Origin of the sequence: Halomonas sp. A29 (assembly GCF_046723295.1) — a bacterium.
Classification (GTDB): domain Bacteria; phylum Pseudomonadota; class Gammaproteobacteria; order Pseudomonadales; family Halomonadaceae; genus Halomonas.
On the sequence record NZ_JAXQPR010000001.1, the window covers coordinates 336712 to 448292 of the forward strand.

A 111581-nucleotide genomic window follows, 5' to 3' on the forward strand; every position below is an offset into this window, starting at 1 on the left:
AAGCCCGCCCCGCCCTTGCGAGCGGTGACCACGTTGCCGCTGACCCGCCCGGGCTCGGCATTGAAGACCGCTCGTGCTCCCTGAACCGCTGCCTCGATGAAGGCGCGGCCATCCAGCGAGCCGACCTCCTCGTCGGCAGTGAACAGCGCATGCACGGGATACGGCAGCGTCGGCAGGCGGCGCAGGGCGCGCAGCACGAAGCAGTTCAGCACCAGCCCCGCCTTCATGTCGGCCACGCCGGGGCCGAAAGCCAGGTCGTCACGTTGGGTATAGCCACGGCGGGCTACCGTACCGGTGGGAAACACCGTATCGCGGTGGCCCATCAGCAGCACATGCCCTGCCTGAGTCCCCTCCAGGCGCGCCTCGAGGATGTCGCCGGAATGCGGGCGCGACGTTCGCTGCAGCACGATGCCGTCGGCCTCGAGCCAGCCGGCGATCGTATCGGCCACGGCGTCGTTGCCGGCCTTGTCGTGGCTGTGGGAGTCAATCTCGACCAGGGTCTCCAGGCACTCGGTCATGGCTTCGCGCTGATCGGCGAGCCAGGCACAGGCCCGCTCCATCATTGCCTCTGCCATGACGACCTCTCCTTGACGATCTCGGCCCCCTGGGCACCCAGGTCCCACCAGAGCCCCGTCATGAGCATCAGCCCCTCCCGCGCGACGCTGCCCAGCAGGTGCTCGTCCGGGGCGTGCTGCGAACAGGCCGGATAGGAGTGCGGCACCCACAGCGTGGGCAGTTCCAGTGTCTCGGCGAAGACGTCATTGGGCAGCGACCCGCCCAGGTTCGGCAGCAAGGTCGGTACCTTGCCGCAGGTCGCCTGCATCGAGGACAATGCCCAGCCAACCCAAGGGTCTTCCGGGTCGAGACGCGTCGCCGCCATCTGCGACACGCGCGCCGGTGTCACCTCGATGTCCTGGAAGCCGTTACGGTCGAGATGCTGGCGCAGGTGTTCGAGAAAACGAGTGTGGTCGCTGCCCACGACATAGCGTAGCTGGCAATGTGCATGGGCACGGTCGGGGATGGCATTGGCCGGGGCGGCGGGATTACCAGCCTCGAATGCCAGGATCTCCAAGGTGTTCCAGGCAAACAGCCGTTCCGCCGGCGACAAACCAGGTTCGCCCCAGTCGGGGTCGATGGCCGGGGCATTCTCGCCCGTACCGACCTGGAGCGAAGCGAGTGCCGCGCGTACCGCCTTGGGGATAGGCCCCGGTCGCAGCCCCTCCGCTTGAATCACGCCATTGGCATCGACCAGCGTCGCCAGGGCGTTGGCCAGGCGCACGGCGGGATTCTTCAGCACCCCGCCCCAGTTTCCCGAGTGGTGGGCGCCCTCCCTGGCGCACAGCCGCAGGTCGAAATTGAACGAGCCCCGTGAGCCGAGGAACAGTGTCGGCGATTCGGCGCTCAGCCGTGGCCCGTCGGAGGCGATGAAGAGATCGGCGGCGAGTCGCTCGCGGTAGCGTCGGCAGATCTCCTTCAGGCCAGGTGAGCCGGTCTCCTCGCCCATCTCGATCACCAGCTTGACATTGTAGCCGAGCCGACCGTCGCACGCCTCGAGCGCACATTCCAGCGCCGCCAGGTTGATGCTGTGCTGGCCCTTGTTGTCCGCCGTCCCGCGGCCGTACCAGCGGTCACCCTCCTGGGTGATGCGCCACGGCGCCAGCCCTTCGCGCCAGCGATCGTCGTAGCCGCGCACCACGTCGCCATGGCCATAGGTCAGTACGCTCAGGACGGCATCCGGCTCGATGCGCTCGGCGATCAGGAAGGGGCCGAACCCTGCCACCGGGTTGTCGACGATCTCCCAGTCGAAGCCGAGGGCCTCGATGTCAGGCACGATCTGCTCGTCGAGGTAACGGTGCAGCTCATCGAGACGTCCCGTTGCCTGGCTCTCGCTGGGCACCGCCACGCGCGCCTCCAACCGTCGGTACAGCGCACCACTGTCGAAGTGGTGGCGGGCGTTATCCAGCGCTCGTTCGCGCGTCATGGGCAGGCTCCTCGTTGTCGGTCATGGGTAGATTGGCGCGCTCACGCCAGGTGGCAGGCAACGCGGCCGCCGCCTTCGCCTTGGGCGTCATGCAATAGCGGCCGGTGCTGGGCGCAACTCGGTTCGGCCAGCGGGCAGCGTGGATGAAAGGCGCAGCCGGGCGGCGGCGCGCTGGGGTCGGGCTGCCCGCAGCCCAGGCCGATGTCCGGCACGCCGAGGCCGGGCTCTGGGGTCAGCGCCGAGGCCAGCAGCGCCCGAGTGTAGGGATGGCGGGGGGCGCCGAATATCTGCTCGCGGCTACCCTCCTCGACGATGCGCCCGAGGTACATCACCGCCAGCCGGTCGGCGAGATGCTCGACCACCGCAAGGTCGTGGCTGATGAACAGATAGGTGAGGCCGAACGCCTCCTTCAGGTCGAGCAGCAGGTTGAGGATCTGCGCCTGTACCGAGACATCCAGCGCCGAGGTGGGCTCGTCGCAGATCACCAGGGCGGGACGCATGATCAAGGCCCGGGCGATGGCCACCCGCTGACGCTGGCCACCCGAGAGCTGCCCGGGATACTGTCGTGCAGTACGCCCCGGCAGGCCGACCAGATCGAGCATCTCGACGACCCTGGCGGCCTGCTCCCGAGAACTGCCGATACCATGGATGCGCAGCGGCAAGCCGACGATCTGGGCGATCCGCTGGCGGGGATTGAGCGATGAGTAAGGGTCCTGGAAGATCGGCTGGATATGGCGAGCCAGCGCTTTCTGGTTGGCGCCTGCGATTGGCCGACCGTCTACCAGCACCTCGCCGGCACTGGGCGACGTCAGCCCCAACAGCATCTTGGCCAGGGTACTCTTGCCGCACCCTGACTCTCCCACCAGGCCCATGACCTGGCCGCGAGGCACGCGCAGCGACACCTCGCTGACGGCGTGCAGCTTGCGCCCCTTGCGAAGTAATCCACTGCCCAGGGTAAAGGTCTTGGACAGGGCCCGAAGCTCCAGGGCGCATGGTTGCTCCACCCCCGCCGACGGCACCTGGGTGGGTTCGGTCGCGGGCATCATGACATCACCTTAGGCTGTGGTTGGCGGGAAGGATCGGCCAGGCGCGTGGCGAAATGGCAGCGGGCAACATGCCCGGCGCCGACGCGGGCCGGTAGCGGCGCTGTCGCGCATTCAGCCTCGGCCAGCGGGCAGCGATTGCGAAAGGCGCAGCCCTCGACCGCCCCGACCAGGCTCGGCACCACCCCGGGTATTGCCTGCAGGCGGCTACCTGGCGGGGTCTTGCCGGGAGCAGGAATACAGTTCAAAAGTCCTTGGGTGTAGGGATGACTGGGGGCCGCGAAGAGCGCCTCGGCGGTCGCCGTTTCGATCACCTCGCCGGCATACATCACCGCCACCCGGTCGGCGATGCGAGCCACCACCCCCAGGTCGTGAGTGATGAAGATCACCGCGGTGCCGAACTCGCGCTGCAGGTCGCGCAGCAGCCGCAGGATCTGCGCCTGGATGGTGACATCCAGCGCCGTGGTCGGCTCGTCGGCAATGATCAGGTCGGGTTCGCACATCAGCGCCATGGCGATCATCACCCGCTGGCGCAAGCCGCCCGAAAGCTGGTGCGGGTACTGTTCCATGCGTTCGGCGGCAGCACTGATGCCGACCCGGTCCAGCAGATACACGGCCCGCTCGTGGGCTTCACGGCGGCTCACCCGGCGATGGCGGCGCAGCGCCTCGCAGAGCTGGTTGCCCAGCGTGTACGCCGGGTTGAGGGCGGTCATCGGCTCCTGGAAGATCATCGCCATGCGCGCCCCGCGCAGGTCGCTGCGGGCCCGCTCCGTGAGGCCCAGCAGCTCGTTGCCGTCGAAACACAGGCTCTCGGCGGTGATTCGCGCCCGGCGCGGCAGTAGCCCCATCAGCGCCAGCGAGGTCATCGACTTGCCGCAGCCCGACTCGCCGACCAGGCACAGCATCTCGCCGCGCTCGACATGAAAATCGATGCCGCGCACGGCATGCAGCGTCCCGGCATCGACCGGCAGATCGACGCGCAGTTCCTTGACTGTCAGCAGTGGCACGGCTGGCTCACTCATTTCGACCTCCCGGTGCGCTGATGTCGCGCAGGCCATCGCCCAGCAGGTTGATCGCCAGTACCAGCACGAACAGTGCGCTGCCGGGGATGGCGATCACCCAGGGTTGGAAGAACATGTAGGACTTGCCCTCGGCGATCATCAGCCCCCAGGAGGGCAGCGGCGGCTGCACCCCCATGCCCAGGAACGACAGGGTCGCTTCGAGCAGGATGGCGTTGGCCACCTCCAGGGTGGCGACCACGATCAGCGCCGCAGCGATATTGGGCAGCACCTCACGCAACAGGATGTGGTGTAAGGGGCAGCCCAGCGCTCGCGCCGCCTGGACGTACTCGGCGTCGCGCAGCTGTAGGGTGGCGGAGCGCGCCACCACCGCGAAGCGGTCCCAGAGCAGAAATCCCAACAGCAGGGTCACCGTGATCAGGGAGCCGCCAATCAGCGAGGCCATGGCCAGCGCCACCAGTACCACCGGCATGGCCAGGCGGGTGGTGAGCAGGTAGCTGATCACGGCATCGACGCGGCCGCCGAAGTAACCCGCCAGCACACCCAGGGTGGAGCCGATCAGCCCCGAGATGAGTGCCGCGACCAGGCCGATGAACAACGAGATGCGCGTACCGTAGATCAGGCGGCTGAGGTAATCGCGCCCCAGCCTGTCGGTTCCGAAAGGGTGTTCCCAGCTGCCCGTTTCATGCCACACCGGTGGCACCATGCGGTTGGCGGTGTTCTGCAGATAGGGGTCATGGGGGGCCAGCCAGGGCGCCAGCAAGGCGGCGAGCACCAGCAGCGTGACGATGACGGCACCCAGCGCCAGCCCGCGGTGCCCCAACAGGGCACGCGTGAAGCGCGGCCAGGTACCGTCCACCACGGCGCCGGGCGTCGATAACAGCGAATCGTTCATGACGCTCTCCTTAGCGGGCACGTAGCCGCGGATCCAGAACGGCGTTGAGGATGTCCGCCAGCAGGGTCAGCACGATGTAGAACAGCGCGATGATCAACACCACTGCCTGCACCACCGGATAGTCATTGCGCGAGATGGATTGCCAGGCGAGCTGACCGAGCCCCCGTAGCGAGAACACCGTCTCGATCACCACAGAGCCGCCGAGCATGAAGCCCAGCTCCACCGCCGCCAGGGCCACCACGGGAATCACCGCATTGCGCAGCGCGTGCTTGAAGACCACCGTGCCGGTACGCAGCCCCTTGGCCCGCGCCGTGCGTACATAATCCGACGCCAGCACCTCGAGCATGCCGCTGCGCGTCAGGCGCATCATCGCCGGGGTGGCGTAGTAGCCCAGGGCGATGGCCGGCAGCACGAAGCCTTGCCAGCTTTCGCTGCCGGCCGCCGGTAGCCACTGCAGGTTGACCGCGAAAAGGATGATCAGGGTCAGGCCGAACCAGAAGTTCGGCATCGCCTGGCCGGTCACGGCGATAGCCATCGCCAGACGATCGACCCAGCTACCGCGCATGAGTGCTGCCGCCACACCCAGTGGGATCGAGACGCCGATGGCGATGGCCAGCGACAGGACCCCGAGTGTCATGGTCACGGGCAGGCGCTCGACGACCAGGTCCATCACCGAGCTCTGGTAGTAGTAGGAGCGGCCGAAATCGAGCTGCATCGCCCCCCACAGCCAACTGGCGAACTGCTCGATAACGGGACGGTCGAGCCCGTAATCGACGCGGATACGCTCGACCTGTTCGGCGGTGGCCTCCGGCCCGCCGATGGCTGCCGCCAGGTCACCGGAGAGCTGTAGCAGGCCGAAGCAGAGCACCGAAATGGTCAGCGCCACGCAGAGCGCCACCAGGGTGCGCTTGAAGATGAATGACCACATGAAATCTCACTCCCGGGCCGCGGCGACGCCGCAGCCCCGTTGGTCATGACGTGAACAGTCGCCGCTCCTATTTCCAACTGGCCTCGTAGAAGCGCGGAAGCTCATCGGGGTAGGCGGTGAAGTCGAGATCGGCGGTATGCGCGTAGTAGGTCGAATAGGAGAACAGCGGCGCCCAGTAGGCCTGCTCGGAAATACGCGCCAGGGCCTGGCGGTAGTGCTCCCGGCGCACGTCGGGGTCGACGGAGTTGTCGGCCACGCTCAACCACTCCTGCACCTGGGCGTCCTGCCACAGGTCATCGACGCCATCGTTGAAGTAGACGCTGGTGAAGGCGGAGACGTCGTTGATCGAGAACGACCCCCAGGCCTTGAACGCCATGTCGGTACGCCCGTTGCGTTGCAGCTCGAGCAAGGCCGGCGAGGTCATGAAGCGCAGGTTGGCGTTGATACCCACCGCGCGCAGGTCGCCGATCATCGCCTCGGCGTAGTCGCGTTCGCGATAGGCGTGGAGATCGATGTCGAAGCCGTCGGCATAACCCGCTTCGGCCAACAGCTCGCGCGCCTTGTCGGGATCGTACTCGTACTCGACGACGTCCTGGGTCTCGCAGCCGAACTGGGTCGGGAAACAGGGTGCATAAAGCGGCTGGCTGCCGCCCCGCACCAGGTCGTTGGCCAGGCCTTCGCGGTTAAGGGCATGGTTGATGGCCCGGCGCACGCGTACGTCGTTCAGCGGGGAGTCGTCGCGAGTCGCTGCATCCAGGCCGACGTAGCCGACGCGCATGGTCTCATCGCCCAGCACAGTGATCTGGGGCATGCGCTCGAGCGACTCGGCCTGGTCCGCCGGTACCCGCCAGATCCAGTCGACCTGCCCCGACATCAGCTGCGCCATGCGCGAGTCCTCGTCAGCAATCGCCTTGAACTCGATGTTGCCGATCTGCGGCTGACCGATGGGGCTCTCCTCGAAGTACTCCTCGAAGCGGGTCAGGCTGACGCCGTCCCCCGGACGCACGGCGGTAATGCGATAGGGGCCAGTGCCCACCGGTGCGCGGCTGAAACCTTCGAGCCCCACCTCCTGGAAATACTCAGAGGGGTAGATCGGCATGGGGCCGGAGAGATACTCCAGCGCCGCAGGGAAAGGCGCCTTGAGATGGATGCGAACCCGATAGTCGTCGAGCTTCTCGACGCGCTCGATCCAGTCGACGTTCTGCCGCGTCACCACTCGGGACTCGGGCGATACGGCGTAGTTGAAGGTGAACGCCACGTCGTCGGCATCGAACGCCTCGCCGTTGTGGAAATTCACGCCTTGGCGCAGTTCGAGCTCCAGGGTGGTGTCGTCGACCCACTCCCAACCAGTCGCCAGCCGCGGCTCGTACTCCTGGGTAACGGGGTTGCGATGGATCAGGGTGTCCCAGGCCAGATGGGCAAGGATCACCCCCTCGCGCACATTGTTGTGATAAGGACTGACGTTTTCCGGCTCGCTGTCGGAGGCATAGACCAGCGTGTCGTTGGCCTTGCCGGCCAGCGCCGGAGAAACCAGGCCACCTAGCAGGGCAGCGGAAATTGCGTAACGGAGTGGACGATACAGCGGCATTGTCATACCTCGGTTGTTATTGGTCTTGAAGGGATATGAGGATCGGGCGCCGCCCCACCTCGCCTCCAAGCTAGGCCCGGGCAAGACATGCCACAAGTACAATGTTTAGAATGTATCGTTGCCGTTTCGGCAAACCTTGCACTCGACGGAGCCGGCATCATGAACACTCGTGCACTGCAAGAGACCTCCCTGCGCTATTTCCTCGAAGTGGTGCGCTGCGGCTCCATCAGCGAAGCGTCCGAGCGACTCAAGGTGGCGCCTTCGGCCATCAGCCGCCAGATCGCCCGGCTGGAAAGTGAGCTCGATACCCTGCTATTCGAGCGCCGCGCCCGCGGCATGGTGCCGAGTGCCGCCGGTGAGTTGCTGGCCGTTCATGCCCGCCGCATGCAGCTCGATGCGGATAGGGTAACCAGCGAGATCCAGGCCCTGCGTGGCCTGCAGCGCGGTACGGTGCGCCTGGCCAGTTCGGAGGGATTTGCGGTGGATTTCCTGCCCAGCGCCGTGGCGGCGTTCCGCAAGCGCTACGAAGGCATTCACTTCCAGCTCGCGGTAGGTCCACCGGCCGAGGCGACCCGTCGTGTCAGGGAGGGAGAAGCGGACATCGGCATCACCTTCAGCCTGAAGCCCGAGCCCGACGTCCAGATCGAATACCGCCAGCCGGCACCGATCATGGCAGTGGTAGCGCCGGACCATGAGCTGGCCGGCAAGCGTCAGATATCGATGACACAGCTGCAACGCTATCCGTTGGCCCTGCCCCCGGCCAACACCACCCTGCGCCAGTTGTTCGATATCTGCAGCAGCCGCCAGAACCTGACCTTCGAATCGATCTTCAGCAGCGACTACACCGAGGCGCTGATCAACTTCGCCATGCTGGAAGGCGGGGTGGCCCTTGCCGGCGAGATCTCGATTCGCTATCGCATGCAGCAGCGGCGAATCGTCGCCATACCCATTCGCGACCGCGGCATGGACTCACGCTTCATCGAGATACAGACGCTTGCCAAGCGCACCCTGCCAAGAGCGACCCAAGCATTCCTCGAGTTTCTCAAGGAGCATGTCCCGACGGGGCGGCTGCCATTGGTGGCACCCACTGTGGCGGCGGTGACGTAGTCTCAACCAAGGATATCGACGCCGCGGTGCCCTTCCTCTACGCCTTCCACCAGGATGACGTCGCCCACGGCGTTGGCGGTACGCAGCGGCAGGATGCGCCGGTAGGCCTCGGAGTGATACCACGCACGGGCCTGCTCCAGGTCGGGGAAGCCGAGCATGATCGTATCGCCCTGCCAGCTCCCCTCCAGCACCTGGGGGGTGCCGCCATGAATCAGGTAGCGGCCGCCGTAGGGCGCTAGGGTGGCATCGATCTTCTCCAGGTATTCGACGATTTCAGGGCCCATGGTGACGTCCTGCAGGCGGGCGATGGCGTAGGCGGTCATGGCAATGCTCCTGTGGTGGGTTTCGTCACAAGCTTCACCCACCGCGCGCAGCCTGGCGATTACCTGCGAGGTAATAGCCACGCATATCGCTTGGCGCTAATCTGGTTCCATGACCATGAACTCCCCTACCCCCGGGCAGCTGTTGAAGATGTGGCGCCAGCGGCGGCGGCTAAGCCAGCTCGCGCTCGCCACCGAGGCCGACATCTCCCAGCGCCACCTGAGCTTCGTCGAATCCGGGCGCGCCGTGCCGCGCCGGGAAATGCTGCTGCGCCTGACGGAACAGTTGGACGTTCCCCTGCGCGAGCGCAACCGGCTGCTGCTCGCCGCCGGCTTCGCCCCGGCATACGGCGAACGCCCTATCGACGCACCTGAACTCGAGACGGTCCGCAGCGTGATCGAGCGGCTGCTCGCGAGCCACGCCCCCTACCCGGCGCTGGCCGTCGATCGCCACTGGCACCTGCTGATGGCCAACCGCCCGCTCGAGCGGTTGCTCGGCGGCATCGAGCCCGCGCTGCTGGAGCCACCGATCAACGTGCTGCGGCTCACCCTGCATCCCCAGGGGCTTGCATCGCGCATTCGCAATTTCCGCGAATGGCGCGCGCATATTCTCGAACGCTTGGCCCGCCAGGCCACCGCGACAGTCGACCCGGCGCTTGCTTCACTCGGCGAAGAACTGAAGGGCTACCCGGTACCGGCCGGAGCCCGCCCTCATCTCGCCTCGAAATCGAATCATGCCGGCATCGTCGTGCCGCTGGAACTGGTCATGCCGGATGGCCGCGTGCTGTCGCTGCTGAGTACCACCACGGTGTTCGGCACCCCGCTCGACGTCACCCTGGAGGAGCTCGCCATCGAGTCGTTCTTTCCGGCGGACGCGGCCACCCAGGAAGCGCTGCAGCAGTTGGCGGCCGCCTCAGCGGGTTAGAACGACAGGCAGATCTTTCCAAAGTGACGTCCCGACTCCTCGTGGCGGAAGGCGTCGGCGATCTCCTCGAGCTTGAAGGTGCTGTCGATGATCGGGCGTACGCCGCAGGCCTCGATGCCGCGCACCATCTCCTGCTGGTGGATACGGCTGCCGACGATCAGCCCCTGCAGGCGCGCCTGCTTGGCCATCAGCTTGACGGTGGGCACCTCGCCGCCGCGCCCGGTCAGGATGCCGATCAGCGCGATATGGCCGCCGATGCGCACGGCATCGATGGATTGCGGCAGGGTGCCGGGCCCACCGACCTCGATCACGTGGTCGACGCCCTGGCCGTCGGTCAGCGCCTGGACCTTCTTGCCCCACTCCGGCTCGGCCTTGTAGTTGATGGTGTGGTCGGCGCCGAGCTTCTTGAGCGTCTCGATCTTCTCGTCGGAGGAGGAGGTGGAGATCACCCGCGCCCCCATGGCCTTGGCGAACTGCAGGGCGAAGATGGAAACGCCGCCGGTGCCCAGGGTGAGCACCGTATCGCCGGCCTTGAGGTTGCCGTCCACCACCAGCGCGCGCCAGGCGGTGAGCCCCGCCGTGGTCAGGGTGGCGGCCTCTTCGTGGCGGTAGCCCTTGGGCGCATGGGTGAACCAGGTGGCCGGACGAATCACCTGCTCGCGGGCGTAACCGTCGATGCCGTCGCCGGGCGTGGTCTTGAAGTCGGCGACCCGCGCCGGACCGTCGAGCCAGTAGGGGAAGAAGGTGGAGACCACCGCATCGCCAACGACGAACTCCTCGACGCCCTCGCCCACCGCCTCGACCACGCCCGCCCCATCGGACATGGGAATGCGGCCATCCTCGGTAGGGATCATCCCGGCGACCACGGCATAGTCGTGGAAGTTGAGCGAGCTGGCATGGATCCGCACGCGGATCTCTCCCGGCCCCGGCTTGCCCGGCGCCTCGCGTTCGACGACCTGCAGTTGATCCAACCCGCCGCCGCTGCCCAGGGTAACGACCTTCATGGCAGTCTCCTTAGCCATCCAAGAAAATGAGCGTGCTAAGAGACTAGCCTAATGGGCCCGCCTCCGGTCAAGCGATAGCGCGCTGCAGAAAGGCCGCCAGCGCTTCCACCTGCGGCTTGCGCCGTGCCCAGTCCTCGCCACCTCCTGCAAGATAGCCGCGCCGCGCCAGCGCCATGGTGGCCCGATGCTCGAGGGGCAGGCGCTCCAGCGCCCAGGTGGCGGCAACGTCCTTGGGAGCGATCTCTCCCGTCTCGAGGGTCATCCACATGCGCGCCAGGGTCAGCAGCACGTTGCGCTCATCGCCCTGCAACCCCGCCATCAGGCCAGGCAGTGAATCGAGGATGGCCCGGCGCAGGTCCGCCTCGGGAATCGGCGCCACCAGTTCCTCGAGCTCCGGCCCGTACAGGGCGAGGCTGCATTGCCTGGCGGTGGTCAGCACCACGGCCAGGTCGGGATCGGCAGCCGCCGGCGGTATACGGCCCTGCTCGAACTCCTCCCGCAGCCACTCGCCGTAGACCAGCTCGCTTCTCGGCGGGTACTGCCAGGGCACCAGCGACTCTCGGCAGAGCAGCGTCACTTCCAAGGGCCTGGGCGAGCCGTCGTCCACAGGGCTACCGGATACTGTCATTAGCGCCTCGACCAAGCGCCGGCGCCCCTGATCGTCGGGTGGCTGGCTGACGATTGCCAGCATGTCCACGTCGCTATTGGGGCGCAAGCCGCCCCTGAGCGCCGAACCGAAGAGATAGACGCCGACGACGCTTCCGCCCAGCTCGCGGGTGATGATGTCCAACGCCGCCTCGGACTCCTGCGGTAGCGACTGCCCGGTAGCTTGGAAGGAGTCCTTCATCGCGACCTCCACGTTGCTGGCGTTCGGAAGCCAGCCGGACTATGAGTGGCTCTCGTTGAGCGCCGCCTGCCGATAGCGCTGGCCTGGCAACAGCAGCGCGGCCACCGCCACACCGGCAGCGCAGGCAGCCAGCAGCAGATAGAGCCGGATGAAGCCGCCGGCCGGATCGTAGCCCCAGGCCACGATCGGCACGGCCAGGGCGCCGACGCCCAGCGACAATACGTACTTCACAGCATAGACACGCGCCCGCCAGCCACTTGCGGCATGACGCGCCACGATGGCGTCCTGCACGGGAATGATACCGAACACCGTTAGCATCAGCCCTAGCGACAGCACGACGAGCCACCACTCCCCGGCCTGCCCCATCAGCAGGAACAGGGGGACCTGCACCAGCGCCAGTAACAGCATCAACTGACGTGGCGAGACCCGATCCACCGCTCTACCGGTTACCAACTGCGCCATGGAGGCGAGTGCAAAGACCACCGAGGCCAGGCTGGCGGCGCTGGCCAAACCACTCACTCCACTGCTGAAGGCGTCCTCCATGACCTTGGGCAGCACCACGGTCATGACCGCGAAAACCAGCCCGCCCATCAATGCCGTGATCACCAGGTAGGCAAGGATCCTGCCGGGCAATACCGTCGAGGCTTGCGTCGGTGTGGGATTGACAATCACAGGAGTCGCCTCGCGCTCATGGCGTTCGGCCGGCACCAACGCCAGATAGGCCACGCCGCTCGCCAGACACAGCGCACCGGGGACCAGGAAAGCCGCCTGCCAGTCGAGCATGCCTATGAGCGTACCTGTCAGCAGTGGCGCCGCCGCGACGCCCATGTTGCCCCACACACCGTTGACGCCCAGCGCTTGGCCGACGCTCGCACCACTCTCCGCCACCAGGGCGATGCCGACAGGATGGTAAATCGCTGCAAAGCTCCCCATCAGAAACAGGCCGGCCGCCATCTGGTAGGGGCCGCTTGCCAAGCCGGTGAGCAGGGAAGCCACACCGAGCCCCAGGAACATCACGGCCATCATGCCGTGGCGGCTCCAGCGGTCGCCCAGCCAACCCGCCGGCAGGGTGAAAGCGGCAAAGGCAACGAAACCCGCCGTGGCCGGCAGCAGCAGCGCACCGTAATCGCCCTGACCACGACGCTCGAGCGCCACCGCCACGGTAGGATGGATCAGCATGAAATAGTGGGCATAGGCATGCCCCAAGTTGAGGAACAGTAGCCGAACGCGATTGCCGTTCATGACCAGACTCCAGGATGGCCGGTCTTTCAGGCTAAACTGGAACCAAGGCGTCTTCTCTCGTCATCCTGACAAGATATATCGCGAAACGGACAACATGCCCTACACTCTGGCTCACACGCTGCCCCTATCACGCGAAGTGCTGCAACGACGTATCGAAAGCGCCCCGGGCCCCGTGCAACCTTACGCCTGCGACTACCCTGCCGGCTGGGACACCGGCCGCCACCATCATCTGCGCACACAGCTCGTCTTCGCTACACACGGCGTGATGACGGTATCGACCCCGGCAGGAAGGTGGGTCGTGCCGCCCCAGCTCGCGGTATGGATACCCGCTCGCCTGGAGCACGCCCTGCTGATGCACCGGGCCGTGAAGCTGCGAACGCTCTATCTCGACGAACGACTACCGAGACTACCGACCGAGCCGCGCGTGGTGAACGTCTCGCCGTTGCTGCGTGAGCTGATATTGCGCTTGATGGAACTGCCGGCCGAGGCCACAGCCCACGATGCCGGAGCGCGATTGGTCGCGGTGCTGCTGGATGAGCTGCACGAAGAGCGCACGGTGCCGCTGCACCTTCCCGAGCCCGACGATCCCGCGCTGCGGCGGATCTGTACCGCCCTGCGTGACGACCCGGCAAACCGGAACGACCTGGCTACCTGGGGCCAGGTAGTCGGCGCCTCGCCACGCACCCTGGCACGGCGCTTCCAGGCACAGACGGGCATGGGCTTCGCCGCTTGGCGACAGCAGGCCAGGCTGCTCGCCGCCCTGCCCATGCTGGCGGCAGGGCGTTCGGTCACGGTCGTGTCCCAGGAGGTCGGCTACGAATCGCCGAGCGCCTTCATCGCCGCCTTTCGTCGCAGCCTCGGGGCCAGCCCGGGGCGCTATTTCAACAAGCCCTTGGCCTCCTCTGCCTGGTGACCTAGGGTTGGTAAGAGCTCTGCTATCAAGCGGACCCGACCTTCTCGCCCCTGACCACAGGTATTGCCATGGATGCGCATTCCTCACGAGGAGCGGCCGGCTGGGCCGTCACCGTTCTCGCCGTCGTTCTGCTACTGCTCGGCCTGGCAATGTCTCTGGGTGGTGCTTACCTGCTCTATCTCGGCGGTACGATCTATTTTCTCCTGGCCGGCTTAGCCACGCTGATTGCTGCCGTCATGCTCATGCTTGGCTTGCCTGGCGGGGTGTGGCTCTATGCGCTAACCGTTGCGGCCACCTTTGCCTGGTCGCTATGGGAAATTGCCATCAAGGGGTGGATCCCGGCCTGGCATATCGACCTGCTGGCACGTACCGGGCTGATGGCCGGCCTGCTGGCTGTCGCCCTGTTGCTGCTGCCCGTGTTGTACCGCCGCGGCTATTACCAGCCCACCCTGCCCTATGCCGGCCCGTTGCTCGGCGTGCTGATCATCGCCGGCTACATTGGATCCGTGCTGTGGCTCATCTTCGACTCCGGCCCCGATGCTCCCACGACGGTAGCCGCCGAGGAGATCCGTCAGCAGAGTGCCCCAGACGACACCGATTGGGTTGCCTACGGCGGCACCAACCTGGCCCAGCGCTTCTCGCCGGCCGACCAGATCACACCTCACAACGCCGATCAGTTGGAGGTGGCCTGGGAGTTCAACACCGGCGATGAGCCGCCCAACGATGCCGCCCCCTACGCCTTCCAGAATACGCCGTTGAAGATCGGCAACAGCCTCTACGTCTGCACCCAAAGCAACCAGGTGTTTGCCCTCGACCCCGGCACGGGTGAGCAGCAGTGGCACTTCGACCCGGATGTAGCAGTGGAAGCACAAGAGCACGTGTTCTCGACTGCCTGCCGTTCGGTGGCCTATTTCGAAGCGCCAGAGCCGGTTGATGTGTGCCCACGCCGGCTGCTGCTGGGCACGCTGGACGGTCGGCTGATGGCGCTGGACGCCGACGACGGCTCACCGTGCAGCGATTTCGGCGATAACGGCACCGTAGACCTCAACGACCGCATGGGTCCGCAGGCGCTGGGGCTGGTCTCCAACACCTCGGGGCCGGCCGTAGTGAACGGCATCGTGGTGGTCGGTCATCAGGTTACCGACAACCAGCGTCGTGACGCGCCTTCCGGCGCCGTGCGCGCCTACGATGCCATCACCGGCGAATGGCAATGGACCTGGGACTCGGTATGGACCACCCCGGACCGGCAGCCGCCAGAAGGCGAGGTCTACCCCCGCGGCACACCCAACGTGTGGACGGCGATCTCGGCCGACGAGGAACTGGGACTGGTCTATTTGCCCACCGGCAACCCCACCAATGACCAGTACGGCGGTGATCGCAGCCCCGAGGAAGACGAATTCACCGCTACGCTGGTAGCAGTGGAAGTCGATAGCGGCGAAGTGCGCTGGAAGTTCACCACGGTGCTCCACGACCTGTGGGACTACGACTTGGGTGCCCAGCCCGCGCTGATCGACTTTCCCACCGCCGAAGGCCCTCGCCCAGCCGTGGTTCAGGCGACCAAGTACGGGCAGGTGTTCGTCTTCGATCGGGAAACCGGCGAACCGCTGCTGCCCATCGAGGAGCGGCCGGTACCGCAGGGCACCATTGAGGGTGACTGGACGGCTGAAGTGCAGCGCTTCTCACCGGGCATGCCCAACTTCGGATCGATACCCGGCCAAGAGGTCGAATACTTCAGCGGAGCCCATACCTGGGGTATCACGCCGCTCGACCATCTCTACTGCCGCATCCAGTTCGAACGCATGCGCTACGAGGGCATGTTCACCCCGCCGACCCTCGACCACCCCGACGGCATGCTGCAGTTCCCGGGTATTCTCGGCGGCATCAACTGGGGCAGCGCCGCCTTCGATCTCGAGAACGGCCTGATGATCGTCAACAACAATCGTATGCCATCACGCGTGGTGCTCTATCCCCGCGAGGAAGCCGACGAAATGGAGAACATCGCGCCGATCGGTGAAGACGATGCCAGCTACATCGATCAGGAAGCGCAACCCATGCTCGGCGCGCCGGTGGCGGCCGAGCGCGGCGCCTGGCTCTCGCCACTGGACATGCCTTGTGCCGCGCCGCCCTGGGGGTTTCTCAGCGCCACCGACCTCGACAGCGGTGAACTGGCCTGGTCGCGCCCGATCGGCACCAGCTTCGATCAGGGCCCATGGGGCATTCCCGCGCGATTGAAGATGACCGTGGGCGCTCCCACCAGTGGCGGCCCGGTCACGACAGCCAGCGGTGTGACCTTCATCGGCGCCACCATGGATGACTATATCCGCGCCTTCAACAATGCCAGCGGTGACATGTTGTGGGAGGCGCGTCTGCCCGCAGGGGGCCAGGCGACACCGATGACTTACATGCACCAGGGTCGCCAGTATGTGGTGATTGCCGCCGGAGGGGCCTTTCAGGCCGAAACCAGCCTGGGCGACAGCGTCATGGCCTACGCCCTGCCCAAGGAGTGAGCTGGCCCGCCAGCCGGTATTCGGATGCCTTCACAGCCTCTGCGACATAGGCCATGAAGGCGCGAATGCGCGCCACCCTGCGCAGGTCGGGGTGGGTGAGCAGCCACAGGTCGGTGGCGAGTTCGGGAATCGGCTCGCCAACTCGTGACAGCGTCGGTTCGGCGTCGGCCAGGTAGCAGGGCAGCACGGCGCGGCCGAGCCCGTCGCGGACGGCCGCCAGCATGCCGAGCATGGTATCGACGCGATAGCGGCAGCACTCGTTTGCACCGTTCTCGGTCATCCACGCATCGAGGGCCGCATAGCCCAGGTGACGGTCCGTCCCGACCCAGGCATCGGCGGCGCTATCGGCGCGGGCATAGGCCGCCTGAGCGATACAGCCGACCCGACGCCCCACCAAATGCTCGGGTGGCGCGGGCGAGGGCCGCACCGCCACGTCGGCGTCGCGCTGGGAGAGGTTGAACAGCTGGTTGGAGACCGCCACCTCGAGAGTGATCTCAGGATGGGTGCGCTGGAAATCGGCGAAGATCGGCGACACCAGCCCTATCAGCAGCGTATCGGTGGTGGTCACGCGGATGCTGCCGGAGAGCTTCAGGTCCCGCCCCACCACGCGCCGCTCGGCGCCGTGCACCTCGGCCGCCACACGGGCGGCGGTAGCCGCCAGGTCCTCCCCCGCCGCCGTGGGCGCATAGCCCGTACGCGAGCGCTCAAACAGCGCCACGCCCAGGCGGGTTTCGATGGTATTCAATCGCCGAAAGACCGTGGCATGACTGGTTCCCAACCGTCGCCCGGCGCCGGACAACGAACCCGCCTCGGCGATGGCCTGCACCACGCGCAGGTCATCCCAGTGCAGCATCTGCTCATTCACGATCGATTTCCACCGACCCTCGGCATGGTATGCCCTGCTCGCCTCTCAGAATTCGGTCACCACGGTCACGCCCACGCCTTGGAACCTGTCCATGCCCATCAGCGCATCGATCGACTGCTCCAGACCGATCCGCTTGCCGATCAGTTTCTCGGGTGCCAGCTTCCCCGTCTGGATCATGTCGAGCATGGCGCCATAACGATAGGCCTGCATGCCGTGGCTGCCCAGTATCTCGAGCTCATGGGCAATGACCTTGCTCATCGGAATGGCAGGCGTACTGTTCTCGGCCAGCATGAGCCCGACCTGTACGTGCTTGCCGCGCTTGCGCAAATTGCTGATCGAGTTGAAGCAGGTGCTGGGGTGTCCCAGCGCATCCAGCGACACGTGGGCACCGCCGCGCGTCACTTCGATGACGGCCTCGGGGACGTTCGCCACCTCGGCTGCATTCACGCTGGCCACTGCGCCCAGCTCGCGGGCCAGCTTGAGCTTGTCTTCCGCGATATCGATGGCCACGACGTTGGCGCCCACCGCATTGGCGATCATGATCGCGGACAGGCCGACGCCACCGCAGCCGTGAACCGCTACCCACTGCCCCGCGGATGTATTGCCCTGGTCGACCACGGCGCGAAACGACGTCACGAAACGGCATCCCAGGCTGGCCGCCGTGGCGAAATCCAGCGTCTCCGGCAATGCCACCAGGTTGGTGTCGGCCTGGTGGATCGCCACATACTGGGCGAAGGAACCCCAATGGGTGAAGCCGGGTTGGAATTGGCTGTCGCAGACCTGCTGGTTTCCCGAGTAGCATTCGGGGCAGGTACCGCAGCCACCGACGAACGGGACCGTGACGCGATCGCCCACGCGCCATTTCCGCACGTCCTTGCCTACCGCCTCGACGATGCCCGCCAGCTCGTGTCCAGGCACATGGGGAAGCTCAATGTCGGGATCGTGACCGACCCAGCCATGCCAATCGCTGCGGCAAACACCGGTCGCCATCACCTTGACGACGACGCCATGCGCTTCCGGCGTCGGGTCGGGAACCTGCTGGATTTGCGGCGGAACGGAAAAGGCCTCATACACCACGGCTCTCATGCAGGATCCTCTCTGACAATCTGTTCATTCATGCAAAGTCGTTTGTCATGTTTTTGGAATTTCGGTTCGTCAGCGTACAGCATAGCCTGAGGGCATGCAGCATATGCTTTCCAGCCGGAGACCCCTCATGCATGCCCTGATCGTGTTCTGCCACCCCGAGCCGCACTCCTTCAACGGCGCCCTGAAGGACGTCGCCGTCGAAACCCTTCAGCGCCAGGGTTACAGCGTCGAGGTCTCGGATCTCTACGCCGAAGGCTTCGATCCGGTGGAAGGCGCGGCACACTACCCCGAGCGGGCCAAGGCCGATGCGTTCTTTCCGCTCACAGAGCAGCGCAGCGCCTATGAAAGCGGCACCCTGCCCGGCGACGTAAAGCGCGAGATCGAACGACTCGAACGCGCCGACCTGGTGGTCCTGCAGTTCCCGCTGTGGTGGCACGCCCAGCCGGCCATGCTCAAGGGCTGGTTCGATCGGGTGTTCGTCTACGGCGGGCTCTACTCAGGCAGGATGCGCTACGACCGCGGTAGCTTCCCTAACAAGCGGGCAATTCTCTCGGTGACCACCGGTGCTCCGGCGCCGACCTTCACTCGGCATGGCCGCAGCGGCCATATCGTGGCGCTGCTATGGCCGATCCACTATTCGCTCTACTACCTCGGCGTCAGCGTGCTGACGCCTCAGGTCACCTACGGCGTGCAGGGCGGCGGCCTGAACTACCAGGACGAGACGGTATTCCGTGAGCGCCTGGAAGCGGAGAAAGCCGCCTGGGCACGGCGGCTCCAAGAGCTCGACAACGAGGCGCCGATCCCCTTCGCCGGCTGGGACGACTGGGACGAGCAGGGCATGCTCAAGGCGGGGCATCCCCAGGCCTGGCAGCTATAGGGCCAGTTCATTTCTGCGCCAGGCGCTCCACCAACGGTTGGATGGAGACATCGCGCGGCTCGCCGTCGAAATCGTCCTGAATCAGCTCTGTCGCGCGCCGCTCGAGGTAGTGCCTGGCACCCTCGACCTCGGCGATGCGCTCGATATCGGCCAATGACTCGATCAGCTGCGGCGTCAGGCGGTCGAGCACCGGGCGCACCTCCTCGGCGAGATCGGGCGGATCGGCGAAGGTCGAGCGCCCCTCTTGCAGCCATTGGTGGTGCAGGCGACGCTGGATCTGCTTGCTGGCCTCGAACTGCTTCTCGAAGAAGCGTCGGGCGAAGTCCTCGTCGACGCCGGCCGCTTCGGCATCCTCCGCCACCTGGTCGAGAATCTGCGCCTCTCGCTCCGGCGCTTCGATGGGCGCGCCGCTGTTCCACTTGGCCTGGGCCACCAACGGTGCCACGTCGAGTCGTTCGTCGATCATCACCAGCATACGGTCGATGGCCGCCTTGTCCTCGTCGGGCGGCTCCGGTGGCTGCATCTGGCAACCGGCCAGCAGCAGCAGGGCCAAGGCGATGACGAGAGAGCGTGCAGAGTAAAGGAGGGGTACCTTACGCAACGACATGACGATCCTCTCTTGACTGTTGAGGTAGTTGAGGCTCTGTGTAAAAAGTCGGCGAGCGATGGTCAGACAAGGCAAAAAACGGCGAAAAGACGGAGTTTACGAGCTGTAAATGAGTACTTTGAGCCGATTTTTAACGCTGTATGGCCGAGCGCAGGCACTTTTTGGACAGAGCCTAGAGTGTGGCAGGAAAAACTCAACCTAGCCCAGCCGCGTTTCCTTGACCGTCCTGGTTGGGCTCAATGCTCCCCCCGCTGGGATTCCTGCCACTCCTCGGCAGCCTCCTCCACGCCGGGTTCATCGCCGCGGTTACGGGCTCCCTGGCGGTAGGCTTCCTCCTCGCGCACGTCGTCGATCACGGTCATCAGCTCGTCCACGTCCACGGTGCTGGTGTCATGCTCGAAGCAACCGGTCAGTTGGCTTTCGGGGTGCAGCTCCCCGGCTTCAAATAGCGCCCAGATCTCCTTGCCGTAGTCGGTGCCGAGCAGCTCAGGGGCGAAGCGGCCGAAGTAGCGGCGCATGTTGTCCACGTCGCGCTCGAACATCCACTCAGCGCTGTTGTTGCCGGCGGCGTCCACCGCCTGAGGCAGGTCGATGATCACCGGGCCATCGGCGGCCAGCAGCACGTTGAACTCGGAGAGATCGCCGTGTACCAGGCCCGCGCACAGCATCTTGACCACGTCGCGGATGATCTTGGCGTAGTAGTCACGGGCTTGCTCGGCGCTCAGGGTCACGTCATCCAGGCGCGGGGCTGTCAGGCCATCGGCATCGCTGATCATCTCCATCAGCAGCACGCCATCGATGAATCCGTATGGCTGCGGCACCCTTACATCCGCTGCCGCCAGCCGGTAGAGGGCATCGACCTCGGCATTCAGCCAAGCCTGCTCCTGCTCCTTCTGGCCATAGCGGGTCTTCTTGGCCATGGCCCGTGAGCGGCGGCTGTTGCGCTCGCGGCGCCCCTCCTGATACTGCACCGCCTGTTTGAAACTGCGCTGTTTTGCCTCCTTGAAGACCTTGGCGCAGCGACGCTCCCCGTGGGAGCGAACCACGTAGACCTGGGCCTCCTTGCCGCTCATCAACTGACTCTCGACCGCCTCGATCAGACCGTCGTCGATCAGTGGCTGCAATCGCTTGGGTACCTTCACCTATCCCCCTTCTGTTCTCAGCGGCAATCAGCGGCTGACACGCCGGGCGCGGAACGAGCGCCCCTTGAGTTTTCCCGTGCCGAGCTGGGCAAGCGCCGCCTTGGCAACCTCGCGCTGCACGGCCACGTAGGCGCTGCGCTCCAGCACCTTGATCTTGCCTACCTGGGCGCCCTCGATGCCACCATCGCCGGTCAAGGCACCGAGAATATCACCGGCGCGCACCTTCTGCTTCTTGCCACCGTCGAGCTGCAGCGTCGCCATTTCCGGCAGGAAAGGCTCCCGCGACAGCACGCTGCGAGGCGGCAGCGGCGCCTCCTCGAGCGGCTCGCCGAGAAACTCGACCAGTCGTTCGAGGCGATAGGCTTCCCGCTCGCTGATCAGGGTGCAGGCGATGCCCGAGCTGCCGGCGCGGCCGGTGCGCCCGACACGATGCACGTGCACTTCGAGGTCACGGGCGATCTGGTAGTTGAATACCGCATCCAGGGCTTCGATATCCAGCCCGCGTGCCGCCACATCGGTGGCCACCAGGATGGAAACGCTGTGGTTGGCGAACAGGACCAGGATACGGTCGCGGTCACGCTGCTCCAGGTCGCCATGCAGCGCCAGGGCACTGAAGCCCGCCTCGCAGAGGGCATCGGCGACCTCCTGGGTCTCGCGTCGGGTGTTGCAGAACACCACGCTGGAGCGTGGCCGATGCAGCAGCAGCAGCCCGCGCAGCGCCGAGAAGCGCTCCGCCTCGTCCGCCACCCGGTAGACGCGCTGGCGAATGGTGCTCTCGTCATGGCTTTCGGCCACCGCCACCTCGGCCGGCTCGCGCATCAGCCCTTGGGCGATGCCCCTGACCTCGTCGCTAAAGGTGGCGCTGAACAACAGGGTCTGACGGCTGGCAGGCGTCTCGGCGATGATCGCCTCCATGGTGGCCTGGAAGCCCATGTCGAGCATGCGGTCGGCCTCATCCAGCACCAAAGTCTCGAGCGAAGCGAGGTCGAGCGAGCCCTTGCGCAGGTGATCCTCCACCCGGCCCGGAGTACCCACCACCACATGCGCACCATGCGCCAGCGAGGAGAGCTGTGGGCCCATGGGAGCCCCTCCGCACAGGGTCAGAACCTTGACGTTGGGTAATGTGCGCGCAAGCCGCCGGATCTCGCCGGCCACTTGATCGGCCAACTCGCGGGTGGGGCATAGCACCAGCGCCTGCACGCAGAAGCGCGATACCACAAGCCGCGACAACAGCCCCAGACCGAAGGCCGCGGTCTTGCCCGAGCCGGTCTTGGCTTGGGCAATCACGTCCTGGCCCGCGAGCATCGGCGGCAGGCTTCGCGCCTGAATGGGCGTCATGGCGAGATAGCCGAGCGAATCGAGATTGGCCAGCAGCTCTGGTGCCAGCGGCAGCGAGGCAAAGGCCCCGTCGTTGGGAGAATCGGACACGGAAACGACCTGAGAAAGATTGAGCGGTGCCAAAGCGGCAAGCAAGCGAGGGTGAATGCGAAGGCACGAGCCGAGGCTGAGCTTCGTCTGAAAGGAAGGCGGGCAGAATAGCAGATAAAGCGGAAGGCTGTCGCACTATCGGCAGTTACGGGTCAGCAAGTGCTTACTGGGGCGGCGCAGCAGGTTGAGCCGGCACGGTGTAGGCACCGTACCGGTTCGTCTTGGTCAGGGTGGATAGGCGTGTGGCCTGGCCAGGCCCAGCTAGGTGGATGACAAGGCGGGCTCAGCCGTTGCCTGCCGCGGCTCGTCCAAGCGCTCCTCCCAGCCTCCGGCCAAAGCCCGGTAGAGCCCCACCAGGGCGGTGGCGGCACGCACGTTGCTCTGGGCCAGGCCATCTTCGGCATCCAATCGCGAACGCTCGGCATCGATCACCTCGAGGAAGTCGACCACGCCGACCTCGAAGCGCACTCGCGCCTGGCGGGCCGCCTCGGCGCTGGCCGCGGCAGCCGCCTCCAGGTGCTCGCGCTCGCGCAGCGACTGGGCATAGCGGGCGAGCGCCGTCTCGGCTTCTTCCAGCGCCAGCAGCACGGCCTGCTCGTAGCGCGCCAGGTTGGCCTCGGCGTCGGCATCAGCGGCGGCCATGCGCGCCCTGACTCGGCCACTGTCGAGGAACGACCAGTCGACGCCCAGTGCCACCAGCCGGGTCTCGCTGTCACGGCTGAACAGGTCGCCGGTACTGGCGGCCTGGGTACCGAGCAACCCGTTCAGGGTGAAGCGCGGGTAGAGGTCGGCGGTGGCCACGCCGATGCTGGCGGTGGCGGCATGCAGGCGTCGCTCGGCCGCGGCGATATCCGGACGGCGACGCAGCAGTTCACCGGGCAGGCCGATCGCCACTCGTTCGTGCAGTGCCGGCAGTGGCGCGGGCGTTTCCAGTCGAGCGACCAGGGCGCCTGGCTCACGCCCGGTCAGCACCGCCAGGCGATGGGTGACGGCGGCGATCTCGCCTTCCAGCGCCGGTATCCGCGAGAGCGTGCTCTCCAGTTGCGCCCGGGCGCGCACGCTGTCGAACTCGGTGCCGCGCCCCGCCTCCAGCCGAGCCTCGACCAGCGCCAACGACTCACGCTGGTTGTCGGCATTGGCCCGGGCCACGCGCAGCTGCTCCTGCAAGCCGCGCAGGCGCACATATTGGTCGACCAGCTCACCGACCACGACCACCTGCATGGCACGCACATCTGCCGCCGAGGCCTCTGCCTCCGCCTGCTGGGCCTCCACGGCGCGGCGTACGCGGCCGAAGAAGTCGAGTTCCCACAGCGCGGCGACGCCGGCGTCATAACTTTCGAAGTCGCGCTGCGAGCGTGTCGCCTGCGGCATCTGGTCGGCACTGGCGCGCTGGTGGGCGGCAGTGCCCTGGGCGGTGACGCTGGGTGCCAGATCGCGACGCGACTGGCGCAGCAGCGCCAGGCTGCGGTCGTGGCGGGCCAGGGCGATGCGCAGGTCGTGGTTGGCGTCGAAGGCTTCCTCGACCAGCTCGCTCAGCAGCGCATCATCGAAACTGCGCCAGAAGTCACGCTCCACGGCCTCCGCGGTGACGAGCTCCGGCTCGGCACGTACCAGGGCAGCGGACTCAGGCAGCGTCGGCGTGCGGTAATCGGGCCCCACCGCGCAGGCGGCCAGTGCCAGGGTCAGCGGCAATAGAAGTAGGTTACGCATGATAGGCACCCTCCGCAGGCTGCGCTTCATGGGGCTCGGCCTGCCCGCGTGTGACCAACTTGCGCAGGGCAACGTAGAACACCGGGGTCAGGAACAAGCCGAACAGGGTTACGCCGATCATGCCGGCGAACACCGCCGTGCCCAGCGCCTGGCGTACCTCGGCACCGGCACCGCCGGCCAGCATCAGCGGCACCACCGCCGCGGTGAAGGTGATCGAGGTCATGATGATCGGACGCAAGCGCAGGCGGCACGCTTCCAGCGCCGCCTCGACGATGCCGCGTCCCTGCATCTCCAGTTCGCGGGCGAACTCGACGATCAGGATGGCGTTCTTGCACGCCAGGCCGATCAGTACCACCAGGCCCACCTGGACGAAGATGTTGTTGTCTCCGCCGGTGAGCTTCACGCCGATCAGCGCCGAGAGCATGCACATCGGCACGATCAGGATCACCGCCAGCGGCAGCGTCCAGCTCTCGTAGAGCGCGGCCAGCGCCAGGAATACCAGCAGGATGGCGAGCGGGAACACCACCAGCGCCGCCCCGCCCTGGTTGACCTGCTGGTAGCTCAAGTCGGTCCACTCGAAGGACATGCCCGCCGGCAGCACTGCCGAGGCGAGCTGCTCCACCACCTCGATCGCCTGGCTCGACGACAGCACCTGTGGGTTGGCCTCGCCCATGAGGTCTGCCGCCGGGTAGCCGTTGTAGCGGATCACCGGGTCAGGGCCGAAGGTGCGATCGATGCGAATCATGCTGCCGATCGGCACCATCTCGCCATGAAGGTTGCGGGTGCGCAGACGCTCGATGTTCTCCACGTCCATCCGGTAGTCGCCGTCGGCCTGGGCCATTACCTGCCAGGTGCGGCCGAAGCGGTTGAAGTCGTTGACGTAGACCGAGCCGAGGTAGACCTGCAGGGTCTCGAACAGGTCGGTCAGCGCCACGCCCTGGGTCTTGGCCTTGACCCGGTCGACGTGCAGGTCGAGCTGCGGCACGTTGGACTGGTAGGAAGTGATCGGGTAGCCCATGCCCGGCGCCTGCATCAGCGCACCGCTGAAGCCATCGACGGCCTGCTGCAGTTCGCCGTAGCCCAGCCCGGCGCGGTCCTGGATGAACAGCGAGAAGCCCGACCCCGAGCCGATACCGAGGATGGCCGGCGGAGTGAAGGCGAAGCTGAACGCCTCCTGCATGGCACCGAGCTTGCCGTTGAGTTCGGCGACGATCTCATCGGCACTGCGCGAGCGCGATTCGAACGGATCGAGGCCGAAGAACACCGTGCCGGTGTTGGGGGTATTGGTGAACTGCAGCGGGTTGAGCCCGGGGAAGGCCACCGCCGAGGTCACGCCTTCGGTTTCCAGCGCCAGCTCGGTCATGCGCCTGATCACCGCCTCGGTGCGGTCGAGGGAGGCGCCTTCCGGCAGCTTGGCCCCGCCGATCAGGTACATCTTGTCCTGGGTGGGGATGAAGCCGCCCGGCACCATCTGGAACATGACGCCGGTGCCCGCCAGCAGCAGCGCATAGACGGCGAACACCGCGCCGCGCCGACGCAGGCTGCGCGCCACACCGCCCTGGTAGCCCTTGGAGCTGGCATTGAAGAAGCGGTTGAAGGGGCGGAACAGCCAGCCGAACAGGAAGTCGATCAACCGCGACAGACGATCCTTGGGCGCATCGTGGGGCTTGAGCAGCAGCGCAGCGAGCGCCGGTGACAGCGTCAGCGAGTTGATCGCCGAGATCACCGTGGAGATGGCGATGGTCACCGCGAACTGGCGGTAGAACTGGCCGGTGACGCCCTCGAGGAAGGCCATCGGCACGAACACCGCACACAGCACCACCGAGATGGCGATGATCGGCCCGCTCACCTCGCGCATGGCTTGGTGGGCCGCCGCCAGCGGGGCGAGCCCCTCCTCGATGTTGCGCTCGACGTTCTCCACCACCACGATGGCATCGTCGACCACGATGCCGATGGCCAGCACCAAACCGAACAGGGTCAAGGTGTTGATCGAGAAACCGAGCAAGTGGAGTACGGCGAAGGTGCCGACGATCGACACCGGTACCGCCAGCAGCGGAATCACCGAGGCGCGCCAGGTCTGCAGGAACAGCGTGACCACCAGTACCACCAGCAGCACCGCCTCGAGCAGGGTCTTGATCACCGATTTGATCGAGTCGCGCACGAACACCGTGGGGTCGTAGACGATGGTGTGTTCCACGCCCTCGGGGAAGCGCTCGGCCAGCTCGTCCATCTTCTCGCGCACCGCATCGGAGAGCGCGATGGCGTTGGAGCCGGGGGCTTGGAAGATGCCGATGGCCACCGCCTGCTGGTTGTCGAGCAGTGCGCGCAGCGAATACTCGGCGGCGCCGAGTTCGATGCGGGCCACGTCCGAAAGATAAGTGATCTGGCCATCACTGCCGGCCCTGACCACGATGTTGCCGAACTCCTCCTCGGTGGTCAGACGGCCTTGGGCATTGATGGAGATGAGGAAATCCGACGAGGACGGTGTCGGCGGCGCACCGAGCTGGCCGGCCGAGACCTGCACGTTCTGCTCGCGGATCGCGGCGATGATGTCGCCGGCGGTGAGCCCGCGGGCGGCGGCACGGTCAGGGTCGATCCATACCCGCATGGCGTAGTCGCCGGCGCCGAACAGCATTGCCTGGCCCACGCCTGGCAGCCGCGCCAGCTCGTCACGCACGTGCAGCGCCGCGTAGTTGCGCAGGTAGGTGCTGTCGTAGCGGCCATCTGGCGAGATCAGCTGCGGTACCATGGTCAGGTCGGGCGACTGCTTGTCGGTGGTCACACCCTGACGGCGCACCGCCTCGGGCAGCCTCGCCAGCGCCTGGCTGACCCGATTCTGTACCTGCACCTGGGCGTCGTCCGGGTCGGTACCGGGGCGGAAGGTCAGCGTCATTGCCAACACCCCGTCGGAGCCGGCCACCGACTTCATGTACATCAGGTTCTCGACCCCGGTGATCGCTTCCTCCAGCGGCGTAGCCACCGTCTCGGCAATCTCCTTGGGGTTGGCACCGGGATAGACCGCTCGCACCTGCACGGTGGGCGGCACTACGTCGGGGTATTCGCTGACCGGCAGCAGCGGGATGGTGATGGCGCCGGCAATGAAAATCAGGATCGACAGCACCGCGGCGAAGATCGGCCGGTCGACAAAGAACTTGGCGAAATTCATGACAAGACTCCCTTCCGAGGCGGGCAAATCGCCCGCCCCGAAACGTCATTCAGGGGTTATGGTTATCTGGAGTCGTAATGCTCGGCGCGTCGACTCAGCGCATCGCAGCGTACTCGCCGGAAGCCGCGCCTGGCCCGCGCATATCGACGCTCTCCACCGCCACCGGCATACCGGGGAAGAAGATCCGCTGAGCACCGCTCACCACCACCTGATCAGTCGGCTCGAGGCCTGAAGCCACCACCCGCAGGCCGTCTACCATGCGGCCGAGCTGCACGTCGCGACGCATGGCCCGGCCCTCGCCGTCGACCACGTAGACATACTTGCGGTCCTGGTCGGTGAGCACCGCCTTGTCGTCGATCAGCAGGGTGTCCTCGGCGCTGCCCGCCAGCAGCTGTACGCGGGCGTACATGCCGGGAGCGAAACGGCCCTCACTGTTGTCCAGCACGGCACGGGTGAGGATAGTGCCAGCTTCGGCATCGAGATGGTTGTCGACGAAGTCGACCACGCCGCGGTAGGGGTAGTCCTCGTCATTGGCCAGGCCCACGCGTACCGGTATGCCGCCATTACGGAAACTGGCCTGGCTGCCGTTGCGCGCCATGGCGTCGTAGTGCAGGTAGGCCCGCTCGTCGCTGTGGAAGTGCACATGAACCTGATCCAGGGAGACGATGCGGGTCAGCGGCGTGGCTTCGGAAACGAGGTTCCCCGGAGTGACCATCGCCCTGCCGGCGCGTCCGGCAATGGGCGCGCGCACTTCGGTGAATGCCATGTTGAGCCGGGCCGTCTCGGCACTGGCCTGGGCGGCGAGGATATCGGCCTCGGAGGTGGCCGCGGCAGAGCGCCGCTGGTCCAGCTCCTCACGCGAGATTGAGCGGCTCTGGGCCAGCGCCTCGGCCCTGGCGGCTTCGCTGCGTGCCAGCTCGGCCCGTGCCCTGGCCCGCTGCAGTTCGGCTTCGGCCCGCTCCAGCTCAGCGCGATAGGGGCGCGGATCGATGACGAACAGCACGTCGCCCTTCTCGACCTCCTCGCCTTCGACGTAGTTGACGCTTTCGATATAGCCCGACACGCGCGGCCGCAGGTCGACCGTTTCCACCGCCTCGATGCGCCCGGTGAAGGCGTCCCACAGCTCCACATCCTCGACCAGTACCTGCGCGACGCTGACCTGGGGAGGTGGCGGCCCCTGGTTGGCACCTTCCTGGTCGGCTTGGCTTTCGCACCCCGTCAGAACGACGAGCCCGGCTACCATGGCGATGACCATGAGAGTTTGCCGGCTCCCTCGACTTCCGAACATCTTGTGGACGTTCATTGTTTCTTTTCTCCCAATACCAAGTAGCAGTTTGCTGTGTCGTTATTCATCCCGGCCGGCAACTTACTTCTGCCTCAACTTTATAAATGTCGTTCGGTGGTGTGATTAATCGACAGCAAACTTCGCCGAACGCCACCATATAGTGTTACCGGGCACTTGATTAGTCGGGCCGACAGGGAAATACTGTCCCGTTGGCGGGACAGTCACCGTGCAGCCTGCTCGTCTTCATCTCGCAGTATTTTTCCCCTGGCGCAGTGTTTCCCCTGACATTGCATGTACGGCACAGGACAACGACTATGCTGCAGGACCTCAACGACGCCCTGATCTTTGCCAAGGTCGTGGAACAGGGCAGCTTCAGCGCCGCCGCCAAGCAACTTCGTCTCGGCAAGACGACGGTCAGCCGCAAGGTGCAGGACCTGGAGCGGCGCCTGGGTGCGCGACTGCTCCACCGCACCACTCGCAACCTGAGCCTGACCGAGGCCGGCGCCATCTACTTCGATTACTGCAACCGCATCTCCCGCGACCTGAGCGAGGCGGAAAAGGCCGTGCACCACCTCGAGGAGAGCCCCCGCGGCTGGCTCAGGGTGACTGCCCCTTTCACCATGTGCACCGAGTTCACCTCGGTACTGATACGGGATTTCCGCCAGCTGCATCCCCAGGTACGTATCGAGCTGGTACTCTCCAACGAGCGCCTCGACCTGGTGGCCAACCAGATCGACGTGGCCCTGCGAGTCGGCGCGCTGCCAGACTCCAGCCTCGTGGCACGCCCCCTGGCCCGTTTCCGCTCGTTCGTCTATGCCAGCGAAACCTACCTCGCTCGACATGGTGAACCGCGGACGCCATCGGACCTGGCTTCTCATCCGGTCCTGGCCAAATCCATGGACCAACGCGGCCAACGTTACGTCTGGCAGTTGAGCAACAGCGCGAGCCAGGAAACCGTCGAGGTTGAAGTCGATCCGGTCGCCATTGCCAACGACCCCTTCGCCCTGCGCGGCATGCTCGAAGACGGCCAGGGCATCATGCTGGCCAACGAGTTCGTTGTCTGTCTCAGCGCGGAAGCCACGCGTCCACGGCGCATCCTGGAAGGCTGGGAGGGCCCCGTGGTCGAAATGAATGCCGTCTTTCCCGGCGGCAGCCTGGTATCACCCAAGGTGCGCACTTTCGTCGACTTCGTCGTCGAGAGCATGCGGATCGCAAGCCTGTCGGCGCCCGAGCCGTGGCAGCCTCCGATTTACACCGGCACCCCGGCCGAGGCCATCGACGAGCCGGCTTGAGCCGGCTGCCGGGGCGCCGCATGCCACCTCACTCGATATCGGGCAATACCGCCTCGGCTTCGATCTCGATCAGCCACTCCGGCTCGGAGAGACCGCTGACGACCACCCAGGAAGAGGCCGGCGGCGACTGGGGAAAGCGCGAGCGCAGCGCCTGCACGACTCCCTCCTGATCGTAGCGGGCAGGTTCGGCGATATAGATACGCAGCATCACCACATGCGACAGGTCGCCTCCCAGCGTCGCCAGGATCGCTTCGATGTTGTCCAGCGCGGCAAAGGTCTGTCCCTCGAGGTCGGGGCCGACCAGACACTCGTGGGCATCGACGCCAACCTGTCCCGAGAGATGAACCCGATAGCCTCCCTTGACCATGACGGCCTGGCTGAAGCCGTACTGCAGCGTATTCGGCAGGCCGCGCGGATTGATGACTTCCCGTTCCACACCTTTCATATCTCCCCCTCCTCTCGTCATTGGGTTGTGATTGACTCAGGGCTCCACGTTCAGCGGTCTTCCAGGCTGACGCTCGGATTCTTCTCCGGTATCCAGCCCCAGGAAGCCGCCGGACTGGCGGCGCCACAGCGAGGCGTAGAGCCCGTCGCGCGCCAGCAGCTCCCGATGCGTGCCGCTCTCGACGATTTCCCCTTCGTCGATGACTATCAGTCGGTCGAGCATGGCGATGGTCGACAGCCGGTGGGCAATGGCGATCACCGTCTTGCCCACCATCAGCGTGTCGAGCTGCTCCTGAATCGCCGCCTCGACTTCGGAGTCGAGTGCCGATGTTGCCTCGTCGAGCACCAGGATCGGCGCGTTCTTGAGCAGCACTCGGGCGATGGCGATACGCTGACGTTGCCCCCCGGAGAGCTTGACGCCGCGCTCGCCGACGTGGGCATCCAGACCGCGGCGACCTTCGAGATCCACCAGCTCGTTGATGAAGGTATCGGCGTGGGCGCGACGTACCGCGTCCCATATCTCCTCCTCACTGGCATCGGGGCTGCCGTAGCGGATGTTGTCACGCACCGAGCGATGCAGCAGCGAGGTGTCCTGGGTAACCATGCCGATCTTCCGGCGCAGCGACTCCTGGGTGACCCGGGAGATGTCCTGGCCATCGATCAGGATGCGTCCGCCCTCAAGGTCGTAGAAGCGCAGCAGCAAGTTGGCCAAGGTCGACTTGCCTGCCCCCGAGCGCCCGATCAAGCCGACCTTCTCGCCTGGTGCGATATCCAGCGTGAGGCCATTGAACACCCGATTCGTCTCGCCATCCGGGCGGGCGTAGCCGAAGCGCATCGCTTCGAAGCGGATCTCGCCGTGGGCAACCATGAGCTCGGTGGCATCGGGTGCGTCCTTGATCGCCGGTTCCTGAGCGATGGTATTGATGCCGTCCTGAACCGTGCCGATGTTCTCGAACAGCCCCGCCACCTCCCACAGAATCCAGTTGGACATGAAGCGAATGCGCATCACCAGGGCGATGGCCACGGCAATGATGCCAAGCGATACGGCACCGAGGTACCAGGCGCCAATGGCTACCGCTGCCACACCGGCCAACAGCAGCGAGTTGAGCAGGGTCAGGCTCACCGTGAGGCCGGTGGCCAGGCGCATCTGGCGGTGCACGGTGATCATGAACTGCTCCATGGCATCGCGGGCATAGGCCTGCTCGCGCCGGGTATCGGCAAACAGCTTGATGGTCTGGATGTTGCTGTAGCTGTCGACGATGCGCCCCGTCATCACCGCACGGGCGTCGGCCTGCTCCATGGAGACCCGCCGCAAGCGCGGCACGAAGTACCACAGGATGGCCACGTAGCCGACCAGCCACACCACCAGCGGCAGCATCAGCCAGGGCTCGGCCTGACCCATCAGCAGCATGGCGCCGGCGAAGTAGACCAGCACATAAACCATCAGGTCGAGCAGCTTGGTGACTGTCTCGCGGATCGCCAGTGCCGTCTGCATCACCTTCTGCGAGACACGCCCGGCGAACTCGTCTTGGTAGAACGCCAGGCTCTGGCTGAGCATGTGGCGGTGCGCCATCCAGCGCCCGAGCATGGGATAGTTGCCGAAGATGCCCTGATGCATCACCAGTGACTGCAGCAAGGTCAATAGCGGCAAGCCGATCGCCACCAGTGCCGCCATGCCGGCCAGGCGCCAGCCGTACTCGGCGAAGAACCCTTCGCGTTCGGCATTCGAGAGCCAGTCCACCAGGTCGCCCATGTAGCTGAAGAACATCACCTCAGCGGCTGAGACCAGCGCCGTCAACAGCGCCAGCGCGACGAGCAGCGGCAACAGCGGACGCGAGAAGTGCAGGACGAAGGCGACGAGCCCCCGCGGCGGTGTCCCGACCTGCCCCGAGGGGTAGGGGTTCACCAGCGTCTCGAAATAACGGAACATGACAACTCCATCGTCAAGAAAACTTAGGAAACAGCAATTTTGGAGCTTACCGAATGTGCTCCTGACTTGCTGACAGAGTGCAGGCTAAAACCTAAACTTAAATTGAGGTCAAGAGAGTCGTTGGGAAAATTTCGAAAAAAGAGCTGAACACCATACGAGTCTTGCAAGTGGATGCAAAATCAAACTTGGTGATTGTTTTCATCAATAACACTTATATATGAAACCCATGGTACGAGGATCGGTCATCATGACTTGTCAGACATCTGGCGAAGCGCTAAAACCGTCTCCCCAGCCGCAGTCAAGGAGACGCAAGATGCCGGCTCACCTCCAGCGCGACCTCAGCGTCGGCGAAGTTGCAAAACGCAGTGGACTGGCGGTTTCCGCGATTCATTTCTACGAGGCCAAGGGTCTGATCAAGAGCCGCCGCAATGCCGGCAACCAGCGGCGCTTCACCCGCGACGTACTGCGCCGCGTGGCGATCATCAAGGTTGCCCAGCGTACCGGCATCACCCTGGCCGAGATTCGTAACGCCTTCGATGCCCTGCCGGACTTCCGCGCTCCCACCGCCGCCGACTGGCAGCGTCTCTCGGTGAACTGGCGGCACGCCCTGGATGAGCGGATAACCCGCCTCGCCCACTTGCGCGACCAGCTCGACCACTGCATCGGCTGCGGCTGCCTGTCGATGGGGGAGTGCCCGCTGCGCAATCCCGAAGACGAGCTGGCCGCCGAGGGCACGGGGCCACGCCTGCTCGATCCCGATTGAATCATCTATTCAGTGCCTTCGTCTCGGCACCGTTTAACCGTCCGGCTACGTTCCCTTTAGGAACTGCTATCTTGGTGAGAGCCAAGGAGAGAGCTGCCATGCACGATACCCTCGTCCTCTACACCAATCCCATGTCCCGTGGGCGTATAGCTCGCTGGATGCTGGAAGAGGTCGGTGTGCCCTACCGCACCGAGAACCTTCCCTACGGCCCAGCCATGAAAGCTCCCGGCTACCTTCACATCAACCCCATGGGCAAGGTTCCGGCACTACAGCACGGCAATACCGTGGTGACCGAGTGCGCCGCCATCTGTGCCTACCTGGCCGACGCCTTTCCTGCCGCCGGCCTGGCTCCACCACTGACCGAGCGTGGCCCCTATTACCGCTGGCTGTTCTTTGCCGCCGGTCCGCTGGAGGCCGCCGTGACGGATCGCGACCTGGGCATGGAGCCCAACATCGAGCAGCAGGGCCGGGTCGGCTACGGCACCATCGAAGCGGTGCTGGAAACTCTGGAACAGGCACTGAGCGAGCACGAATACATTGCCGGCCCCCGCTTCACCGCAGCCGATGTCTATCTCGGCTCGCACATCGGCTGGGGGTTGCTGTTCGGTAGCCTGGAAGCGTGTCCTGCCTTCGTCGATTACTGGGCGCGGGTCAGCGATCGCGATGCCTATCGGCGCGCCACCGCGCTCGACGACCAGGCGATGGGCTAGGCTTCAGCCAGCCTCCAGTCATTGTCGGTGAGCGACTCTGCGCCCTGCGGCGTGACCCGCACGGTATCGCTTAGCCCGACACCCCACACACCTGGCACACGCAGGCAGAGCGGCAGGTGAAAAACCATGTCGGTCTCGAATGCGCGCTGCTGCCCACGGGCAATATAGCCACTGCCCTCGACCCAGCTCGGCGGAAACTGAGCGCCCACGGCGTAACCGAATACGCCCGAGAAGAACACCTGGTCAGCATGCGGCTGAAGTACCGCTTCGGCGGCAAGGGCCGCCGCGTCGAAGGTGTTGCCGGTACGCATGGCATCGGTCAGGGCATCGAATATCTCGCGGCAGGTATCGCCCAGGTGGTGCATCTGCGGCGAAGCCCGGCCCGCCACGACCGTTTTCATCATCGGCGCGGTGTAGCGCCGGTAGGCGGAACCGAACTCAAGGAACACCGGCTCGTCGGGCGCGATGCGATGCCGCTGATGGTTCATGTGGATCACGCTGATGCGCCGGCCGCTGGTAACGATGGGCTGCATGCTCATGAACTCACTGCCCGCCGCCAACATGGCGCGTGCGCCCTCCGCCGCCACGTCGCTGTCCATCATGCCGGCAGCAATGACCCGCGTGGCCGCTGCAATCCCCAGCGAGGTGATCCGGGCGCTCTCACGCAGGCAGGCAAGCTCCGCGTCGCTCTTGACGATGCGAATGCGATCGAGCAGCCCGCCGCCATCGTCGCGGAAGCGCTCGACACCCAGACGCGCCTGCAGTTCGCGCAGCACCCCGTGACGTAATCCCGCCCCATAAAGGTCGAGGCCGATGGAGCGAAACGGGGCCAGGGTCTCGGTCAGGGGGTCGATCACCTCGGCGATGTCCTCCCAGCGATAGCCCAGCAGCTCGTCCACCCGTGCAGTGACCACCGCCGGCCCGGTCTCGATGGAGGGCACCTGAAGTACCAGCCGCCCGGCGGAGCAGACGAGGCAGGTATGTACCGAGACCTCGAAGGTGTTGTAGCCGGTCAGGTAGTAGATGTCGGCAGGGTCCGTCAGCAGCAGGGCGTCCAAGCCGGCCTCCTGCATGGCGTCTCGCACGCGGGCCAGGCGGGCATCGAACTCACCCATGGGAAAGGCCAGCTCACTGGCCTCGAGCTGCGCCGCCAGGGCATGGCGGTACTGGTGATGATCCATGGCACGGCTCCGTCGATTGCGGGAATCTCAGAGCAGTGTAGTCGTGACCCGCATCACGTCAGCCGTCGGCGAGGCGAAATAGGGCTGTTCCCGAACAGGCCGGTTTCGTAGAATCCAGCCTCGTACCCGATTCGACAGGAATAAGCTATGGGCAGGGCCTTTCAGAACCGCAAGGAATCCATGGCCAAGACGGCCGCCGCCAAGACCAAGGTGTACAGCAAGTACGGACGCGAGATCTACGTCTGTGCCAAGCAGGGCGGCACCGACCCCAACGGTAACCTGACGCTGCGCGGCTTGATGGAGCGTGCCAAGAAGGATCAGGTGCCGAGCCACGTGATCGAGAAGGCGCTGGACAAGGCGAGCGGCGTGGGCGGCGAGGACTACTCAACGGCCCGTTACGAGGGCTTCGGTCCGGGCAACTGCATGGTCATCGTCGATTGCCTGACCGACAACCCCAACCGCACCTTCGGCGACGTACGCGCCTGCTTCAACAAGGCCAAGAGCAAGCTCGGCACCCCGGGCAGCGTCAGCCATATGTTCGACCACTGCGCCATCCTCGCCTTCGCCAGCAGCGACGAGGAAGCCGTGCTTGAAGCGCTGATGGAGGCAGATGTCGACGTCACCGACATCGAGAACGAAGAGGGTCATATCACCGTCTTCGCCCCGCATACCGAGTATGCCAAGGCCAAGCAGGCGCTGATCGATGCCTTCGGCGAGATCGAGTTCGAGGTCGACGAGATCCAGTTCGTACCCCAGACCACGACCCCGATCGCAGGCGACGACGTGGCCATGTTCGAGAAGCTGGTCGATGCCCTCAACGATCTAGACGACGTGCAGAACGTCTTCCATAGCGCCGAAGTGGCATCCTGACGCAATGCGCCGCGCCGGAATCACCGGCGCGGCGCATCGTTCGGCAGCAATCCAGGCGGTGTCAATCGCCCTTTGCGGGCGACGAGCTGCCGCCCGTCGGCTTTTCGCCAGGCATACTGGCGGCGCCCTTCTTGGCCGCTTCGCTGCCGGACTGCTGGGAAGCCTCCGGCTCGGAAGCGCCGGCCTTGGCAAAGCGTTGCTCGCTGGAGGGGTTTTCCACATAGCTCGAAGCATTCGACGACGGCGTCTTGGGTAACGTCGCATGCGAAGTTTGCGTCGAACGAGCCTCCTCCTTGAGCCGCTCGGCGGTCTCATGGATCTTTTCCTCGGCCCGATCGAGCTGTTCCTGACCGGCCTCCTCGGCGCGATGCAAAGCTCGATCACGCATCTCACCAAGGTGGCGGTTCTCGATGCGGGTAGGCGAGAACAGGCTGCCCAGTATCGCCCCCACGGCAATACCCAGCGCACCGGCTACCAGGGGGTGCTCCTGCACGAAGTGGGTCGACTGGCTACCGGCATCGCGTGCGCGATGGGTGACGGCCTGCATGGCGGAATGCTGGCGATCCCGCAGATGGGAGGAGCGCTCGCGTATCTGCTCTCCCATATGCTGGGTACGCTCCTTGACCTGGCCACCCAGGTGTTCGGCCCTGTCACGCAGATTCTCGGCCATCTGTTGCGCCTTGCGGGTCATGCCGTGGCCATGCGCCTCGTCGCCGTGCCGGGGTGTCGCCCCCAGCGCCGCCGGGTCATGGCCGAGGGTCGTCGTTCCGGCACCGCTAACCGTGCTACCCGACATGTCACCGCCATCGCGCATGCCAGTGGCAGGCATGGTGGAACCGGGATATCCGCCTGAGTAACGACCTTGCGCGTCGTCGTCATGGTTGGAGCTACGCTGCGCCAGCAGTAGCCAGCCCAAGCCGATACCGGTCACCATCACGGGAAGGGGATTGTCTCTGAGCGTTTTGCCCAGGCTGGAAACGATCCGGTCGGCCCCGCCCTGGCGTAGATAGTCATAGGTCATATTCATAAGCCTCTCAGGAGAAAATCTTGCTTCGATCTGATTAAGGGTTTCGTCCAGGCGTGCCCGTGTCTGATGGATCTCATCCTCGATCTCGTCGGAACTGCGCCTTCCGTCATGGCTCATCTCAGCTCCTCCTTGACCACCTCTTCATGCTCCTGGGTCAACGCCTTGTCGCGCCGTAGGCTCGCCATGGTGCGGGTCGGCATCAGGTTTTCCTGCTTGAGCTTTTTGCGTCCCGACTGGAGCATGATGAGGCCGATCACCACCACGACCCCGCCGACGATAAGGGCGGAGAGCCATGGGGTAGTCTCGGGAGGAAGGACGGTATTGAGGCCAAAGACCGCAGCGGCAAGCAGCACCAGAAAGCCGCACATCAGTATCGCGCCGGCGATCGCTATCGATGCAAGAGCGCCCACCGCCTGGCTGGTCTTCTCGCTCATTTCGACCTTGGCCAGTTCGGTCTCCTTGCGTACCAGTGAGGTCACTTCCCGTGCCAGGCTGGAGAAGAGAGAACCGATCGAGGATTCTCCCGTACGAACTCTGTTTTCCGCTTCCATAGGTGTCGCCTCCCTTGCATCTCTCGGCAAAGCATTCTCTCAACGAAAGCCAACGCTCTCGTCTCAGGTGCTGCGACTCAACGGTTCGATACGTTGCTGTGGCTGGAGCTACGCATGAAACGAGACAGCATGAAGCCGGCGGCTATCGCTCCTCCCATGAACAGCGCCGGATGCTGGCGACTGTAATGTCGGGTCTGCTCCATCAGCGCTTCAAGGTCACGCTCGCGCAGGGTGCGTGAAAAGGCGTCGGAGCGCTTGGCCAGCTCATTCACGCAGCCGGAAAAGTAGGGTTGCTCCTGGCGCTCGAACTCGTCGGCCATCTTATGCAGGACAGTGGTCACTTTCTCAGCCTGATCGGCCGCTGCCGCCTTCTGCCGGTCAAGCAGGCTCTCGGCCTGCACTTTGGCCGCCTCGCGCAGTTCATCACGAGTCTCTTCGGCCTGGCGGAGGATTTGATCGCGATCGAGACCATGCTTATCGCTACCGTTACCAGCACCTGCCTCCGAACTCATGCGGCTAGGGGTATCGCTCATTTGTCACCTCCATGTTTTGCCATATCTCCATGTTTTTCCATGTGCTATTTCGCCCGCAAAAGGGGCTCCATGCAATCAGTCCAATCCAAACGCCAAATTTGGCTGATACTCGAAAAATAGTAGCCAGGCCAGGCCTGTCAATTTCTTTAAAGAGGATGAAGAAGAATGCATAACAGTGAAGCAAAAAGCGGATAAAAAAGATTACTCTTCATCGCCTAAAGCCCAACATGGGGACATGCACTACATTCCGGTCAGAACAGGTCGAATGGCAGAGTTCAAGGCCACCTGGCAAGGCCGGCATGGTGTTCGAGAAAATCGCCGATGCCCGAGGAGTACTCCGGTTCGCTCACGACGAAGCCGGTATTGTGGCCACCGTGAATGACAAGCATCTCCTTGGGCTCGTTTGCGGCCCGAAAAACCGCCTCACCCTCGGTGAAAGGGATGACTTCGTCGCTGCGGCTATGGATCACTAGTACTGGCGCCTCGATACGCGCCACGTAGCGCTCGGTGGGGTAATCCAGCGTAGCCAGCCAGCGCACCGGCAGAAAAGGATAGAGTTGCTGCCCCAATGCCGGCACCGAACGAAACGGCGACTCGAGGATCACTGCGGCCGGCTGGATCTGCGGTGCCAGCGAGGCAGCCAGCTCCGCCGCCACGGCCGCCCCCAGCGAGCGTCCGAACAGCACGATCTCGTCAGCCGACGCTCCGGCCTGCTCGGTCAACCAGCGCCAGCCGGCCCGGGCATCCCGGGCCGTGCCCACTTCGGAGGGGCTGCCCTCGCTGCGGCCGTAGCCACGGTAGTCGAGGATCAGTACCGACAAGCCCAGGCGGTGAAACTGCTGGATCGAGTCGATACGATGGGAGATGTTGCCGGCGTTGCCATGCAGGAACAGCAGTTGGCCACGGGCGTCCTCGACGGGAATCCACCAGGCGTCGAGGGTTACGTCATCCTCGGTCACCAGGTCGACCTGCTGCCACGCCAGGCCGCGGTCGGCCGGCGTGGCAACATGTTCCCGCCCCATGTGCGGCAGATAGAGCAGCCGCTCCTGGAAGAACCAGGCCAGCAGCACCACTAGGCCATAGATACCGGCCAGGGAGGAGATCACGCGCAGCATACGCTCGCTCCCTGGGCCGCTAGCCCGGTTGGATGAAGGCCCGGTACGTCTCCCACACATCGGCCACGCTGGCCTCCAGGAAGCGCTCGCCATGCTCCACGCTAGCCAGGCTCGGGTCCGAGCCCATGCGGCCATCGGGGAAGCGGCGACGGAACTCGTCGGCGTCGCACTGGGCGCTGCCACGCGGGGCGATACGCGGCGACATGCTCACCTGCTTGATCGCCTCGGGCCGAGCGAACCACGAGAGCGCCACTTCCGAGGCGGTGGCATGGGTACCCTCGGCATCGCCATAGAGCGACTCGGCCAGCTCACGCACCCGAGGGCCGGCGAACCAGTTGCTGGTGGTCAGGTGCAGCTCGCCGGCGGGCTGGGAGCCAGCGCGCATGCTGCGCTCGGCGTAGATCTCGGCGAAGGCCGCACTCAGGGTAGCAATGTTGCCGCCATGGCCGTTGAGGAAGAGCACATGGGTGAAACCATGGCGAGACAGTGAAGTCACGGTATCCCGCAGCACTGCGATCAGCGTGCTGGGGCGCAGGCTGATGGTGCCGGGAAACGCCAGGTGGTGCTGCGCCACGCCCAGGTTCTGGGTCGGCGCCACCAGCACCCCGTGGCGCTCGCCGATTTCCCAGGCGATCGTCTCGGGGCAGATGGCGTCAGTACCCACCAAACCATTGGGGCCGTGCTGCTCGGTGGAGCCGATCGGCACGATAATTCCGGTTTCGCGCTGCAGGTAGGTCTCGACCTCCTGCCAGGTAGCGTGTTGCAGCCGCATGTCGCCTCCTCGTGATCAGCCCTGCCCGCCGCTGCTATCGCAGCCCATCATCCCCGCCTTGGCCCAGCTCTCGCCGTCCACTTCGTTGAAGAATACCTGTACGCTCTGCTCGGAGACGCCGTAGACCTCGACGAAGGCTTCGGTGATACGGCGCGCCAGCTCGCGCTTCTGCGCCAGCTCACGGGGGAACTGCTGGATGGTCACGATGGGCATGTCGGCTCCTGTCATGGGCGGGGTCGGGAATACCCCATGGTCGACCCAAAGGAACGCTGCCGCAACCTCACGCTTGCAAGCCCGCCCGGGCATAGCTACTCCGCAGGCGGGTCGCTGTATTCCATTCGCGACCACAGGCTGCCCTGCAACAGGTCGCAGTCCTGCTCACGCAAGAAATCAGCCTGCTGGCGCGAACCGACCCCGCTTGCCGCCACGCGCACTCCCAGCTCGTGCGCCATGCCGATGACCGAGCGGATGACCGCCTGACGCCGCGAATTGTCGAGGCAATCATCGATGAACAGCGCATCGAGCTTGAGCGTGTCGATGGGCAACAGGCCGAGGTGGCCAAGAATGGAATGGCCTCTGCCGAAACCGTCGACGGAGAGCCTCACACCCGTTGCCTTGAGCCGCTCGAGCACGGCACCGGCGTGACCGGGATCCTGCATCAGCCCGCCTTCGGTCAGCTCGATCTCGAGCAGGCCCGCTGGCAAGCCGCTCTCGTCGAGCACGGCGCGAACGCTTTCGACCAGCACATTGCCCACCAATCCCTCGGCCGGCACGCCAACCACCACTCGTAGCCCGGAGCCGGCCTCGTACCAGGAGCGGGCATGCCGGCAGGCCCTGGCCAGTACCCAAGGGCATATTTCCTGCAACTGATCGTTGTCTCGGGCAGCCGGCAGCCACTGCGCCGCTTCCAGCACACCGAAGCGCGGCGAACACCAGCGCGGCTGAGCCGACACTGCCACGACCTGGCCGCTACGTGCGCACAGCACGGGGCTGTAGCGCAGCTCCATTTCACTGCGTGCCAAGGCATCGCGAAGCTCACAGCGCAGCGCAATGCGATCGGGGCCGTCGTCGAGCAGGTCGTGCGAGAATACACGATACTGCATGCTACCCTTGGCCTGTGCCTTGCGTCTGGCCAGGTTGGCGTGCCGCATCAATTCAGTGACCGTGCCGCCATGATCGGGATACAGCGCAAGCCCGATGCAGCAGCTGGCAAAGAGGGTTCGCCCGGACAGCTCAATGGGCTGGTGGGTGCGCTCCAGCAGCCGTTCGACGACCGGGATGACTGCCTCCAGGGCTGTCACGTCGGGCATCATGGCCATTATCTCATCGCTGTCCAGGCGGCTGACATCGCCCTTGAGGTCGACGACTTCGGTAGTCCGCTGTGCCACCAGGCGCAAGCAGGCATCCCCCATGGGTCTACCCAGTGAGTGGTTGATCTCCTTCAAGCGATCAATGTCGATATGCAGAACGGCGACCTTCGTATCTTGCTCGGCGGCTCGTACCAGCAATGACGCCAGGTGATGCTCGGCATGGCGGCGTGTCGTCAGGCCAGTGACATCGTCACGGCAGGACTGGCTGGCCGGATCCTGGGATCGGCTCTGGATGACAAGCTGGCGCATGAGACTCCTTCCCCGCGATACAGCGATTCATTCGTCAAGACTGAATCAAGTTTTCCCTAGATAACCGAGTGAACTCACGCCAGGTCGTTATAGTTATTCATCTTGCACTGTTCAGATATCACGCAAATCCTCCTTAGTCAAAAGGGGATTTGTAATCCTCTCAAAACGTAATTTAGTTATTTTCGTTATGTTCTCAGCCACCTACATAGAGAACGGCGTTCTCTTTTATTACTCAATCATGAAATTCGTAACACACTGAAACGGCCAATCCCTTCACTGCAGGCTAGTTTTTACGACAGTAAGATGAAACATCGGTAAAACCACCTCATGTCGAAAGGAAGGATCCAGACAATGCCAGCTAAATCAGAAGCTCAGCAAATGGCGGCCGGAGCCGCCCTTGCCGCCAAGCGTGGTGAGAAGAAGGTCGGCGAACTCGAAGGCGCGTCCAAGCAGATGTACGAGTCCATGGACGAGAAAGAACTCGAGAAAATGGCCTCGACCAGCCAGAAGGACAAGCCCACCCATAACCGTAAGTCGTGAGGTCTTCGCTTCTGCATTGACGAAGCCCAGCACGCAGCGACTAGGCTTAAGCAGAGTGTCGAGTCTACGGCCTGGTGCCCGGGGAGAGAGCGATGCAGGAACGCAACGTCGAAGTCACCGTGATAGGGGCCGGCACAGCCGGCCTCAGCGCTTGGCAGGCGGCCAGGCAGTACCATGAGGAGGTCGTGCTCATCGAGGGCGGCGAGCCGGGAACCACCTGTGCCCGGGTGGGCTGCATGCCCTCCAAGCTGTTGATTGCCGCAGCCGAGGCGGCCCATCAGGCCCGCGAGGCCGCAGGTTTCGGCATCGAGGTCGCAGGCGTCGAGGTCAACGGTCGGGAGGTCATGGCTCGCGTCAGGCGTCAGCGCGACGCCTTCGTCGAGAGCGTGCTCGACTCCATGCAGCGCATCGAATCCGGCAATCGTATCCTGGGCCATGCCCGCTTCGAGGATCCGCATACGCTGCGCGTCGGCGATGACCTGCGTCTGCACGCCCGGAGCATCGTCATCGCAACCGGCTCACGCCCCCACTGGCCCAAGGCTCTCGCCTCAGCCGGCGATCGTCTGGTCGACAGCGATGCCGTCTTCGAATGGGAAGAGCTGCCTGAATCGGTAGCCGTGTTCGGCCCCGGCATCGTCGGCCTGGAGCTCGGTCAGGCGCTTGGTCGCCTGGGCGTGCGGCTGCGCATGTTCGGCAAGAGCGGCTCGCTCGGCCCCTTCCAGGATCCGGCGCTGCGCGACTACGCCGAGCGTACCTTCAACGACGAGTTCTACCTTGACCCGGCGGCGCAGGTCGAAGCCATCGAGCATGACGGAAAGCAGGTGTCGATAACCTTCATCGAGCGCGGCAGCGGCCGCCGCCTGACCGAGCGCTTCGACTACCTGCTGGCCGCCACCGGCCGCCGCCCCAACCTCGACCGCCTCGATCTGCAGAACGCCGGCCTGGCTCTGGACGACAAGGGCGTGCCCTACTACAACCGCTTCACCATGCAGTGCCGCCAGGCTGACGATCTGGATACCGGCAGCCATATCTTCATCGCCGGGGACGCCAGCCAGGAGCTACCGCTGCTGCACGAAGCAAACCAGCAGGGCCGCATCGCCGGGCACAATGCCGGCCGCTACCCCGAGCGCCGTGCAGGCCGCCGCAGTATGCCATTGTCGATCGCCTTCACCGAGCCACAGATGGCCACGCTGGGCCTGAGCCGAGACGAAGCGACACAGCGCTTCGGCTGCGATGGGGTCGCCGAGGGGGAAGCCACTTTCGAGGATCAAGGCCGCGCGGTGGTGATGCGCCAGAACAAGGGAATGCTGCGCCTCTACGCCGAGCACGGTTCTGGCCAGTTCCTCGGAGCGGAGCTGTTCGGCCCCCGCGTAGAGCACATCGCTCACCTGCTGGCCTGGGCGCTGGAGCAGAAGATGGGCGTCGAGCGCATGCTGGAGATGCCCTTCTACCATCCGGTTCTGGAAGAGGGTCTGCGCAGCGCCCTGCGCGACCTCAACTGTGCCTTGCTGCAGGGACCTGCGATGACTGAACGCTGCCTCGAGTACGGTCCTGGGGGCTAGGCAACTGAAGCCGGCTACGGTTCTCGCCTGGCACGCTTGCGTGGCATATCGGCAAGTCCGGGTTATGCTGATTGAACGAGGGTGCAAACGTAAGCAGGTGACTCCGATGGCCGATATCGCTTCACGGCTGAAAGCCGTACAACAAGACATCGAGCGGCTGGCCGGACTCGCCGCAGCCGACCAGGCCGATGCCGCACGCCGTCTGGCGGAGTCGCTGAGCAAGGAGCTCGATAGCGCCATCGCCGAAGCAGCCCGCACGCCTGATTTCTCCGGCTCGAACTCGATGCCGAGAGGACCGCGCCACGAGGAGATCCGCTGTCCGATCTGCTCGCTGCGCTCTTTCACCTACCAGAAGGGAACACTGCGTCGTTCGGCCGACGCCGGCTACGAGGCGCTCTTCCACTGTCTCAGCTGCGGTCACGAGGCGTGGCACGAGGCACAGTAGTCGCGGGTTAGAGGGTCAACGGCCCTGAATGCCTCACTCCTCGAATTCCGCAAGCGCCTGCTCGCAGCCCATGCCGACCCGCTCGCCACCGCCTGGGTCGACCCATGGCAGGATTGCCAGAGGCGGCGCAACGATGGCGCCGAGCAGCGACAGAGCACCACGTGCGATCAATTCCTGGGTAATGACGTTCACCTCCGGCTCGCGCAACGACCCCTTCAGTTCCACCGGCGAGTTTCCGGTGAACAGGGTGGGGTCGAGATTATGGCCCTCGAAGGCCAGATCTATCCTCTCGGTGGCCAGGTTGATGGCGCCGGCTCCCTCGAAGTGAGCGATCTCCGTCGCCATGAAGAACTCATCCAATCGGGCAAGGCCGTTATCGGCAACGAAACGCACGTAAGTACACTCCAACTGCACCTGACCTTCGCCGGTGAGTGCCGCCACCAGGGCATTGGCCACATTGAGCGGCAGCAGTTCGGCGGCGATTATGTCCAGCCAGCCCTGGGACATGGCCAGCTCCAGCTCGCCATCGAGCCCGGCCATGACCTCGTGCATGGATCGCCCCCGATAGCGGAAGTCGCCGCGACCACCGATCACCCCCAAGGTATCGCGGGCCACCTCGGGCAGGCCGGCCTCGTCCAGCAGTGCGCTGAGATTGACCTGGTCGAGTGCCAGCCGCAGATCGCCCTCCAATACAGGCTGGCGTGCGTCCATGATCCAGGAGACACTGACCTGGCCGCCACCGAGCCCCAACCGCAGAGGTTCGACCGTCATCACTCCCTGCTCCAGTTCCAGGGCGAGCGCCAGGTTTTCGAACGGTATGTGCTCCGCCTGCACGTCGGCTGCCTCGTACTCCAGCACGATGTCGGTGTTGCGCAGCGCTTCCAGGTTCCATTCGCGGTCGGGAAACAGTATCCCCGCGCGCTGCTCCTCCGCTTCCCACTGCTCCTGCTCGGGCGAGGCCGTCTCGCCTGTGCCGGTTTCCGGCGACATGCCCAGCATCGGCAACAGATCGTCCGCTTCCAATTGCTGCGAGACGAGCGTCGCCAATATTCGGGGGCGGTCACCGAAGTGCATGCGCACGTCACCGGCCACATCGCTGTCGCCGAAGCCACCTTCGAGGCCATCGATGTCGAGCTGGTCATTCTGGTAACGCAGGTAGCCACTGACACGGTAGGGTGGCAGCTCGGGCAGATTGATGCCGGTGAGGTCGGTAAGCGCTGCCGGATTGGGTCCCTCGAGGCGAGCGTTTCCCTCTACCGCTTCGAGGGCGAAAGGCTGCACCGCACTGCCGTCGACCCATAGCCGTGTATCGCCGCTGGCAAGCTCGCCGGCTATCGGATAGGGCCTATCGGGATCGGCAAGGTCCAGCAACGGCCCCACCAGCAAGTCGAAGGCAAAGGGCTCCTGTTCGTAGCTGCCCTCACCGACCAGATGCACCCGCTGCCCCTCCACGCCCTCGGAGAGGGTGTCGGCGGTGAACGAGAGTGACAGCCCCCAATGCGGGGCGTGGTAGTCCAGCGCGGTATTCTCGAACAGCAGCCCACCGTCGACCACGTGCGTATTGAGATTGCCATCCAGGGTCCCCAGTGGACCAAACCCGAATGGAGACAGCGCTGCGGTCAGGTCGATACGATCCAACTGCGCCTGCAGATCGACGGCCAGGCGCTGCTCATCGACCTCGAGCCAGCCCTGGACGTTCAACGATCGTGGCGCCTCCTCGTCGACCTGCTGTAGCGCCTGTAGCCGGGCAATGGAAAGCCGCCCATCCTCCAGAGACGCCTCAATGGCCAGATCATGCAGGGTCTGGCCAGCGTAGCGGAGCTGCCCGAGCGTCAGGTCGAGGTAGGCCTCGAACTCCTCCAGCCCTGCCAAAACCTGGGCGACACCGTGATCCCACTCCTCATCGTTCTGCGTCGCGTCATCCTCGGGGGCTTGGTCTGCCCGAGCTTCCTCGAACAAACCCCAGCGGTCCAGGTCGAGCGCATCGGCTTCCAGCTCGGCCGCCAGCCGTGGAACGTCGCGCCCCAGGTCGAACGCCAAGCGGCCATTCAGACGGCTATCGCCCATGCTCGCCTCGAATTCGTCGATGCCGCCACGGCGCTCTTCCATTTCCAGATGCAGCAGGCCCCGAAACTCCATGGGCTCGCCTTGCGCACTACCCTCCCCGCGAACGTCCAGGCTCAGCTCTTCGACACTTTCACCGGGGGTGGCGAAAGCGATGTCGAGTTCAATGTCCTGGCCGGCATCGCGAAATATCAGCCGCCCCTGGTCAATGTTGAAAACCCGGGGCCAGAGGGGAATCTCCTGCTCCTCGGTCGGTTCGCCCTGCAGCAGATCATCGATATTGGTAGTGCCGTCCTCACGGCGCAGCAGAAGCATTTCCGGCTGGCGGATGTCGACTCGTTCCAGTTCGATCTCGCCTTGAAGCAAGGCCCACACATCCAGGGTCACCGACAGCTCATCGAGACGAACCATGGGATCGTCAGCCCACGTGGCATTGGCGACATGCACTTCGTTGAGCCGCAGGGTCAGTGGCAAGCCCCAATCGATGCCGTGATCACCGATCGCCACCTCGCGCCCCAACTGTTCGCTGGCCTGATTCTCCAGCCAGCCACGAAACCAGGCGGATTCCAGAAACAGGGCCGCGGCCGCCAATATCAGCAGCATCCCCCCAAGCGTCATGGCGATTCGACGAGCGATCTTGTTCACCGTTCCGTCCATGGTCGTGACTGATCAATATCCTAACCATGGACAGAGAAGCGGAATCGGTCCAACCCTGCCGCCGCCTTGCGTTCCCGTATGCGCTTGCTCACCCGACCTTCACACTCGCTAACCTGCCTCCAGCCAATAAACCTTCTATGCTGGGAATATGGGCATCTCCACCGTTAACCACGGCAAACAAGGAAGATAGCGAGATGTTCCCAGCCGGAACGGGAGGTTCGTATGAAAATCTACAAGCCGGAATGGCACTGCTCCTTTACCGTGAACGAAACCGCCGGAGTATCGGCGAGCTGGCGTGAAAAGCTTGCCTGGCGCATTCGACACTGGGCCGACCGGCTCGACGACAAAGGCCGAACGGTGACAATCGAATGCAATATAGCGCCAGCCGTAACAGCGGAGGAGATCGACACCTGCCTGGTCAAGGGCTTTGAGGTCACCCACTCTCTGCTCAACCAGTTGGCGCAGCAGGCCGCCTGCGAGGACGTGATGCGGGATGCCAAGGCCGAGCTGTACGAACAGGAACCGCCGCGCTGAAAATTCCCAGGTAGCGCAGGATGCCAGCGAGTCAAGGAGCCGACATGCAATCACGTTATTTCACTATCCGCGACTACCCGAAAGGCACGCCGACAAGAGAGCTATTCGAGCTGCACAGCCAAGAGCTACCCGCACTGGATGAGGGCGAGGTGCGCATCCGCAATAGCTGGCTCTCGGTCGACCCTTACATGCGGGGACGTATGAGCGGCGTCAGGACCTATGTGGCGCCGTTCGAGCTGGGTGCCCCGCTGGAGGGTGCCGCCATCGGCGAGGTGCTCGAGTCGCGTCATGCCCATTTCAAGGCCGGCGACAAGGTACGCCACATGGGTGGCTGGCGGGACGTCGCCCAGCTCAAGGGCGAGGTGCTGGACCCCCTGCCCGATATGCAGGTTCCCGAACAGGCCTACCTGGGCGTACTCGGTATGCCGGGAATGACCGCCTGGACGGGGCTCAACCGCATTGCCAACCTGCGCGAAGGCGACAATGTGCTGGTCAGCGCCGCCAGCGGTGCCGTGGGTTCGCTCGCCGTGCAACTGGCCAAGGCCAAGGGCGGCACGGTGGTCGGCATTGCCGGCGCAGTGGACAAGCTCGAATGGCTGGAGCAGCACGATATCCGTGCCGTGAGCTACAAGGGAAAGGATGCCCGGCAGTTGAGCGCCGACCTCAAGGAAGCCTGCCCGGACGGTTACGATGTGTATTACGAGAACGTTGGCGGTGCTTGCCTCGAGGCGGCGCTGAACAACCTCAAGGTCGGCGCACGTATCGCCATCTGCGGGCTGATCTCGAACTACAACGACGAAACACAGGCGCAAGGTCCGAGCAATCTGGCGAACCTGCTGATCCAGCGCGCCCGTATGCAAGGCTTCATCATCTTCGATCACTGGACCGAATATCCCCATTTCCTCGAGGAGGTCGGCCCGCGTGTTGCCCGGGGTGAGATCGACTACGAGGAAACCATCGAATCAGGTCTCGAGCGCACCCCCGACGCCTTTCTCAAGCTGTTCGAAGGAGCCAACCGAGGCAAGATGCTGGTAAGGCTCTGAAAAAAATCCTGTCCTTGACTCAGGTTCTCACCCATTCGGTCGATATACAGTTGAGCGTCCTGTCTCTGAAACCACGCTCTTGGATTCGTTTTTCCAAAAAACAGGGGCAAGCGTAGCGAAGCTGCACAGTCAGTGAAAGCCCGGTACAAGTTTGATATGCTGCAAGCGTAGTCTTGTCGAAGAAGCGGAGCCGAACATTACGATCGATCATTCATAACCCAAGCCAGTACAGGAGATACTCATGCGAGTCTACAAACCTGAGTGGCAGTGTACGTTCAGCGTAAATGAAGGCATGGAAGAGACAAGCGGCTGGCGCGGACGCTTCGCCTGGTTCATTCGTAGCCTTGCCGACAAGCTGGACGGAAGTGGCAGAACGATCAAGATCGACTACAACGTGACTCCTCATTTAAGCCGTGAAGATGTGGACACCTGTCTCGGCAAGGGCTTCGCCGTGACCCAGAGCCTACTGACCCAGCTCGCCCACCAGGCTGCCTGCGAAGACGTCATGCGTGAGGCAAAGGCCGAGCTGTTCGAGGAAGACCCGCAGCGCTGAAGTTACACTCCTCACCTGCACCAACGCCCCATTCGGCCACCGCCGGATGGGGTGTCTTGCATTTTTGGGGGCCGGTTAGGGATGGGCAGTTACAAATTTCATGCTGCAATGCAGCAAGCAAGCGTCTACGCTGGAGGTGTCGTCCTACAGGAGGACCCCTTCATGACACAGATACCCTTATCTGACTCGACCCACGATGATGAAGTACTTCGCTTCTGGACTCTCCAGGCCAACCAGCTGCTGGCCGCTTCCGAGGCCCTGCAGCGTTATCTCGATAGCCCGGCATCCAGCCCGTCATTCAAAGAGCAATAGCTCAGGCTGACCAAGTTTGTCTTCTCCGAATAAATATTGAATTTATCTTTTGAGTGACAAGTATATTGTTACTGGAGATGAGGCCTGCCAAGGTGCTGTCATTCCTGATTAGGCCTCGGCTGCCCGGTGCGCAGTGCCAAGTTCGGGAAGACATCATGCCAACAGAGCATCATCACGTAGCCGCCCACGCCACGGGAATCGACGGGCTGATGGCGATGAGCCTGGTTTCGGGCCGGGCTTTTCCACGTCACACCCACGATCAGTACGGTCTCGGCCTCATTACCGCCGGCGGGCAGCGCTCCTGGAGCGGCGTCGGCCGGGTGGACGCCGTGGCCGGTGACATCATCACGGTGAATCCTGGCGAGGTTCACGACGGCGCACCTCTTGCTGGCACCCGGCGCGCCTGGCACATGTTCTACTTCGATCCCGATCTGGTGCAACAGAGTATCGGCGATCACCATGCCTCAACCGAGCTGACCCGCCCCGCCCTTCACGATCCCTTGCTGCATGGGCTGATGCGGCAGTTGTTCCAACGACTCGCCGGAGCGCCTGGCGACACCCTCGACCTGGAAGAACGCTACTGCCAACTGCTTGGGACGGCTTTTTCCCGCCACGGCTCACGGCGCCTCGACACTGCGGAAGATTCCATGGGCAACATTGCCAAGGTGCGCCAGCGCCTCGATGACGCCCCACAACTGGCCATCACCCTGCGCGAACTTGCCGACATGGCAGGGCTGAGCCGATACCAACTGCTGCGCAGCTTCACCAGAGCGCTGGGTATCACGCCACATGCCTACCTGCTGCAGCGACGAGTGCTGCTGGCCAGGCGCCTGATCGCAAGCGGCCAGCCACTGAGCCAGACGGCCCTGGACGCGGGGTTCTCCGACCAGAGCCACATGAGTCGGGCCTTCAGCCGTCAGTTCGGGCTCTCCCCGGGACGCTATCGCCGCGCGTTTTACCCTTGCTGAGCTGCAATTTCGTTCAAGACCCGGCAAGCCGATAGCGCCACGCTGGCGTGGTCTCGCTATCGGAGCCTCCCATGACCCTCGAATATCTGCTGACCTCACTGGTCGTCGTTGCCTCACCTGGCACCGGGGTCCTCTATACGCTTTCCACAGGCCTGGCACGAGGGATACGTGCCAGCATGCTGGCGGCACTTGGCTGCACCCTCGGCATCGTGCCGCATATGCTGGCCGCCATTACCGGACTGGCTTCCCTGCTACATACCAGCGCCCTGGCCTTTCAGTTACTCAAGCTGTTGGGCGTCGCCTACCTGCTCTACATCGCCTGGAGCGTGCTGAGGTCGCAAGAAGCCATTTGCCCCACCGCCAGCCAGGTAACCCTGCCGGCCAGGCGCCTGATCGGCAGCGGTGTGCTGCTCAATTTGCTCAACCCCAAGCTCACCCTGTTCTTCCTGGCCTTCCTGCCGCAGTTCGTCGATGCCGGCGAGGCCCCTCTCCTACACATGATCGAGCTGAGCCTCGTCTTCATGCTAATGACATTTGCGGTGTTTATCGTCTATGGCGTCAGCGCGGCCGCCGCACGCCAGCGAATCCTGACACGCCCGCAGGTTCTCGCCTGGCTGCGACGCGCCTTCGCGGCGGGTTTCCTCGCTCTGGCAGTGCGCCTGGCGATAACGGAGCGCTAGCCCGCAGCGCCACGCATGGCTACGCTCAAGTCTGGCCCAGGTACGGCCTGAGGCCCACGCCAACAAGGAAGAAGCGAGAAACGCCATGAACAAGACACTTCTCACACTAGCTTGCCTGGGCATACTGGCCGCCGGCTCGACGATGGCTCAGGAAACCGCAGAGAACGCACCCGAGTGGAACGATGCCCTGGTGGAAGCCGCCAAGCAGGTAACGCTCGGGCCGCGCCCGCTGTTTCTGGTCAACGACATGAGCGAAGAAACCGAGCGCGAGCGAGAACTCAAGGCCGAGCTGCTCGAATGCGCCGCCCAGCACACCGACTGGCAACCTTTGGATCTCGTCATTGCCCATCGCGGCGCCCCTCTGCAATTTCCCGAGCACACCCTGGAGTCCTACCTCGCCGGGGCCCAAGGCGGCGCGGGCATCGTGGAATGCGATGTGACCTTCACCAGCGACAATGAGCTGGTGTGTCGTCATTCCCAGTGCGACCTCCACTACACCACCAACATCGTGGAAACCGAGCTCGCTCAGAAGTGCAGCGTACCGCCTGAAATCGACGCCGAGAGCGGCGAGCTGACCAACGCGGCCGAGATCCGTTGCTGTACCAGCGATATCACGCTGGCCGAGTTCCGCACCCTGCGTGGCACCATGGAAGGCGCCAACCGCGAAGCGCGCAGCCTCGAGGAGTACCTGGCCGGAACGCCCGGCTGGCGCACCGATCTCTATGCCACGCGTGGCACCTTGATGAGCCACGCCGACACCATCGCCTTGTTCAAGGAATTGGGGGTGAAGATGACGCCCGAGCTCAAGGCGCCCGACGTGGAGATGCCCTTCAACGGCATGAGCCAGGAGGACTACGCGCAGAAGCTGATCGACGAGTACAAGGCGGCGGACGTGGCGCCCGGTGACGTCTATGCCCAGTCGTTCAACCTCGACGACGTGCTCTTCTGGATCGAAAACGAGCCCGAGTTCGGTGAGCAGGCGGTCTATCTGGACGGCCGCTATGATGACGAGGGCTTCGACCATACCGACCCGGACACCTGGTCACCGAGCATGGAGGAGCTGGCCGAACGGGGCGTGCAAATCCTGGCGCCACCGACCTGGATGCTGCTGGCTGCCAATCCCGAGTTCGGCGAAGGCGACAGCCGCATCGTACCCTCGGAATATGCCGAGCGTGCCAAGGAAGCGGGGCTTGAACTGATCACCTGGACCCTGGAGCGCTCCGGCCCACTGGCCAAGGGCGGCCAGTGGTACCATCAGACCACGGAAGAGGTGATTCGCCGCGAAGGCGACAAGCTGATCACGCTCGATGCGCTGGTGCAGGACGTGGGCGTCATCGGCATCTTCACCGACTGGCCGGCGACCGTGAGCTTCTACGCCAATTGTGTGCAGCAGCGCGGCTAAGGGCCAGGCGAGGAACCCCTGCGGTTCAATCCGAGGGAGTGGTGGCATGCGTGAGGTGCAAGGACATCACCCGCCACTCCCCGTCTTCCTTCTGCCACAGCTCGCTGAAATAAAGGCCGGGCCGCAACCTGGCGTCATCGACGATCCGCCCTTGCCCATGGATCGACACGGCATCGCCAAACGGCACCAGCTTCAGGATGATGTCCTCGGCGTGGCTGCCGCGGGCAAACCATTGGTCCGTCGCCACGGCTTCGGCAATTCCGCCAAGTTGATCCAGCTTGCCCTGCAAGCCCGTTTCATCGATCAGGACGAAGTCGTCGAGCTCGATATGATCCAGTTGACCGACGTTTCCATCCAGATAGGCGGCGTACCATTGCCGCCGAGTCTCCAACAGTTTTTCGTGCACCGTGTCCTCCATAAGCCCAGCTCTTGGACGGGTACTGCCCACCGTGACCACAGCGGGCTCAGGCAGTTATCCATACTAGCCAAGAGCCAGGGAAGTACCATCAGACATCGGCGCCAAAGTGTGTAAGCCATGGCGTACGTGAGGCAGACTGCCGCCATACCTGGGCTAAGGCTAACCTGCTGGAAGCGCCCCACGAATACGATCGGCGTTCTCCGCCAGCTCCTCCGGCCGAGCCTGGGACAGTCCTTCGAGGCGGATGTCCTGCATCGCATCGATCGGCACCAGGTGCAGGTGTACATGGGGCACTTCGAGGCCGACGATCATCATCCCCACGCGCTCGCAGGGAAAAGCCTGCTTGAGTGCCTTGGCCAGCTTCTGCGACACCGCCATTAGGTGAGCGCTCAGCGCTGCCGGCATGTCATCCCAGTGGTCGATTTCCTGCCGCGGGATCACCAGCAGGTGTCCGGGTTTCATGGGATTGAGGGTCATGATGGCCACGCACTGCTCGTCGGACCAGACGAACTCGCCGGGCAACTCGCCGTGGATGATACGGCTGAAGATACTCGCCATTTCGGTTCTCCCTGTGAGGAAAGGTCATGGGGTGGAGGCAGTCTCGCCTGAGCGAAGCCTACGGTCCACCTCCATCTGTTCACTCGGGCTTCGTTGGAAAATTATGCACTTCCCTGTCGGCTCGCTGGCGCCGGACTTGTGGCCGATCATTATCCCAGCAGACTGTCTCCAAATACCGACATTTAAGTTATTGTTTTAATTTGACATTCTTAAAACGGCAAATTTACGTCTCCATTTACTGACACTTTGTGGCGTTTTTCTGTGTCGCCAACCTCACCCAAGCATGTCACTTCCTTACGAAACAATAATAATGCATTGTTTTAAAACAAAAACACTAGAACATGGCACCAATTTCGCTTACATTATTGCAATGGCAAGTATTGGCGAGCCCGGCATACGAAATGGCCACTGCTCGCACCAGAGGCTCTTGCAGCGTCACGGAACGACGCGATCCGGGATGGAACCCGGCAGGCCAAAGGCACGCTCTTGCGATGAGTTAGCACTATCCTTTAGTTCCCTGCGTACTTGGGCCGCTCTGCGGCCCTTTTTTTAGCTCCGGAAAACGCAGCGAGGCGCCAAGGACACCGCAAGAGTAAAGCTGGCCAGAGTCGCTACCCTGTCACGGACGAACAGCCCGAACGGCCCAGGAAAGAGACGAACGCCATGCGTACGAAGCCGAAGTCTCCGCTGAGCAATAGCATCTGCCTTGCCGGCTGCGTGCTGGCCGTTGCCCTGCTCCTCGATGCCGCGCTCTCCCTGAACGGCCTGGTGCCGGAGCAGACAGCTCTCTTTCCCAATGCTGCCGCTGCTCTGGAAATGCTGGCGTCAGACGTATTTCCCCCCGGTACCGCGCTTGCCGGCTTTGCCAGCGGTCTTGCCCTCGCCCTGACCCTGATCATGTTGCCGATGCACCATGTCTATCGCTCCCGCGAAGCCCGGCTTCTACAGGAGCACGAGCGCCTGGCCGCCCGCAATCAGGAACTCGTTCACCAGGCCGCCAACGACGGTCTATTGGGTATCGCCAACCGCCGCGAATTCGAACGCGTGCTGAAACTCGAGTGGCGCCGGGCGGCACGCGAGCGCCAGCCACTCAGCTTGCTGATGATCGATATCGACTGCTTCAAGCTTTTCAACGATACCTACGGCCATCAGGCTGGCGACACCTGCTTGTGTGGAGTGGCCGACGTGCTTCGCACTGCCGCCACCCGCCCGGGGGATATGGTGGCCCGCTATGGTGGTGAGGAAATGGCGCTGCTGATGCCACACACCGGCATGGAAGGTGCCGTTCGCATGGCCGAGCGCATCCATGCCATGCTCGTGGAACGCGCCCTCCCGTTTTCCGCCTCGCCCGTGGCAGAGCATGTCACCGTAAGCATTGGTGTCTCCTCGATGTTGCCGGTACGCAATGCCAACCGCTCCGTGCTGGTTCAGCAGGCCGATGAAGGCCTCTATATGGCGAAGGAAGGTGGACGCAACCGCACGGCAACCGTACCGAAGCTGCGGCTCATCGGCCAGGAAGAGGAGTTGCGGCCGAACCCAAGCCGCGCTCAAGGCGCCTAGCACCTGCCGAATGCAGGTACATCAGCCAAGACTCATATAAGAAACTCGATTATACCGCCTTGCGCGACACGTATTCGTCGAGCAGAGCTTTCGCTCGGCCACAGGACCGGCGGCAGCGAAAACTCCTTGAACGATCAGCGCCCAACGCCGCCCAACGCGACGGCTTCTTCTGCGAACACGAAATGAAGCGTGCGGCTTTAGGTTGCCCAATGCGATCATGCCGGGTACTATCCATAACGCTCACCGGCACCTCATCGATGAAAGCGATAACCGCCAAACGATAACCTGAGGTAATACCATGGGAGCTCTACCCAGAAAATTGCTCGCTTGTTGCCTGGCAGGATTGTTCGCGGTATCCGCCGCCAATGCCCTGGCCCACGAGGCCGAAGTCCAGGAAGAAGGCATTGCCTCCTTCTACAGCGACCGCTTCCAGGGCGCCACCACCGCCAGCGGCGACTCCTTCGATCAGCAAGCACTGACTGCCGCCCACCCCAGCCTCCCTCTCGGCACCAAGGTGCTCGTCAAACGGGCGGACACTGGGCAGGAAGTGGAAGTGCTGATCAATGACCGTGGCCCCTTCGTCGAGGGACGCATCATCGACCTCTCCAAACGTGCAGCTCGCGAGCTCGGTATGCTGCGTCGCGGCACGGTACCGGTCATGGTCACTGTGCTGTAAGTAAGCCATGCGTCTTGCAGCGCCTTGCCGTGAGGCGCTGCAAGACGCATGCGTTTCGCTTTCATCAGGGACTACAGTTTCCCCCTTCTTGACCGATAATGACTTTAAGCGTTCAGCGAGGGACATCGCAGCGCTTTTTCGGCTCGAACGACGCAGGGGGGCATTATGATGAACATGCTGAGTATGCCGGGAGCTTCTCCCGACGAGGTAGCGGAACCACGCGCCAACGAGGCGCTGTGCAAGCGTCTGGTCATGGCCAAGATACAGCTCGACCGACTGGAGCGTGACGGTTCCTGCAAGGACTTGAGTGCCCTCAGCGCAGCACGCATTGAGTTCGCCCTAGCCTCACGGGCATTGGCCGACGCCTTGATCACTCAGGAAGTCGCGGAAGAGCATAGCCTCCTTTATTGATTCCACCAGGGGGAAGCGCAGGCCGGGCGGCAGTCGCTCTCGGCCTTGCTCTGCCTCGGCCCGCCTCTCCTTGGCAAGGTTACAATAGCGTGCCGACGCACGTTGGAATCTGCTGCCGAGCCGGGTGCTGGGCATGCTCGGTCTCCTTATGATGACGTCTGCCGGAATGGCGTAGTGTCATCGAATGGCCGAGTTTGCTTTCGACAATTCGGTGAACTCTCGCTCATAGCCGGTCATTGACGAAGCGTCTCAGATCGAGTGCATTGCGCGGTGCATGAGCCTTCTGGTCGTTGTTGAAATAGGCATAGACGTCACGGCCCTCGTGGAGCAGTTCGGCGATACGCTTTGCCTCGGCCACGAGGTACTGACGCGAGTAGCTGCCGGCATACCGCTTGCCGTGAAAGCGCAGGTAGGTCCAGTCGGAGGTAAACATCCGGGGATGACGCTCCAGCATGTCATGCAGGCACAGCGCCGCGTCGTGCCGGCGCAGCACGTCGTACACCTCGTCGTTCAGCCAGTCCGGGTCGCGCAGCTCGACGGTCCAGCGATACTGCTTCGGCGCCTCGGCGAGAAAGGCATCCAACCGCTCCGGCCGCGCCTTCCAGTTGGGCGGTAGTTGCACCAGGATCGGGCCCAGGTGCTTGCCGAGCCGCTGTGCCATCTCGAGGAAGGCACCCAGGCTCTGCTCGGGATCCTTGAGACGCTTCATGTGGCTGCCGTAGCGGCTGAATTTCAACGCGTACTCGAAGCCGGCAGGCGCTATCTTCTTCCACTTGTCGAGGGTGCCGGCCTGGGGCAGGTTATAGAAGGTGTTGTTGATCTCCACCGTGTCGAACTGTCCGGCGTAGTGGCCGAACCACTCGTCCTGGGCCAGCTCGCTTGGATAGAAGCGTCCCTTCCAGTGACGATACTGATAGCCGGACGTACCGATGCGCAGCCGTCCCTGGCGCTTTTGCCGTGTCGCCTCGCTCATGGGTCCCTCCATGCGGCGCGGATGGATGTTCCTTCAGTGTGGCCCAACCCCATAAAAGCGACAGTGCAGCTCGCGCACCTGCTCCGCAAGCTCGGGTACCGGCCCCTCCACGATAATGCCTGGAGCAACTTGCGGGATCGGCAAAGGGTGTACAGGAGCCGGCGGAACCCCCAGCTCGCCAAGCCAAGCGGACAGCTGCTCCGAGGAGCTGGCATAGACGATACGCCCAAGCCCAACCCAGGCATGCGCAGCGGCACACATGGGACAGTGTTCGCCCGAGGTGTAGACGGTGGCCTCACGACGCGCCTCCGGGCTCATGTGAGCAGCCGCCCAGCGTGCCAAGGCAAATTCGGGATGGCGGGTTCTGTCACCGGAGGCCACACGATTGTGATCCTCGCCCAGCACGCGGCCGCCACCATCGACAAGGACGGAGCCGAATGGCTCATCGCCTTTCTCGAGCGCTTCAGTGGCCAGCTCCACGCAGCGGCGGAGATGACGAAAATCATCAGGACTCAGCATTCCTCGCTCTCCTCATCATGCCTATCACTTGGGGCGGCCAGCCCTCCCTCCTGCCCCCGTCGCCATGCTGCCGGCGGCGCCCCGAAGGTGCGCTTGAACGCCTTGGTGAAGGAGACCTCCGATTCGTATCCGACCTCCTCGGCAATCAGCGCAATGGGGTCCCGCGACTCCCGCAGACGGCGTGCCGCCAGTTGCATGCGCAGCCCGCTGAGATAACGCATCGGCGGTGCACCCACCAGTTCGGTGAAGCGTTCGGCGAAAGCGGAGCGCGAGAGCCCCACTTCCCGCGCCAATGCTTCGGTCGTCCAGTGGCGGGACGGCAGGTCATGCATCAGCGCCAGGCCGCGGCTGACGAAGGGGTTGCGCAGCCCGCCCAACCAACCGAGCTGCTCCGGCGGCAGGCCGGCGAAGTAACACTGCACGGCTTCGATGAATAGCAGCTCCGCCAACCGCGAAAGCAGCACCGGCGAACGCACCTCGCCCGTCGCGAACTCGCTGGCTGCCAGGCGGAAGGAACTCTCGATCCATGGCCCCGCGACACCCTGCGCCACGTCCAGCGTCATCACGCTCGGTAGCATGGCAACGAGAGGATCGGTCGTCGTATCGCTGAGCAGAAAGCCACACCAGATCCGTGTCGCCTCCCCACTACCGCCGTGAACGATCCGCGCAATGCCGCTCTCGACGGTGGCCTGCATGAGCCCTTCGGCACTCACGGGCGGGCAATCCAGATGGCTACCGAGTACGTGCGGATCGTTGCGCGGCAGCACCACCAAGTGCCCGGCCGGGACTTCCAGCGGAGCCCCTTCGCCCACGCGCAACAGTAGCCGGCCAGCGCTGACGTAATGGTAGGCAATGATGCCCTTGGGCAGGGGCGTGAACGGGTGACAGTCCTCAGGAGCGACTTGGGCGGCCACGCACCAGGGTGCAGTGAACTCCGCATCGAGGAAGATACCCCCGGTCAGGCGGATCGTGCGCAGCACATCGAGAGAAGCCTCCATCGAGCAACGCTCCCGTGATGGCGGCGGCTCGGACAAGAAGTCCGGCGTCTCGCCCATTATCGTCCGCCGCGCCTGCCAGTAGTTTAGCAGCATGGCGTTCGGCGAAGACCGGCGCCATTCCCCGACGAAACGACGGAAAATGTGGAGCGACAACGACAATGCTGACCGACCTGCAAGGAAATATCCTCTCTGGAGCCACCGCAGAATCCCTGGACCTCTATTCCCGCTCTGCCGAGGCCTTCAACCTCTATCGCGGCGACCCCGTGACACCGCTGGACCAGGCCATCGAGGTGGCTCCCGACTTCGCCATGGCGCGAATCCTCCGGGCCTACCTGTTTGCGCTGGCCACCGAGCCCGACGCCGCCGAAGCGGCCAGGGCCGATGTCGCGGCCGTGAAATCGTATCGCCTGAATGATCGCGAAGCCTCCCACGTCGCCGCCCTCGATCACCTGCTGTCCGGGGAGTGGAGCGCGGGTGCCTGCGCGCTGGACCGACACAACATGCGCTATCCGCACGATCTGCTGGCCCTGCAGGCCGGGCACCTGACCGACTTCTACCGTGCCAATGCCCGCGACTTGCGAGATCGCATCGCCCGGGTGCTACCCAAGTGGACACCCGATATCCCAGGCTACTCGATCGTCCTTGGCCTTTACGCCTTCGGGCTGGAGGAGACCGGCGCCTACGCCCGGGCCGAGGCAACCGGCCGAGACGCCCTGGACAGGCAACCGCTCGACTGCTGGGCGCACCATGCCGTGGCCCACGTGATGGAGATGCAGGGCCGCGCCGAGGATGGCATCGGCTGGATGACGGTGCGCGAACCGCACTGGGCGGGCGAGGACAACCTGTTCAAGGTGCACAACTGGTGGCACCTGGCCCTGTGCCACCTCGACCTGGGCCAGACCGAGCGGGCACTGGCGCTGTATGACGGCCCGATCCGCCAGGAGCGCAGCCCCGTGGTACTCGACATGGTCGATGCCTCCGCCCTGCTCTGGCGGCTGCACCTCACCGGCCAGGATGTCGGCAACCGCTGGCAGGAACTGGCGGAAGCCTGGGACAGCCATGCCGATGGCAAGCTCTACCCGTTCAACGACTGGCATGCCGTCATGGCCTATCTGGGCGCCGGCCGTGGCGACCGGATCGACCGGCTGCTGTCGGCGCTTCGAGACAACGACGCAAGCAGGGAAGCGAGCGTCTGGGCCAGGCAGACGGGCCTGCCATTGGTGGAAGGATTCATCGCGTTCTGGCGGGGCGACTATGGCACTGCCGTCGAGCGTCTGCATCCGGCACGCTTCATCGCCAACGGCTTCGGCGGCAGCCACGCCCAGCGCGATATCATCGACTGGACGCTGACCGAAGCCGCCCTGCGTGGAGGATATCGCGACGTGGCCGAGGGGTTGGCGCATGAGCGCCTGGCCACCAAGCCGTTCAGCCCCTTGAATCGCGCCTTCCTGAACCGGGCGACTGCCCTTGGCGACAGACCGCGACAGGTTGCCTGACCGCAGACCGGGTGCTCCGCTGACCGCAGGGCACCCGGCCTGATCCCGCTCTTCGGAAATTCAGCCCGCGTAGCGTAATACCTGCCAGCCCAGCAGGCCGGGACGAACCAGGTATGGCGTGGCATTGGCCAGCCGGGGGCCGTGGGGGGTGCCGATCAACTGGGCACGAATGACGCGAAAGACGCCGGAGTGAGCCACCACCAGCGGCATTTCTACGCTCGCCAATGCGCCGTTCAGCGCCGCCAGCACGCGGATCTGGAAGTCTGCCCAGCTCTCGCCGCCGGGTGGGGTGGCCTCGTAGGGTGGCTGCTGCACCAGCGGCAACTGGTCCAACCGCCCCCAGTCGCGCTCGTCGAGCCCAGTCAGGCGCATCGCCCCCTGGCCGGGAACCGCCAGCTCCGCGGTGCGCCATGCCCGCTGCAGCGTGCTGGTCACGACCCGGCTCCATGGCCGGTCGAGCCACGCAGCCGCCTGTCGCGCCTGGGCCTCTCCCAGTGCCGTCAGCGGCACGTCACTGCGCCCACAGATACGATGCTCGCGGTTGAGCTGCGTCTCGCCGTGGCGAATGAAGACGAAGGGCCTAGCCAGCAGCATCGCAGCCCTCCTTCACCAGGGCTGACTCGTCCGCCGTCAATGACTCGTTCACTTCGCCTACCTCGGTGGTAAAGAGGGGGATCACCTGCCCGGCTCCCAGTTGCCGTACCAGCCCTCCCATATGCGAAAGCCGCAGGTGGACGTTCCAGCGCTGCCAGTCGACCTCGCCTGCCGCTCGCTGGCGTTGCCGCCGAGGCGTGAGATAGCCCGTGTGCAGCAGCCGATGTTCCGGCCAGTCCTGCGGGTCGTCGTCGCGATCCTCGACCAGCCATAGCATGGGCGAATCCGTACGGGAAGCGTCGAGCAGCCGACGAATGGCAGCGTCGTGCCCTTCCCGGCGCAGCGCACGGGGCAGCCGCAGCAAGGCCTCGAGCCCAGCGCGGCAAGCGTGATCCAGGTTCCAGCTCACACCCCGTCGCCCGGCCTCGACGTCGAGCCACAGCGCCATTTCCAGGGCGCGGCCCGATACGGGCACCGGCAGTACACGAGGCTCGCTCAGCCGCTGCGTAATGGCCTCGCGACACTGCCCCTGGGGCGTGTCGTAGCGGCCATAAGAGGCATCCAGCAGCGCGATGCGCGCCGGCGGCGGCTCGTCGAAGGGGAAGAGCAGCGACTCGCGGCAGGCGTCGCCGCTGTAGAATACGCCACCATCGACGCCGAGATGCAGCCATACGCCACCAAGCGAATGCCCCGCCTGGCCGGTGGTCACCGGAATACCCGCGATTCGACACTGGCCACGCTCGGGCAGTGCTCGCCATTCGCGGCCGCCGGGCAGCGCCGTCGCCACCGAGGGAGTGCAGTAGAGCGGCAGTTCGGCGGGCAACGCCGATACACCGCCGATGTGATCGAAATGGTCGTGGCTGATCAGCACGGCGTCGACATCCAGCCCTTCGGCCCATGCCATCGACTGGCCCGGGTGCAGGGCGCCCCCGGCGTCGAGCAGCAGGCGCCTGCCCTCGGCCTCGACCAGGATGGCGGCGGGTGCCTTCTCCCCCAGCCCGCTGAGCACCTCGATGTGCAGGCTCATGTCTCGGGCTCCAGGCACCAGCCCTCGCGCAGGGTCACGGCCACCTGCTGCCCTTCTCCAAGCGGCGTATGGTGGTAGGCCAGCAGTGCCTCACCGCTTTCGAGGCGCAGGTGCAGCTCGTAGCGCTCGCCACGGAAGGTCACGCTCTCCACTCGTCCACGCAGATCCTGCGGAGAAGGGGCACCGGACAGCACCGTCACGTGCTCTGGGCGCACCAGCACCGGCTGGGTGCGCTCGGCAGGGGCGGCGGCAAGCCCACGCATCAGCGCGACCTCCTCCAATCGCTGGCCCGGCCACCCGGCCGCCACGTTCAAAAGGCTGCCCTGGCCGATGAAGCTCGCCACCCAGGCGGTTCGCGGCTGCCGATAGAGGGTTTCCGGCGTGGCCCACTGCGCCAGCCTGCCCTCGCGCATGACCGCGATGCGGTCCGCCAGCGCCATGGCCTCGCTCTGGTCGTGGGTAACGTAGACCAGGGTGGCCTGGGTGCGGCGGTGGAAGTCGCGAAAGCTATGCTCCATGGCCGCGCGCAGGTGGCGGTCGAGGTTGGCCAACGGCTCGTCGAGCAGCACGACGTCGGGATCGGTGACCAGGCAGCGCGCCAGCGCCACGCGCTGACGCTGGCCGCCGCTGAGCTCCTGCGGTGAGCGCTCGGCGTAAGGCGCGAGACCCACCAGCGCCAGCGCCTGGGCCACCCGGTGCCGGTACGTCTCGCCATCCAGGCGGCGCAGCTTGAGCGGATAGCCGATGTTGTCGGCCACGCTCATGTGCGGCCACAGGGCGTAGGATTGGAACACCATCGCCATGTTGCGCTGCTCCGGCGGCACGTGGTGCTCGCGGCTGGCAAGGGTGCGTCCGCCGAGGCGAATCTCCCCCTCGCTGAGCGACTCGAAGCCGGCAAGCATGCGCAGCATGGTGGTCTTGCCGCAGCCACTGGGGCCGAGCAGCGCGACGAACTCTCCCGGGGCGATGTCGAGGGAGAGCGCCTCGACGGCACTCTGCTCGCCGAAGCGCTTGGTCACGCGCTCGATCGTCAACCCTGCCATGGCACGACCCCCTTGGGCAGACGCGGTGCCAGCATGCTCAGGCAGAGCATCAACGCGGCGACCATCAGCACCACCAGTACGGCAACCGCTGAGGCCAGTACGCTCTCGCCGCCTTCGTCGAGATTGAAGATCAGCACGCCCAGGGTCTCGTTCCCCGCGCTCCACAGCAGCGCCGAGACGGTCAGCTCGTTCACCGCCAGCAGGAATACCAGCAGACCACCGGCGAACAGCGCCGGGGCCACCAGCGGCAGCACGATGCCACCCAGGCGCCGCCAGGGGCCGGCGCCTGCGAGCTGGGCCGCCTCCTCCAGCGAGGGGTCGAGCTGGGCGAGGCCGGCGGCCACCGGCTTGAGGCACACCACCAGGAAGCGCGCCAGGTAGGCGACGAAGATCAGCCCCAAGGTGCCATAGAGCGCCACGTTCACTACGGGTATAGGGCGCACGAAGAGCAGGATGCAGGCTACCGCCAGCACCACGCCGGGTAGCGCATAGGGCAGCTCGATGGCGCTCAGCGCCAGGTTCTGCCAGCGCTGGGGCAGGCGCTGCAGGCGGTAGGCCAGCGGCAGGCTGCACAGCATCAGTACAATGGCGGCGCAACCCGCCAGCCACAGGCTGTTGCTCACCGCGCGCCAGGTCGCCCCCTGGCGGCCAATTACTTCGTGATAGGCGTTCAAGGTGACGGTCTCCCAGGTCAGCGGCACGCCCATGGCGGGTACCAGCGAACTCACCACCAGCGCCGCCAAAGGTGCGACCAGAATCGTCAGCAATACCGCCACCAGCAGTGCGGTCACGCCGCCACGCCAGCGCCCCAGCGAAAAGTCGTGGGCGCGGCCGCCATGCCCCACCAGGCCAAAGCGGCTGCGCTTCATCCATGCCTGCTGCAGCGCCACCCCGGCCAGCGCCAATACGCCGATCAGCAGCGAGAGGGAGGCCATCTCCGCCAGCACGCCGGTGCCGAAGCTGGCCATGCGCCGGTAGATCAGGGTCGGCAGCACGTAGTAGCCGGCAGGAATACCCAGCATGGCGGGAATACCGAAGTTGCCCAGGCTCGAGATAAACGCCATGGCGCCTCCCGCAATCAGGCCACTGCGGGTCACCGGCAGGATGATCTGCCCCCACACCTGGGCCTGGCGGGCGCCGCTGATCCGTGCCGCCTCGACCAGTTCGCGGGGGAGAGAAAGCAGCGAGGTACGCAGTGCCAGGAACACCAGCGGTGCGCTCTGGATGCCCAGCAGCAGGGCGATGCCCTCGGCCGAGTAGAGCGGCTGGGGGCTGCCCAGCGGCGGCGCCATGCCGATGCTTTTCAGCAGCGGGCTGGCGGGGCCGAACAGCTGAAGCCAGCTCAGCGCGGTGACCTGGGGCGGGATCATCATCGGCAGCATGAAGCAGAACACCAGCCAGGCCTTGCCGCGAATGTCGGTGAGGGTGATCACGAAGGCGAACAGGCTGCCCAGCACCAGCGCAATCAGCATGCCCAGCCCCGAGGTATAGAGGCTGCGCCACAGCGCCCGCCAGGTGCTCTCGGCCTGCAGCACCCGCCACAACGGCGACTCGCTGCCTTGGGCCAGGTCGCCCAGCGCCTCCATCATCAAGCGCAGGCTGGGTACGAGGCTGAGCGCCACGATGACGAGCATGAGCAGGGTGAGCAGCCAGCGATGCTGGCTGCTGTCGGTGAGCCCCGGTGCCATGGTCAGCTTCCGAACAGGTCGCCGAAGCGCTGCTTGAGATCGGCTTCCCTGGCCAGGGCGCCTTCGATGTCGAGCGGCATCAGCGCGATACCGTCACGGGCGGGGAAGCCTGCCGGTGGGGCGACCTCGGGATGCGCCGGAAGATAGCCCTGCTCGCTGACCAGTTCCTGGCCCTCACGCGAGAGGACGAAGTCGACGAACTTCTGCGCTGCATCGAGGTTCCTGGCGCCCTGCATGATGGCCACCGGCTCGGTCACGGCGCTCACGCCCTCCTCGGGGAACACGAACGCCACCGGCGAGCCCTTGGCCGCCTCGCGGATCGGCAGGAAGTCGACCACGATGCCGTAGGGCTTGGTGCCCGACGCCACGGCGTTGAACACGCCGCCGTTGCCACCCTGGGCCTCGACGCGGTTGGCATGGAGTGCCTCGTAATAGCCCTCGCCCAGCTCGGGGTTCGCCTCGACCGCCGCCATGTGAATCAGCGCGGCGCCGGAATAGAGCGGGCTCGGCATGGTCACCTGCCCTTCGTACTCGGGCTGGGTGAGCTCCTGCCAACTCTGCGGCTGGCGTTCAGCCCCAGTGTTGTAGACGATGCCGGTGGTGATCAGCTTGGTGCCGTAGTAGTAGCCTTCCGGATCGTAGAGTTCGGCGGAGTAGGCCGCGCGTTCCGGGCTCAGGTAGGGCAGCAGATGCCCTTCCTGCTTGAGCGACTCCAGGGTCATGCTGTCCGCGATCAGCAGTACATCGGGGTTGCTGACGCCGGCGGAGAGTTCGGAGCGCAGCCGGGTCATCAGCTGCGTGGTGCCATCCCGCACCCACTCCACCTCGATCTCGGGGTAGGCCGCCTGGAAGGCATCGACGGTCTGCTGGGCATCACTGTTGGGCTGGCTGGTGTAGAGCACCAGCTTCTCGTTGCCGAGAGCCGGAAGGGCCAGGCCGGCAAGAACCACGGCGGCAAGGGCCGCTGACAGGGGGCGCTTCGACATAGGGAAACCTCCGATGAGTGAGCCCCATCGACATTACTGCCATTGGCTTACAGCTCCGTGACAGTAGGTTTTCCCCGACGCTTATGCCTTCTTGACGAATTCCGACTTCAGCTTCATCGGCCCGAAGCCATCGATCTTGCAGTCGATGTCATGGTCGCCCTCCACCAGGCGAATGCTCTTCACCTTGGTGCCCACCTTGACCACTGAAGAGGTGCCCTTGACCTTGAGGTCCTTGATCACGGTAACGCTGTCACCGTCCTGCAGCACGTTGCCGTTGGCATCACGCACCTCCTTCCCGTCGCCAGCCTCGCCGGCTTCCGCCAGACCCGACCACTCGTGGCCGCACTCGGGGCAGGCGTACATATCGGCCACTGCGTAGGTGTACTCGGATTGACAGGCGGGGCAGTTCGGCAAGGCGCTCATGGGCTTCTCTTGGGCAGATTTCGAAGGCGCGAAGCATGCCAGAGCGCCCAAAGGGTGTCCAATGGCCTCCTCACGCGGCGCCGACTCTTAAAGTGGTATGTGGAGACGTTCCTCCCCTAACTGGGCCGCCCCTACCATGAACGATTGGCGTGATCCGGGCTCGACCTGAAAACCCATCTCCCGGTAAAAGTTCGTGGCACCTTCATTCCCCACGATTACCCACAGCGTGGCGCTGGTGAAGCCTTCTTCGAAAAGTGCCTCCAGCGCCTCCCGACACAACCTGCGGCCCACGCCAAGGCGTTGGGCCTCAGGCCTGACGTAGAGTACCCAGATCTCTCCTTGCTGCGGCTCGGCACCATCATCTCGTGAAGCATCGAAGCCAATGAAACCTTGGATCTTCTCACCCAATCGAGCTACCAGCAGGCGTGGGCTCCCCCTTGCCACGGCGTGCCGCCATCTTTCTTCGTGCTCATCGACCGAGAGACCGTCCAGATACGCTGCCGGAATAATACCGGCATAAGCATGCCGCCAAGCTTGGACATGCACTTCGGCAATGCCTCGGCATGCCGCGAGATCCGCCGGCACGAGTTCAAGGCCCGGCGCCTCGTCCCGATCCATATCCGCTTAATCTCCCTTCAAACCCTTGGCATAGAACGCCATGGTCTCGCTGCAGCGAAAGCCCAGCCCCTGGTAGAATCCCGCAGCAGGGATATCCCGCCCCGTGGCCAGGTAGACCGCGCGAACATCTCGCTCAGCCAGTTCCCGCTCCAGAGCCCGATAGAGCTGCGAGCCGATACCTTGGCCCTGCCTTTGCGAGGCGACGCACATCTCCCGCAGGTAGAACAGGTGACAATCCAGGTAGGGTTCGAGGTTACCAAGCACGAAACCCATGACCTCACCCTTGTCGCCTAACGACAGCATCCCCACGAAGCCGGGCGACGCGTGGAAATGCTCAAGCCGCGCCAGAGCTCCATCGACACCCCAAGGTTCGCTCCAAGGTTCCGCGGAGAACACCTGCGCGAACAGTGCCGCGCAGGCTTTCAGGTCGCGGAGCTCCAACCGTCTTGGCGCTATGACCGTCACCTAGCGCTTGTCCTGCGTCTGCGTCTCGAAGTCGCTGGCGTCGTGGCGCTCGTGCAGCTGTTGCTCCGGTGGGCCGAAGGTGCGGTTGACCATGCGCCCGCGCTGCACCGCCGGGCGGGCATCGATCTCCTTGGCCCAGCGCTGCACATTCTCATACTCCTGCACCTGCAGGAATTCGCCGGCATCGTAGACGCGGTCGAGCGCCAGTTGACCGTACCAGCACCAGTTGGCGATATCGGCGATGGTGTATTCGTCACCGCCGAGGTAGCGACTCTCGGCCAGGCGCCGGTCCAGCACGTCGAGCTGGCGCTTGGCCTCCATGGCAAAGCGGTCGATGGCGTACTCGATCTTGGTCGGGGCGTAGGCGTAGAAGTGGCCGAAGCCGCCACCGAGATACGGCGCGCTGCCCATCTGCCAGAACAGCCAGTTCAGGGTCTCGGTACGCCCGGCCGGGTCGCGGGGTAACAGCTCGCCGAACTTCTCGGCCAGGTAGAGCAGGATCGAGCCCGATTCGAACACCCGGGTAGGCGGCGTGGTGCTGTGGTCCATCAGCGCCGGGATCTTCGAGTTGGGATTGACCTCGACGAAGCCACTGCCGAACTGCTCCCCCTCGCCGATACGGATCAGCCAGGCATCGTATTCGGCGCCTGAGTGACCCAGCGCCAGCAACTCCTCAAGCATGATGCCGGCCTTCACCCCGTTGGGCGTGGCCAGCGAGTAGAGTTGCAGCGGATGCTTGCCGACCGGAAGCGCCTTGTCGTGGGTGGAGCCGGCGATGGGGCGGTTGATATTGGCGAACTCGCCACCGTTGGCCTTTTCCCATTTCCAGACCTTCGGCGGTACGTACTCGTTGTCTTGACTCATAAAAGCTCCAATACGCTAGGCTCTGTCCGAAAACTGGTTGCGCTCGACCATACGGCGTTAAAAACCGGCTCAAAGTACTCATTTACATCCCGTAAACTCCGTCTTTTCACCGATTTTCGCTTTGTCTGGCCTTCGCTCACCGACTTTTCAGACAAAGCCTGTGACGACGCATCCCGCCCCGATCCTGGGCAACGGGAGGCATGCAATAGCCACAAAGATAGCGTGTTAACGTTCGAGCTTCGAGTCGGCCTCGCGCCAGTTGGGCGGCACCAGGCCATGGCGGCGCATGCGCCGGTAGATCGTGGGTCGTGAAACGCCGATCTTGCGCGCGACGAGGCTGACGTTCCAGCCGCTCGCACGCAGCAGTTCATGCAGCACCTCGCCTTCGTTCGCTGCTTCTGTCTGCGTCACCGCGAACGTCTGCGGTGCGGCGCCGAGGTGCCCCTGGCACTCTTCCGGCAGGTCGTGGAGGGTGATCTCGTCCCCTTCGGCCGTGACCAGGGCGAAGGCCAGGGCATTCTTGAGCTGGCGGATATTGCCCGGCCAGGCATGGGCCAGCAGTGCGCTCATGGCGTCGGCACGCAGACGCACCTCCCGTTCGCGCTCGGCAAGCAGTGCCTGGTAGACGTTGCGAATCACATAGTGCTTGTCGGCCCGCTCGCGCAGTGCCGGCAGCCGCAGCTGGGCGCCGTTCAGCCGGTAGTAGAGGTCTTCCCGGAAGCCACCCCGGGCGATCAGCTCGCTCATGTCGCGGTGGGTGGCGGTGATCACGCGGATATCGACGCGCACCGCCTTCTCGGCCCCCAGCGGCATCACCTCGCGCTCGGCCAGCACACGCAATAACCGGGTCTGCAGCGTCAGCGGCATGTCGCCGATCTCATCCAGGAACAGAGTGCCACCGTCGGCCTGCTGGATCAGTCCGCGCATGCCCTTGCTGCGCCCACCGGTGAAGGCGCCGGGCAGGTAGCCGAACAGTTCGCTCTCGATCAGCGATTCGGGAATCGCGGCACAGTTCACCGCCACGAAGGGTCCCTTGGAGCGCGTGCCGCTATCGTGCAGCGCCCGGGCCAGCACCTCCTTGCCGGTGCCGGTCTCGCCGGTGACCAACACACTGACTTCCTCGTTGCGCAGCCGCCGCGCCAGCTTGAGCACGCGATGCATGGCGGGGTCGTCCGAGGCGAGCCGGTCCAGCGCCGGCACCGGTGTAAGCGTAGGAGAAGGCGGCAAGCCTCGCGGTGATTGGCGCCGGCCACGCGGCTCGACCAGGGTGATGAAACAGGTGGTGTCGCTGGCGCGCGCCCGAAAGGCGCGAATGCCGTCGTCGCTGGTCGCCGATATACCCAGCAGCTCACCCAGCTCGCCGTCGAACAGCTGGGTGATCGAAGGCTGCCAGCCTGGCGACCACGGTGGCCAGCGCCGCAGGTGGGCGTCGATCAGCGCGCGGCCGGCGCCATTGGCGGCGATCAAGCTGCCGTCCTCCTCGATGGCGATCAGCCCACGACCATTGAGATGAACGAACTCGCGGGCGGTATCGAAGCGCAGCATCAGGCAGTGGCGATAGCGGTGCAGGAAATAGGCGTCCTCGATCATGCGGGCGTAGAGCGAAACCAGCGGCAGACCGAAGTTCTGGCTCTCCTGGGCGCGCGGCGACTGCAGCGCGGAGATGTCCAGCACCGCGATGACCTGCCCCTGCGGGTCGGTGATCGGTGCCGCCGTGCAGGTCAGGCTGATGTGTGTGGCGTCGAAGTGTTCGCTCTGGTGGCAGGTTATCGCCTGAGCGTCGTGCACGCAGGTGCCGACCGCACAGGTTCCCGCGTAGCGCTCGTCCCAATCGGCGCCGAGGTAGAGGCCGGCACGGCGCAGGTCGGACTCCCGGTCGCGCTGGCCACGGAAATCGACGGTGATGCCCTGCCGGTCGGTAAGCAGCAGCACATAGCCCAGCGGGGCGATCTGGGTGAAGAGCTGATCGACACCCGCCCGGGCGACGTGCAGCAGTTCATCCACCGGTTCGCGGTGCTCCTTGAGCGCTTGCTGGGTCAGCACCCGCACGGGACGAGGGCGGCCGGGGTCGAGCCGGTACTCGCCGACGCAGCGCTCCCAGGAGCGCCGAATCACTTCCCTGCATCCGCCCAGGTCGGCCGGCTGGCCTTCGCTGAGCCGGATCAGGGTCTCGATGTGCTGGCGTTGCTCGTTACGCAATGGCATCGCTGCCTCCGGTGCCATCTTGCCACGCTCCTGTAGCAGAGGCCCTTGTTGTTGTGTGGCAGTGTTGTGTGGCAGAGCTGACTTCAAGCCTATGCCGTACCGGGCAGGAGTCAATCGGCTCCGCCTGCGCCCTTGGTCGGGGGTTTACAGGTGTAACGCCGGGCCACCCCGGCAACGTGACAGCTGTCACGCGCGTTACAGGTGGGCAGAACAGCGCCCCGCACTATCTCCGTTACTATCCCACTCAAAAAAATAAATCTTTTCAATCACCTGAAAGAGCTTCTCGCACAACCTCCGCGGCTGGCACGGTTTCTGCCAGAACACAGGGCGTCCCCTAACAACAAGCGGAGAACAACGATGACGACACCCACGCCAACTCAACACGCCAAGCAGTGGCTGCGCGACTTCGAGATCGCGCTGGAGCAGCGCGACATTGAACGGGTCATGGCCCTGTTCCATGACGAGTGCTACTGGCGCGACCTGGTCGCCTTCACCTGGAACCTCAAGACGCTGGAAGGCAAGGACGACATCCAGTCGATGCTCAACGCCACCCTGGGCGAAGCGCGCCCCGCGAACTGGCAGATCGACGGGGAAGCCACCGAAGCCAACGGCGTGACCGAAGCCTGGTTCACCTTCGAGACCGGCGTGGCCCATGGCAAGGGCCTCCTGCGCCTGAAGGACGGCAAATGCTGGACCCTGCTGACCACCATGCAGGAACTCAAGGACCATCCCGAACCACGTGGCGCCAGGCGCCCCATGGGAGCCGAGCACGGCGCCAGCAAGACCCGCGAGACCTGGCTCGAGTCGCGCCAGCGGGAAGCGCGGGAGCTCGGCTACACACGCCAGCCCTACTGCGTGATCATCGGCGGCGGCCAGGGCGGTATCGGGCTTGCCGCACGGCTGCGCCAGCTCGACGTGCCCACCATCGTGCTCGACAAGCACCCCCGCCCCGGCGACGCCTGGCGCAACCGCTACAAGTCGCTGTGCCTGCACGACCCGGTATGGTACGACCACCTGCCCTACATCCCCTTCCCCGAGAACTGGCCGGTGTTCGCGCCCAAGGACAAGATCGGCGACTGGCTGGAGATGTACACCAGGGTGATGGAGCTCAACTACTGGAGCTCCACCGAGTGCGAGGGCGCCAGCTTCGACGAGGCCAGCGGCGAGTGGACGGTGCGAGTCAACCGCGACGGCGAGCAGGTCACGCTCAGGCCCAAGCAGCTGATCCTGGCCACCGGCATGTCGGGCGTGCCCAACGTGCCGCACTTCCCCGGCGCCGAGACCTTCGAAGGCGAGCAGCAGCACTCCAGCCAGCACCCGGGGCCGGACGCCTATCGTGGCAAGAAAGTGGTCGTGGTGGGCTCCAACAACTCGGCCCATGACATCTGCGCGGCGCTGTGGGAGAACGATGCCGACGTGACCATGATCCAGCGCTCCTCGACCCATATCGTAAAGTCCGACTCGCTGATGGAACACGCCCTCGGCCCGCTCTATTCCGAGGAGGCAGTGAAGAACGGCATCACCCACGACAAGGCCGACCTGATCTTCGCCTCGATTCCCTACAAGCTGCTGCCCGACTTCCAACGGCCCGCCTTCGACCGGATCCGCGAACGCGATGCCGAGTTCTACCAGAGACTCGAAGAGGCCGGTTTCCTGCTCGACTTCGGCGACGACGACTCAGGCCTGTTCCTCAAGTACCTGCGGCGCGGCTCCGGCTACTACATCGACGTGGGCGCCTGCGACCTGGTAGCCAATGGCGACATCAAGCTACGCAGCGGCGTGGGCATCGAGCGCATCAACCCACGCTCGGTGACGCTCAGCGACGGCTCCGAGCTGCCCGCCGACCTGATCGTCTACGCCACCGGCTACGGCTCCATGAACGGCTGGGCAGCGCGCATCATCTCCCAGGAGGTGGCCGACAAGGTCGGCAAGTGCTGGGGGCTCGGCTCCGACACGACCAAGGACCCCGGTCCTTGGGAGGGCGAGCTGCGCAACATGTGGAAGCCCACCCAGCAGCAGGCGTTGTGGTTCCACGGCGGCAACCTGCACCAGTCGCGCCACTACTCCCACTACCTGGCGCTACAGCTCAAAGCGCGCATGGAAGGCATTCCCACGCCGGTCTATGGCCAACAGGAAGTGCATCACCTCGCCTGATTTTCACCTGACACAGCGGGCCGGCACCTTGCCGGCTCGCCTCACAAGAACAACGAGGCCATTCCATGAACGACAACAAGCACACCATGCAAGCGGCCGTCTGGTATCGCGCCCGCGACCTGCGCGTGGAAACGGTTACAACACCACGAATCGAGGAGCCGCACCAGGTCAAGGTAAAGGTCGCCGCCTGCGGCATCTGCGGCAGCGACCTGCACGAGTACAGCGCCGGCCCCATCTTTATTCCAGTGGATGAGCCGCACCCGCTCAGCCAGCAGCGCGCCCCCATCATCATGGGCCACGAGTTCGCTGGTGAAGTGGTGGAGGTGGGTGAACGCGTTACTCGGGTCAAGCCCGGAGATCGCGTCGCCATCGAGCCGATCCTGTCGCCCCATCGAGACGGCAGCTACCTGATGGAGCGCTACAATCTTACGCCCCTGCTGGGCTTCCATGGCCTATCGGGAGGCGGCGGCGGTTTCTCGGAGTACACCGTGGTCGGCGAACACATGGTCCACCGCATGCCCGAGGCGCTCTCCTACGATCAAGGCGCCCTGGTGGAGCCCGCCGCCGTGGGCCTGCATGCCGTTCGCCAGAGTTCGCTGAAAGCCGGTGACAGCGCCGTGGTGTTCGGCGCGGGCCCCATCGGGCTGATGGTGATCGAGTCCCTCAAGGCCGCCGGCGCCGCCGAGATCTATGCCGTCGAGCTTTCCGAAGTGCGGCGGCAGAAGGCCACCGATCTAGGCGCCACGGCGCTGGACCCACAACAGGGCGACGTGGTGGCACGGATCCACGACCTCACCCGCGGCGGCGTGGACTTCGCCTTCGAGGTGACCGGCATCCCCGCCGTACTCAACCAGGTCATCAACAGTACCCACGCCGGCGGAGAGATGGTGGTCGTGAGCATCTGGGAAACGGAAGCTGCCTTCCAACCCAACGACCTGGTGATAAAGGAGCGCACCATGAAGGGCATCATCGCCTATCGGCACGTCTACCCCGCCGTCATGGCGCTGATGGAACAGGGCTACTACCGCGCGGAGGACCTGATCACCGCGCGCATCCCCCTTACGGACGTGGTCGAAAAAGGCTTCGAAACGCTGCTCAACGACAAATCTCACGTGAAGATCATCGTGGAGCCGTAGGTCGCTCGCAACCGAAAGCGGCGCAGCCACGATGATGGCTGCGCCGCTTTTTACAGCTCACCTCTTGGCGCTTACCTATTGGCACTCGAGGCAATCAACGTGCCTCCCGCGCCCAGGAAAAGCCCGCCGGTGGTGCGATGAAACGCGCGCATCCTGCCGGGGCTATCGAACCAGCGGCCCAGGCCCGAGCCCAGGGTGGCGTAGAGCGTCATCAGGGTGGTGTCGATGACCAGCCAGGTCAGCGCCAGGATGACGAACTGGAGCACTTGCGGTTCGCCGATGGTGATGAAGTTGGGGAACAGAGCAGCGAAGAACAGCAGGTCCTTGGGATTGCCGATCCCCACCAGGAAACCCTGGCGGAACAGGGTAGGTACGGATTGCCTCGTGGCCACCCCCACTTCGGGCACCTCCGCCATCGGCGAACGGGGTACCGTCAGCCAAGCCTGCAGCCCCAGGTAGATCAGGTAGGCGCCACCGACCAGCTTGAGTACGAAGAAGGCCGTTTCCGAGGTGGCCAGAACGGCGCCGAGGCCCAATGCAGAGAGCGCCATCAGAACCAACGACGCTATGCCGCCGCCAAGCACGGTAGCGAAGGCCCGATGCCGACCGAATCGCAAGCCATGACTGGTGCATAGCAGTGCCACCGGCCCCGGGAAGATGATCAGGGCCGTAATCACGCCCACGTAGGTTATCCAGGTCCACCACTCCACGAGCCATCTCCTTGTGATCACTCTGTCAGGCGATCAACAGCAAAGCTCGAGCTTACCGCAAAGGCTATTGCTGTGCCTGTAGCGCCTCGACATCGCCCGCCACGATGAGCGATAGATGCTGGGTGATCTTTTCCACCGGCCAGTCCCACCAGGCAATGGCCTGCAGGGTTTCGACCGCCTCCGGCGGGAAGCGCTGCTTGATGGGGCGGGCCGGGTTGCCGCCGACCACCGTATAGGGCGGTACGTCGCTCACCACTACCGAGCGCGACGATATAATGGCGCCGTTGCCGATCTTCACGCCGGGCATGATGAGGGCGTCATAACCGATCCACACGTCGTGCCCAACGACCGTGTCGCCCTTGTAGGGCAGCTCGCTTGGCTCCGGCATGACCTTCTCCCAGCCATTGCCGAAGATCTGGAACGGGTAGGTGGAGATGCCGGAAAGCTTGTGATTCGCCCCGTTCATGATGAACTTGGCGCCCCGTGCAATGGCGCAGAACTTGCCGATGATCAGTTTGTCGCCAATGAACGGGTAATGGTAGAGCACGTTGCGCTCGAAGTTCTCCGAATCCTCCGGATCGTCGTAGTAGGTGTAGTCGCCGACGATGATATTCGGGCCCTTGATCACGTTCTTGATGAAGCACACCTGGGGAAACCCTTCCATGGGGTGCTTATTGGTCGGGTCTGGTCCATGCACTGCTGCTCTCCTAATGTCATCTGCTAACGTTTACCGATGCCCTCTTCTATTCTCCTTGGATAGAGAAGAGACGCATAATACCCACTCCGGATGGGCGCCATGGCACAAGACCGCGAAGATCTCGAGCCCGAGCACCGCCCCGAGGCAGTGAAGGAGCGCCTGTCCCAGCCGCCGCAAGCGAACTCCATGCCCGATGCGATACTCGGGGGCATCGATGGGTGCGTAACCACATTCGCCGTCGTTTCTGGCGCTTTCGGCGCAGGCTTTTCCCCTACGGTCGCCCTGGTACTCGGTTTCGCCAACCTTCTTGCCGACGGCTTCAGCATGGCCGTCAGCAACTACGAGGCTTCCCAAGCGCAGCAGGAACATATCGACAGTGTCGCTCGTCGCGAATATCACCATATCCAGCTCATTCCCGAAGGAGAGAGAGAAGAAATACGCCAGATTTTCCGTGCAAAAGGCTTCGAGGGGGAATTGCTGGAAAGAGTGGTGGAAACCCTGACCGACGATCACGATATCTGGGTGGACACCATGCTCAAGGAAGAGTATTCCCTGCAGCCTGTCGGATTGAGCCCCCTGCACGCCGCGCTGACGACCTTCTTCGCTTTTATCATCGTAGGCGCCATGCCGCTACTGCCCTATGCGCTACCGGGCCTGGATGCCACCACCCAATTCCTGGCAAGTCTACTTATCGCCGGTGCAATGTTCTTCAACATCGGGATGCTCAAGAGCCTGGTCTACCACCGGCCGATGTTACGCTCGGGGCTTCGTACCCTGTTGATAGGAGGCGCCGCCGCCAGCCTCGCCTTCATCAGCGGACACCTGGCGCATGCGCTGTTCGGTTTGAGCTAGCTCGTGAGCAACCCCGGCGCCATATAAACTACGAAGCCATATCACCGCTCCATCTCTCCCAGCAGCTCCAGCTCGGCATCGTGTAGCGAGACTAGCAGGGGTTCGCCGCCTTCGTTGACACGGAACTGGCCATAACGAGCGGGCTCGTAGCGCTCGGCGTGGCCCTCCTGGAAGAAGAAAGCGTCGGTGGCGAACCGGACCCGGCCGTTGCGCACCCGGTAGCGCAGGCGCATTTCATCGGCCTCCAGCGCACTCTCCACGGATTCCAAGCGCTCGAAGTGCGCGACCCGCTGCGCGTCCAGACGAACGACCACGTGCCCATCGACGGCATCCATCTCGCCACTCTCCAAGCGCCTGTCGTACAGTGCGTCCTGTATACGGTTGCCGATATCGAAATTCAGCGCCATGTAGTCGCCCTGCATCAGCGAGCGCGGGTCCACCGGCGCAAGCTCCAGATACACCACCTCGCCTTCGGCCAGGTGGCGCTCCTTGGCCCAGATGCTCCAGTTGACCAGGGCCAGGATCAGCACCAGGGCCGCCGCCACGATGATCCTGTTCAGCTTGGCTGTCGCTCTCATTGCCCCGCGCCCTCCGTTTCACCGATCCGCCAGCCGTGCCTAATGGCCCAACGGATCGCCAGCAGCACAACGCCGAGGGCGAACAGCGTCATTGCCTTGGTCAGCAATGTCGCCTCGAGCCAGTAGTAGTAGTTCGAGATCGATAGCAGCAGCAGTAGCCCCCCAAACCCCATGACCAGGCGATTGGCGATGGCGAAGCCCAATGCGACCACCACCGCGCCCTGGCTCAGCCCATGGGCTTGGAGCGAGAGCAGCATCAGTACCGCCGCGGCGCCATAGGCTGCCACCCGCGCGCTCGGCGCAATGGCGTACCTGTGCCGCCGGAAGACATGGCGAATCAGCAGCAGAAGAGCCAGCGTAGCCAGGCCATCCCCCACCCAGGGCTCCAGCCAGGTCAGGCCCGTACCGTAATCGTAGCGCCCGAGGAGCAGCGACTGCCCGTGATATCCCATGACCTGAATGGCGAGCAGGCCCAGCAACAGGCCATACCCCAGTGCTTGCAACTGGCGCATATGTGCCGGCCAGCGAAACTCGTTGAGCCATAGGACGGTCAGCGCCAGCAGCACCAGGCCGCCGGCCAGCGAAGGCGCCGAGGCGCCTTCGGTCAACGCCAGATAGAACGCCAGGCTCGCCGCGAAGGCGGAAAAGGTGCGATGGGTGAGGCTTGGCATCACCAGCGCCAATACCGCCTGAAGCCCTACCAACGACCACCAGAAGCCGGCGCTCACGCTCTCCAGCGCGGCGCCCAAGGCCCAGGCCACCAGCAACTGGCCTGCCAGGCTACCCGCCAGCGCCAGGTGCTCGACGAAGTCTCCGTTCGCTCCCCGCAGCAGCGCAAAGGCGCCGGCAATCATCACCAGCCCCAGGGTGGCGGCAGCGACGCTGCTGTCGAGCACGAACACCGCGCCCATGCCGATGAAGCCGAGCAGGAACAGGGCGGCCAGCCAGCCAGAAAACGCCTGCAGTGCACGCACAAACCAGGGCGTCTCGAGTGTCGGCTCGCCTTCGCCTTCGGTCATCGTAATGCCGGCTCGGCCAAGTCGCTCTCTAAGGGGCGTGATGGAGCGGCTCATGAAGATGTCTCCGTGTGAGTGACCCAAGCAGTATCGATATCACGATCCCAGGGCGCCACATCGCCGCCGAGCCGTTCAGCCAGGAAGTCGATCATCGCTCGCAGCAGCAGCGGCTGGTAGCGGCGCGACAGGTACAGCGCATGTATGCCCAGTGGCTCCGGCTCCCAGGCGGGCAGCACGGACATTAGCCGGCCTTGGCGTAGGTCGTCGGCCACGAAATAGGTTGGGAGCATCGCAATGCCGGCGCTGGCCAGCGTGGCCATGCGCACGACGCCCGTCTCGTTGCTGGAAAGTTTACCTGTCACCGGCACGCTCACGCTGCGGCCCTCCCGGCGCAGTCGGATTTCACTACGGCTGACATAGGAGTGTGCCACACAATCATGCTCAGCCAGCATCTCGGGGGTTTGCGGCATGCCGTGCCGCTCCACATACCCGGGAGACGCGCACAGCACCGAGCGGCAGGTGCACAGCCGCCGCGCCACCAGCGACTCCTCGAGCTGATTGGTGATGCGCACCGCCAAGTCCACCCGCTCCTCCACCAGGTTAACGGCCCGCTCCAGCACCAGTAGCTCGACCTGCGCCTGTGGGTGGCCGGCCAGGAACTCCGCCACCGCCTCGGCAAGCCAGGCCTGGGCAAACGATTGGCTGGTGGCGATGCGCAATCGGCCTTTTGGCTCGACACCGCGCGCACCGGCCGCAAGCTGAACTTCATCGGCGAGGTCCAGCATTTGGCGACAGCGCGAAAGCGCCTCGTGGCCGGCGTCCGTCAGCGCAATGCGGCGCGTCGTGCGGTGCAGCAGCCGCGCGCCCAGCCAGCGCTCCAGGCTCTCGAGATAGCGGCTAGCCATTGCCCGCGACATATCCAGCGCCTCGGCGGCCGCGGTCACGCTGCCGCGCTCGGTCACTGCGACGAACACCTTCATGGCGGTAAAACGGTCCATTCATTCGCTCGATCTGGTTGACAATCTATCGACCAGAATAGCGTATATCCAATCATTTCGATCCAATATCCTGTGCACAGCCCCTCACCTTTTAATCACCTTGCAGGACAAACGCGATGAAAAAACCTCTCTCCCCGCTACGCTGGTTCGCCTTCGCCACTGCGGCACTGGGCTTTGCATCCGCCAACGCGCAAACCGACGAGCCCGCGGCGGCACCGCTGACGCTGCAGGTCTATAACGCCGATGCCGGCAGCTTTCACGTCAATGCCGTACTGGTCTCCGGCGAGCACGACGCCGTGCTGCTGGATACCGGCTTTACCCGCGCCGACGCACTGCGCATCGCGGCCATGGTGCTGGACAGTGGGAAAAATCTGCAAACGATCTATATCAGCCAGGCCGATCCGGATTACTACTTCGGCATCGACGTACTCAAGCAGTTTTTCCCCGACGCGGAGGTAGTCGCTACCGAGCCGACGGTGGAGAAGATCGAGGCCACCCTGCCGACCAAGTTACAGGTCTGGGGCCCGCGGATGGGTACCAACGCACCGCAGCAGGTGCCGCTGCCCGAGGTGCTGCCCGGCAACACAATCATGCTCGAGGACCAGGTACTGGAAATCCGCGGCCTGGGCGACAGCCTGCCGCACCGGAGCTATGTGTGGATCCCATCGATCGAAGCGGTGGCCGGTGGCGTGAACGTATTCGCAGGACTGAACGTATGGACCGCCGACACCCAGACAGCAGCCGAGCGCGCGGCCTGGATGGAGAAACTGAACGAGATCGCCGCCCTGAATCCGGCTATCGTTGTACCGGGTCACTCGTTGCCCGGCCTGCCGCAGGACGCTTCGCAGGTGGCCTATACGCAGGATTATTTGCAGCGTTTCGAGACGGAACTGGCTCAAGCCGAGGATAGCGCAGCGCTAATCGAGGCCATGCAGAAGGCCTACCCCCAAGCGGGCCTGGGCATTGCCCTCGAGATCGGTGCCAAAGTCAACACAGGTGAAATGGAGTGGTAACCCCCATGACCCAACAGGCAACCGCTTTCCGCCCCGGCAACGCCGGGGCGGTAACCCTGCACTACATTCTCGACCCGCTGTGCGGCTGGTGCTACGCGGTCGCACCGCTGGTCCAGGCGGCTCACCAAGTGCTGCCGATACAGCTACACGCCGGCGGCATGATGGCCGGTCCCAACCGTCGTCCCGTGACGCCGCAGCTGCGCCAGATGGTAGAACCGCATGACCGGCGAATTGCGCAGCTCAGCGGCCAACTATTTGGAGACGCCTACCACAACGATCTGCTGCGCGATGAAAGCGCGGTATTCGATTCCGAGCCGCCGATCACCGGCATGCTGGCTGCCGACGAGATCGCCGGCCGTGGGCTGGATCTGTTGGCACGCATGCAGACGGCCCACTACGTCGAGGGGCGGCGCATCGCCGACCCAGCGGTGCTGCGCGCGTTGACGCTGGATATCGGACTCGACGGGCCCGCCTTCGACGCGGCCTATGCCGCACAGCAGGGCGAGCCGACCTGGGCGCATATTCACGCCAGCCGGGAACTGCTGGCCCGCGTGAGTGGGGCGGGGTTTCCGACACTGGTACTTGAAAGTGAAGGCCGCCACGAGGTCGTGGACATCATGGGTTATCTCGGCCAGCCATCGGCTTGGCTGGAACGCCTCGCAGAGCTATCACGCAGCGGCTCATGACTGCATCTCGGCATGCAGCCGCTTGAGCCAGAACACTGCCGCTGCACCCAGCGCCAGCACTGACATAGCCAGGAACAGGAAGCCACCCGCCCCACCCTGCCACAGCAGATGTCGCCCAAAGAAGGCGGTGGCTACCACGATGACCGACAGGCAGCCGCCCGCCAGCATGAAAAGATCCGGCCGCCAGTGGCGGTAGACGACGTAGAGCGCTACCAGCCACAGCGGGTAAACCAGCACAGCGGCCGAGACATCGGCCCACTCATCCAGGATGAACATGAGCATCAGCAGTGTCAGGGGAATGCCGCTGCCCAGCGCCAGAAGACACGTGGCCCATCCCACCGATAACCAGCGCCAGCGCCAGCGCCGCGCACCCAGCTCCCACAACCCCAGCGCTACCGTATTGAGTATGAACACTCCCCACAGCACCGCAGTCTCGCTCGAGAACAGGATGCCGAACGCCCAGCCCCAGGTTCGCAAGTAGAGCGACAGCGAAAGGTTGAGCAGCCCCAGCCACAGGATCCAGAGCGCATCGAAGCGCGCCACCACCGCCCAGGGCAGCATCAGCACAGCCCAGAAGAAGAACAGTTGCCAGGGATCGGCACCGGTCTGGTACACCTGACCGAACAGTGCCAACAGCACGCCCAGCAGCAGCGAAGCTGCCATGAGTGCCGCCCGGGCCACCATGTTTTGCACGACGCCGCACCCTTCGGCCCACCAGTAGACGCCGATGGCCACCACCAGCGCCACCTGCACCAGCCCGAAACGCAGCCAGCGGCCCATCTCGGTCCAGTTGTAAGCCACCAGAAACAACACGCCGAAGGTCAGTGCCAGCGCGCCCAGCCACAGCAGCAACCGATCCAGGAACACTGACCAGGCCCGCCCTGAAGGGTGGAGCCCGGAAAGCGCGACCGCTCGCGCCACCTCTTCACGCGAAATCGCGCCGCGCTCGATCAATGCCACCAGCTCACGGCGAATGGAGGCCATGTCGTTTTCCTTACGTGGTGTTTCGCATCGTGGTACTTCGGGTACTTATTAATCTTTATAGCGTCTGTATGACCCGCTGCGCCTCGACGATTTCATGCTGGCTGAAAACGCGCACGCCATGTTGGCGAAGCGATGCCGCGGTGACCCCAGCACCAGGTCTCTTCACCCCCGAAAAACTGCCATCGTAAATGGTCGTGCTGCCACAGGAGGGGCTGTGTTCGGTCAGGACCGCCACCTTGATGTCATGACGTTGGCATAGCTGAAGCGCGAGCGAGGCTCCCTGCAGGAAAGCCTCGGTGAGATTCTCACCGCTACGATCGACGATCCGTGCCGAACCGGCCAGAACGTCGCCTCCGTCGCCGGCAATGATCTCGGCAGGCGGGCGGGGTATGGGCAGGCCAGCATCGACCTCGGGGCACACCAGTACTACGCGACCCTCGGCTTGCCACTGCGAGAGTATCTCCGACGACAGCATTTTGGCGCCGCCATCGTAGCGAACCCGCTTGCCCAGCAGGCAGGCGCTGACCAATATTTTCTCCATGCCCTTCCTCTTCCAACCGAGGCCCTTATTCTCGACCTAGATAGCGCGGCTTGGCGATACCCTCAAGCTCATCGATGGGAATGTGGAGTTCCGGCTGGCCAACGGCGTAGGGAGCGATCTCGTAGACGTTGTACCTGACCGCCCAGGCCGACTCCAAAGGCGCCACGTTGCGGCTTTCGTGCAGCGGCCAGTTGGCGGCGAAGCCATCGTCCTGTTCCAACTCCCGGAGCCAGCGCTCATGGGCACGGATCAGGGCCTCGTAGAATGCCGCCTCCTGGCCGTCGAGCAGCATGTCGTCGAGCGTGACTACCTGCCCCAGGCGCTCATCGATAACCATGAACGCGGTCAACGGCATGCCATGGGCCTGCCCTGCGTGGTAGACGTAACTGCCGAGCTCGATGACCAGCAGATCGTCATGCCGGGTCAATACCTGGGCCTCGAGCCGAACCCAGCTAGCGCTATGTGCAAGTGCGTACTGGCGCTCCTCCCTGGCCTGCTCGATGAATGTCTCGGCATAGGCCTCCCAGGAGTCGTTCGGCCACTCGGCTTCGCCATCGGTGATCCCTTGCCCCATGACGAGCAGTCGCGTGCGCAGTTGTTCGCTCAGCTCCGGTGACTCAGGAAAGTGCAACGCACTCACCTCCACCTTCGCGCAATGCTCCGCCGGGCAGTCAGACTCCACGAAGCTCTCCTCGATGGCTTCGTAGGCGATCCCACTCGTCTGAAGCTGCGTCTCCTCGGCCTGGCACCCGGCCAGAACCACCAGCCCCGCGGCCAGCAAGGCAATATTGCGACACGCCATTCTGTACTTCTCCCGGTGACGCGACTTCATGTCGCCTCACGTTTATAACGCAGGGCGTCCCAAGGAGGAACGGGCCTTGTGCCGCTGCGCTCGATCGAGCTCGAAGATCCTCCACCATCGGCGCATACTGGAGCGCAGTCGTTTTCGCTCCGACGTGATGAGGCCATCGATGCCCCAGCTCCAACAGCCGCCGCTGCGTGTCGGCTTCATCCTGCTGCCACTGTTCACGCTGAATGCCTTTGCTGGCTTCATCGATTCGCTGCGCCTGGCCGCCGACAAGGGAGGGCGCAGCCGACAGATCCATTGCAGCTGGCACATCATGGGGCCAGGGCCGGTCACCTCGAGCTGCGGCCTGGAGGTCCACCCCCAATCTTCTTACCGTGACCCGTGCCATTTCACCCATATCGCCGTATGCGGCGGCAACAATTACCTCGATCCTCACGAAGACAAGGCACTCAGCGATTACCTGCAGGAAGCCTGCAAGCAGGGCGTCAAGCTGGTCGGCGTCTGTACCGGAACCTTCTCCATCGCGCGAGCCGGCTTGCTCAAGGGTCAGCGGGTCTGCGTGCACTGGAACGTCATCAACGACTTTCGCCAGCAATTCCCACAGATCGATGCGACGCCCGATCGCCTGTTCCTAGAGTCCGCCCGAGTCATCACCTGTGCCGGATCGTCGGGTGCTACCGACATGGCATTGCACCTGATCCGGCGGAGGTGTGGCCCGGAGAAGGCTCAACAGGCCATTCGACACATGATCCTCAACGGCATGCGCACCTCCAACTCGCCACAAACCCACTTCTTCGAAGCCATTCATGAAATTCGCGACGAGCGGGTCCGGGTTGCCGTACTAACCATGGAGCAGTCATTGAATGCTCGGCTGGACACCCAAGGCTTGGCGGAGCGCATCAACCTGAGCCCCCGCCAGTTGGACCGCCTGTTCAGGCAGGAGATGGGCACCACGCCCATGCGCTATTTCAAGACCATGCGACTGCGCTATGCCGAGTGGCTATTGCACCATACCGGCAGTTCGATCGCCGAGATCGCCGCCGACTGCGGCTTTGCCGATGCCGCACATCTCTCTCGTGACTTCACGACTCACTACGGATGCAGCCCGAGCCAATCAAGACGACAGGGGCGCCAGCCCCAAGCTGCGTCAGCGGCATACGGCTAGACGTCCTTTATATTCAAAAATATGGCTTGAATCTTCTATATCCCTACACGGTGACCCCTTAGGCTAGAGGGACGTGATCATTCATTCCGTGACACGACTCCCTCAACAACAACCAAGGAGCGTCTCCATGAAACCACTTCTATCTGCACCCTTGTTTACCGCGCTGGCTCTAGCCGTTGGGCTAACGGGCTCCGCTACCGCCGCCGATCTCGAGCTCCGTGCCGCGACCATCGGCAGCCAGCAGGGAATCCAGATGGCAGGCTTGACCGCGCTTGCGGAGCACGTAGCAGGCGCCACTGATGGTGGCGTGGCAATCAACCTGTTCCACTCCGGCTCCCTGGGCGATCAGATCAGTAATATCGAGTCACTCGATACTCGTACTCTCGATATAGCCACCATCGAAACGCCTATCACGACTATCGACGAGGACCTGGGCATTCTCTCGCTGCCCTACCTGTTTCGTGATCGCGAACATGTGAGAGCCGTACTCTTGGGCGAGGTAGGCGAAGCCATCAAGGAGCAGCTCCAAGAGCAGGATTACCGGGTCATCGGTTTCTACGAGGGGGGCTTTCGTCATATCACCAACAACCGTCGCCCCATCGAAACACCTGATGACTTGAATGGCTTGCGAATCCGCACGCCGGAAAGTCGCCAACGTGTGGAAATGTTCAACGCCTATGGTGCCAACGCCTCACCTCTGCCTTATCCGGAGCTCTATTCTGCGCTCCAGACACGTGTCTTCGACGGTCAGGAAAATCCACTGGTCGAGGTCGAAGCCAGCCGTTTCTATGAAGTGCAGGATTATCTCTCGCTTTCGGGCCACGTCTATACCGTCGGCTTCTTGTTGATGAACGAAGCGCGCTTCCAGGATCTTCCCGAAGAGGTTCAGCAAGCGTTGCTCGAGGGGGGCCAGAAGGCTTTCGAGGCCACCGAGGCCTTCGGCGAGCGCGCCGACCAGAGTGTGATCGACCTGGTCGAGCAAAACGGCATGCAGGTCAACGAGGTTGACACCGAAGCCTTCATCGAAGCCTCGCAGCCGCTTTGGGAGGCCTTCACACAGGACCTCTCGGAAGAGGCCCGTGCGATGGTGGAGCGCATCGCCAACCACCCCTGAGCCGCCTCCAACCTCAGGCAGGCCTTTCCCGGCCTGCCCTACTCCCGGGAGCCTCACCATGCTTGATCGTCTTTTCGAAGCGGTCGCCGCACTGCTGCTGTCTGCCATTACCGTGCTGGCCATGGCAGCCGTACTCGCCCGCTATGTCTTCAATGCCTCGCTGTCCTGGAGCGCCGAAGTGCTGGTCGGGCTGTTGGTCTACGTCACCTTTTTCTGCGGCTATCTCGCCCTGCGCCAGGGTGCGCATCTGCGCATCGACGTAATCGCGGCGCTGCTGCCCAGCCGTGGGCAGTGGCTGTTGTTCTTCCTCAACCAGGCGCTCATCGGCGTGGTCTGCGCGGTCATGGTGATCTGGGGCATCGAACAAACCATGCAGTTCTCACACCGTACCACCCTGATGCTGGGCGCTCCCCAATGGCTGTTCTACATCGCCGTACCGATTACCGGTGTCGGCATGCTGCTGGAGCTGATACGCCAATGTGTTGCCGCCGTCAGGGCCAAGGTGCCCCCCTATGAAGCCGCCCGGCATGCCACGCTGGAGGAGGTTTCGTCATGATCCTGCTCGTTATCCTGCTGGCGCTGCTGACGCTGATCGGCCTGGCCATGCCGATCGCCTTCGCCCTCACGCTGGTCTCGATCTGCGTGCTGGCTTACTCCGGCGTCGACATGCTGGTGCTGGTGCAGCGCCTCTATCGCGGCACTGAATCCTTCCCGCTGCTGGCGGTACCGCTGTTCATCCTGGCTGGACAGATCATGAACCACAGCGGGATCTCGGCGCGCCTGATCGACCTGGCACGCGCCCTGGTCGGTGCCATTCGCGGCGGCTTGGCGGCAGTCAACATTCTCACCTCGATGTTCTTCGCCGGGATGAGCGGTACGTCGATGTCCGACACCGCCGCCGTGGGTGGCGTCATGATTCCGCAGATGATCAAACGGGGCTATTCAGCGCCCTTCACCGCCGCGGTAACGGCCTCGTCATCCACCATCGGCATCATCATTCCACCCAGCGTCCCCATGGTACTGCTGAGCGCTTACATGGGCCTCTCCACCGGGGCGCTGTTTGCCGCCGGCCTGATCGCTGGCGCACTCACGGCAGTGGGACTGATCGCCATGGCCTGGTGGATCTCGGTCAAACGCCAATACCCCATCGAGGCGGCCTTCTCACTTGGCGAACTCGGCAAGACCTTTGTCACTGCCCTGCCCGCCCTGCTGATGCCAGTGATCATCCTGGGCGGTATTCTCGGCGGCATCTTCACCCCCACCGAAGCCTCTGCCGTAGCCGTGGCCTATGGCATCGTCGCCGGCATGCTGCTGTACCGTTCGCTCTCGCTGCGTATGCTCTATCGCGCCCTGGTGGAAAGCGCCGTGCTGACCGGCGCGGTGATGTTCGTCACCGCCGCCGCCCATACCCTCGGCTACACCTTCACCTACCAGAGCCTCGGCCAGTTGGTGCTGGGCCCCATTGCCGCGCTCGACATGGGTCCGATCGGCTTCCTGCTGATCCTCAGCCTGGTGCTGATCATTGCCGGAACCTTCCTCGACGGCATCGCCATGATGTTCATCGTCGTGCCGCTGTTCCTGCCCAGCGTGCAGCTGCTCGGCATCGATCCGCTGCAGTTCGCCATGGTGGTGATCCTGTGCTGGGGCATCGGCCAGCAGACGCCCCCGGTAGGCGCCGCGCTGTTCATTACCAGTGTGATAGCCAAGGTCGACGTGATTCGCATCACCTACGCCAACCTGCCCTTCATCGCCGTGATGCTGTTCGTGCTGCTCGCCGTCATCGTCTGGCCGGAAGGCATCGTCATGAGCGTACCGCGCTGGTTCGGTCTTTGAACCGGCCAGCGATGCTCTCCACCACTACAACCGCCCAATCCATACAGGACATGTTGTCATGAACAATCAGCAATTTCTGGACGTCATCTATACCCATACCGAAGGCGAACCTACCTGCATTATCCACGGCGGTATTCCCTACCCGCTCGGCGGCGACATCCTCGCCAAGCGCCGCTATCTGCAGGAGCATCACGACCATGTACGCACCAGCCTGATGCGTGAGCCTCGCGGCCACCAACACATGTTCGGTGTGTTTCTTACTCCTCCCTCCGACTCCGACCATGACGCCGGTATGCTATGGATCGACGGCGAGCAGTTCGTCGACATGTGCGGCCACGGCACCATCGCGCTTTCCATGGCCATGGTTTCCCACCGCCTGGCGCCTCCCCCGCAAGAGAACGGCCTCACCCGCATTCGCTTCGAAACCACCGCCGGTACCGTGGTCTCCGAGGTCAAGGCCGATGCCGACAAGGTGCACTGGACCCGCTTCGAGAACGTACCCGCCTTCGTCATGGAGCAGGATATCCCCGTCGAGGTACCTGGCCTCGGTACGCTCAAGGCCGACCTTGTGTTCGGCGGCAACTTTTTCGCCATCATCCGCGTACCCTCCGACAGGCAGCCCATCTGCCCCGACAACGGCAGCTACTTCTCCCACGCCGGCCAGGCCGTGAAGGCCGAGCTCAACGCCCGCATGGAGATTCGTCACCCAACCCACCCACACATCAACGGCCTGAATTTCGTCACTTTCTGGCACGAGGGAACGCAGCCGGATTCGCTCTACCGCAACGTGCACGTGTTCTCGGATGGCAAGCTCGACCGCTCGCCCGGCGGCACCGGCACCAGCGCGATGATGGCCATGTTCCATGCCCGTAAGGAGCTTGAAGTGGGCCGCCCCATCCACTCCGAAGGCCTGCTCGGCAGTGGCCGCTTCACCGGAGAGATCCTCGGCGAGACGGAAATTGGCGGCTATCGTGCCATCCGCCCAAGCGTGCAGGGTACCGCCGAGCTGATCGGCTACGCGAAGTGGTTGATCGACGAACGGGATCCGGTAGGCCGTGGCTTCGTGATCCGCTGATAAAGCGGCCGCAAAGAAAAGGCGCCGCCCCCGGCAAGCCAGGGGCGGCGTTGTCATGACGGGAGGAGTCCGAATTCAGGCGGGGAAGCGCCGCTTCAGCTCTGCCACCTGCTCCTCGTTGAGGGCGCGCGGGTTCTCTCCGCGCAGCAGCAGGAACAGCTTGGCGGTCTCTTCCAACTCCTCAGTGGCGTATACCGCCGCCTCCAGGTCCTTGCCCGCCACCACCGGCCCATGGTTGGCCAGCAGCACGGCGCAGTGCCGCCCCGCCAGGCCGCGTACGGCATCGCCCAGCTTGGGGTCGCCCGGCACGTGGTAGGGCACCAGCGGCAGCTTGCCGACCCGCATCACATAATAGGCCGTGAGAGGAGGAATGCAGTCGCAGGGGTCGATGCCGGGCAAGCACGACACCGCCACCGAATGGGTGGAATGCAAATGCACGATGGCGCCGGACTGGGGGCGCTCGGCGTACATCGCCATGTGCAGGAACTGCTCCTTGGTGGGCTGGTCGCCGTCGAGCCACTGCCCCTGGCCATCAAGCCGCGAAATACGCGCCGGATCGAGGCGCCCCAGGCAAGCGTTGGTGGGTGTCATCAACCAGCCGCCATCGTCCAGGCGCACGCTGATGTTGCCGCTGGAGCCCATAGTCAGCCCACGATCGAACAGCGACTTGCCCAGAGTTGAGATCTGCTCGCGCAGGACGTTTTCGTGGTGAATGCTCATGGCAGTACCTTGAAAGATCGGGTGAAAAAGTCGGCGCCGCCGAAGTTGCCGGATTTTAGCGCCAACGACAGGGGGGCTTCCCGTCCTTCCAGTTGCGCCTGGGTCCAGGGCACACCGGGATCGATCTGCTCGCCGATGCGCAGGGTCTTGATGCCCAGCGCCGACACCACGGCCCCTGAGGTTTCACCGCCTGCCACCACCAGCCGACCCACGCCCTCGCCCACCAGGGTCGCCGCCAGTTGCCCCAGCGCACGCTCGACGAGCTGACCCGCACGCTCGGCGCCAAGCCTGGCCTGGGCAGCCATTACCCGCTCCGGATCGGCTGAGGCGTAGACCAAGACTGGCCCACCACTTTCCAGGGCGTCTCGTGCGAAAGCGAGCGCCGCCTCCCACTGTGCGTCGCTCTCCGCCAGGGCCAACGGGTCGAGAGCGAAGCCGGGGTGGTGCTCCAGGAAATGCGCCACCTGGCCCAGCGTGGCCCGGGAGCAGCTGCCCGACAGCACCAGCGCACCGCCACTGCCCGGCTGCAGGCGACCCGGCTCGGCGATCTCGTCAAGCCAGCCAAGGCGGCGATACTGGGCGGGCAGCACCTGGCCCAACCCAGAACCTCCAGTCACCAAGGGCATCGAAACGCTGACCTCCGCCAGTACCTCCAGATCATGCTCGTCGAGGGTATCGCAGATCACGTGCCGCACCCCCAGCTCGGCCAGTTTCTCCAGGTGCTGCCGGGCTGCCCCGGCTCCCTGGACGAGTACAGGGCGCGCCACAAGGCCAACCGGATGAGGTGTCTGTCCGGCAAGCACTCGCACCAAGTCGGCATCCGTCATGGGGGTAAGCGGATGATGTTGCATGCCACTGTCGTTGAGCAACCGGTCGCCAACGAACAGGTGACCCTGGTAGACGGTGCGGCCGTTCACCGGGAACGCCGGCACCATTACCGTCTGCGAGACTTCCAGGCGCTCCAGCAGCGCATCGGCTACCGGGCCGATATTGCCGCGCTCGGTGGAGTCGAAGGTGGAGCAGTACTTGAAGAAGCACTGGCGGGCACCCTGCGCCTGTAGCCACTCCAGGGCGGCGAGAGAGTCGGCCACCGCCTCCTCCGACGGGCAGGAGCGCGACTTCAGCGCTACCACCACGGCATCGACATCGTTCACTTCAAGCTCGGGGCCAGGCACCCCGATCACCTGCAGGCAGCGCATGCCCCCACGCACCAGGTTGTTGGCAAGATCTGTGGCGCCCGTGAAATCGTCAGCAATGGCGCCCAATATGATCGTCATGAATGACTCCGCTGTTCGGATGACAAGGAAGCAGCTCTCTTGCTACGCAGGCGCTTCACCAAGGGAGTGACGATGGTGACCGTCAGCAGCAGGAAGGCAATGGCCAGCAGCGTGGCACTGATCGGGCGGGTGAAGAAGATCGACACATCTCCCTGGGACATGGAGAGCGCCCGGCGCAGTTCGCTCTCTGCTATCGGGCCAAGCACCAGCCCGAGAATGATCGACACCAGAGGAAACCTGAGCTTCTCCAGCAGGTAGCCCAGCACGCCGAAGCCGAGCATCAGCCAGACGTCGAACATCGAGTTGCGCACCGAGTAGGTCCCCACGATGCAACACATGACGATCAGCGGGCCAAGCGCCGAATAGGGCACGTTGAGCAATTTGGTGAACAGCGCAATGAACGGCTTGGAAAACAGCAGGATCATGAAGTTGACGATGAACAGCCCAGCGAATACGGCATAGATCAGGTCGCTGCTGGTGATCATGAACATTGGGCCGGGCTGCAGCCCATGCATGATGAAGGCGCCGAGGATCACGGCCGTAGTGCCACTACCCGGAATGCCGAGGGCGAACAGCGGCACCAGCGCCCCCATGGCTGCGGCATTGTTGGCCGATTCTGGTGCAGCCACCCCTTCCGGGGCACCCTTGCCGAATTTCTCCGGATGCTTGGACCAACGCACCGCCTCACTGTAACTCACCATGGCTGCCGTGCTGGCACCGATACCCGGGAGGATGCCGGTAATCACACCGATCAGCGAAGAGCGCGTCAGCGTGCCGCCGATCTGGCGCAGGATCGGCAGGTCGAAGATCTTGATCTTCACCTTTTTCAGCGGCTGATGGCTGTCCTGGTCGAGCGAGCGTTTCATGACCTCGGAGATGGCGAACAGCCCCACGATCATCGGAATCAGCCCAACCCCTTCGGCGAGGTTGAGATTATCGAAGGTGTAGCGGCTGGTGCCGGTGAGCGGATCGATCCCCACCGTGGCGATGAGCAGACCGAGGGTCGCCCCGATAAGGCCATAGATAAGACGCCCACCGAGGGAAGCCACTACCGTCAAGCCGAGAATGGCCAGCGCGAAGTACTCAGGCGACGAGAACCTAAGCGCCATGGAAGCAAGCATTGGCGTGAACACGATCAACGCAATGGTGCCGACCAGTCCGCCGATGGCGGAACTCAGCACACCGATGCCCAACGCCTTGCCCGCTTGGCCCTGCTGGGTCATGGGGTAGCCGTCGAAAGCGGTCATCACCGCCTCCGGCGTGCCCGGTGCGCGGTACAGGATTGCCGTGATCAGCCCCGAGAATACCGTGGCCCCATAAATGGCCGTGAGCAGCATGAACGCCGTGGTGGGCTCCATGCCGTAAGTGACAGGAAGCAATATCACCACCAGGATCACGCCGCTGATGCCCGGCAGTGCGCCGCCAATGAAGCCGATGAAAACCGCGGAGGTCAGTAATAGCAGGTTGAGTGGCTGCAGCACCACGGCCAACCCGCCGATAAAATGTTCCAGCATCGTCAACTCCCGGAGCAAGTCGATAGAGATGTCATCGGGTTGGTGTCATGGCAGAGGGATGCCGAGCAGGGAGACGAATACCCCCTGCATGAGTACGACGGCCACCGTCACGGTAATGACGATGACCCACCAGGAGCGCGCCCCCAGCAGCAACGTGCACACCAAGGTGAAAAGCACGCTGGCAGCCACGAAGCCTATGCTCTGCATCAGCACGGTGTAACCCACCGTTGCTGCCATCAGCCACCAGTGTCGCGTGGTGGCAAACGAGAGTTTTCGCACCAGTGCGGCATCCCCTCCCTCTCGCTCAGAGGCGCTTTCGCTGTTGGGAGTGGCACTCTGAGCTGGCTCATGCTTGCTGCGACGGCTATCGCGCCACGTCATTACCAACAGCGCACAGCCGAGCATAAGAAGCGCAATGATCAAGCTCAGCGGCCATACCCGTGGCCCGATGAAGGTGGAGACCTGCGCAGAACTCGGGAACTGCAGCGTGGCCGGCAGGCTGGCCAAGGCGAGCAGAACGATTGCCACCGCGAAGAGATAGATCCTGGCTTGCATAATGGCCCCCGAAGGGAACGTTGCATGGCCAGCCACGGGGCCGACCCATGCGGTGAATGGGAGTGGGGGCGGGCTACGCCCCCACCGGTGCCCGCCCGAGGGATATCAGTTGCCGTTCTGCAGCAGGCGCGAATAGAGCGCGTAGTTGTTCTCGAGCCGCTGGCGATACTCCTCACCGCCCATCCACCCCTCGCGATAGGCCAGGTTCACACGCTCGGCATAGGCCTGATACGTCTCGGAGTCGAAGATCTCCTTGAACACGCCTTCAAGATGCTGGACCAGCTCAGCCGGGGTATCCGCATGGACAAAAACCGCCCGGTCGTTACCGTCAGTGAGGTCCCAGCCATGCTCCACGGTGGTGGGCACGTCAGGGTAGTGATCCAGGCGCTCCTCGCTGAAGATCAGGATCGGCATCATCTGGCCAGCTTCGATATAGCTCAGCAGTGGGCTGAGCGAAGTGGTAGTGGCGTCGATGTTGCCGCCCAGCACGTTGGCCGTAGCGTTGCCGGTGCTGTCGTAGGGAATGAAGTTCATGTCCAGGCCGGAAGCGTCACGCAGCGACAGGAAAGCGACGTGGTCCGGACTGGCTGTATGGGTGCCGCCCACCGTGACCTTGCCCGGATTCGCTTTGGCGTACTCAAGGAACGACTCGAAATCAGGATAGCGCTCCGGGTTGACGAACAACGCCATGACGTCCGACTGCATGCGCGCAATGGGAGTCAACTGATCCAGGCCGACCGGGTTCTGGCCGGCGGCAAGAGACGTTACGTATGTCGTGGAGGCAAAATCCAGGGTATGGCCATCCGGCGCGCCGTTGGCGGTGCGCTGATGTGCCAATGCCCCTGAGGCCGAAGGCAGGTTGACGACGGTGATGCGCGCTCCGCCCACCGCCTCCTCGAACATCGGACGAACCACGCGGGCGAAGTTGTCGACGCCACCGCCGGCGCCTGCCGCCACCAGGAACTGGAGTGGCTTGCTGGGAAAGTCGACTGCCTCGTCGGCGTTAGCGCCTAGTGCCACGCCCACGAGGGCAAGGCCAAGGGTGGCGGCTTTGAGTGTTTTCTTGATGAGCATGACGTTCTCCTATCCTAATTGTTATACGTGCCGTTCTGGCCGGGTGAATGAGTCAGCCGAACGTACTGTCGGCATTCTCACGCAGTGATGACGAGGCGTCCTGCCCATGGAACAGCCGATCCTGCTCCTGACGAAGCTGATGGAGTCGCGAATCGGGCAGCACGACATCCGCCAGCGTAATCGGTTGGTTGGGAGCGATGTCGCGAACGACCTCTGACCCGGGCAGCAGATAGAAAGGCACCTTGGCCTCGGGTGACAGCGGCATGGCCGGATGGACCTCGGGCCGCAGCCCCTCGATATGACGATGGTGGCCGCGCATTTCCAGCCGCTGCCCGGCTCGAATCGCCTGGGTGGCGCGAGCGGTCAGGTCGAATTTCGGTGTAGTGGCCTGACCACCCCCTGACGTGCGCCCATTGAGCACCGCATCGAGCAGCGAGATCGGCGCTTCCAGGCCGAGCAGGTGACGCGGCAGGTAGACCATCGCGCTGTTGCCGCTGCGACTGAGGATATGGCCCTTGTTGCGCAACAGCGTCCACACGTGCGGATCCTCGCAGCGCACAACGACGAATACGCCGCCGGCGAAGCTGATCTCATCCGGGCGACGCAGGCAATTGAACACCTCCAGACGCTCATTGCCCTGCAAAACGCCACCATGGGCTCGAAGATCCAGCAGGGTCGGTACCTCACCGGTCCTCAATACCATGGCATGGAACTCCGGACGGTCGGGGCCGAGCCCGGTGGCATTGGCCACGTTGACCATCTCGCACAGGTCGGGCACCGATATCTGCGGAATGGCGGCCAGAGCCTTGCCACGCGCCTCGACGGTCTCGCGCTCCGCCCCTTCGGGCAGCTCCCAAAGCTCGGCCAAGCCAGGCGCCGGAAAGGAAACGCCATTGCACAGCACGCTGCCGACCGCTTCGTCCCAGATGAAGTCGTACTCACTGCTTTTGCCGGCAGCGACGATCTCGAAGCCAAGCGTTCGGGCCCAGGTCACCAACCCGATCAGCAGGCTGGGCTGGTCGCCATCTAGCGGTGTGAACAGACGGCCCTGGCGATAGGCCAGTTGGGTCAGGTACGACCCCACCACAGATTCGGTCTCTTTGGTGGCGATACCCACATGCTTGCCCGCCAGCAGGGCGGCTTCGGCATAGCGGGCGCCTACCTCGGGAATGCCGGTCGACTCGACCAGGATGTCGAAAGGCAGTGCCTGCACAACCTCGAAGTTGCCTGCAGCTACATACCCCCCTGCTTGCCACGCTTTCAGTGCGTCTCCGGCAGAATGGCATACCATTATGTCAGTCTCAGGGACACCAGCAAACCGCAGCGCCTCGGCGGCTCTCTCGGGTGTGACGTCGATGGCAACCCGCGCCACCAGCCCCGACATACTGCGAGCCTGGCGCAGAACGCCCCGTCCAAAGTCGCCAGCGCCAGCTACACATACCTCAACAATCTTTTTATATTCAAAATGTTGCAAATAGTTCATGAGCGATTTTCTTTCCCATGCCGGTCATCGTGGGGCACATGCCTTTCTGGTACTGGCCAGTGTGCTGCGGCTGACAGATGCCCTCGTCACAAGGCGCCAGGGCGATGATCAGACTGCGAGCAATCTTCATGGAATGTAATGGTATGCCATTTTTAGGGTCAACCAGTGCTATATACGACTTTAGTATTCAGGCAGCAGGAATAATCCATAAGCAATTGATAAGTCAGGCGTGACCGACAAGAAAAAAGTAGCCCGAGACGGTTGGAAGGAACAAAATGGTATGCCATTCTTGGCACTCGCACCCAAATGTGAAGCAAGTCTATGGAAGATGTCGTTCAGTCAAGCCATGCAGGCCTGGTCGAAAAGGTGGCCAGTTACCTGCGTGAACACATCGTGATGGATCACTTTCAGCCAGGCCAACGCCTGCCAGAACGTACCCTGGCCGACGAGCTGCAGGTCTCACGCACCCCATTGCGAGAAGCACTGAAGATCCTGGCGACCGAAGGGCTGGTGGTCATCTCGCCTCATCGAGGGGCAGTGGTTGCCGACGTCAGCCCGGCTGATATCAAGGAGAAGGCCTACGTACTGAGCGTGCTGGAACAGGCGGCGGCGGAGCTTGCCTGCCTCGCTGCCAGCGACGACGACATTGCAGAGCTACAGGCACTCCACTATGAAATGAAGGCTTGCTTCCTGCGCCGCGACCGTCAGAACTACTTCCGCCTGAATCAGGAGATCCACAACCGCATCGTCGCCCTATCGGGCAATTCCACCTTGATCGACATGCACGCCAACCTGAGCCGCCAGCTTTACCGGGTGCGATACCTGTCGAACCAGAAAAACGAGAAATGGGCTACCGCCATGGAAGAACACGAAGCCATCATGGCGGCGCTCGAAGCAAGAGATCGTGAGCGAATGGGACGTGAGCTGCGCAATCATCTGGGCAAGACCTGGATGAAGTACGCCAATGGCGAGCCCGCCGAGTGAAGGCGCTCAGCTTGCCTTGCTCCTGATGTAGATAGTTCGCCGCCTCCTCCGTCGGCGAACTATGCTTAAGGGGCTGTCCACCTCCTCGTCCGCTCCAATGCCGTTGTCCCTGACGATAGCTGCCACTTGTGAGCAAGGCGAGGGGAGCTTAGGAACTGGACGGTGGTGGCCGTGGCGCTTGTATGCAGAGCCCACAGCATAACAAGGAGCGCAGCGGACACCACGGGTGTGAGCCGCTCGCATTCAGGACATGATGTCCAAGGAGTAATGCCATGTTGTCGCGCGACGTACTCAAGCGAATCGGCGTGTTGGGAGTCACGATGGGGTTGGTAGCCAGCCCCCTCGCCTGGTCGGCCGGTAGTGACAAGGAGAAAGATGCCTCCGGCGAGCAAAGCGGTACTTCCACCATGACGGACGACACTTCCAGCACGTTGGGTACTTCCGGGTCGGCTGGAACGGATGCCGAACAAGATACCGAATGGGAAGAGGAAGGAAACGGCGAGATGGAGCCGGAAGGCACCGATGGACGCTCCGGCGAAGTGAGCAGTGATCCGGGCGAGCCAGGCGTAGAGGGAGGTGAAGGCACGCAGGGAGGCGAGGCAGCTGACCCGAGCGATACCGACACCACACAAGACGCCGAAGAGAGTGAGACCTGATAGAGAGAATATCAGTGCAGTTCCGACGGGCCCGGCGATGCCGGGCCCTGTCGTATCTGCCCGACGAGTGCCGCACGAGAACCTTGAGGCCAATGGCCCTGGCGACATAAGCCTTCACGTAGCAGGCGGACGGGCGTCTTGCCGCTTGCCCTTGGCGATATCCTGATGGCTGATAACCACCACCTCACGGGGCCACCACTCGGGATGGTTCTCGCGGATAAAGGACATTAGCCTCTCGCGGATATTCATTTCCGCCACCCAGCCGGCGAAGGGATCGGAGGCCATGAGGTAGCAGGAGATGGTCTGCGCCCTCTCGGTCTGCCCCGTCACGTAGCAGCACAACTTGTGGTGCTCGACGACGTTGTCCTCTTCCTCGGCATACTCCAGGAATTTCTCCCTGATGATCTGGATATCGGCGCTCAGATGCACGATCAGCTCCAGCGTCCGGTACATCTTGGCGCTCTTCACCGACAGGTTCTCGAAGGGCTTGGAGACGAAGTACGTCACCGGCACGATCAGCCGGCGCTCATCCCAGCTCCGCAACCGAATGAAGGTGTAGAAGATGCCTTCCACATAGCACCACTGCCCCTCGAACATCACCAGGTCGCCGATGCGTATGGGCTTCGCCAGCGACAGCTGGAACGACGAGAGGATATTGCCCAGCACTGCCTGGCCCGCGATACCCACCAGCACCGCCAGCACACTGGCCGACGCCAGCAACGACAGCCCCAGCGTCTCGAAGAGTTGGATCTGGCTCAGCACATAGACCGAAACTGCGGTAACCGTGATCAGAATGATGATCCGACGCAGCGCATAAAGCGTGGTGAGCAGCTTGCGTTCATCCTTGGGCTTGGTGTCGTCGATCTCCCCCACGATGCGCCGCGTCACCTTGAGCAGGAGGGTATCGACCAGGCGCAGCGCAATCGTCCCGACGCCCCAGGCGATGAGGATGATCAACAATACCCGAATGAACGAGGTGGCAACGGCCGAGAAGGAAACCACATAGTCGAGCAGTGCCTGGGCCACGAAGGCCATGACGAGAAGTGCCATGGGACCGCCGATCTTGCCGGCGAAGATACTCGGCGCGCCGTTGGGGAACCAGTAGGCCAGCAAGCCAACCAGCGCGTAGACGCCCCACCCCACCAGGCCGATGGCCAGCAGGAAGAGCGGAATGGCGATCCACTCCCAGACCTCGAGCCAACCGAACGAAGTCTTTAACCGTTCCGGTATGTACTCCTCCAGCAGCGAGGGGCCGTACGCCTCATAGAGCGTGGGGATGGACGAAACGCTATCCGGCGTAATCAGCCAGACCGGCTCCTCGTCGCCTTCCCGATAACGGCCCAGGCGAATGTCATAGACTTCGCCATCGATCGTGAGGGTAGCCAACTCGATATCCCGTCGCGGCTGGCCTGTAAGCGGGTGCTGGCCCGATGGGTCCTCGATGGCGGCATCCTGGCGCCCGGAAAGGTTGGAAACGTTGAGCCACTCGCCCCGCTTGAGAACCTCGATCAGTTGCTGGGCAAGTAGGGGCCCCCTCTGCTGCTGCTCCGCATCGTCCAGGTCGGAGAGGTTGAGAACATGGGCCGCGGCCGCAAAATTCTGCTCTTCTGCAAGCGCCATGAAGCTACGGATCGCTTCGCGAGGCGTCAGCCGCTTGACCTCGTCGGCCGGCTCCTCAAGCCCCGTGTTCAGCGAGTCGACGGAGAACCATTGTTCTTCTTCCTCGCTTTCGTTTTCCTCCTGCGCTTGCGCCACGCCGAGGCTGGAAAAGAGCAATGCCACTGCCAGTACCACCGACAGCAGCCATGAGCCGTTTACAGTCATACATCTCTTCCCGATTGAAGCGTACTTACTGCCATCTCCCTCTGACAGCGCTGTTCAGGCCCGACGGACCTGAGCCTGACACCAGGCCACCCGTATCATGGGCTGGTCGAAGTACAGCTTATCGGTTACCGCTTCGTCCAGTCTGGAGCCGGTGCGGGCCTCCCTGGCGAAGCGGTCAATGAGTATCCGGTCTCGATCGGTGCAGTGCGTAAACGCCGGAATCAGTAACCCACGGTGAAGCGCTGGCGTATGTGGGCGGGGCGTTCGAGTTCGTCAACCAGGGCGATGGCGTAGTCCTCAAACGAGATGCTGGAGCCGTTCTCGTTGCTCAGCAGCGTATCCTTGCCGAGGCGGAAGTTGCCGGTACGTTCGCCCGGCTCGAATAGCGCCGAGGGCGACAGGAAGGTCCAGTCGAGATCTTCGACGCTTCTCAGTCGCTCCAGAAAGGCCACGCCTGCGCTCGCTTCGCCCTTGTACTCGGTCGGGAAGTCCGGCAGGTCAATCACGCGCTGGCCCGGGGCGACTTCCAGGCTGCCGGCGCCGCCCACCACCAGGTAGCGCTTCACGCCCGAGTCGCGCACCGCGCCGATCAGCGCATCGGCATCGCTGGCGGCAAAATGCACCGAGCTGATCACCGCATCGTGGCCACGCAGCATTTCGGCCAGACCCGCCCGGTCGTGAACATCCCCTTGACGGGTCATGACCCCAGGCAACTTGGCGATTCTTTCAGGATGACGAGCGATGGCAGTTACCAGATGGCTGCGCTCGGAGAGTTCCGCGAGGATACGAGAGCCGGCGTTGCCGGAAGCACCGATGAGGGCGACGTTTGCCATGACTAAGTTTTCCTTGGTTTGAAATAAAGACCAGGTCTACCAAATAGACCTATGCGGCAAGCTATGGTACTTCTGATCCGTCCGCAAGAAGTCACCGCGGCAGGACCCGGTCACACCGCGATGACTCATGAGCGCCCAAGGAGCCCGCCATGTCTCAACAACATTCCGATATTGTCGAATTCGACCACCCCTGCCCCATCCGCGACGTACTCGACCGCATCGGCGACCAATGGAGCGTTCTCATACTGCTGACCCTTCAGCCCGGTACCAAGCGCTTCAACGAACTGATGCGCGAGATTGGCGACATTTCCAAGCAGATGCTTTCGCGTACGCTCAAGAACTTGGAACAGGATGGCTTCATTACCCGCACGGTTTACCCGGAAGTGCCGCCCCGCGTGGAGTACGACCTCACCGAGCTCGGCCACTCCTTCCTCGAGCCGATGCAAGCCCTGGTGACCTGGGCCGATACCCACCACCGCACCATCGCTGCGTCGCGGAGGCGTTATCGGGCTGAAGGGAGTGTCATTTGAGCGCCCGCTGCCAGGCGAGGCGGGCTTCACGGCCGAGGCCCCGGGGCAGGACGAGACGGGTAGCGCCGAGGTAGGCGAGAAACTCACGGGCAGTCTGTTGAAGGGCCTCGGGCAGACCCTCGGGAAGCCTGGCCGGATGGATATCGGGCTCCCAGTGCCAGGCGAGGAGGATCAAGGTGCCCTGCTCGCACCTGGCGTCGAAACGGGCCACGAAACGCTCGCCCCACAGCACCGGCAGCACATAGTACCCCCAGCGCCGCTGGGCCTGGGGCTTGTAGACTTCCCAGACGTAATCGAAACCGAAAACCCTGGCGACACCGCCGCGGTCCCACATCAGCGGATCCAGCGGGGCGAGAAAACGCACTCCCTGACTTGCGGAACCGGCCGAGTAGGGGGACTTCTCCAAGGCCGAGAGTACCCCGGGCGTGGTCCAGTAGCTTGTGCCTTCCACGTCGAGCTCGACCAATTCCCCCCTGGCGATGGCCCGTGCGGCGATGCGGTTGCGCTCCGCACGCGAACAGGGCAGCAACCACACGGCGGCATCGGCAGAAGGGCGCAGCAATCCAGCGGCCTGCACGCGCCGGACCACCAGTCGCTGCAAGGCATCGTCTTGCGTGGCATCCGCCAAGCTCGCGTCCTGGGGCAGTACACGTTCGGGCAAGTCATAGGCATGCCGGCCATTGACTCGATGGTGCGTCATCAAGCGACCGGAATCCCACAGCGCCTTGAGCAGATGGCGGGAGCGCTTGGGGCCGTACCAACTGCCACGCAATGCGGGGTCGGACCGTTGATCGCCGAGTTCGAGGCTGGTGGCGGGACCGTGACGTTCGACCTGGTCGACCAAGGCGCGGGCCTCCGGGGATTCGATGTCCACGCCACGCTGCTGCCAGCGTCGCTCGAACCAGCGATGGAACGGCGCCTGGGCCCACCACTCTCCGGGCTGGATCAGGCTGGCTTGCTTGTCCCAGCCATCGACCAGCAGCCGCTGACCATAGGCCGCATGCAGCCAGTCACCTCGCCGGTATTCGGGTGCCCGGGAGTGCAGCACTAGATCCGGGTTGGTACCGACCGGCGCCAGGGGATCGAACTGAATGGTACCCAGACGACGAATGACGGTCGCGAGCGGTGCCTGCTGAAAGTGATAGCGCACCAGCAGACGGCGAACGTCGGCACGCGTCAGGGTCATGCGTTGTTGGGCGGTCATCGGCAATCCTCGTCCTGAAGCATCCCCTAGCTTAGGCGAACTGCGCAGCGTGAAGCGGCTACGTGGACATGGCTTGCTGCGACTACAACTATGTGCCCGGGTTGCCCAGTGCTTTCAGTCGCTCGCCGCTCAGCGCGATATCGGCGTTCTTGTTGACCCCGATGCCTCGCTCGATAATGCTCCGCGCGATCTCCTGGGCCTCTTCCAAGGAGTGCATCACGAAGGTACCGCACTGGTATTCATTTAGCTCCGGAATGTCTTCCATGCGCTTGACGTTCAGTACGTCCTGCATCGCCGCAAGCCATGCTTCGCTGACACGCTCCTCGCTGGGGTTGCCCAGCAGGCTCATGTAGAACCCGGTGCGACAGCCCATCGGGGAGATATCGATGATCTCGACGTCCTTGCCATTCAGGTGGTTGCGCATGAAGCCAGCGAAGAGGTGCTCCAATGTGTGAATGCCCTTCTCACCCATCATCTCTTCGTTCGGCTTGTTGAAGCGCAGATCGAACACCGTGATGGTGTCGCCGGAGGGGGACTGCATGGTCTTGGCGACGCGCACGGCCGGAGCGTTCATGATCGTGTGGTCGACGGTAAAGCTATCAAGTAGGGGCATGCTCAATCCTTCTTGCCGGTCAGGTTCGCCAAAACCCCCATAATAGCATGGGTTGCCCGCTGGCTCGGCACCGACGATGACGGCATCCCCCGTAGGCTCTATATATCCACATGCTTCATGGGCGCTTGTGGCTACCCCTCGTTCCAGTTCCACTCGCTGCGCGCCACGGCATCGTGGGCATGCAGGCTCTCGGCATGCGCCACGCGCAGCCGAAAGCCGTCGATACCGGGCTGCTCACGCAGGGCATGGTGCAGGCGGCGCGCCGCATCCTCGCAGAACATCAGGTTCTGGCCATTGGCCAGGGCGAAGGCTTGCTCATCGATCCGCTTCACCGCCGTTTGCAGCGCAGTGCCCAACGCTCGCTCGGCGCGATCCACCAGGCTCAGCAGCGGCAGCTCGTCCTGCCCGTCAGCGAGCCGCACCGAAAGGTGGGCCTGGCTGCGCTGGCTATGGGGCGTGGCCAGGATGCCCTGCTCGCTGCCCAGCCAGGTCCGGACCGCCTCGTGGCTGACCGGCATATCGGTGAAGTCCTCGTCAAAGGCCTGCTGAATCAGTTGGCGCGACAGCGCGGCCGAACACGGGCAGGTAGAGGAGTAGCCCACCGTGAGATCGAGGGCCGCCTCGAAGCCTTGGTCGCCGCGGCGGCAGCGCAGGGTGAAGGGATAGCGCTTCCAGCCCGATAACGGGCTGATCAGGGCCGGACGCTTGAGCATCACCTCACCGCTGAGGTCGAGGAAGGCAGTGCTGGAAAGCCCTGCATGGCTGTCGAGGAAGTTTTCCAGCACCGCCGCCACGCGAGAAAGCGAAAGCTCTCGCTCTTCGAGTTCGGCCAGGGCCAGGTAGAGGCGCGACATGTGAATGCCGCGGGCGGTGGGGTCGTCCAGGCTGACACCTGCCGAAGCGTAACCTGTTACCCCCTGCCCGGCGACCTGCAGCGGCAGGGCGATCTGCTCCATACCGACCCAGTTCAACGCGCCAAGCCGGGAAGCGGGTGCTGAGGCGATATCTTCAAGCGGTAACCTGTTCATCGAATCGGGACCTTTATGCTTTCATGGACGGTTTGCCGAGGCATGATCGGCCGTATCGGAAGATCGGAATATTCCTTGGCCAGGACCCAGCCCCGACCACCGGGATCAGGTGGCCGGAGCGGGCTGGAAGTAGTCGAACAGCTGCGTGACCGCTGCAGGCGCCACCCCGTTGGTGATGAACACGAAACGTGAGATACCGTCGCTGCAGGCCTCGACCGGCAGCGGCTCCGGCGGGTGAAAGATGTGCTGCACGCCATGCAGGGCCAGCGGCTCCTCGCGCCCGGCAATCTTCACGATGGCCTTCACCCGCAGGATCTTATCGCCCAGCAGCGACATCAGCAGGTCCAGCCAATCTTCGAGGAGTTCGGGCGCGATGGGCTGCTCGACAGTGAAGCAGAAGGAACGGATCTGTTCGCCGTGCCGGGTAAGCGACGGGCCGGACGTCGGTGCCATCATCGAGACCAGGCTACCGGCATCCGCCTGTCCCCCACTTGAAGCGGGCGAGACCTGTGCATACGAGGCCGCGCTCAACCAGTGGTGGGCGTAGCCACCCTGCGCAGGCAGGCCACCCCCCGTCAGCTGTTCGGCGTCAAGCTCACCGTGTTGCACCTGCAGCTGTTCGGCAGCCGGATTGAGCGTCGCCAGATGGGCGGCAAGCTGCGCAAGACGCGCCTCATCCACCAAGTCCGCCTTGGAGATCAGCAAGCGGTCGGCAACGGCCACCTGGCGCTGCGATTCGCGATGAGCGTTCAGGGTCGAAATACCGTTGGCGGCATCCACCAGGCAGATCACACCATCCAGACAAAGGCGGTGAGCCAGCCAGTAATCGGTTATCAGGGTTTGCAGGATGGGAGCCGGGTCGGCAAGCCCCGTGGTCTCGATGATCACCCGAGAGAAGGGTTCGCCACCCGCTCGCTCGATCGCATCGAAGGTCTTCTGCACGGTGCGGCTCAAGTCGCCGCGGATGGTACAGCACAGGCACCCGCTGCTCATTTCCACCACGGCATGCTCATCGCCCTCGGCCACCAGCCGGTGGTCCAGCCCGATATCGCCGAACTCGTTGATCACCACCAGCGCGTTCTTCATGGCGGTCTGTTGGACAAGGCGATTGAGCAGCGTGGTCTTGCCGCTACCGAGGAAGCCGGTCAACACGGTAACGGGAATCAGATCTTTGGCATCAGGGCTCATACGAAATACCGTAACGGTCATGGGTTTCCCGGCAGAGGAGACGGCTTCGTGCATCGTTTCATCACCGGGGGGAGGAAGGGTTCGTAGCGTTATCGTCCAGCCCCGCACAGCGGGCGCAGGTGCCGTGGATCTCGATCGTCATGCTGTCTGGCGAAAAATCGCGGCGCTTCACAAGAAGTCCCAGGCTCTGGCTCAACGCCTTGTCGATGAGCTCATCGATGCAACCGCAGTCGTCACAGATCACGAATGCCGTTATGGCTTGCTCGCCACACTCCAACGAGCAGGGAACGTAGGCATTCAGCGTCTCCAGGCGGTGAACCAGCCCCTTCCTTTTCAGCCCCTCGAGGGCGCGATAGACCTGGGTAGGCGCCGAGAAGCCATCCTCGCGCAACCTTTCGAGCAAGGCATAAGCCCCAAGGGGGGCCTCGGCATTGCGCAGGGCATCGAGCACGTGTCGCTGGTTGTCGGTCAACGGCATGGTCGGTCTCAAGGGCCTAGGGCTTGTCTCAAAAAGGGCTTGGGAGGATCGCATTGCCCTCATATAAAGTATGTTATAACATAACATGAAAAAGCACGAAACATGCCAACCGGCTAAGCAAACGGCTTAGTGGTGCACTTCCCATCAGCCCGCCTCGTGCAACAGCTCGCCATACGCGGATACCGCAGGAACCGCTTGAAGAAAGGAACGAACGTATGCCCAGCGCGCGAAAACTCGCCTTCATCTCCAGCCTGGCCCTCTTCTGGCTGCAACCCCTTGCCGCACTACACGCCGAAGAGAAGCTCAAGGTAGTCGCGACCTTCTCTATCATCGGCGACTTCGCCCAACAGGTAGGCGGGGAACGGATCGAGCTGCGCACCCTGGTGGGGCCGAATGCCGATGCCCACGTCTATGAACCCAGACCCTCCGATGCGATAGCGCTTGCCCAGGCAGACGTCGTGCTGACCAACGGGCTGATGTTCGAAGGCTTTCTCTCACGTCTGATCGAAGCAAGCGGCACCGAGGCCTACGTCGCCGAGCTGACCGAAGGCGCCGAGATCCTGCGCGACCCGCAGGGTGGCCACTACCATTTCCATGGCGAGCACGCCGTATTCCACGAAGCCCCCTTCGACCCCCACGCCTGGCAATCGGTAACCAACGCCAAGGTCTATGTCGAGAACATCACCCGCGTCTTCTGCGAAGCGGATGAGAACGGCTGCCCCGACTACAGCCGAAACGCCGACGCCTACCTGGAAACGCTGCAAGCACTCCACGAAGAAGTCAGCCAGGCAATCGACGCCATACCCGAGGAGCGCCGCGTGGTCGTGGTGGCCCACCATGCCTTCCGCTATTTCGAGGACGCCTACGGCGTGACCTTCCTCGCCCCGCAGGGAATGTCCACGGAGGCGGAAGCCACCGCCGCCGATGTCGCCGGCCTCATCGACGACATCCGCGAGCAGCGTGCCGCCGGGGTCTTCGCCGAGAACATCTCCAACCCCCGCCTGATCGAGCAGATCGCCGGCGAAGCCGGCCTGATGCTCGGCGGCACGCTCTACTCGGATGCGCTATCCGCGCCGGATGGCCCTGCCTCCACCTACCTAGAGCTGATGCGCCACAACGCCACCACGCTCAGCAGGGTTCTGGCTTCCGATTAAAACCGTCGCCCAGTAAGCCTGCACTTCGTCACCCAAACCAAGGAGTTCAAGAATGAGAAGAAAACCCCTTAGCCTCGCCATCTCCCTACTGGCCGCCGGGCTTGCAGCCGGCAACGCCCATGCCAACGAGGAAGCTACGGCCTGGCGGCTGTTCATCGCCGACCACAGCGAGCCGGTAGTCCACGTCTTCGACGCAGTGGAGGGCAAGCAACTGACCTCGTTCGACATCCACGGCCCGGCGTCGCTCTATCGCAGCCACAGCGGCGAAGCCGTGTATGCGGTACAGGGTTCGTCCGATGTCGTCACGGCCATGGCCACGGGCATCGCCTTTCACGACCACGGCGATCACGCCGACATCGAGATTGGGGAGCCCCGGCTGACAGGAACCGAGATCGATGGTGACTACCCGGTGCACTTCGTTGAGCATCAGGGCCATTGGGCCGCCTTCTTCGACAACGAAGGCATCGCCAGGATCTTCCGTGAACGCGATGCGCTGGCGGGGAGCATCGAGCTCCGCGAAGTGGACGCCGGCGCCCCCCACCATGGCGTTGTCGTACCCTATGGCAACTACGACCTGGTCTCCGAGCCACACCCCGAGGATCCCTCCAACCTGCCCATCGGCATTCGGGTGCAGGATCGTGACGGCACCCAGGTAGGCGAGCTGGCCGAGTGCCCCGACCTGCATGGCGAGGCGGCAACGGGCAACCTGATGGCCTTTGCCTGCGAGACGGGCCTGTTGATCGTCCGCTCGGGGAATGGCACACCCTCCATCGAGCACCTGCCCTACGCCGACACCCTTCCCGAGGGCAAGGTGACCACCCTGCTCGGCGGTCGCGGGCTGCAATATTTCCTGGGCAACTACGGTCCCAATAGTGTGGCGCTTATCGACCCGAGCGAAGAGGAGGCCTTCCGCCTGGTCGAGCTGCCTACCCGTCGCGTGCACTTCGCCGTCGATCCGATCCGGGCCCGCTACGCCTATGTGTTCACCGAGGATGGCCAGCTCCACCAGCTCGACGTGCTTGCCGGCGAGATCCGCCAATCGCTGCGGCTCACCGACCCGTACTCCATGGACGGCCACTGGAGAGACCCGCGCCCGCGCGTGACGGTAGCCGGTGAGTACGTCTTCGTGACCGACCCGCTGGAGGGCAAGCTGCACCAGGTGGATGCCGCGAGCTTCGAGAAGGTCGGCGAAGTGGAAGTCGAAGGTACACCGTTCAGCATCGTCGCCGTCGGCGGCACCGGCGTCGTGCATGGCCACGACCACGACCACGACCACGACCACGACCACGACCACGACCACGACCACGACCACAGCCATTGAAGGCTGCCCGAGGCAGGCCGGCAAGTGCCGGCCCGCCTTTTCAGCTCGCTATCAGAACGTCATGCCGACCGTGGCGTACACGCTGCGCGGCGCGCCGGGAAAGGTAGGCACGAAGGAACCGCCGGAATCGTAGTAACGCTTGTCCCCCAGGTTCTGAACCATCATCTGCACCCGGTAGCGCTGCCCTTCGCCGAAGCGGTAGATCGCATTGGCATCCCAGCGGGTATAGGAAGGCAGCTCGAAGCTGTTGGCGGTGTTGGCCTCGCGCGCACCCACGTAGATGGCGCCGAGCCCCACGCTGAGCCCCGAAGCCTGGCCGGCAAAATCGTAGGTAGACCAGAAGCTCGCAGAGCGGCGCGGCGCATTGGCCACCAGATTGCCGACCAGCTCAGGATTGCTGTCCTCGCTGATCTCCGCCTTGAGCTCCGTATAGCTGGCCAGCAGCCGCCACTGCGGTGTCACGGCATAGGGCACGTCCAGTTCCCAGCCACGGCTGCGCTGCTCACCGACCTGGATCACGTAGTTGAAGTCATCCGGGTCCGATACCACGCCGTTGCGGCGGCGAATGTCGAACAGCGCCAGCGTGGGTTCCAGGCGTCCATCGAGCAGGCTGAACTTGGCCCCCACCTCGCTTTGCCGCCCCCTTGAGGGAGAAGGCAGGTTGCCTTCACGCAGCATTCCGTTGAAGGGCTCGGTGAGGAAGGATTGCGCCCAGCTGGCATACAGCGAGACCTCCTCGCTGGGCGTCCATGTCAGGCCCACGCGGGGTGAGAACGCCTCGTCGGTGCGCGTCAGGCGTCCCTCCACCGGCAGGTACTCGGCGCGGGCGCCGCTGCGCGAGCGGTCGAAGCGGCCCCCCAACAGCAACCGCCACTGGCTGCCGAGCTCCAGCTCGTCCTGCAGGTACAGCCCTATGTTGTGGCTGTCATAGCGTGAAGCGTCATAAGGCTCCAGCGGGCCACTGGGGGCCTGGCCATGCACCGGGTCGTACAGGCTTATCGGCAGGTTGACCGGAAAGCCTCCGGGGCCAAGAAAGGCTTGGGCCTCGAAGTCCCATTCGTCGTAGTTGTAGTCGGCGCCCAGCAGCACGCGGTGCCCCACCGCCCCTGTATCGAAGCGGCGCGACACCTCCGCCATCACCGAGGCATCGGTCTGCTCGTCGATGCTGCGCTGTCGGCGACGATTGACCTGGGGGTCGTCGGTATCGGCCCCGCTGATCGGGCTGAAGCCGTAGGGATACCACAGCGCATCGGTGCGCGCCCATGACGCCTGCATCCCGCTGCGCAGCTCCCAGCCGCTGTCGAAGCCATGCTCCAGTACCACGGAAGCCGATACGCTCTCGTTCTCCAGCCGGGTATCCGGCTCGGCGTAGTTATTGTGGATCGGCACCTCGAGGAACAGCGGGCTGTTGCCGAAGCCTCTATCGAAGGCCGAGTCGCGCCGTCCCAGCTCCAGTTCGGCCGTGAGGGTGGTTTGCGGCGAAGGTCGCCATTGCACCACTGGCGAGATGAACTGGCTTTCGGCCTCCACGAAGTCGCGGAAGCTGCCGCTGTCCTGCCACGCTCCGGTGACCCGATAGCTGACGGTATCGCTCAGCGGCCCTGTGGTATCGAAGGTACCGCGGTAGAAGTCGTAGCGCCCACCGGTCAGGTCTAACCGGGTTTGCGCTTCGTCCAGGGGCTTGCGGGTGACCAGGTTGACCACCCCGCCCGGCTCGAAGCGGCCGTACAGCGCCGAGGCCGGCCCCTTGAGCACCTCGATCTGCTCGATGTTCACCAACTCGTCCACCGGCGCGAACACACTGCGGCGAAAGCCGTTCTTCAGGTTCGCCGAAGTGGCGAAGCCGCGCAGGCGGAAACGGTCGTTACTGCCGCCCCACCCCACCTGCGGCGTGACACCGGGCACGGTACGCACTGCCTCGCCGAAGGTAGTGACGCCACGATCCTCGATCAGCTCACTGGTTACCGTCTGGATCGAGAAAGGTGTTTCCTTGACCAGGGTGTCGCTCTTGTTGGCCGTGGGCGCCACCACGTTGCGGTAGGCGCGCTCACGCGTGCCCATCACCGTGATCGCCTCCAACTCGTATTCGGAGCCGCCCGCCAGCTCCTGGGCGCCAGCGCCCGCCACGGGCAGGCCGACCAGAAGCACGAGCGAGGCACGCAGGCATGCGGGGCCGATGCACGCAGCAACGACCCCAGGGCGAAGGGAAGTTTTTTTCGTGTTCACCGTCGATCCTTGCGAAGTGAAGTACCTGGCCGGAGCCTGGGAGCATGCGGCAGGCTTATGGTTTTTATGCAATGTGATAACATTGCATTACCTCTCAAGAAAATCAAGCGCATGCCCGGAACGGGCAGAGCCACAACTTCCTGGATGTCGCCGCCGGTCCGAATGGCTCCCAAAGGTTCGAGCAGGGCAGCTACACGCTGGCGAACCTGTTCGGCCACCGCCATCGCACGTCGCAGCTGGCCGTGCAGGTGAACATAAACAAGCTGTTCGACGAGGAACATTTCAGTTACTTAGATAGTGACGGGATCTATGGCGAACCGCGCAATGCCACCACGACATTGACCTACTCTTTCTAGCTGCTCCTTCTAGCCGTTACGCCTGGCACCGCCCGGGCACCACACCAAAATAAAAAATATAACCTTTGACCCACGGTGCCAAAGCATGGCACCGTGGGTCCAGTTGGTAAGCAAGCGGCATAGTTCCAGTAGCGTTCGGATTCTTTCGGCAGCCCTGTAATTTTTCCTTGTTTTACCCACTACAACATCTGGGTAACACCAGGAACATTGCAAGGCGCGTTAGCGCGAAAGGATTTTTATAATGGCAACTGGTACAGTCAAGTGGTTCAACGACTCCAAAGGCTTCGGCTTCATTACTCCGGCCGATGGCAGCGATGATCTCTTTGCCCATTTCTCCGAGATTCAGTCGGAAGGCTTCAAATCCCTGCAGGAAGGTCAAGCCGTCTCTTTCGACGTGACCCAGGGTAAGAAAGGCCTCCAGGCTTCGAACATCAAACTCGCCTGACCTTATCGGTCACGAGTTTCGAACCTTCCCGGTTCGATAACAAGGCCCGCCTCGGCGGGCCTTGTTGCGTTTGAGCCCAGGCAGGATAATTACAGCCGGGCAAAATCAGGGATACGGAAGCGGCGGCGATAGGCACTCGGGGCGAGGCCGGCGAAGACCGTCTGGCCGACGTGTTCAGCAAGGCCGGCTTCATCCACTTCCTGCAGGCGGCCAAAACGCCGTTCAACCTAATTCTCGAAGCGCGGCGTTGAGAAAGCTCAAGCTCTGGCCCGGGCAACCGGGCAACCGGGCCAGAGCCTGTGTACGAAATCGCCGATATTTCTGTAAGCCATGTCTCAACCTCGCCTTTGGCAGTAGCCAACGACGCAAAGCGGGCGATAATCGATAACCGCACCATGGGCATGGGGAAAAGGGAATAACCCATGGATCTTGCGAAAATTGGAGACAACGTAGCCTGTTCGTGCATGGGCGAGCCACATCGTTTCTGGTGCGTCCACGACCGAGGTGGATGGCATACCCATACCACCTCGGCGCCTCAAGCTGGTGCTGACCAGCGGCTACTTCTTTTCCAGCGGCTCGGGCCAACTGGCGCCCGGCACCACTGAGCTGACGTTCGAGATCGAGGTAGAACCACTGTGAAGAAAATCCTGCTCGTCTCGATAGCCGCCCTGCTTGCCTCACTACTGCTCAATGCCTGCTCGCCGGCCAGCGGCGAGCCACCGGCACATTACCTGGAACGTGCCGGCGCCGCACTGATGGAAGCCAAGGGCGATCCGCAGCAGCTCGAGAGTGCGCTCGAGATATACGACGAGGGTTTGGAACGACACCCCGACGACGCCGAGCTTCGCTATGGCCGCGCCCAGCTTCTCACCAGCCTTCGCCAGTATGAAAAAGCCAAGCGTGACTTGGATGAGCTTCACGCAGGGGGATTGCACAAAGAGGGGATGCTGCTGCGCTGCATGGTGCAAGAGCGTCTGGAGGGAGCCACGGAGAATGCCCTGACCTGCTATGCGGGCGCGGAAGCCGCCTTCGCCACGACAAGCGAGGCGGGAGATCACCTGAGTGCCAATCATATCCTCGCCGCCCGCCTGGCCGAATCGCCCGAGGCCGAAGCACTCTTGCTGGAATGGCAGGCCAGCGACGACCCCATGCAGGATCCGATGTTGGGGGAAATGCTGGAAATGGAGCGGGAGGAGCTGATTCGGCAGTTCTTACCGTGAATAGCGGGGAAGATAAAACATTCTGTAAACCTGCGAGGCTCTCCCTTGACTACCGTTGCCGGCACCATCTCTACAACTGTCCGAACTCTCCATCCCATCGCGCTGAGTACGCTGGGCCTCGTGCTGGCTGCTTGCGGAGAAAACACTCCAAATCCTCCCGACATGGCTCCGGAACAGCGCAGCACGGCCATGCCCACGATCTATATCGACCAGATCGTCGAGCCTTACGCTGGAGCAGGACACCGGGACATGTACGAAGAGATGGTCGCTGCCTGCAACGAAACGGACCTGCCCCTTCGGGAGATCTCTGCCGCTGAAAAGGATCTTCTTGGCAAGGCCAGGGTGCAGCGCTGGTTTGCTCCGGACAAGGCTGGGTATCGCTGGGAGTCCTGGCATTATCGTCAGGGAAATGTGCACCAGAGGCAGCACTGTCAGTTTCACCTGGTGAGCACGGGCCGCCACGTCTTCATCGACCGGTCGGGGCTATACAGCATCCAACTGGATGACAATGAGCCCTTCGACACGGTTCCCCTGTCAGACCGGGATGCAGGCTATCTGTCCCGCTTGCCACTTGAAGACAGCAGAGTCGCAGAGGGCCCGACCCGCCAAGTCGCTGGCCAGGAATGTGTAGAAATACCCGTCCCGGGCTATGAGGAAGCCAGGACCTGTACCTGGACGGGTGGTGGGGAGTGGGGCTTTGACGTTCGTTCCCTGGGCCAGCTCTCCGTTGCCATCGCCTCTCACAGTGACTTTTTCCGGACGGTTATTCTGGAGCAGCGTTCTGCCGGGCTGCTGCCGGACCAGATCACCACACAGCGCTTCAGCATAGGCGAGGCACTGGACGAATCTGCGATGCAGCCTGCCCCCGCTACCGCATGGCCCGCTAAATTACCGCTGCCCTAAGGGGCAGATAGCATGCGTCAAGCTGGCGGGAGGTCATTTTCATTCTCCATTCCAAAGGCGGAAGCGTAGCCCCGGCTCGGCCGGCTCCGCCGTGAGTTGCCAGCCATGCGTCATGGCGATCTCCTGGCAGATGGCCAGGCCGAGGCCCGCTCCGTGGTCTCGCCGATGCGCGCCGCGCCAGAAGCGATCGAACAGCAGGGGCAATTGCTCTGCATCGACCCCGGGACCGCTGTCCCGCACCGTCAACGTATCGCCATGGATCTCCACGTTGACGGAGCTCTGCGCGGGGGCATGCTGGATGGCGTTTTCCAGCAAGTTCTTCAGCAGCGTGAAGCAGGCTGCGCGATCGGCCTGCCATTGCACGTCGTCAGTGGCAAGTACCGTCAAGTGCACGTCGGCGGATTCCGCCATGCGCTGCAAGTAGGAGGCGGCGTCATGGGCGATTTCCTGCACTCGTACGGTGGTGAAGCGGTAGTTACGCGCCTCGCTGGCTTCCGCCAGGAGCAGAATTTGCTGAACCTGCCGCGTCATGTATTCGACGTCGCTCAATAGCGAGTCGCGGTCGTTCTTGCCATCCTCGATCAGCTCGATCTGGGCACGGATCAACGCAAGTGGCGTCTTCAACTCATGTGCCGCATTGCCGAGAAACTCCTGCTGCACGCGATAGCCGCGTTCCAGGCGCTCCAAGGTGCGATTGAAGCTGTCCACGAGAGGGGCAATTTCCGCGGGCACAGCTTCCGTCCTCAGTCGGGCGTTAATGGAGCGTGGTGAGATGGCCGCGGCGGATTCCGACACGTCGCGCAGCGGCTTGAGGGTGTAGCGCAGTGTGACGTAGGCACACAGGCCGAAGGCGATGAACAGAACGAAGCCGAACACCAAGATGCCGGCGACCACCAGCGGCAAGGCAATCTTGTGCAGGATGTCCATGAACCTTGCGCTGGCGGCGAACTGCAGATACCACGTTCGTCCATCATGCTTGAGAGGCTCGGTGGCGCCGTGGAAGACATTTCCCTCGTACTCGAAGGTGAAGTTGCCACGGGCCAATCGAAGAAGGTCGCCGT

The 111581-nt window shown here is 63.8% G+C and carries 110 protein-coding genes (2 of these 110 only partly in view); 42 read left to right on the forward strand and 68 right to left on the reverse strand.

All coding sequences use genetic code 11. The features are described 5' to 3' along the window. From SPH52_RS01665 to SPH52_RS01695, 7 genes are all read right to left on the reverse strand, one after another. Positions 1-575: the beginning of a M20 family metallopeptidase gene (locus SPH52_RS01665; RefSeq protein ID WP_411793260.1), read on the reverse strand. 613 nt of this gene lie to the left of the window's left edge; the window shows 575 of its 1188 coding nt (coding positions 1-575); its start codon is at positions 573-575; its stop codon lies off the left edge, out of view. Beyond that, positions 560-1981, reverse strand: a complete 1422-nt coding sequence (locus SPH52_RS01670) for a M20 family metallopeptidase (protein ID WP_411793261.1) — start codon at positions 1979-1981, stop codon at positions 560-562. Before SPH52_RS01670 ends, SPH52_RS01665 begins: the two co-directional genes overlap by 16 nt. 41 nt (positions 1982-2022) lie before the next feature. Further along, a complete protein-coding gene (locus SPH52_RS01675; RefSeq protein WP_411793262.1) occupies positions 2023-3027 on the reverse strand; it encodes an ABC transporter ATP-binding protein in 1005 nt (334 codons plus the stop codon). Next, positions 3024-4046 carry an ABC transporter ATP-binding protein gene (locus SPH52_RS01680; protein WP_411793263.1) on the reverse strand — a complete coding sequence of 341 codons (1023 nt, stop codon included), beginning with the start codon at positions 4044-4046 and terminating at the stop codon, positions 3024-3026. The genes SPH52_RS01675 and SPH52_RS01680 overlap by 4 nt, the downstream gene beginning before the upstream one ends. Then, positions 4039-4938 (reverse strand): ABC transporter permease, encoded by a 900-nt coding sequence (locus SPH52_RS01685; RefSeq protein ID WP_411793264.1) that lies wholly within the window; start codon positions 4936-4938, stop codon positions 4039-4041. Before SPH52_RS01685 ends, SPH52_RS01680 begins: the two co-directional genes overlap by 8 nt. Positions 4939-4948: 10 nt before the next feature. After that, positions 4949-5866, reverse strand: coding sequence for an ABC transporter permease (locus tag SPH52_RS01690; RefSeq protein WP_411793265.1), 918 nt, complete (start codon positions 5864-5866; stop codon positions 4949-4951). Positions 5867-5933: 67 nt separating this feature from the next. Continuing rightward, the gene (locus SPH52_RS01695; RefSeq protein ID WP_411793266.1) at positions 5934-7454 is read right to left on the reverse strand and encodes an ABC transporter substrate-binding protein; all 1521 of its coding nucleotides are present in this window, start codon (positions 7452-7454) and stop codon (positions 5934-5936) included. A gap of 159 nt (positions 7455-7613) precedes the next feature. Here SPH52_RS01695 and SPH52_RS01700 point away from each other — a divergent pair, with 159 nt between their 5' ends. Continuing rightward, positions 7614-8561 carry a LysR family transcriptional regulator gene (locus SPH52_RS01700; RefSeq protein ID WP_411793267.1) on the forward strand — a complete coding sequence of 316 codons (948 nt, stop codon included), beginning with the start codon at positions 7614-7616 and terminating at the stop codon, positions 8559-8561. A 2-nt stretch (positions 8562-8563) separates the two neighbouring features. Here the strand turns inward: SPH52_RS01700 and SPH52_RS01705 are convergent, their stop codons facing one another. Continuing rightward, on the reverse strand, positions 8564-8884 hold the full coding sequence (locus tag SPH52_RS01705) for a DUF1330 domain-containing protein (protein WP_411793268.1): 321 nt from the start codon (positions 8882-8884) through the stop codon (positions 8564-8566). 115 nt (positions 8885-8999) lie between these two features. Between SPH52_RS01705 and SPH52_RS01710 the strand changes: the two genes are divergently transcribed. Beyond that, positions 9000-9806, forward strand: coding sequence for a helix-turn-helix domain-containing protein (locus tag SPH52_RS01710; protein ID WP_411793269.1), 807 nt, complete (start codon positions 9000-9002; stop codon positions 9804-9806). Here the strand turns inward: SPH52_RS01710 and SPH52_RS01715 are convergent. From SPH52_RS01715 to SPH52_RS01725, 3 genes are all read right to left on the reverse strand, one after another. After that, entirely contained in the window at positions 9803-10810 is a 1008-nt protein-coding gene (locus tag SPH52_RS01715) for a zinc-dependent alcohol dehydrogenase family protein (RefSeq protein WP_411793270.1), read from the reverse strand. The genes SPH52_RS01710 and SPH52_RS01715 overlap by 4 nt on opposite strands. 67 nt (positions 10811-10877) lie before the next feature. Beyond that, on the reverse strand, positions 10878-11657 hold the full coding sequence (locus SPH52_RS01720) for an aminoglycoside adenylyltransferase family protein (RefSeq protein ID WP_411793271.1): 780 nt from the start codon (positions 11655-11657) through the stop codon (positions 10878-10880). Positions 11658-11696: 39 nt separating this feature from the next. Continuing rightward, entirely contained in the window at positions 11697-12899 is a 1203-nt protein-coding gene (locus tag SPH52_RS01725) for an MFS transporter (protein ID WP_411793272.1), read from the reverse strand. A gap of 94 nt (positions 12900-12993) precedes the next feature. Here SPH52_RS01725 and SPH52_RS01730 point away from each other — a divergent pair, with 94 nt between their 5' ends. Further along, a complete protein-coding gene (locus SPH52_RS01730; protein WP_411793273.1) occupies positions 12994-13812 on the forward strand; it encodes an AraC family transcriptional regulator in 819 nt (272 codons plus the stop codon). A gap of 68 nt (positions 13813-13880) precedes the next feature. After that, positions 13881-16319: a membrane-bound PQQ-dependent dehydrogenase, glucose/quinate/shikimate family gene (locus tag SPH52_RS01735; RefSeq protein ID WP_411793274.1), complete on the forward strand. Its 2439-nt coding sequence runs from the start codon at positions 13881-13883 to the stop codon at positions 16317-16319. Here the strand turns inward: SPH52_RS01735 and SPH52_RS01740 are convergent. Together SPH52_RS01740 and SPH52_RS01745 are read right to left on the reverse strand one after the other, a co-directional pair. After that, on the reverse strand, positions 16291-17184 hold the full coding sequence (locus tag SPH52_RS01740; protein WP_411793275.1) for a LysR family transcriptional regulator: 894 nt from the start codon (positions 17182-17184) through the stop codon (positions 16291-16293). The two genes, SPH52_RS01735 and SPH52_RS01740, sit on opposite strands and share 29 nt — an antisense overlap. A gap of 45 nt (positions 17185-17229) precedes the next feature. Beyond that, entirely contained in the window at positions 17230-18270 is a 1041-nt protein-coding gene (locus tag SPH52_RS01745) for a zinc-dependent alcohol dehydrogenase family protein (protein WP_411793276.1), read from the reverse strand. Between the two features lie 127 nt (positions 18271-18397). Here SPH52_RS01745 and SPH52_RS01750 point away from each other — a divergent pair, with 127 nt between their 5' ends. Continuing rightward, positions 18398-19147, forward strand: a complete 750-nt coding sequence (locus tag SPH52_RS01750; protein WP_411793277.1) for an NAD(P)H-dependent oxidoreductase — start codon at positions 18398-18400, stop codon at positions 19145-19147. A 7-nt stretch (positions 19148-19154) separates the two neighbouring features. On the opposite strand, the gene aroQ is transcribed toward SPH52_RS01750, so the two are convergent. The 6 genes from aroQ to SPH52_RS01780 all read right to left on the reverse strand — a co-directional run bounded on the left by aroQ (position 19155) and on the right by SPH52_RS01780 (position 28503). Continuing rightward, on the reverse strand, positions 19155-19754 hold the full coding sequence (gene aroQ / locus SPH52_RS01755) for a gamma subclass chorismate mutase AroQ (RefSeq protein ID WP_411793278.1): 600 nt from the start codon (positions 19752-19754) through the stop codon (positions 19155-19157). Between the two features lie 236 nt (positions 19755-19990). After that, complete coding sequence (locus tag SPH52_RS01760; RefSeq protein WP_411793279.1) at positions 19991-20896, reverse strand: PA4780 family RIO1-like protein kinase; 906 nt, start codon at positions 20894-20896, stop codon at positions 19991-19993. Between the two features lie 27 nt (positions 20897-20923). Beyond that, positions 20924-22324, reverse strand: coding sequence for an ATP-dependent RNA helicase DbpA (gene dbpA / locus SPH52_RS01765; RefSeq protein ID WP_411793280.1), 1401 nt, complete (start codon positions 22322-22324; stop codon positions 20924-20926). 261 nt (positions 22325-22585) lie between these two features. After that, entirely contained in the window at positions 22586-24034 is a 1449-nt protein-coding gene (locus SPH52_RS01770) for an efflux transporter outer membrane subunit (protein WP_411793281.1), read from the reverse strand. Next, entirely contained in the window at positions 24027-27200 is a 3174-nt protein-coding gene (locus SPH52_RS01775) for an efflux RND transporter permease subunit (RefSeq protein ID WP_411793282.1), read from the reverse strand. The genes SPH52_RS01770 and SPH52_RS01775 overlap by 8 nt, the downstream gene beginning before the upstream one ends. A gap of 94 nt (positions 27201-27294) precedes the next feature. Beyond that, positions 27295-28503, reverse strand: coding sequence for an efflux RND transporter periplasmic adaptor subunit (locus tag SPH52_RS01780; RefSeq protein ID WP_411793283.1), 1209 nt, complete (start codon positions 28501-28503; stop codon positions 27295-27297). Positions 28504-28799: 296 nt separating this feature from the next. Here SPH52_RS01780 and SPH52_RS01785 point away from each other — a divergent pair, with 296 nt between their 5' ends. Further along, a complete protein-coding gene (locus SPH52_RS01785; RefSeq protein ID WP_411793284.1) occupies positions 28800-29777 on the forward strand; it encodes a LysR substrate-binding domain-containing protein in 978 nt (325 codons plus the stop codon). 28 nt (positions 29778-29805) lie between these two features. Here SPH52_RS01785 and SPH52_RS01790 read toward each other — a convergent pair whose 3' ends face one another. Then, a complete protein-coding gene (locus SPH52_RS01790) occupies positions 29806-30222 on the reverse strand; it encodes a RidA family protein (protein WP_411793285.1) in 417 nt (138 codons plus the stop codon). A gap of 36 nt (positions 30223-30258) precedes the next feature. Beyond that, positions 30259-32151, reverse strand: a complete 1893-nt coding sequence (locus tag SPH52_RS01795) for an ABC transporter ATP-binding protein (protein ID WP_411793286.1) — start codon at positions 32149-32151, stop codon at positions 30259-30261. Positions 32152-32464: 313 nt separating this feature from the next. On the opposite strand from SPH52_RS01795, the gene soxR reads away from it, so the two are divergent. Beyond that, the gene (gene soxR, locus SPH52_RS01800) at positions 32465-32914 is read left to right on the forward strand and encodes a redox-sensitive transcriptional activator SoxR (protein WP_411793287.1); all 450 of its coding nucleotides are present in this window, start codon (positions 32465-32467) and stop codon (positions 32912-32914) included. Between the two features lie 98 nt (positions 32915-33012). Further along, positions 33013-33624, forward strand: coding sequence for a glutathione S-transferase family protein (locus SPH52_RS01805; RefSeq protein ID WP_411793288.1), 612 nt, complete (start codon positions 33013-33015; stop codon positions 33622-33624). Here the strand turns inward: SPH52_RS01805 and SPH52_RS01810 are convergent. After that, the gene (locus SPH52_RS01810) at positions 33621-34805 is read right to left on the reverse strand and encodes a M24 family metallopeptidase (RefSeq protein ID WP_411793289.1); all 1185 of its coding nucleotides are present in this window, start codon (positions 34803-34805) and stop codon (positions 33621-33623) included. The two genes, SPH52_RS01805 and SPH52_RS01810, sit on opposite strands and share 4 nt — an antisense overlap. 147 nt (positions 34806-34952) lie before the next feature. Between SPH52_RS01810 and SPH52_RS01815 the strand changes: the two genes are divergently transcribed. After that, entirely contained in the window at positions 34953-35675 is a 723-nt protein-coding gene (locus SPH52_RS01815; protein ID WP_411793290.1) for a YebC/PmpR family DNA-binding transcriptional regulator, read from the forward strand. Between the two features lie 61 nt (positions 35676-35736). On the opposite strand, the gene SPH52_RS01820 is transcribed toward SPH52_RS01815, so the two are convergent. The 7 genes from SPH52_RS01820 to SPH52_RS01850 all read right to left on the reverse strand — a co-directional run bounded on the left by SPH52_RS01820 (position 35737) and on the right by SPH52_RS01850 (position 41292). Then, positions 35737-36819 (reverse strand): DUF3618 domain-containing protein, encoded by a 1083-nt coding sequence (locus tag SPH52_RS01820; protein ID WP_411793291.1) that lies wholly within the window; start codon positions 36817-36819, stop codon positions 35737-35739. Next, a complete protein-coding gene (locus SPH52_RS01825; RefSeq protein ID WP_411793292.1) occupies positions 36816-37253 on the reverse strand; it encodes a phage holin family protein in 438 nt (145 codons plus the stop codon). Before SPH52_RS01825 ends, SPH52_RS01820 begins: the two co-directional genes overlap by 4 nt. Before the next feature lie 77 nt (positions 37254-37330). Then, positions 37331-37786, reverse strand: coding sequence for a hypothetical protein (locus SPH52_RS01830; RefSeq protein WP_411793293.1), 456 nt, complete (start codon positions 37784-37786; stop codon positions 37331-37333). A 275-nt stretch (positions 37787-38061) separates the two neighbouring features. Beyond that, entirely contained in the window at positions 38062-38901 is an 840-nt protein-coding gene (locus tag SPH52_RS01835) for an alpha/beta hydrolase (protein ID WP_411793294.1), read from the reverse strand. A 19-nt stretch (positions 38902-38920) separates the two neighbouring features. Beyond that, on the reverse strand, positions 38921-39673 hold the full coding sequence (locus tag SPH52_RS01840; RefSeq protein ID WP_411793295.1) for a creatininase family protein: 753 nt from the start codon (positions 39671-39673) through the stop codon (positions 38921-38923). 15 nt (positions 39674-39688) lie between these two features. Next, positions 39689-39886, reverse strand: coding sequence for a tautomerase family protein (locus SPH52_RS01845; RefSeq protein WP_411793296.1), 198 nt, complete (start codon positions 39884-39886; stop codon positions 39689-39691). Positions 39887-39981: 95 nt separating this feature from the next. Continuing rightward, positions 39982-41292: a putative bifunctional diguanylate cyclase/phosphodiesterase gene (locus SPH52_RS01850; RefSeq protein ID WP_411793297.1), complete on the reverse strand. Its 1311-nt coding sequence runs from the start codon at positions 41290-41292 to the stop codon at positions 39982-39984. Between the two features lie 351 nt (positions 41293-41643). Between SPH52_RS01850 and SPH52_RS01855 the strand changes: the two genes are divergently transcribed. The 3 genes from SPH52_RS01855 to SPH52_RS01865 all read left to right on the forward strand — a co-directional run bounded on the left by SPH52_RS01855 (position 41644) and on the right by SPH52_RS01865 (position 43839). Next, positions 41644-41832: a DUF3008 family protein gene (locus SPH52_RS01855; protein ID WP_411793298.1), complete on the forward strand. Its 189-nt coding sequence runs from the start codon at positions 41644-41646 to the stop codon at positions 41830-41832. A gap of 92 nt (positions 41833-41924) precedes the next feature. Further along, positions 41925-43394, forward strand: coding sequence for a dihydrolipoyl dehydrogenase (locus SPH52_RS01860; protein ID WP_411793299.1), 1470 nt, complete (start codon positions 41925-41927; stop codon positions 43392-43394). A 106-nt stretch (positions 43395-43500) separates the two neighbouring features. Next, on the forward strand, positions 43501-43839 hold the full coding sequence (locus SPH52_RS01865) for a hypothetical protein (protein ID WP_411793300.1): 339 nt from the start codon (positions 43501-43503) through the stop codon (positions 43837-43839). A 33-nt stretch (positions 43840-43872) separates the two neighbouring features. Here SPH52_RS01865 and SPH52_RS01870 read toward each other — a convergent pair whose 3' ends face one another. Further along, the gene (locus SPH52_RS01870) at positions 43873-46548 is read right to left on the reverse strand and encodes an AsmA family protein (protein WP_411793301.1); all 2676 of its coding nucleotides are present in this window, start codon (positions 46546-46548) and stop codon (positions 43873-43875) included. Positions 46549-46782: 234 nt separating this feature from the next. On the opposite strand from SPH52_RS01870, the gene SPH52_RS01875 reads away from it, so the two are divergent. From SPH52_RS01875 to SPH52_RS01905, 7 genes are all read left to right on the forward strand, one after another. Continuing rightward, a complete protein-coding gene (locus SPH52_RS01875) occupies positions 46783-47094 on the forward strand; it encodes a hypothetical protein (RefSeq protein ID WP_411793302.1) in 312 nt (103 codons plus the stop codon). A gap of 44 nt (positions 47095-47138) precedes the next feature. After that, positions 47139-48137: an NADP-dependent oxidoreductase gene (locus SPH52_RS01880; protein ID WP_411793303.1), complete on the forward strand. Its 999-nt coding sequence runs from the start codon at positions 47139-47141 to the stop codon at positions 48135-48137. Between the two features lie 241 nt (positions 48138-48378). Beyond that, complete coding sequence (locus SPH52_RS01885; protein WP_411793304.1) at positions 48379-48690, forward strand: hypothetical protein; 312 nt, start codon at positions 48379-48381, stop codon at positions 48688-48690. Between the two features lie 162 nt (positions 48691-48852). Continuing rightward, positions 48853-49002: a hypothetical protein gene (locus SPH52_RS01890; RefSeq protein WP_411793305.1), complete on the forward strand. Its 150-nt coding sequence runs from the start codon at positions 48853-48855 to the stop codon at positions 49000-49002. Positions 49003-49157: 155 nt separating this feature from the next. Then, on the forward strand, positions 49158-49970 hold the full coding sequence (locus SPH52_RS01895; protein ID WP_411793306.1) for a helix-turn-helix domain-containing protein: 813 nt from the start codon (positions 49158-49160) through the stop codon (positions 49968-49970). A 71-nt stretch (positions 49971-50041) separates the two neighbouring features. Further along, positions 50042-50650, forward strand: coding sequence for a LysE family translocator (locus SPH52_RS01900; protein WP_411793307.1), 609 nt, complete (start codon positions 50042-50044; stop codon positions 50648-50650). Between the two features lie 85 nt (positions 50651-50735). Then, positions 50736-52052 carry a glycerophosphodiester phosphodiesterase family protein gene (locus tag SPH52_RS01905; protein ID WP_411793308.1) on the forward strand — a complete coding sequence of 439 codons (1317 nt, stop codon included), beginning with the start codon at positions 50736-50738 and terminating at the stop codon, positions 52050-52052. Positions 52053-52077: 25 nt separating this feature from the next. Here the strand turns inward: SPH52_RS01905 and SPH52_RS01910 are convergent, their stop codons facing one another. Further along, positions 52078-52470 (reverse strand): nuclear transport factor 2 family protein, encoded by a 393-nt coding sequence (locus tag SPH52_RS01910; RefSeq protein ID WP_411793309.1) that lies wholly within the window; start codon positions 52468-52470, stop codon positions 52078-52080. A gap of 159 nt (positions 52471-52629) precedes the next feature. Continuing rightward, positions 52630-53028: an HIT family protein gene (locus SPH52_RS01915; protein ID WP_411793310.1), complete on the reverse strand. Its 399-nt coding sequence runs from the start codon at positions 53026-53028 to the stop codon at positions 52630-52632. A 663-nt stretch (positions 53029-53691) separates the two neighbouring features. Here SPH52_RS01915 and SPH52_RS01920 point away from each other — a divergent pair. The 3 genes from SPH52_RS01920 (at position 53692) to SPH52_RS01930 (ending at position 55675) form a co-directional block, all read left to right on the forward strand. Continuing rightward, on the forward strand, positions 53692-54588 hold the full coding sequence (locus SPH52_RS01920) for a diguanylate cyclase (RefSeq protein WP_411793311.1): 897 nt from the start codon (positions 53692-53694) through the stop codon (positions 54586-54588). 298 nt (positions 54589-54886) lie between these two features. Then, positions 54887-55264: a septal ring lytic transglycosylase RlpA family protein gene (locus SPH52_RS01925; RefSeq protein ID WP_411793312.1), complete on the forward strand. Its 378-nt coding sequence runs from the start codon at positions 54887-54889 to the stop codon at positions 55262-55264. 168 nt (positions 55265-55432) lie between these two features. Next, a complete protein-coding gene (locus SPH52_RS01930) occupies positions 55433-55675 on the forward strand; it encodes a hypothetical protein (protein ID WP_411793313.1) in 243 nt (80 codons plus the stop codon). A 223-nt stretch (positions 55676-55898) separates the two neighbouring features. Here the strand turns inward: SPH52_RS01930 and SPH52_RS01935 are convergent, their stop codons facing one another. The 3 genes from SPH52_RS01935 to SPH52_RS01945 are packed head-to-tail and all read right to left on the reverse strand — an operon-like array spanning position 55899 to position 58165. Further along, complete coding sequence (locus SPH52_RS01935; RefSeq protein ID WP_411793314.1) at positions 55899-56648, reverse strand: DUF72 domain-containing protein; 750 nt, start codon at positions 56646-56648, stop codon at positions 55899-55901. Positions 56649-56681: 33 nt separating this feature from the next. Then, positions 56682-57167, reverse strand: a complete 486-nt coding sequence (locus SPH52_RS01940; RefSeq protein WP_411793315.1) for a nucleoside deaminase — start codon at positions 57165-57167, stop codon at positions 56682-56684. Then, complete coding sequence (locus tag SPH52_RS01945; RefSeq protein WP_411793316.1) at positions 57161-58165, reverse strand: AraC family transcriptional regulator; 1005 nt, start codon at positions 58163-58165, stop codon at positions 57161-57163. The genes SPH52_RS01940 and SPH52_RS01945 overlap by 7 nt, the downstream gene beginning before the upstream one ends. A gap of 158 nt (positions 58166-58323) precedes the next feature. Here SPH52_RS01945 and SPH52_RS01950 point away from each other — a divergent pair, with 158 nt between their 5' ends. Beyond that, positions 58324-59661 carry a tetratricopeptide repeat protein gene (locus SPH52_RS01950; RefSeq protein ID WP_411793317.1) on the forward strand — a complete coding sequence of 446 codons (1338 nt, stop codon included), beginning with the start codon at positions 58324-58326 and terminating at the stop codon, positions 59659-59661. Positions 59662-59721: 60 nt separating this feature from the next. On the opposite strand, the gene SPH52_RS01955 is transcribed toward SPH52_RS01950, so the two are convergent. The 10 genes from SPH52_RS01955 to SPH52_RS02000 form a co-directional block, all read right to left on the reverse strand. Then, positions 59722-60255 (reverse strand): histidine phosphatase family protein, encoded by a 534-nt coding sequence (locus tag SPH52_RS01955; RefSeq protein ID WP_411793318.1) that lies wholly within the window; start codon positions 60253-60255, stop codon positions 59722-59724. Continuing rightward, positions 60242-61282, reverse strand: coding sequence for an MBL fold metallo-hydrolase (locus SPH52_RS01960; RefSeq protein WP_411793319.1), 1041 nt, complete (start codon positions 61280-61282; stop codon positions 60242-60244). Before SPH52_RS01960 ends, SPH52_RS01955 begins: the two co-directional genes overlap by 14 nt. Beyond that, complete coding sequence (locus tag SPH52_RS01965) at positions 61279-62325, reverse strand: ABC transporter ATP-binding protein (protein WP_411793320.1); 1047 nt, start codon at positions 62323-62325, stop codon at positions 61279-61281. The genes SPH52_RS01960 and SPH52_RS01965 overlap by 4 nt, the downstream gene beginning before the upstream one ends. Then, positions 62313-64013, reverse strand: coding sequence for an ABC transporter permease (locus SPH52_RS01970; protein WP_411793321.1), 1701 nt, complete (start codon positions 64011-64013; stop codon positions 62313-62315). The genes SPH52_RS01965 and SPH52_RS01970 overlap by 13 nt, the downstream gene beginning before the upstream one ends. Before the next feature lie 2 nt (positions 64014-64015). Next, on the reverse strand, positions 64016-64999 hold the full coding sequence (locus SPH52_RS01975; protein ID WP_411793322.1) for an ABC transporter substrate-binding protein: 984 nt from the start codon (positions 64997-64999) through the stop codon (positions 64016-64018). Positions 65000-65080: 81 nt separating this feature from the next. Further along, positions 65081-65422: a zinc ribbon domain-containing protein YjdM gene (locus tag SPH52_RS01980; RefSeq protein WP_411793323.1), complete on the reverse strand. Its 342-nt coding sequence runs from the start codon at positions 65420-65422 to the stop codon at positions 65081-65083. Between the two features lie 87 nt (positions 65423-65509). Beyond that, positions 65510-66040 (reverse strand): N-acetyltransferase family protein, encoded by a 531-nt coding sequence (locus tag SPH52_RS01985; RefSeq protein WP_411793324.1) that lies wholly within the window; start codon positions 66038-66040, stop codon positions 65510-65512. A gap of 6 nt (positions 66041-66046) precedes the next feature. Further along, a complete protein-coding gene (locus tag SPH52_RS01990; protein WP_411793325.1) occupies positions 66047-66505 on the reverse strand; it encodes a GNAT family N-acetyltransferase in 459 nt (152 codons plus the stop codon). Then, the gene (yghU, locus tag SPH52_RS01995; protein WP_411793326.1) at positions 66506-67369 is read right to left on the reverse strand and encodes a glutathione-dependent disulfide-bond oxidoreductase; all 864 of its coding nucleotides are present in this window, start codon (positions 67367-67369) and stop codon (positions 66506-66508) included. A 225-nt stretch (positions 67370-67594) separates the two neighbouring features. Further along, the gene (locus SPH52_RS02000; protein ID WP_411793595.1) at positions 67595-69574 is read right to left on the reverse strand and encodes a sigma-54-dependent Fis family transcriptional regulator; all 1980 of its coding nucleotides are present in this window, start codon (positions 69572-69574) and stop codon (positions 67595-67597) included. A 357-nt stretch (positions 69575-69931) separates the two neighbouring features. Between SPH52_RS02000 and SPH52_RS02005 the strand changes: the two genes are divergently transcribed. Next, positions 69932-71728 carry an NAD(P)/FAD-dependent oxidoreductase gene (locus SPH52_RS02005; protein WP_411793327.1) on the forward strand — a complete coding sequence of 599 codons (1797 nt, stop codon included), beginning with the start codon at positions 69932-69934 and terminating at the stop codon, positions 71726-71728. Between the two features lie 86 nt (positions 71729-71814). Then, positions 71815-72864 (forward strand): 2,3-butanediol dehydrogenase, encoded by a 1050-nt coding sequence (locus SPH52_RS02010; RefSeq protein WP_411793596.1) that lies wholly within the window; start codon positions 71815-71817, stop codon positions 72862-72864. A 71-nt stretch (positions 72865-72935) separates the two neighbouring features. Here SPH52_RS02010 and SPH52_RS02015 read toward each other — a convergent pair whose 3' ends face one another. Both SPH52_RS02015 and SPH52_RS02020 read right to left on the reverse strand, forming a co-directional pair. After that, positions 72936-73574, reverse strand: a complete 639-nt coding sequence (locus SPH52_RS02015; RefSeq protein WP_411793328.1) for a LysE family translocator — start codon at positions 73572-73574, stop codon at positions 72936-72938. A 64-nt stretch (positions 73575-73638) separates the two neighbouring features. Next, a complete protein-coding gene (locus tag SPH52_RS02020; RefSeq protein WP_411793329.1) occupies positions 73639-74271 on the reverse strand; it encodes a Vat family streptogramin A O-acetyltransferase in 633 nt (210 codons plus the stop codon). Between the two features lie 99 nt (positions 74272-74370). Here SPH52_RS02020 and SPH52_RS02025 point away from each other — a divergent pair, with 99 nt between their 5' ends. Further along, positions 74371-75123, forward strand: a complete 753-nt coding sequence (locus SPH52_RS02025) for a VIT1/CCC1 transporter family protein (protein ID WP_411793330.1) — start codon at positions 74371-74373, stop codon at positions 75121-75123. Positions 75124-75164: 41 nt separating this feature from the next. On the opposite strand, the gene SPH52_RS02030 is transcribed toward SPH52_RS02025, so the two are convergent. The 3 genes from SPH52_RS02030 to SPH52_RS02040 are packed head-to-tail and all read right to left on the reverse strand — an operon-like array spanning position 75165 to position 77715. Continuing rightward, positions 75165-75701: a GDYXXLXY domain-containing protein gene (locus tag SPH52_RS02030; RefSeq protein WP_411793331.1), complete on the reverse strand. Its 537-nt coding sequence runs from the start codon at positions 75699-75701 to the stop codon at positions 75165-75167. After that, the gene (locus tag SPH52_RS02035; protein ID WP_411793332.1) at positions 75698-76774 is read right to left on the reverse strand and encodes a DUF4401 domain-containing protein; all 1077 of its coding nucleotides are present in this window, start codon (positions 76772-76774) and stop codon (positions 75698-75700) included. The genes SPH52_RS02030 and SPH52_RS02035 overlap by 4 nt, the downstream gene beginning before the upstream one ends. Next, positions 76771-77715 (reverse strand): LysR family transcriptional regulator, encoded by a 945-nt coding sequence (locus SPH52_RS02040; protein WP_411793333.1) that lies wholly within the window; start codon positions 77713-77715, stop codon positions 76771-76773. Before SPH52_RS02040 ends, SPH52_RS02035 begins: the two co-directional genes overlap by 4 nt. 116 nt (positions 77716-77831) lie before the next feature. Here SPH52_RS02040 and SPH52_RS02045 point away from each other — a divergent pair, with 116 nt between their 5' ends. Together SPH52_RS02045 and SPH52_RS02050 are read left to right on the forward strand one after the other, a co-directional pair. Next, positions 77832-78728, forward strand: coding sequence for an MBL fold metallo-hydrolase (locus tag SPH52_RS02045; RefSeq protein ID WP_411793334.1), 897 nt, complete (start codon positions 77832-77834; stop codon positions 78726-78728). Between the two features lie 5 nt (positions 78729-78733). Then, positions 78734-79414 (forward strand): DsbA family protein, encoded by a 681-nt coding sequence (locus tag SPH52_RS02050; protein ID WP_411793335.1) that lies wholly within the window; start codon positions 78734-78736, stop codon positions 79412-79414. On the opposite strand, the gene SPH52_RS02055 is transcribed toward SPH52_RS02050, so the two are convergent. Genes SPH52_RS02055 through SPH52_RS02065 form a run of 3 tightly spaced genes read right to left on the reverse strand, consistent with a single transcriptional unit; the run spans position 79409 to position 81741 of the window. Further along, positions 79409-80398, reverse strand: a complete 990-nt coding sequence (locus tag SPH52_RS02055; protein WP_411793336.1) for a DUF2157 domain-containing protein — start codon at positions 80396-80398, stop codon at positions 79409-79411. The two genes, SPH52_RS02050 and SPH52_RS02055, sit on opposite strands and share 6 nt — an antisense overlap. A gap of 55 nt (positions 80399-80453) precedes the next feature. Further along, positions 80454-80939, reverse strand: coding sequence for a DUF523 domain-containing protein (locus tag SPH52_RS02060; RefSeq protein WP_411793337.1), 486 nt, complete (start codon positions 80937-80939; stop codon positions 80454-80456). 25 nt (positions 80940-80964) lie between these two features. Beyond that, a complete protein-coding gene (locus SPH52_RS02065; protein ID WP_411793338.1) occupies positions 80965-81741 on the reverse strand; it encodes an RsiV family protein in 777 nt (258 codons plus the stop codon). A 169-nt stretch (positions 81742-81910) separates the two neighbouring features. Here SPH52_RS02065 and SPH52_RS02070 point away from each other — a divergent pair, with 169 nt between their 5' ends. From SPH52_RS02070 to SPH52_RS02090, 5 genes are all read left to right on the forward strand, one after another. After that, positions 81911-82912, forward strand: coding sequence for a GlxA family transcriptional regulator (locus tag SPH52_RS02070; RefSeq protein ID WP_411793339.1), 1002 nt, complete (start codon positions 81911-81913; stop codon positions 82910-82912). Between the two features lie 127 nt (positions 82913-83039). Continuing rightward, positions 83040-84026, forward strand: a complete 987-nt coding sequence (locus SPH52_RS02075) for a TRAP transporter substrate-binding protein (protein WP_411793340.1) — start codon at positions 83040-83042, stop codon at positions 84024-84026. A 58-nt stretch (positions 84027-84084) separates the two neighbouring features. Next, positions 84085-84582 carry a TRAP transporter small permease gene (locus tag SPH52_RS02080; RefSeq protein ID WP_411793341.1) on the forward strand — a complete coding sequence of 166 codons (498 nt, stop codon included), beginning with the start codon at positions 84085-84087 and terminating at the stop codon, positions 84580-84582. Beyond that, positions 84579-85859, forward strand: coding sequence for a TRAP transporter large permease (locus SPH52_RS02085; RefSeq protein WP_411793342.1), 1281 nt, complete (start codon positions 84579-84581; stop codon positions 85857-85859). Before SPH52_RS02080 ends, SPH52_RS02085 begins: the two co-directional genes overlap by 4 nt. Positions 85860-85917: 58 nt before the next feature. Continuing rightward, positions 85918-86934, forward strand: a complete 1017-nt coding sequence (locus SPH52_RS02090; RefSeq protein ID WP_411793343.1) for a proline racemase family protein — start codon at positions 85918-85920, stop codon at positions 86932-86934. 75 nt (positions 86935-87009) lie between these two features. Here SPH52_RS02090 and otnC read toward each other — a convergent pair whose 3' ends face one another. The 6 genes from otnC to SPH52_RS02120 form a co-directional block, all read right to left on the reverse strand. Continuing rightward, positions 87010-87654: a 3-oxo-tetronate 4-phosphate decarboxylase gene (gene otnC / locus SPH52_RS02095; RefSeq protein ID WP_411793344.1), complete on the reverse strand. Its 645-nt coding sequence runs from the start codon at positions 87652-87654 to the stop codon at positions 87010-87012. After that, positions 87651-88931 carry a 3-oxo-tetronate kinase gene (otnK, locus tag SPH52_RS02100; protein ID WP_411793345.1) on the reverse strand — a complete coding sequence of 427 codons (1281 nt, stop codon included), beginning with the start codon at positions 88929-88931 and terminating at the stop codon, positions 87651-87653. The genes otnC and otnK overlap by 4 nt, the downstream gene beginning before the upstream one ends. After that, positions 88928-90445 carry a tripartite tricarboxylate transporter permease gene (locus SPH52_RS02105; RefSeq protein WP_411793346.1) on the reverse strand — a complete coding sequence of 506 codons (1518 nt, stop codon included), beginning with the start codon at positions 90443-90445 and terminating at the stop codon, positions 88928-88930. The genes otnK and SPH52_RS02105 overlap by 4 nt, the downstream gene beginning before the upstream one ends. 45 nt (positions 90446-90490) lie before the next feature. Then, the gene (locus SPH52_RS02110) at positions 90491-91000 is read right to left on the reverse strand and encodes a tripartite tricarboxylate transporter TctB family protein (RefSeq protein WP_411793347.1); all 510 of its coding nucleotides are present in this window, start codon (positions 90998-91000) and stop codon (positions 90491-90493) included. A gap of 105 nt (positions 91001-91105) precedes the next feature. Continuing rightward, positions 91106-92074, reverse strand: a complete 969-nt coding sequence (locus SPH52_RS02115; protein WP_411793348.1) for a Bug family tripartite tricarboxylate transporter substrate binding protein — start codon at positions 92072-92074, stop codon at positions 91106-91108. A gap of 52 nt (positions 92075-92126) precedes the next feature. Further along, a complete protein-coding gene (locus SPH52_RS02120; RefSeq protein ID WP_411793349.1) occupies positions 92127-93287 on the reverse strand; it encodes a flagellar biosynthesis protein FlgA in 1161 nt (386 codons plus the stop codon). Positions 93288-93878: 591 nt separating this feature from the next. Here SPH52_RS02120 and SPH52_RS02125 point away from each other — a divergent pair. Then, positions 93879-94541 (forward strand): GntR family transcriptional regulator, encoded by a 663-nt coding sequence (locus SPH52_RS02125; protein ID WP_411793350.1) that lies wholly within the window; start codon positions 93879-93881, stop codon positions 94539-94541. A gap of 272 nt (positions 94542-94813) precedes the next feature. Then, a complete protein-coding gene (locus SPH52_RS02130) occupies positions 94814-95197 on the forward strand; it encodes a hypothetical protein (protein WP_411793351.1) in 384 nt (127 codons plus the stop codon). Between the two features lie 114 nt (positions 95198-95311). On the opposite strand, the gene SPH52_RS02135 is transcribed toward SPH52_RS02130, so the two are convergent. Both SPH52_RS02135 and SPH52_RS02140 read right to left on the reverse strand, forming a co-directional pair. Then, a complete protein-coding gene (locus SPH52_RS02135) occupies positions 95312-97021 on the reverse strand; it encodes a mechanosensitive ion channel family protein (RefSeq protein WP_411793352.1) in 1710 nt (569 codons plus the stop codon). A 221-nt stretch (positions 97022-97242) separates the two neighbouring features. Next, positions 97243-97854 (reverse strand): NAD(P)-dependent oxidoreductase, encoded by a 612-nt coding sequence (locus tag SPH52_RS02140; protein ID WP_411793353.1) that lies wholly within the window; start codon positions 97852-97854, stop codon positions 97243-97245. Positions 97855-98003: 149 nt separating this feature from the next. On the opposite strand from SPH52_RS02140, the gene SPH52_RS02145 reads away from it, so the two are divergent. Next, entirely contained in the window at positions 98004-98384 is a 381-nt protein-coding gene (locus tag SPH52_RS02145; RefSeq protein ID WP_411793354.1) for a winged helix-turn-helix transcriptional regulator, read from the forward strand. On the opposite strand, the gene SPH52_RS02150 is transcribed toward SPH52_RS02145, so the two are convergent. The 5 genes from SPH52_RS02150 to SPH52_RS02170 form a co-directional block, all read right to left on the reverse strand. Beyond that, positions 98377-99588 (reverse strand): DNA glycosylase AlkZ-like family protein, encoded by a 1212-nt coding sequence (locus SPH52_RS02150; RefSeq protein ID WP_411793355.1) that lies wholly within the window; start codon positions 99586-99588, stop codon positions 98377-98379. The genes SPH52_RS02145 and SPH52_RS02150 overlap by 8 nt on opposite strands. Before the next feature lie 88 nt (positions 99589-99676). Beyond that, positions 99677-100201 (reverse strand): S-ribosylhomocysteine lyase, encoded by a 525-nt coding sequence (gene luxS / locus SPH52_RS02155; protein WP_411793356.1) that lies wholly within the window; start codon positions 100199-100201, stop codon positions 99677-99679. 131 nt (positions 100202-100332) lie between these two features. Then, entirely contained in the window at positions 100333-101229 is an 897-nt protein-coding gene (gene folE2 / locus SPH52_RS02160; protein WP_411793357.1) for a GTP cyclohydrolase FolE2, read from the reverse strand. 105 nt (positions 101230-101334) lie between these two features. Next, the gene (locus SPH52_RS02165; RefSeq protein WP_411793358.1) at positions 101335-102438 is read right to left on the reverse strand and encodes a CobW family GTP-binding protein; all 1104 of its coding nucleotides are present in this window, start codon (positions 102436-102438) and stop codon (positions 101335-101337) included. A 40-nt stretch (positions 102439-102478) separates the two neighbouring features. Then, entirely contained in the window at positions 102479-102895 is a 417-nt protein-coding gene (locus SPH52_RS02170; protein ID WP_411793359.1) for a Fur family transcriptional regulator, read from the reverse strand. 215 nt (positions 102896-103110) lie between these two features. On the opposite strand from SPH52_RS02170, the gene aztC reads away from it, so the two are divergent. Together aztC and aztD are read left to right on the forward strand one after the other, a co-directional pair. Then, a complete protein-coding gene (aztC, locus tag SPH52_RS02175; protein ID WP_411793360.1) occupies positions 103111-104049 on the forward strand; it encodes a zinc ABC transporter substrate-binding protein AztC in 939 nt (312 codons plus the stop codon). Between the two features lie 52 nt (positions 104050-104101). Continuing rightward, the gene (aztD, locus tag SPH52_RS02180; RefSeq protein WP_411793361.1) at positions 104102-105370 is read left to right on the forward strand and encodes a zinc metallochaperone AztD; all 1269 of its coding nucleotides are present in this window, start codon (positions 104102-104104) and stop codon (positions 105368-105370) included. A gap of 51 nt (positions 105371-105421) precedes the next feature. Here the strand turns inward: aztD and SPH52_RS02185 are convergent, their stop codons facing one another. Beyond that, positions 105422-107596, reverse strand: a complete 2175-nt coding sequence (locus SPH52_RS02185) for a TonB-dependent siderophore receptor (protein ID WP_411793362.1) — start codon at positions 107594-107596, stop codon at positions 105422-105424. A 597-nt stretch (positions 107597-108193) separates the two neighbouring features. On the opposite strand from SPH52_RS02185, the gene SPH52_RS02190 reads away from it, so the two are divergent. The 4 genes from SPH52_RS02190 to SPH52_RS02205 all read left to right on the forward strand — a co-directional run bounded on the left by SPH52_RS02190 (position 108194) and on the right by SPH52_RS02205 (position 110520). Further along, complete coding sequence (locus SPH52_RS02190) at positions 108194-108397, forward strand: cold-shock protein (protein WP_411793363.1); 204 nt, start codon at positions 108194-108196, stop codon at positions 108395-108397. A gap of 504 nt (positions 108398-108901) precedes the next feature. Then, positions 108902-109036 carry a hypothetical protein gene (locus SPH52_RS02195; RefSeq protein ID WP_411793364.1) on the forward strand — a complete coding sequence of 45 codons (135 nt, stop codon included), beginning with the start codon at positions 108902-108904 and terminating at the stop codon, positions 109034-109036. Next, positions 109033-109617, forward strand: coding sequence for a tetratricopeptide repeat protein (locus SPH52_RS02200; RefSeq protein ID WP_411793365.1), 585 nt, complete (start codon positions 109033-109035; stop codon positions 109615-109617). The genes SPH52_RS02195 and SPH52_RS02200 overlap by 4 nt, the downstream gene beginning before the upstream one ends. Before the next feature lie 45 nt (positions 109618-109662). Continuing rightward, entirely contained in the window at positions 109663-110520 is an 858-nt protein-coding gene (locus SPH52_RS02205) for a hypothetical protein (protein WP_411793366.1), read from the forward strand. Between the two features lie 39 nt (positions 110521-110559). On the opposite strand, the gene SPH52_RS02210 is transcribed toward SPH52_RS02205, so the two are convergent. After that, a protein-coding gene (locus SPH52_RS02210; RefSeq protein WP_411793367.1) for a sensor histidine kinase crosses the window boundary here: on the reverse strand, positions 110560-111581 show its 3' portion. It continues 340 nt past the right edge of the window; only the last 1022 of its 1362 coding nucleotides appear in the window; the start codon falls outside the window, past its right edge; its stop codon occupies positions 110560-110562.

Excerpts from the sequence above, each read along its gene's own strand:
- SPH52_RS01670 (WP_411793261.1), bottom strand. The coding sequence starts at position 1,981 with ATGACGCGCGAACGAGCGCTGGATAACGCCCGCCACCACTTCGACAGT.
- SPH52_RS01675 (WP_411793262.1), bottom strand. The coding sequence starts at position 3,027 with ATGATGCCCGCGACCGAACCCACCCAGGTGCCGTCGGCGGGGGTGGAG.
- SPH52_RS01680 (WP_411793263.1), bottom strand. The coding sequence starts at position 4,046 with ATGAGTGAGCCAGCCGTGCCACTGCTGACAGTCAAGGAACTGCGCGTC.
- SPH52_RS01685 (WP_411793264.1), bottom strand. The coding sequence starts at position 4,938 with ATGAACGATTCGCTGTTATCGACGCCCGGCGCCGTGGTGGACGGTACC.
- SPH52_RS01690 (WP_411793265.1), bottom strand. The coding sequence starts at position 5,866 with ATGTGGTCATTCATCTTCAAGCGCACCCTGGTGGCGCTCTGCGTGGCG.
- SPH52_RS01695 (WP_411793266.1), bottom strand. The coding sequence starts at position 7,454 with ATGCCGCTGTATCGTCCACTCCGTTACGCAATTTCCGCTGCCCTGCTA.
- SPH52_RS01700 (WP_411793267.1), top strand. The coding sequence starts at position 7,614 with ATGAACACTCGTGCACTGCAAGAGACCTCCCTGCGCTATTTCCTCGAA.
- SPH52_RS01705 (WP_411793268.1), bottom strand. The coding sequence starts at position 8,884 with ATGACCGCCTACGCCATCGCCCGCCTGCAGGACGTCACCATGGGCCCT.
- SPH52_RS01710 (WP_411793269.1), top strand. The coding sequence starts at position 9,000 with ATGAACTCCCCTACCCCCGGGCAGCTGTTGAAGATGTGGCGCCAGCGG.
- SPH52_RS01715 (WP_411793270.1), bottom strand. The coding sequence starts at position 10,810 with ATGAAGGTCGTTACCCTGGGCAGCGGCGGCGGGTTGGATCAACTGCAG.
- SPH52_RS01720 (WP_411793271.1), bottom strand. The coding sequence starts at position 11,657 with ATGAAGGACTCCTTCCAAGCTACCGGGCAGTCGCTACCGCAGGAGTCC.
- SPH52_RS01725 (WP_411793272.1), bottom strand. The coding sequence starts at position 12,899 with ATGAACGGCAATCGCGTTCGGCTACTGTTCCTCAACTTGGGGCATGCC.
- SPH52_RS01730 (WP_411793273.1), top strand. The coding sequence starts at position 12,994 with ATGCCCTACACTCTGGCTCACACGCTGCCCCTATCACGCGAAGTGCTG.
- SPH52_RS01735 (WP_411793274.1), top strand. The coding sequence starts at position 13,881 with ATGGATGCGCATTCCTCACGAGGAGCGGCCGGCTGGGCCGTCACCGTT.
- SPH52_RS01745 (WP_411793276.1), bottom strand. The coding sequence starts at position 18,270 with ATGAGAGCCGTGGTGTATGAGGCCTTTTCCGTTCCGCCGCAAATCCAG.
- SPH52_RS01750 (WP_411793277.1), top strand. The coding sequence starts at position 18,398 with ATGCATGCCCTGATCGTGTTCTGCCACCCCGAGCCGCACTCCTTCAAC.
- aroQ (WP_411793278.1), bottom strand. The coding sequence starts at position 19,754 with ATGTCGTTGCGTAAGGTACCCCTCCTTTACTCTGCACGCTCTCTCGTC.
- SPH52_RS01770 (WP_411793281.1), bottom strand. The coding sequence starts at position 24,034 with ATGCGTAACCTACTTCTATTGCCGCTGACCCTGGCACTGGCCGCCTGC.
- SPH52_RS01775 (WP_411793282.1), bottom strand. The coding sequence starts at position 27,200 with ATGAATTTCGCCAAGTTCTTTGTCGACCGGCCGATCTTCGCCGCGGTG.
- SPH52_RS01780 (WP_411793283.1), bottom strand. The coding sequence starts at position 28,503 with ATGAACGTCCACAAGATGTTCGGAAGTCGAGGGAGCCGGCAAACTCTC.
- SPH52_RS01785 (WP_411793284.1), top strand. The coding sequence starts at position 28,800 with ATGCTGCAGGACCTCAACGACGCCCTGATCTTTGCCAAGGTCGTGGAA.
- SPH52_RS01790 (WP_411793285.1), bottom strand. The coding sequence starts at position 30,222 with ATGAAAGGTGTGGAACGGGAAGTCATCAATCCGCGCGGCCTGCCGAAT.
- SPH52_RS01795 (WP_411793286.1), bottom strand. The coding sequence starts at position 32,151 with ATGTTCCGTTATTTCGAGACGCTGGTGAACCCCTACCCCTCGGGGCAG.
- soxR (WP_411793287.1), top strand. The coding sequence starts at position 32,465 with ATGCCGGCTCACCTCCAGCGCGACCTCAGCGTCGGCGAAGTTGCAAAA.
- SPH52_RS01805 (WP_411793288.1), top strand. The coding sequence starts at position 33,013 with ATGCACGATACCCTCGTCCTCTACACCAATCCCATGTCCCGTGGGCGT.
- SPH52_RS01810 (WP_411793289.1), bottom strand. The coding sequence starts at position 34,805 with ATGGATCATCACCAGTACCGCCATGCCCTGGCGGCGCAGCTCGAGGCC.
- SPH52_RS01815 (WP_411793290.1), top strand. The coding sequence starts at position 34,953 with ATGGGCAGGGCCTTTCAGAACCGCAAGGAATCCATGGCCAAGACGGCC.
- SPH52_RS01820 (WP_411793291.1), bottom strand. The coding sequence starts at position 36,819 with ATGAGCCATGACGGAAGGCGCAGTTCCGACGAGATCGAGGATGAGATC.
- SPH52_RS01825 (WP_411793292.1), bottom strand. The coding sequence starts at position 37,253 with ATGGAAGCGGAAAACAGAGTTCGTACGGGAGAATCCTCGATCGGTTCT.
- SPH52_RS01830 (WP_411793293.1), bottom strand. The coding sequence starts at position 37,786 with ATGAGCGATACCCCTAGCCGCATGAGTTCGGAGGCAGGTGCTGGTAAC.
- SPH52_RS01835 (WP_411793294.1), bottom strand. The coding sequence starts at position 38,901 with ATGCTGCGCGTGATCTCCTCCCTGGCCGGTATCTATGGCCTAGTGGTG.
- SPH52_RS01840 (WP_411793295.1), bottom strand. The coding sequence starts at position 39,673 with ATGCGGCTGCAACACGCTACCTGGCAGGAGGTCGAGACCTACCTGCAG.
- SPH52_RS01845 (WP_411793296.1), bottom strand. The coding sequence starts at position 39,886 with ATGCCCATCGTGACCATCCAGCAGTTCCCCCGTGAGCTGGCGCAGAAG.
- SPH52_RS01850 (WP_411793297.1), bottom strand. The coding sequence starts at position 41,292 with ATGCGCCAGCTTGTCATCCAGAGCCGATCCCAGGATCCGGCCAGCCAG.
- SPH52_RS01855 (WP_411793298.1), top strand. The coding sequence starts at position 41,644 with ATGCCAGCTAAATCAGAAGCTCAGCAAATGGCGGCCGGAGCCGCCCTT.
- SPH52_RS01860 (WP_411793299.1), top strand. The coding sequence starts at position 41,925 with ATGCAGGAACGCAACGTCGAAGTCACCGTGATAGGGGCCGGCACAGCC.
- SPH52_RS01865 (WP_411793300.1), top strand. The coding sequence starts at position 43,501 with ATGGCCGATATCGCTTCACGGCTGAAAGCCGTACAACAAGACATCGAG.
- SPH52_RS01875 (WP_411793302.1), top strand. The coding sequence starts at position 46,783 with ATGAAAATCTACAAGCCGGAATGGCACTGCTCCTTTACCGTGAACGAA.
- SPH52_RS01880 (WP_411793303.1), top strand. The coding sequence starts at position 47,139 with ATGCAATCACGTTATTTCACTATCCGCGACTACCCGAAAGGCACGCCG.
- SPH52_RS01885 (WP_411793304.1), top strand. The coding sequence starts at position 48,379 with ATGCGAGTCTACAAACCTGAGTGGCAGTGTACGTTCAGCGTAAATGAA.
- SPH52_RS01890 (WP_411793305.1), top strand. The coding sequence starts at position 48,853 with ATGACACAGATACCCTTATCTGACTCGACCCACGATGATGAAGTACTT.
- SPH52_RS01895 (WP_411793306.1), top strand. The coding sequence starts at position 49,158 with ATGCCAACAGAGCATCATCACGTAGCCGCCCACGCCACGGGAATCGAC.
- SPH52_RS01900 (WP_411793307.1), top strand. The coding sequence starts at position 50,042 with ATGACCCTCGAATATCTGCTGACCTCACTGGTCGTCGTTGCCTCACCT.
- SPH52_RS01905 (WP_411793308.1), top strand. The coding sequence starts at position 50,736 with ATGAACAAGACACTTCTCACACTAGCTTGCCTGGGCATACTGGCCGCC.
- SPH52_RS01910 (WP_411793309.1), bottom strand. The coding sequence starts at position 52,470 with ATGGAGGACACGGTGCACGAAAAACTGTTGGAGACTCGGCGGCAATGG.
- SPH52_RS01915 (WP_411793310.1), bottom strand. The coding sequence starts at position 53,028 with ATGGCGAGTATCTTCAGCCGTATCATCCACGGCGAGTTGCCCGGCGAG.
- SPH52_RS01920 (WP_411793311.1), top strand. The coding sequence starts at position 53,692 with ATGCGTACGAAGCCGAAGTCTCCGCTGAGCAATAGCATCTGCCTTGCC.
- SPH52_RS01925 (WP_411793312.1), top strand. The coding sequence starts at position 54,887 with ATGGGAGCTCTACCCAGAAAATTGCTCGCTTGTTGCCTGGCAGGATTG.
- SPH52_RS01930 (WP_411793313.1), top strand. The coding sequence starts at position 55,433 with ATGAACATGCTGAGTATGCCGGGAGCTTCTCCCGACGAGGTAGCGGAA.
- SPH52_RS01935 (WP_411793314.1), bottom strand. The coding sequence starts at position 56,648 with ATGAGCGAGGCGACACGGCAAAAGCGCCAGGGACGGCTGCGCATCGGT.
- SPH52_RS01940 (WP_411793315.1), bottom strand. The coding sequence starts at position 57,167 with ATGCTGAGTCCTGATGATTTTCGTCATCTCCGCCGCTGCGTGGAGCTG.
- SPH52_RS01945 (WP_411793316.1), bottom strand. The coding sequence starts at position 58,165 with ATGGAGGCTTCTCTCGATGTGCTGCGCACGATCCGCCTGACCGGGGGT.
- SPH52_RS01950 (WP_411793317.1), top strand. The coding sequence starts at position 58,324 with ATGCTGACCGACCTGCAAGGAAATATCCTCTCTGGAGCCACCGCAGAA.
- SPH52_RS01955 (WP_411793318.1), bottom strand. The coding sequence starts at position 60,255 with ATGCTGCTGGCTAGGCCCTTCGTCTTCATTCGCCACGGCGAGACGCAG.
- SPH52_RS01960 (WP_411793319.1), bottom strand. The coding sequence starts at position 61,282 with ATGAGCCTGCACATCGAGGTGCTCAGCGGGCTGGGGGAGAAGGCACCC.
- SPH52_RS01965 (WP_411793320.1), bottom strand. The coding sequence starts at position 62,325 with ATGGCAGGGTTGACGATCGAGCGCGTGACCAAGCGCTTCGGCGAGCAG.
- SPH52_RS01970 (WP_411793321.1), bottom strand. The coding sequence starts at position 64,013 with ATGGCACCGGGGCTCACCGACAGCAGCCAGCATCGCTGGCTGCTCACC.
- SPH52_RS01975 (WP_411793322.1), bottom strand. The coding sequence starts at position 64,999 with ATGTCGAAGCGCCCCCTGTCAGCGGCCCTTGCCGCCGTGGTTCTTGCC.
- SPH52_RS01980 (WP_411793323.1), bottom strand. The coding sequence starts at position 65,422 with ATGAGCGCCTTGCCGAACTGCCCCGCCTGTCAATCCGAGTACACCTAC.
- SPH52_RS01985 (WP_411793324.1), bottom strand. The coding sequence starts at position 66,040 with ATGGATCGGGACGAGGCGCCGGGCCTTGAACTCGTGCCGGCGGATCTC.
- yghU (WP_411793326.1), bottom strand. The coding sequence starts at position 67,369 with ATGAGTCAAGACAACGAGTACGTACCGCCGAAGGTCTGGAAATGGGAA.
- SPH52_RS02000 (WP_411793595.1), bottom strand. The coding sequence starts at position 69,574 with ATGCCATTGCGTAACGAGCAACGCCAGCACATCGAGACCCTGATCCGG.
- SPH52_RS02005 (WP_411793327.1), top strand. The coding sequence starts at position 69,932 with ATGACGACACCCACGCCAACTCAACACGCCAAGCAGTGGCTGCGCGAC.
- SPH52_RS02010 (WP_411793596.1), top strand. The coding sequence starts at position 71,815 with ATGCAAGCGGCCGTCTGGTATCGCGCCCGCGACCTGCGCGTGGAAACG.
- SPH52_RS02025 (WP_411793330.1), top strand. The coding sequence starts at position 74,371 with ATGGCACAAGACCGCGAAGATCTCGAGCCCGAGCACCGCCCCGAGGCA.
- SPH52_RS02030 (WP_411793331.1), bottom strand. The coding sequence starts at position 75,701 with ATGAGAGCGACAGCCAAGCTGAACAGGATCATCGTGGCGGCGGCCCTG.
- SPH52_RS02035 (WP_411793332.1), bottom strand. The coding sequence starts at position 76,774 with ATGAGCCGCTCCATCACGCCCCTTAGAGAGCGACTTGGCCGAGCCGGC.
- SPH52_RS02040 (WP_411793333.1), bottom strand. The coding sequence starts at position 77,715 with ATGGACCGTTTTACCGCCATGAAGGTGTTCGTCGCAGTGACCGAGCGC.
- SPH52_RS02045 (WP_411793334.1), top strand. The coding sequence starts at position 77,832 with ATGAAAAAACCTCTCTCCCCGCTACGCTGGTTCGCCTTCGCCACTGCG.
- SPH52_RS02050 (WP_411793335.1), top strand. The coding sequence starts at position 78,734 with ATGACCCAACAGGCAACCGCTTTCCGCCCCGGCAACGCCGGGGCGGTA.
- SPH52_RS02055 (WP_411793336.1), bottom strand. The coding sequence starts at position 80,398 with ATGGCCTCCATTCGCCGTGAGCTGGTGGCATTGATCGAGCGCGGCGCG.
- SPH52_RS02060 (WP_411793337.1), bottom strand. The coding sequence starts at position 80,939 with ATGGAGAAAATATTGGTCAGCGCCTGCCTGCTGGGCAAGCGGGTTCGC.
- SPH52_RS02065 (WP_411793338.1), bottom strand. The coding sequence starts at position 81,741 with ATGGCGTGTCGCAATATTGCCTTGCTGGCCGCGGGGCTGGTGGTTCTG.
- SPH52_RS02070 (WP_411793339.1), top strand. The coding sequence starts at position 81,911 with ATGCCCCAGCTCCAACAGCCGCCGCTGCGTGTCGGCTTCATCCTGCTG.
- SPH52_RS02075 (WP_411793340.1), top strand. The coding sequence starts at position 83,040 with ATGAAACCACTTCTATCTGCACCCTTGTTTACCGCGCTGGCTCTAGCC.
- SPH52_RS02080 (WP_411793341.1), top strand. The coding sequence starts at position 84,085 with ATGCTTGATCGTCTTTTCGAAGCGGTCGCCGCACTGCTGCTGTCTGCC.
- SPH52_RS02085 (WP_411793342.1), top strand. The coding sequence starts at position 84,579 with ATGATCCTGCTCGTTATCCTGCTGGCGCTGCTGACGCTGATCGGCCTG.
- SPH52_RS02090 (WP_411793343.1), top strand. The coding sequence starts at position 85,918 with ATGAACAATCAGCAATTTCTGGACGTCATCTATACCCATACCGAAGGC.
- otnC (WP_411793344.1), bottom strand. The coding sequence starts at position 87,654 with ATGAGCATTCACCACGAAAACGTCCTGCGCGAGCAGATCTCAACTCTG.
- otnK (WP_411793345.1), bottom strand. The coding sequence starts at position 88,931 with ATGACGATCATATTGGGCGCCATTGCTGACGATTTCACGGGCGCCACA.
- SPH52_RS02105 (WP_411793346.1), bottom strand. The coding sequence starts at position 90,445 with ATGCTGGAACATTTTATCGGCGGGTTGGCCGTGGTGCTGCAGCCACTC.
- SPH52_RS02110 (WP_411793347.1), bottom strand. The coding sequence starts at position 91,000 with ATGCAAGCCAGGATCTATCTCTTCGCGGTGGCAATCGTTCTGCTCGCC.
- SPH52_RS02115 (WP_411793348.1), bottom strand. The coding sequence starts at position 92,074 with ATGCTCATCAAGAAAACACTCAAAGCCGCCACCCTTGGCCTTGCCCTC.
- SPH52_RS02125 (WP_411793350.1), top strand. The coding sequence starts at position 93,879 with ATGGAAGATGTCGTTCAGTCAAGCCATGCAGGCCTGGTCGAAAAGGTG.
- SPH52_RS02130 (WP_411793351.1), top strand. The coding sequence starts at position 94,814 with ATGTTGTCGCGCGACGTACTCAAGCGAATCGGCGTGTTGGGAGTCACG.
- SPH52_RS02135 (WP_411793352.1), bottom strand. The coding sequence starts at position 97,021 with ATGACTGTAAACGGCTCATGGCTGCTGTCGGTGGTACTGGCAGTGGCA.
- SPH52_RS02140 (WP_411793353.1), bottom strand. The coding sequence starts at position 97,854 with ATGGCAAACGTCGCCCTCATCGGTGCTTCCGGCAACGCCGGCTCTCGT.
- SPH52_RS02145 (WP_411793354.1), top strand. The coding sequence starts at position 98,004 with ATGTCTCAACAACATTCCGATATTGTCGAATTCGACCACCCCTGCCCC.
- SPH52_RS02150 (WP_411793355.1), bottom strand. The coding sequence starts at position 99,588 with ATGACCGCCCAACAACGCATGACCCTGACGCGTGCCGACGTTCGCCGT.
- luxS (WP_411793356.1), bottom strand. The coding sequence starts at position 100,201 with ATGCCCCTACTTGATAGCTTTACCGTCGACCACACGATCATGAACGCT.
- folE2 (WP_411793357.1), bottom strand. The coding sequence starts at position 101,229 with ATGAACAGGTTACCGCTTGAAGATATCGCCTCAGCACCCGCTTCCCGG.
- SPH52_RS02165 (WP_411793358.1), bottom strand. The coding sequence starts at position 102,438 with ATGACCGTTACGGTATTTCGTATGAGCCCTGATGCCAAAGATCTGATT.
- SPH52_RS02170 (WP_411793359.1), bottom strand. The coding sequence starts at position 102,895 with ATGCCGTTGACCGACAACCAGCGACACGTGCTCGATGCCCTGCGCAAT.
- aztC (WP_411793360.1), top strand. The coding sequence starts at position 103,111 with ATGCCCAGCGCGCGAAAACTCGCCTTCATCTCCAGCCTGGCCCTCTTC.
- aztD (WP_411793361.1), top strand. The coding sequence starts at position 104,102 with ATGAGAAGAAAACCCCTTAGCCTCGCCATCTCCCTACTGGCCGCCGGG.
- SPH52_RS02190 (WP_411793363.1), top strand. The coding sequence starts at position 108,194 with ATGGCAACTGGTACAGTCAAGTGGTTCAACGACTCCAAAGGCTTCGGC.